The following is a 115,022-nucleotide window of genomic DNA, read 5'->3' as shown; positions in this document are numbered from 1 at the left end:
CCGGCTGCTGGCCAAGGCGTGTGCGAAGGACCCGGCGGACCGGTTCCAGTCGGCGGACGAGTTCCGCGTGCAGCTGCTCGGCGTACTGCGGGAGGTCGTCGCGGACAAGCAGGGCGACAAGGCGGCGCAGCACTCGGCGTCGTCGCTGCTGTTCGGCACGCCTGGTGACAAGTTGGCAGGGCTGGTAGACCAGGCTGAGCCCTGGCAGCAGTTGCCATCGCTGGCGCCGGACGACAGCGACAAGATGGCCGGCTGGCTGAAGACTGTGAGCGTTCCGGACGCCGCCAAGCGGCTCGAAGTGCTGGTGGACGCGCCGGAGTCGTCGGCACAGATCCTGCTGGAGATTGCGGAGGCGGCGCTCGAGGTGGGCGAGGAGCGCTACGACATGGTCGACACCGCGGTGTCCGACCTGCTCGCCGAGGACCCGTGGGAGTGGCGGGCGGTCTGGATGGCCGGACTGGTCGCTCTGGCCCGCGGCGACGCGCCCGGTGCGCAGTCGGCTTTCAACGCCGTTTACGGCCAGGTACCGGGTGAGCTCGGGCCGAAGCTGGCGCTGGCGATCGCCTGCGAGCAGAGCGGCGAGTACGACGTTGCCGAGGGCCTCTACCTCACCTGCGCCCGCACGGACGCCAACTACATCGCGCCCTCGGCGTTCGGTCTGGCCGCCATCCGCACGCAGCGGAACGACCTCGACGGAGCCCTGGCCGCACTCGATCTGGTGCCGCGAACCAGCGGCGCGTACGTGCGGGCCCGTCGCCAGCGAGCCGGTCTGCTGGCAGGATCGGGGCGTGGCCTGCCCGCGCTCGCTCAGGCGATGGACAGCATCGACGCGCTGACCATCGACCCGGTCGACCGGGCCAACCTGGCCGCGGACGTGTTCCGGACCGCGCTGGCCGAGGTCCAGCAGTCCGGTCCGCAGGAAGGACTGCGGATCGACGGACGGGAGGCGACCGAGCCGGACCTGCGGGACGGGCTCGAGGCCACCTACCGGCAATTGGCCGACCAGGCCGAGAGCCGGCCGGAACGGATCGCCCTGGTCGACCAGGCCAACGAGGTTCGAGGATGGACGTTGCGATGACGAGTACGACCCAGACGGTCTGCCCCAGCTGTGGCGGGCAAGTGTCCGAGGCCGATCGCTTCTGCGAGGCCTGCGGCGCCGAGCTCAACCCGACGGCCGCCCCCGCCAGTCCTGCCTTGGACACCGACACCGAGCCCACGGTCGAGATCAGCACCGCCCCTGCGGCCGAGCCGGTCGGGCCGTGCCGGTCCTGTGGTGGTGCGATCGGCGCCGAGGGCTACTGCGAGACCTGCGGAACGAAGGCGAGCAAACCGCGCGACCACTTCGACGAGCACCCCGCACCGTGGGTGGCCGGAGTGTGCGACCGCGGCATCCGGCACAGCCGCAACGAGGACGCACTGGCCATTGCGGCCGACGCGGAGCCTGGCAGCCGGGCGCTACTGGTCGTCTGTGACGGTGTGAGCTCGTCACTCGACTCAGACGTCGCCAGTCTGGCCGCAGCACGCGCCGCACGCGAGGTCCTGGTGGCTGGGCACGCCCAGGGCATCGGCACCGAGTCGTCGCACAGCAATGCGATCGTGGCCAGGCTCAAAGCGGCTGCCGACGCCGCCAATGACGCCGTACTGGACAACACGAGTCCTGACAGTCCGAACCCGGCGTCGTGCACGTTCGTGGCGGCCGTACTGGAGGACGGTCTGCTGGTGGCCGGTGCAGTCGGGGACAGCCGCGCGTACTGGTTCCCGGACGAGGACGAAGCGGTGCCACTGACCGTGGACGACTCGTGGGCCGCGGAGCTGATCGCGACCGGTATCCCCCGCGCCGAGGCCGAATCCGGACCGCACGCACACGCGATCACCCGCTGGCTCGGCAAGGACGCACCGGACCACACCCCCCGGACCACCACGCTCCGCCCGGCCGGACCGGGCTGGATCCTGGTCTGCTCGGACGGGTTGTGGAACTACTGCTCCGAGGCGGCACCGCTGGCCGACCTCGTACGTCAGACCGCTGCGGCGCACGGTGGCGAGCCGCTGGCCACCGCGTCCGCCCTGGTCGACTGGGCCAACGCCCAGGGCGGTCAGGACAACATCACCGTCGCGCTTGCACGGATCTAAGGAAAGGACGCCGAGATGGCAGAGTTCTCCGCCACCGTCTACCAGAACGAGTTCCTGCCCGACGGCGGAACCGACGTACACGCGATCGTCACGGTGAACTGCAGCGGCGCCGGTGCGGCCGGGCAGTCCGGCAGCGGTGACGCCGGCGAGATCATCATCGTCGACACCTCCGGCTCGATGGGCGCCGACGGCGTCCGGGCCGCCGGGTTCGCCGCGCAGACCGCGCTCGACCAGATCCTCGACGGTGTCTGGTTCGCGGTGATCTCCGGCAACGACCGGGCCCAGCTGGCGTTCCCGCCGTCGCCGGAGCCGGTGATGGTCAAGATGGACCAGTTCACCCGGCAGGCGGCCAAGGACGCGGTGGCCCGGTTCTACGCCGACGGCGGGACCGCGATGGGCACCTGGCTGCGACTCGCGTCGCGGTTGTTCGCGACCGTACCGTCGCTGACCCAGAAGCACGCGATCCTGCTCACCGACGGCGAGAACCAGCACGAGACGCCCGAGGTACTGACCGAGACGATCAAGGCGGTCACCGGCCAGTTCCAGTGCGACACCCGCGGTGTCGGCGTGGCCTGGCAGGTCGACGAGGTACGGCGGATCGCTCAAGCGCTGCTCGGCACGGTCGACATCATCCCGGCTCCGGACCAGCTCGCGGCCGAGTTCTCCAAGCTGATCCAGAACGCGATGAGCCGCGGTGTCGCACAGGCCGACCTGCGGGTCTGGGCTCCGCAAGGTGCCGAGGTGCTGTTCGTCCGGCAGGTCGCGCCGACCGTCGAGGACCTGACGTCACGCCGTACGGCGATCAATCCGCTCACCGGGTCGTACCCGACCGGCTCGTGGGGTGACGAGTCGCGTGACTACCACGTGGCGATCCGGCTGGCCGCCAAGGGGATCGGGCAGGAGCAGTTGGCCGCCCGCGTGCAGTTGGTGATCGGTGACGACGTGGTCGCACAGGGCCTGGTCAAGGCGCTGTGGTCCGCGGACGAGGCGCTCACCACACGGATCAGCCCCGAGGTCGCGCACTACACCGGGCAGACCGAGCTGGCCGACGCGATCCAGGAAGGCCTGGCCGCGAAGGCCGCCGGCGACACCGAGACCGCGACCACCAAGCTCGGCCGGGCAGTCCAATTGGCGGCGCAGACCGGCAACGAGGAAGCGACCACCCGGCTGCGCAAGGTGGTCGACATCGACGACCAGGAGGCCGGGACCGTGCGGCTGAAGCGGACCGTCGAGAAGGCCGACGAGATGGCACTCGATACGGCCTCCACCAAGACCACCCGGGTGAAGAAATGACGACGGTCACCTGTCCGAGCGGACACCCGTCCACCTCGAGCGACTACTGCGACGTCTGCGGCCTGCCGATCGGCACCGCGGCAACCCCGGCGGCCGCCTCGGTGCCGGCACCGGCCGTCGCCGCGCCGGCGCCTGCGCCCGCTCAGGCCGCCCAGTCCTGCCCGAACTGCTCGGAGCCGGCCGCCACCGACGCCTTGTTCTGCGAGAGCTGCGGCTACGACTTCACCACCGGCACCATGCCGCGCGCTGCCTCCTCACTCGACCTGTCCGCGCCTGGCGCGCCGGTCCCGCCGATGCCCCCGGCACCGGCTGCCGAGGTCGCCGAATGGGTCGTTGAGCGGTGGGTCGATCCGGACTGGTACGCCGTACAGCAGAGCGACGACCCGTGTCCGTCGCCCGGTCTGCCGGTTGTGATCCCGCTGAACGACAAGAGCGTGCTGGTCGGCCGCCCATCCCGCAGCCGCGGCATCACGCCCGAGGTCGACTGCGGAGACGACACCGGCGTCAGCCGCCGGCAAGCGCAACTCACGACCGACGGTCAGCGTTGGTGGGTCGAGGACCTCCAGTCCTCGAACGGGACCTACGTAGGGCCTGCGTCCGGGCCGCTTCCCGAGGACCCGATCTCCCCTGGGCAGCGACGTGAGCTCAACCCGGACGACCGCGTGTACGTCGGCGCCTGGACACGTCTCGTCGTCCGCAAGTCCACCCCGGAAGAACAAGCCGGCCAAGCCTGAGGGTGCTCGTGCTCGCCTGGCTTGTCGGGTGCGGCGGGTGGGTGGTGTTGTGAACGCATGAGTGAATTCGAGCGCTTCCTGGCTCAGCTCCCGGCGGCCGAGGCGGCACGCGGTCGCGAGGTGTTCCGGCCTGCGCGGGTCGAACGCGGTGAGCTGATGGTCCGGGCCGGCGACCGGCCCGACCGGGTCGGATTCGTCGAGCGTGGGCTCTTCCGGCTGTATGCCACCGACCCGGCGGGGACCGAGCGGACGATGGGATTCCGTGCGGAGGGCGAGCTTGTCTGCGCCTACAGCGCGGCGCTGCGCAAGGAGGCCTCGCAGCTCACGATCGAGGCGCTCGAGCCGGCCGAGCTCATGGTCGCCCCGCGGTCCGGATACGACGCGATGGTCGCGGCGAACCCGGGCTGGCAGCGGCTCGTCGCCCGGCTCACCGAGGAGCTCTACCTTCGCGTCGAACAGCGGCAGAGCGAACTGCTGCTGACCGACGCGACCGCACGGTACCGGCAGTTCCTGGCCGACCACGGCGCCCTCGCGACCCGGCTGACCCAGCGCCAGATCGCGTCGTACGTCGGTGTCACACCCGAGGCCCTGAGCCGGATCCGGCGACGATTGATCTCGATCAACGACGACCGGCCCGACAGTGCCTACGGTCGGGAACATGACGACGATGCGCGTGATGGCGACCGATCGAGTCGGCCCCGGAGCGGCCCTTCGGCCGCACGCCCTACCGGTGAGGCGACCGGCTGACGGCGAGATCCTGATCAAGGTCATGGCCGCCGCGGTCAACCAGGCCGACCTCGGCATGGTGGCCGGGAACTACCGCTGGTACGACGAACTGCGGCTACCGCTCGTCCCCGGGTACGACGTGGCCGGCGTGGTCGAGGCGGGCGACTGGGAGGCCGGGGCCGCGGTGATCGCGAGCACCGGTCATTCCCGGACGCAGGTCGGCGGCTATGCGGAGTACGTGACGCTCCCGGCAGGCCACGTGGCCGCGGCGCCGGCGAACCTCGACTGGGTCGAGGCCGCCACGCTGCCGCTGGCCGCACTCACCGCCCACCAGGCGCTGGACCTCCTCGATCTCGGAGCCGGCCAGACGCTCTTGGTCAACGGAGCGCGTGGTGCGGTCGGACGGTTCGCGGCCGAACTCGCTGTCGCTCGGGGAATCACCGTCCTCACGCCGGACTCGACGACCACGCCCGCGCCCGCCTCGGCCGACGCCGCCCTGGACGTCGTCGGCGGCCCGCGGGCCCGTGCGGCGTTCGCCGCTGTCCGCGACGGTGGCAGGTATGTCACGGCAGTCCCGGAGTTCTGGGTCCCCGGCGGTCAATTCACCCCGGCGCGCGGCATCGAGCCCACGATCGTCCGGGCCGAGCCCGACGGCCGGCGCCTGGATGAGATCGCGCGCGCCGTCGAGGCCGGCCGCATCACCACGACCGTCGCCAAGACCTTCGCCCTCACCGAAGCCGCCGCTGCCCTTGACCTGCTGAGAGCAGGAGGCGTCCGCGGCAAGCTGGTCCTGATCCCCTGACCTTCCTCTTCAGAAAGTCTTCCATTGCGGAAGGGAACTCGCCGCAATGGTTTATAGCGTGTGGGTATGACGACGAACACGGACATCAGGCCCTTCCGGATCGAGATTTCGCAGGCGGAGGTGGATGACCTCAAGGCGCGGCTGACCAACGCACGATGGCCCGCGACGCCGCCGGTGGACGACTGGAGCCGCGGGGTTCCTGTCAGCTACCTGAAGGAGCTGGCCGAGTACTGGGCCAACGACTACGACTGGCGGGCCGCTGAGGCCGCGCTGAACGAGAGTCCGCAGTTCACGACCGAGATCAACGGTCAGCGCATCCACTTCTTCCACCAGCGGTCCGCGTCGCCGGACGCATTGCCGCTGATCCTGACCCACGGGTGGCCGGGGTCGCCGGTGGAGTTCCAGCAGATGATCGGGCGGCTGACCGATCCGGCGGCGTACGGCGGTGATCCGGCTGACGCGTTCCACGTCGTCGTACCGTCGCTGCCTGGCTACGGGTTCTCCACTCCGCTCGGACCCGGTGGATTCAACCTGTTCGGGGTGGCGCAGATGTGGGCCGAGCTGATGAGCAGGCTCGGGTACGAGCGGTACGCCGCCCACGGCACGGATGCCGGATCGGGTGTGGCGGGGATGCTGGCGATGGTGGATCCGGCGCACGTGGTCGGCGTACACCTGGCGGGAGTGACTGCGGGTACCCCGTTCGGGGATCCGTTGCCGCTGGACGGGTTGTCGGAGTCGGATCGGGCGCGTGCTGAGCGGTTCAACACGATGCTGGACGAGGGCTTCGGTTACCTGGTGCTGCAGTCGACGCGGCCGCAGACGCTGGCGTATTCGCTGAACGACTCGCCGATCGGGCAGCTCGCCTGGATCGTGGAGAAGTTCGCGGAGTGGACCGACCCGATCCACCCACTGCCGACCGAGGCGGTCGACCGGGATCAGTTGCTGACCAACATCAGCCTGTACTGGTTCACCGGTTCCGGCGCATCGTCGGCGCATGCGGTGTACGACGGTATGCGGGCCTGGAAGGCGATGGTCGCGCAGCAGGGACAGGGTGACTCCGAAGGCTGGGGCGGCCACGAGGTCAGCGGGCCTCCGACCGGAGTGGCGGTGTTCGGTGCCGAGAGCGCGATCCGCAGCCTGGCGGACCCGGCCGGCAAGATCGAGCACTGGAACGAGTACGAGCGCGGCGGCCACTTCGCCGCGATGGAGGTCCCCGACCTCCTGACCTCCGACCTGCGATCCTTCTTCACACCACTTCGCTGAGACCCCTAGTTGCCGGGCTGGGCCTCGTGGGTCCAGTCCGGCGACGGCTTGAAGCAGAGCCATTCGACGACGGCGGAGCCGACCACGATCGGGATCACCCAGGACCAGGCCTGATGCGGCAGGCTCACCACCACAATCGCTGTCCACAAGGCGATCCAGCCACCGCCGTAGCCGCGCAGCACACCGCGGTACCACAGACCGCCGGGTGCTTCGGCGGCCCGCTGGCCGAGGTACACGAACAGGTACGTCGCGACCGAGATCGGCCAGAACACCCACAACTGCGACCAGTCGTACGGCACCAGCACGAGGGCAGTCAGGCAGACGAGTGCGATCGCCCAGTGGTAGACCTCACCGGCCCAGGTCAGCCCGTGCCGCCGCAACGTGAGCACGATCGCGAGCGGTCCGAACACCACCGCCACCACTCCCGCGACGACGTGCAGGACGAGCGCGACGTCACGCATCGCCGGGCCTCCCCGACTCCGGGCAGGCACCGGAGCTCTCTGACATGTCACGGAGCATAGGGGCCGGAACGGCGGCCGTCTGCCCCTCGGCTCACCCAGTTTGGAGCGCCGAGGGGCAGTGCTCAGACCTCCGGGAAGGACAGGACTCTGCGGACCGCGAAGTTCCGGTATCCCAAGCGTTCGAAGCTCTTGGCCATCGGGACGTTGCCGAAGTCGGTGTCCGCGCGGATGTGTTCGGCACCGGTCTCGGCCAGCAGGTGGGTGATCTCGGCAAGCAAGTCGTCGATGTACCCGTGCCCGCGGTGCTCGGGCACCACACCCAGGTAGCCGACGACCGGGCCGCCGGCATTGGCCGACGGGATCGCGAACCCGATCAGCTTGCCGTCGGGGTCGTACGCGAGCCGCCACCAACTCCGGTCACCCGGCATCGACTTGTACACGGCGAGGTCGTCGCGGGCCGCGCCCTCGACCCCGAGCCGGGCGATCTCCCGCGCAGTCGCGGCGTCCAGGCTGCCCTCACTGACGCGGGCGAACACCTGGACGAACGCCTCGTCATCGGCCGGTTCGAACCGCACTCGGGTGGACCGCTCAGGCAGTCCGTACTCCGGCTTCCACTCGTACCGCAGCCGGTCGGTGATCTGGGTCAGCCCGAGCGCGGCGACCGCACGCGAGCGGGGCTCGAGCGCGGCGACGACGTCGGGCTGGTCCTGCCAGTCGCTGTCCAGGAAGAAGTGGTACTCCGGCGGCTCGGCGTCGGCCGGCCGCGCCTTGATAGCTTGCTCGATCAGCGCCGTCCAGACCGGCACCGGGTCGCCGTCGCCGGCGTAGTACAGGCCGTCGATGCTGAACGGGTGGTCCTCGTCGGGCGCGCCCCACCAGATGGCGAGCGCCTGGATCTCGCCGTTCTCCTCGGCGACCCAGGTCCAGTCGTCGCGATACATGCCCTCGGCAACGTACTCGCCGTAGCGCTCGGCCGTCACGGTGTTGACGGACTTCTGCTCGATCAGAGTGCGGATGGTGTCGAGGTCGGCCTCGACGATGGTGCGGATGGTCACAGATCCTCCAGCAGGAGGCGCGCTTCCGCTCAGTGCGAGCTGTGCGAGCGGATCGGTCGCGCCGGGAAACAAGTCAGTGTGCTCATCGGTCGCTCCTTCCGCTCCGGAATGTACTCTCGCCGGGCCAGACACTAGAGCCTGTACGGGGTCATAGTCCAACTGTTATTCACAGTTGGGATGTACCGCGGTCGCCTGAGCAGGGAAGCGTCCGGGCATGAGAACCCTCATCGCCGCCCTCACCCTCGTCACCGCGACCACCCTCGGCTCCACGGCGTACGCCGTACCGACGCACTCCCAGACCGTCCCTGCGCAGTCCGTCGCCGCCATTGCGGACTGTGCGCTCAGCTCGTTGCCTTCGCAGGCCTCCGACACGCTCGAACTCATCTACTCCGGTGGGCCGTTCCCGTACTCCCAGGACGGCACCGTGTTCCAGAACCGGGAGGGCATCCTGCCGGACGAGTCGACCGGCTACTACCACGAGTACACCGTCAAGACGCCTGGATCGCCCGACCGCGGCGCGCGCCGGCTGATCGGCGGCGGCGCGACCACCGACCCCGCGCATGTCTACTACACCGCCGACCACTACGCGTCGTTCTGCGAGGTCGACGAAGAGAGCTAGTCCCACCTCCGACGGTAGTGTCGTCGACACATTGAGTAACCATCCCGCCCTTGACGGAAGGACTCATCAACGATGTCGACCCTGCGCACGGTCGTGATCGGCGTGCTCGCCGTCGGACTGGTCGCCGGCGGCCGGCCCGCACCCGGGCTGGCCGTTGCGACCGACAACCCACTGAAGCTGACCACCGGTTTCTACGTCGATCCGGATTCCAGCGCGGCCCGCTACGTACGGCGGCACCCGGGTGCGACCGAGATCAAGACCAACATCGCGGACCAGGCGGGTGCGCGGTGGTTCGGTCGTACGAGTGGTGACCTCAAGCAGGCCGTGACGGCGTACACCGCAGCCGCCGACAAGCTGGACATGCTGCCAGTGCTTGTCGCGGGCAACATCCCGGGCCGCGACTGCGGTGGTCACTGGAGTGGTGGGGCCGAGTCGCCATCGGCGTACCGGACCTGGATCAGCCAGTTCTCCGACGGGATCGGTGCCCGGCCGGCGATCGTGGTGATCGAGCCTGACGCGCTGGCACGGCTCGACTGTCTGCCGGCGAAGGACCGGCCGGCGCGGACCGCGCTGCTCAAGTACGCCGCCAACCAGTTCGCGACGAAGAACCCGAACACCTGGGCCTACATGGACGCCGGTACGGCGACCACGCTCGAGACCAAGGAGATGGCACGGCGGCTGCGGCTGGTCGACATCGGCAAGATCCGCGGCTTCGCGCTGAACACGTCGAACTACTACACGACCGAGGAATCCGCGGCGAGGGGCACCGCTATCAAGGCGGCGCTTGGCGGCGCCGGTGAGTTCGTCATCGACACCAGCCGCAACGGCAACGGCTCCAACGGCACCTGGTGCAACCCCACCGGCCGAAAGCTGGGCGCCCCGTCGCAGGTTGGCGCCGCACCGAACCAGTCCGCCCCCACAACCGGCACACCCGCCGACCTGCTGCTCTGGCTCACCACACCCGGAACCTCCGACGGGCCCTGCGGACTCACCCCGACCGTCCCCCTCGGCACCTTCTCCCCCGTCCTCGCCACCCACCTGATCACCGGCACCTGACACACAACTCCCCACCGACAACGGAAAGCGGTCCCGGGTGGGGACCCGGGACCGCTTTTGTCCTGCTTATATGCCGTCGGACTTCCTAGCTCAGAAGTCCATGCCGCCCATGTCGGGCGCGCCACCCGGAGCGGCCGAGGCCTTCTCCGGCTTGTCGGCGATGACGGCCTCGGTGGTGAGGAACAGGGCCGCGATCGACGCCGCGTTCTGCAGCGCCGAGCGAGTCACCTTGGCCGGGTCGATGATGCCGGTCGCGATCAGGTCGACGTACTCGCCGGTCGCGGCGTTCAGGCCGTGTCCGGTCGGGAGGTTGCGGACCTTCTCCACCACAACGCCGCCCTCGAGGCCGGCGTTGATCGCGATCTGCTTCAGCGGCGCCTCGACGGCGTGGCGCACGATCTGCGCTCCGGTCGCCTCGTCACCCTCGAGCTCCAGCTTCTCGAACGCCGCCACGGACGCCTGCAGCAGAGCCACGCCGCCACCGGCGACGATGCCCTCCTCGACGGCCGCCTTCGCGTTGCGAACGGCGTCCTCGATGCGGTGCTTGCGCTCCTTCAGCTCGACCTCGGTGGCCGCGCCGACCTTGATCACCGCGACGCCACCGGCCAGCTTGGCCAGCCGCTCCTGCAGCTTCTCGCGGTCGTAGTCGGAGTCCGACTTCTCGATCTCGGCGCGGATCTGGTTCACCCGGCCGGAGATCTGGTCGGCGTCACCCTCGCCCTCGACGATGGTCGTCTCGTCCTTGGTGACGACGATCTTGCGGGCCTGGCCGAGCAGCTCCAGGTCGACGGAATCCAGCTTGAGGCCGACCTCCTCCGAGATGACCTCGCCGCCGGTGAGGACGGCGATGTCGACCAGCATGGCCTTGCGGCGGTCACCGAAGCCCGGCGCCTTGACGGCGACGGCCTTGAAGGTGCCCTTGATCTTGTTGACGACCAGGGTGGCCAGCGCCTCGCCCTCGATGTCCTCGGCGATGATGGCCAGGGCCTTGCCGGTCTGCATGACCTTCTCCAGCACCGGGACCAGGTCCTTGATGCTCGAGATCTTGCTGTTGACGATCAGGATGTACGGGTCGTCCAGGACCGCTTCCATCCGCTCCGTGTCAGTCACGAAGTACGGCGAGATGTAGCCCTTGTCGAAGCGCATACCCTCGGTGAGCTCGAGCTCGAGGCCGAAGGTGTTGCTCTCCTCGACGGTGATGACGCCTTCCTTGCCGACCTTGTCCATCGCCTCGGCGATGATCTGGCCGACCTGGTTGTCAGCGGCCGAGATGGACGCGGTCGACGCGATCTGCTCGCGGGTCTCGACGTCCTTGGCCAGCTTGAGCAGCTGCTCGCTGACCGCCTCGGTCGCCTTCTCGATGCCCTTCTTCAGGCCCATCGGGTTGGCGCCGGCGGCGACGTTGCGCAGTCCCTCGCGGACGAGAGCCTGAGCCAGCACGGTGGCGGTGGTAGTGCCGTCACCCGCGACGTCGTCGGTCTTCTTGGCAACTTCCTTGACGAGCTCGGCCCCGATCTTCTCGTACGGGTCCTCGAGCTCGATCTCCTTGGCGATGGAGACACCGTCGTTGGTGATCGTGGGGGCGCCCCACTTCTTCTCCAGGACGACGTTGCGGCCCTTCGGGCCAAGCGTCACCTTGACGGCATCGGCGAGGGTGTTCATACCCCGCTCGAGGCCGCGGCGCGCCTCTTCGTTGAAAGAAATCAGCTTGGGCATTCTCCGCGAGTCCTCCCGCGTCGAGTCTTGGTGGTTCAGCCGGCCGGATGCCCGCGACGGACGGCACCGGCAGCGTGGCGGTCACGTCCCGCCACAGTCCCAGCACCTCATCGAGGCCGTCTTCTGTCCCACTCCACGAGCACGAGCATTATCACTCTCACCCATGGAGTGCTAACCAAGTATTAGCACTCGCCCCAAACGAGTGCAAGCCAGCCCCTCGCTACCGTAAGCGCATGGTGGAGGTGCGACCGGCGGGTCCGGACTCGTGGCGGGACGTGGCAACGGTGATGGGTGAGCGCGGCGATCCGTCGCGCTGCCTGTGCCAGTATTTCCGCCTCCGCGGCCGTGCCTGGTCCGACGCCACCCCGGACGAGAACCGCCAGGGCTTGCGCTCCCAGGTATGTCACGGTGAGCGACCACCCGGCGTCCTTGCGTACGACGGCGATACGCCGATCGGCTGGTGCGCGGTCGCCCCACGTACGTCGTACCCACGGGTCCTGGCCTCACCCCACTGGCGGACGGATCACCCCGACTCGTGGGTGATCACCTGCTTCGTCGTACCGGTCGGGAAGCGCCGGAAGGGCGTTGCGGGTGAACTGGCGGCCGGCGCCGTCGCCATGGCCCGCGAGTACGCCGCTCCGTCCGTGGAGGGCTGCGCGGTCGACACCACACTGGCCGGCCGCACTCCGTCAGCGGATCTCTACCGCGGCCCGCTGTCCGTCTTCCTGGACGCCGGCTTCACCGAGGTCAGCCGCACCAGCCCGCAGTGGGTCCTGGTCCGCAAGCTCCTCGACTAGACCCTGGACTCGAGTCGACTAGACCTTGGACTCGAGTTGGGCGACCAGGAACTTCGGTGCGGTCAGGCGCCAGGCCTCGGTGATCAACTCCTGCACCTCGTCGTCGTCAGCGGCGGCCAGGTCGATCTCCAGCCAGGCGAACCGGCCGCCCTCCCAGGAAGGTGAGTAGACCTCTGGGTTCTCCGCGACCAGCGCCTGTTGCTCCTCGCGGAGCGCCTTGAGCATCAGCCTGCTCTCGTCCTCGGACATGTAGGCGAAACCCTTCTTGCGGACCTTGAAGGCCGGCTGGCCGGCCCAGCCCTCATGCTCCTCCGCCCCCGGCAACCCCTGCATCACCTTCAGCACCGTCTGCGCGTCCATCCCCCGACGGTAAATGCGGCCACCGACAGTCCGAAGGTCCGCTGATCCGGGCCGAAAGTGGTAAGGGCCGCCGGGTCAGGGACACCGGGGTCAGGCCAGGGGTCGGGTCGGTACCGATCCTGATGTGGCGGACCGCCTCCGGGCGGGAGAGTAGAGCCATGACGAACTCCAACGCACCGTTCCAGAACCTCTCCGGCAAGGTCCTCCGCCGGTCCAAGTCCCAGCGGATGCTGTCGGGTGTCTCCGGCGGGCTCGCGGAGTACTTCAACATCGACGTGACCCTGGTCCGCCTCGCCATCGTCGGCCTGACCCTGATCACCGGCGGCACCGCGCTGCTCGGCTACGCGGTCGCGTGGATCGTGATCCCCGAGGCCGACGGCAAGGCGGTCTGGCAGAACGTCCAGCAGTCCGTGAACCAGCCCAACTCCCCCGAGGCCGACATCGCCTCCCGCATCTACGACGACAACAACAGCAAGCCCCCGGCGGCGTGACCACCCCTGCGCCGTACCCCGGCGCAGCCACCCCCGGACCCAGCGCGGCAGGGTGACCACAACCACCGTCACCCTGCCGCCCTGCATCGGCGACCGACTCCCGTCATGACGAGTTCTCGCCAGCCGGATCGATTGCCGGTATCCCTCCGGGCTCCTTACGTTCCAAAGCGTGCTCCCACGACTACTTCCCGCCGTCGCCCTCGCCGGATCGCTGGCCCTCGCACCAGTGACAGCAACCGGCAGCGCCGCGACCGCGCCAACCGCCGCGCACGAACAGTCAGCCGCGGTCACCAGGACTGACCTGGTCACACTCGTGACCGGTGACGTCGTACGGCTCGACACCCTGGCAGACGGTAAGCAGCAAGCCACCGTCGTCACCACCACGCCCGGCAGCTCCAACGCCGGCACCCACATCTATCTCCAGGACGGCGACGTGTACGTCGAGCCGGCCTCGGCGCTGGACCTGATGGCCGCCGGCAAACTCGACCGGCGGCTCTTCGACGTCAGCGCCCTCGTGCGCCAGGGGTACGGCGACAACGACCGGAGCACGCTTCCGCTGATCGTCTCGTACCGCACCGGCGCGACCTTCAAGGCCGTCAGCCAGCCGAAGGACGCCAAGACCGGCTTCCTCGCCGACATCCAGAAGCGGCCCGACGTCGAGAAGGTGTGGCTGGATGCCCGCACGCGGCCGGTCGGCACGCAGCTCACCAAAGGCACCAAGGACTCTGCTGCGACGAAGACCACCAGCGCGTACGACGGAACGGGTTCCCTGATCGCGGTCCTGGACACCGGCATCGACGCGTCTCACCCGGACTTCGCCGGCCGGATCGCTCTGACCCGCGACTTCACCGGCGGCAACGACACCACCGATCGGTTCGGCAGTGGCACACACTCCGCGTCGCTCGCTGCCGGCAGCGGCGCCGCGTCCGACGGACAGTACGCCGGCGCCGCCCCGGGCGCTCACCTCGCGGTCGGCAAGGTCTTCGACGACACCGGTGCCGGTTACGAGTCCTGGGCCATCGCCGGGTTGCAGTCGGCAGTGGACTCGGGGGCCGACGTCATCGACGTCAACGTCGCCGGCAGCATCACCCGTGGCGAGGATCCGCTGACCCAGGCGGTCGACGACCTCGGCCGGGAGTCCGACGCCCTGTTCGTCGTACCGACGAGCTCCAAAAGCTATGCCGAACCAGGTACGACGAACGTGGTCGCACCCGGTGCGGCTCCAGCCGCCCTCACTGTCGGCGGCACCAATCGTGGCAACTGGTGGGACCAGGCGAGGCACGGCGTCATGGCGGACCGCGGGGCCATCAAGCCTGAGCTCGTCGCACCCGCATTCGGCGTCATCGGCGCCTACCCGGGTGGCGGTTACGCGTCTGCTGTCAGCACCTCTGCCTCTGCTGCGTACGCCGCCGGTGCGGCTGCCGTCCTTCACCAGGAGCACTCGGAGTGGTCGCCGGGCTTGCTCAAGGCAACCCTTGCCTCCAGTGCCGATCCGGTCGAGCGCAGCACGGCCTTCACCGTCGGCGCAGGAGCGGTCGACCTCGCTCGGGCCACCGCCCAGCAGGTCAGTGTCGACCAAGGCGTGGTGAGCTTCGGGCACATCACTCGGCCCTACCGCGCCGACCAACTGCGGCAGCAGAAGACGCTGACCTATCAGAACCACTCCGAGACTGCGGTGACCCTCGATCTGGCCACCGACCTGGCCGGCGTGACCGTCACACCGGCCACGACCACCATCGCGGCGGGCGCATCGGCCGACGTCACGCTGACGCTGGATGCGACCGCACTGGAGGCCGACGAGTACAGCGGACGGGTCACCGCGACCGGTCCCGGCGTAGAGCTCGCAACGACCGTCGGCTTCGTCAAACAGGACGACACGGTCGACGTGACCATCCGCATGCTCGACCGGAACGGCAAGCCGGCGAGCGGCCGGGCCCGCATCGCGCCGTACCAGGAGACCGACGGACGGTACTACGCGGAGGAGCTGCTGTTCTCACCGAACCAGAAGGAGTGGACGCTGCGGCTGCCTGAGGGCAACTACAACGTCTTCGGCCTCATCACCACACCTGACGGCTCCGGCGACACGACGTCAGAGATCAGCATCGTCGGACTGCCCAAGATGTCCGCCCACGCGCCGAACTACACCGTCACCCTCGATGCCCGCACGGCGAGGCCGATGACTCTGACGACCTCGAAGCCGTCGGCACCGCACTCCGTCTCGGTGCGGTGGAACCGGGGCGATCCGGGCGACACTCACGCGATCTACGACGAGTGGGCGACCGACATGACCACGGGCACGCCGCTGCGGCTGTCCATGTCACCGACCGAGCGGGTCACGGATGCGGGCTTCTCGGTCATGACGACGTGGGACTCCGGCGTGCCGCTGCTACAGGCGCGGTCCGGTGGAGGGCGGGTGAGCGCGTCGTACGCCGGAGGTCCACTCACCGACGGGAAGCGTCGGTACCGGCTGGTCGACGCCGACGCCCAACCGAAGCAGGTGGCCGGGGCGGTGGCGCTGGTCCAGCAGCCCGGAGACCGGTCGGTCGATGAGGTGGTCCAGCAGTTGACCGACGCCGGAGCAGTTGCTGTTGCCGTCTATCCCGTGCAGAACGCAGACCTGGTTCGGCACCTCTACGGTCCCGGTGTCGTGACGATGGCGCTGTCGCGGTCCGACGGTCTCGAGTTGCGGTCCGAAGCCCGCAGCCCGTGGACTTGGATGGAGCTGACCGAGACACCGCGTTCGCCGTACGCCTACGACGTGAGCTTCGTCGAGAAGGGCCAGGTCGCGCGCGATCTGTCCTACCGCTCGTCCGATCTGGCGACGGTCACGACCCGGATCTATTCCTCCGGGACCGGCGAAGCGGGAGCCGGCTGGGTCCTGAACCAGCACTCGGACGCGTCCTGCGGCTGTTCCACGTCGCCTGTCGGGGACTGGGTTCCGACGACCGGTTACACGCGGACCCAGTACGTGACGGCCGACCGGGACGTGAAGGCGACGACGGCCTGGGAGTTCTACGCCAAGAAGACCCTGGTCCGGCCGCGAGAGTTCCCGACGTACCGCCCGGGTGAGCACGCCGATCTGGAGTTTCTCAAGGCGCCGTACTCACCCGGGGTCGCAGCCGGCGCCCGGAACGACAGCCAGGGCACGACCAACCGGCGGGGCGACGTCATCGACTTCGACTACGCGCCGTTCACCGACGCCGCCGGGAACTGGGCGCGGTCGCTGCCTGGCACCTCGGTGAACACCACGCTGTACGCCGACGACGCCGAGGTCTACAACAGCGGCTTCACGGTCGGCAACGTGCCGGTCCCGGCAACCTCCAGCCGCTATCGGCTCGTGTCCGACGTGGCCAACAACCGCAGTGTCGTCGGACTGACGACCAACGCCCACACCGAGTGGACGTTCGGCTCGACAACCGTCGCAGCGGGCAGCAAGGTCCTACCGCTGCTCGACGTCGACTACACCGACGTCACCGACGCGCGCCCCGGCCACACCGCCCTCGATCTCGCGAACACCGCACGCCTCGGTCAGCGCGTCTCGCTCAACCTGTCGGTCGGCCACCAGCCCGGCGCCACCGCAGGCCCGATCCGCTCCCTGACCGTCGAAATCTCCACCGACGAAGGCGCCACCTGGCAGCCCACCTCGATCCGCAACCTCCACAACGGCCGCTACCAGGCCACCTACACCCACCCCCACAAGGGCCAGTCCGTCTCCCTGCGGATCCACTCCACCGACACCGACAACAACGCCATCACCCAGACCCTCACCAACTCCTACAACCTCCGCTGACCCCCGGCCAGGCGGCAGGGTGAGAGCCCCCACCCTGCCGCCTCCCCTCTGTCAGACGTTCAACGCCGTTTGTTTGAGGGTGGCGGTGGCTATGTCGGGGTGGTCGGCGAAGACGCCTTGGATGCCCAGGGCGGCGAAGCGGCAGAGTTCGGCGGGGAGGTCGAGGGCTGTGGGGAGGAAGCGGCGTTCGGCCCGGAAGGTCCAGACCTGGACGTTCAGGCCGACGCGGTGGGACTGGTCGACCAGTCGGGTCGGCTCACCCAGGTTGCCCGCCGCGGTGCGCGGGATGACCAGGTCTTTGTGCGGCGCCAGCACCTGAGCGTACGTCGACACCTCGCGCAGCCCAGCCGGCTCGATCAGGTCCGCGAAGGTGCGGCCGTCGCCAGTACGGCGGAAGTCGTTCGGGGCACCGTCGGCATCCACCAGCTGCACCAGCGGCACCCGGGTCATCACCGACAACCGCCGCAGACTGGTCGGCTCGAAGGACTGCACCATGATCTCGTCGTCGCGCAGCCGCAGGGCCAGGATCCGCTCGGTCAGCAGCTCCTCCAGCGGCAGTCCGAGCCGCCGGAAGTACGCCGGGTGCTTGATCTCCGGGATCACGCCGATCGGTCGTCCGTACCGGAGCGACTCCTCCCGGGCCAGCGCCACCACGTCGTCGAACCTGGGGATCTCCTCGTGCCCGTCGTACGCCGTGTTGGCCGCACGCAGCCCGGGCATCCGCTCCCGCGTCCGCAGTGTCCGCAGCTCGTCGTAGGTGAAGTCCTCCACGAACCAGCCGGTCACGGCGGTCCCATCGACGATCTTGGTGATCCTCCGGTCCGCGAACACCGGGTGGTCCGCGACGTCCGTCGTACCCGAGATCTCGTTCTCGTGCCGGCAGACCAGGACGCCGTCGAGAGTGGCGACCAGGTCGGGTTCCAGATAGTCGGCCCCCTGAGCCGCAGCCAGGCGGTACGCCGCCGGCGTGTGTTCCGGGCGGTAGCCACTCGCTCCCCGATGCGCGATCACCAGCATGGATCCAGGACAGGCGGCGGACATGGCCCGTCGGGAACTCGTTGCCCAACGCAAGGTGAAGGTCTTTTGATGCGCGGGCAGATACGAAAGCCGTACCGACCGTCACCATTCCGGCGGGCTGGTGCCAACCGTGCTAGCCGTACGCGACCAATCAGGCCGCTCCTTCGCATCCTCCGATGGCGTCGCCCGCGGGGTTCATACCTGCGATTAATTCGCATGCGGCTGTCGGTGGCGACGCCTAGCCTGAAAGCGCTATGAGACAACTTCCTGTCGCCGATCCGGGCGTCCCCGATCACCGCTCGCCGACCCGCTATCTGTTGTGGGTCGCGCGCGGTCAGTCCCGCACGCTCGCGGGCGGTATGGTGTTCGGCATTCTCTGGATGGGCGCGCAGGCGTTCATCCCGGCGATCCTCGGCCTCGCGATCGACGAGGGCATCGCGGCGGGCGACGGCAAGCGGCTGCTCCAGTGGACCGCGGTGCTGTTCGTGGTCGGCGTGGTGCAGGCGCTGGCCGGCATCATGCGGCACCGGTTCGCGGTGACGAACTGGCTGACCGCCGCGTACCGCACGGTCCAGGTGATCACCCGGAAGTCCGCCGACCTCGGCGCGACGCTACCGAAGCATCTGGCCACCGGTGAGGTGGTCAGCATCGGCGCCGGCGACCTGTCCTACATCGGCAACCTGATGGAGATCTCGGCCCGCTTCACGGGCTCGATCGTCGCCTTCGTCGTGGTCGCGTCGATCCTGCTCTCCTCGTCGACCACGCTCGGCCTGGTGGTGCTGATCGGCGTACCGGTGATGCTGTTCTGCCTCGGCCCGATGCTGCGGCCGCTGCACAAGCGGCAGTCCGCGCAACGTGAGGCGGTCGGCGAGCTGAACTCGCTGGGCTCCGACATCGTGGCCGGTCTGCGGGTGCTGCGCGGCATCGGTGGCGAGGACTCCTTCTCGCGCCGGTATCGCGGCGAGTCGCAGCAGGTCCGGCAGGCCGGTGTGCGGGTCGCGCGGATCCAGTCCGTGCTGGACGCCGCGCAGGTTCTGCTGCCGGGCATCTTCGTCGTGCTCGTGGTCGGCCTCGGCGCGCACTTCGCGCTGCGCGGCGACCTCAGTGCGGGCTCACTGGTCGCCTTCTACGGCTATGCGACGTTCCTCGTGCTGCCGCTGCGCACCGCGACCGAGTTCGCCAACCAGCTGATGCGCGGTCTGGTCGCGGCGGGACGGGTGATCCGAGTGCTGGAGCTGCGGTCCGACATCACCGAGCCGAAGACGGCGGTGCACCTGCCCGACCACGGCGACTTGGTCGACCCGGTGTCCGGCATCCGCGCCCGCGACGGCCTGCTCACCGCGATCGTCTCCGCCGAGGCGGACAGCAACGGCGAGCTGGCCGACCGCCTCGGCCGGTACGACGACACCAGCGAGGTCCGGTACGGCGGGGTCACCCTGGCCAGTGCGACGCGCGAGGACGTGCGTGCGCGCATCCTGGTCAGCGACACCGGCTCACAGCTGTTCACCGGCACACTGCGCCAGGAGCTCGACCCGGACAACCGTCGTACCGACGAGGAAGTGATGGCGGCGATGCGGACGGCGTCGGCCGAGGACGTCCTGGTCGCGCTGTCCGACGGGCTCGACTCCGAGGTCGAGGAGAAGGGCCGGTCGTTCTCCGGTGGGCAGCGGCAGCGACTGGTGCTGGTGCGTGCGCTGCTGGCCGACCCGTCCGTGCTGGTGCTGGTCGAGCCGACGTCCGCGGTCGACGCACACACCGAGGCGCGGATCGCGGAGCGGTTGCGTGACCAGCGTGCCGGCCGCAGCACGGTCGTGCTGACCGCGAGTCCGCTGCTGCTGGACCACGTCGACGAGGTCATCTTCGTCGCCGCCGGCCGAGTGGTCGCTTCCGGCAAGCACCGCGAGCTGCTCGCGACCGAACCGCAGTACCGAAGGACAGTGACCAGGCAGACGGAAGAAGAGGAGGTGCTCGCATGAGGCAGATCCTGCCTGTGGCGGGCCCGACCGAGATCCGTCGGCACGCGCGCCGGCTGGCCCGGCAGCATCCGCGCACCCTGTCGGTCGCGCTGCTGCTGCACGGGCTGGCGGCGATCAGCGGTCTGGCCGCGCCGCGGCTGATCGGCGGCCTGGTCGAGGACGTCCAGAACGGCACGACCGTGGCCAAGGTCAACCAGGTGATCCTGGTGATCGCGGTGTTCATCGTGGCGCAGTCGCTGCTGACCCGGTGGGCCCGGTTCAAGTCGTTCGCACTCGGCGAGCAGGTGCTGGCCGAGCTGCGTGAGGACTTCGTCGACAACGCGCTCGCGCTGCCGATCGGCACGGTCGAGCGGGCCGGCACAGGTGACCTGCTGTCCCGCACCTCGCGTGACGTCGACACGCTGTCGCGGACGGTGCGCTTCGCCGTACCGGAGACGATCATCGCGTTCGTCACGGTGCTGTTCACGGTCGTGGCGACGGTGCTGGTCGGCGTCTGGGTGCTGGTGCCGCTGCTCGCGATGACTCCGCTGCTCTGGCTCAGCACGAAGTGGTATCTGCGCCGCGCCAAAGACGGATACCTGCGTGAGAACGCGGCGTACGCGCAGATGACCAGCTCATTGGCCGAGACGGTCGAGGGCGCCCGGACGGTCGAGGCACTACAGCGGTACGACGAACGGGTCCGCCGCGGCGATGTCGACATCCGGGGCTCCTACCTGGCCGAGCGGTACACGCTGTTCCTCCGGACGGTCTACTTCCCGGTCGCCGAGGTCAGCTACCTGGTGCCGGTCGTCGGGACCTTGCTGTTCGGCGGCTGGCTGCACCTCAACGGGCACGTCTCGCTGGGTGCCATCACAGCTGCGGTGCTGTACGTCAACCAGCTGATCGATCCGGTCGACCGGTTGCTCTCCTGGCTGGACGAGTTGCAGTCCGGTGGCGCCGCGTTCGCCCGCTTGCTGGGGATCAGCGACGTACCGGACGACCGCACGCCGTCGGGCCGGATGCCGTCCGGCGACCTGGTCGAGGCGCGCGACGTACGGTTCTCGTACGTCGACGGCCGCGACGTACTGCACGGTGTCGATCTCACGGTCCAGCCCGGCGAGCGGATCGCCATGGTCGGGCCGTCCGGTGCCGGGAAGTCGACGCTGGGCCGGCTGGTCGCGGGCATCCATCCACCACGGACGGGTTCGGTGACGGTCGGCGGCGTCGGGATGACCGAGCTGCCGCTGGACGAGCTGCGCAAGCAGGTCGCGCTGGTCACCCAGGAGCACCACGTGTTCGTCGGCACGTTACGCGACAACCTGTCGATGGCGCGCCCCGGCGCGTCGGACGCGGAGTTGCTGGACGCTCTGGCTGCCGTTGACGCGCGGGAGTGGGCGGATGCGTTACCGGACGGTCTGGACACGCGAGTCGGCTCCGGTCAGCTCGCGCTGACGCCGGCGCAGGCGCAGCAGTTGGCGCTGGCCAGGTTGGTGCTGGCGGACCCGCACACCTTGGTACTGGACGAGGCGACGTCGTTGATCGACCCACGGGCCGCGCGGCACATGGAGCGCTCGCTTGCCGCCGTACTCGAGGGCCGGACGGTGATCGCCATCGCCCACCGCCTCTACACCGCGCACGACGCCGACCGCGTCGCGGTGGTCGAGGACGGCCGCATCAGCGAGCTCGGCAGCCACGACGAGCTGGTCGCCCGGCAGGGCTCGTACGCGGCGCTCTGGACCTCCTGGCACGGGTGACAGTTGCTGACAGCAAAGACCCCTTGCCGGTCACCTCTGACCGGCAAGGGGTCTGCCCTTTCTACCGTTTGCGCAGCAGCAGTACTGCGGAGTCGACCTGCGGAGGTGGGGTGAAGGCCTTGCGGGGAAGGCGTAAGCCGATCGACAGGTCGTAGTGCCGGAACCACCGGTTCGCCCCCGGTGCGTCGCCACGGATCCACCGGTTCGCCACCTGCCGCTGCAGCACGAGATCGGCCGACACCAGGCGGGATCCTGGCGCCAGCAAACGCTTCAGCAGTGCGGTGGAGACGTTGTACGGCGGACTCGACACCACCCGGAACGGCCGGGACGGCAACCGCAGATCAGCGGCATCGGTCCGGACCACCGTCACCGGTGCGTCCGCGAACCTCCGCCGCAAGCGGTCGGCCCGACCAGGGTGTAGTTCGACAGCGACCACCCGGGCTCCGGCCCGGACCAGCGGAGCGGTCAGCGCACCGAGTCCGGCTCCGATGTCGAGAACGAGTTCTCCGGGCTGCACCCCGGCTGCGTCCACGACCCGTTGGGCCCAACGACTATCGAGCGGATGCCATCCCCAGGCACCCCTCGCCTGCCCGGACCCGGGCACGACGGACCATCACAAAGTACGTAATCATGCGGCCGACCATAGACCCTCGTACCGCAAGCCCTCAAAGCATTTTCGTCACCGTGCGACCGGACCCGGTACGCGGCCGTCGTACTTCGCGACCAGCGGGTACGACGGTCGCCTGAGTGACCGTCGTACCCGCGTCCCGGAGGTCGCACGCGCGCCTCCCTGCCACCCAGGCGCGGTGGCCGTTGGCGCTCACTATTCCAGCGCCTCCGGAGCAGGCAAGCCTTTCGACAGAGATGGAAGATATCGTTGTCTCATAGGCTTCTCGGGCTGGCACCGAGTGATCGGACAGTCATCGACGTACGGCGCTCAGCCAGCTCGAGGCGCTCCCTGCGGGCTGCTGTCACACCGTCCTTGGCGAGTTCACGGCGTACGTCGAGAACGCGGACAGGCAGCGCATCGGTCATCAGCAACGGCGCGTACTCGGCCTGGTCGGTCTTCCAGCGGTCGCCGTCGCGGGTGAAGGTGAAGCGGACCAGGAGGCCTTCGGCCTTGGTGCTGTTGGGTTCGCGATGCGCGGCGACGAGGTTCCCGAGGCCGTACGCGACCCACTTGCCGTTGTGCTGCTCCATCGGCTGCACCACGTGGGCATGGTGTCCGATCAGCAGGTCGATGTTGCTGTCGGCAAGCAGTTGCGGCGCGACCTCACGCTGCTGGTCGTTGAGCCTCGGCGAGTACTCCGTGCCCCAGTGGCAGCTGACCACGACGATCTCGGCGCCGCGGTCGCGGGCGTCCTGGGCGCGCAGTGTGATCGTGGGAACGCTGATCTTGCCGGCTCGCCAGGTCTCACCGTTCGGATACGGCAGGCCGTTGAAGCCGAACGTGAAGCTCAGGAACGCGACCTTCACCCCGTGGACGTCGACGATCGTGGGCGTCTCGGCCTCGGCCCGGGAGCGGGCAGTGCCGGCGTGCTCGAGGCCGGCCTGCTCAAGGGTCTTCAGGGTGCGATCCACGCCGGGCGCGCCGCCATCGAAACTGTGATTGCTCGCCGTGGTGCAGACGTCGTACCCGGTCTGTTTGAGGGCGGCGGCCATCTGCGGTGGGCCTTGGAAGAGTGGGTAGCCGTGGTACGGGCCGCCGAGCGGCGCCAGTGGCGTCTCGAGGTGTGCGACCGCGATGTCGGCCTGTTGGACGAGCGGCTTGACGCTGCCCATCAGCGGGGCGAAGTCCCAGGCGCCGTCGCGGCCATCGCGGCGGGCTGTTGTCCAGAGGCGCTCGTGCAGCAGTACGTCGCCTGTGGCGACCAGGGTGATCCGGTCGGGTCCGTCTGTCGGCTTCGCCTTCTGTGGCGGCGCCTCGACACCACTGCTCTCGCCTTGGCCGCTACCTTGACCGCTGTCCTGGCCGTTGCCAGCGCCTTGGCCTGTGTCCGCTGCCGTATCGGCGATGCAGCCCGCTGTTGCCACCGCTCCGGCTCCGGCCAGCATCGCGCCGAGCACCGTCCGCCGTCGTACCGCCATCGCAACCCCCAAGCCCTCAACCCCAGTCGGACAGGAGACGCCTCCACCTCAGGTTTGGTTGCCGCATGGGCTCGATCGTGTTCTACGTCATCTCCGGCGCCAACTGCCGGTGGCTCTAGGCGATCAGGTTGTTGCTGTCCGGGCGATCGGCCTCGGCCGCCGGGCTGTCCTGGCAGGCGCCGACGAGTGCGTCGAGGGACAGGTCGAGGGTGGCCGCGACGGCGGCGACCGTGAAGAGGGCCGGCGTCGGGATGCGGCCGGTCTCGATCTTGCGAAGAGTATCGACGGAGACCCCACAGGCCGCCGCGACGTCGACCATGCTGCGCTCGCCCCGGGCTTCGCGGAGCAGGCGGCCGAGCTGCCGGCCGCGTTCGCGATCCCAGCTGGAAAGAGGTGGTCGGACCATAAGCGTGATAATAGTACCGGTATAACTATCCGGGAAGACGAAGGAAGCATCCGATGGTCGAGCTGAAGACGCCCGCGGAGATCGAACACATGCGCGCGGCCGGCCGAGTCGTCGCGAACGCACTCGCCGCAGTGAAGAAGGAGGCCGCGGTCGGGGTCTCGCTGCGCGAGCTGGACGAGGTCGCACGCGACGTACTGCGATCCGCCGGAGCGGTGTCGCTGTTCGAGGGCTACCAGCCCGGGTTCGCCGGCAGCCCGTTCAGCGGCGTCATCTGTACGTCGGTCAACGACGCGGTGCTGCACGGACTCCCCAACGACCAGAAACTTTCCGACGGTGACCTCCTGAACGTCGACTGCGGCGCCTCGATCGAAGGCTGGTGCGCTGACGCCGCCACCAGCTTCTGCGTCGGCACACCGCGACCTGAAGACCTGGAACTCATCGCCACCACTGAACAGGCCCTCGCAGCCGGCATCGCCGCCGCCGTCCCCGGCAACCGCCTCGGCGACGTCGGCGCCGCCATCGGCCGCATCGGCCGCGCCGCCAACCTCGGCACCAACCTCGACTTCGGCGGCCACGGCATCGGCCGCCGCATGCACGAAGACCCGCACATCCCCAACGGCGGCCGTCCCGGCCGAGGCCTCAAACTCCGCGCCGGCCACGTGTTCGCCATCGAGCCTTGGTTCTGGTCAGGCCCCGGCACCACCTACGTCATCGACGAAGACGGCTGGACCCTCCGCTCCGCCGACCAAACCCGAGGAGCCCACGCCGAACACACCGTGGCCCTCACCGGCAACGGCCCCGAAATCCTCACCCTCCCGTAGCGACGGTGGTTGCTAGTCTCTTCGGGATGTCCGCCGAAGAGAACGCCGCGTTGCCGGAGATCGCACGGCGCTTGGTGCGGACGACGCTCGGGGAGCGCGCGACCGAGCCACGCGCGCTGGCGTCGGGCGAATGGTCCCAGGCGTTCGAGTTGACCCTCGACGGCGCGGAGGCGGTGCTGCGCATAGGTGCCTACGGCACGGACTTCGCGAAAGACGAGCTGGCCGCGCGCTTCGCCGGACCCAATCTCCCCGTTCCGGCGGTGCTGGCGAGAGGGATGGTCGAGGGCTGGCACTATGCGATCTCGGCGCGCGCGCCCGGGACCGGGCTCGACGATCTGTCCGCCACCGACGTCGCGCCGGCGCTTCCAAGTCTGCTGACCGCGATCGACGACATCGGCAGGATCGACGTTACGGACACCGTGGGCTACGGCATCTGGACAGCTGATCGGCGAGCGCCGTACAGCTCCTGGGTGGACGCACTCGTGGCTATCGGCACCGAGACCGCGCGGGTACCTGGCTGGCGGGCGGCGCTGGCCGACTCCGACATCGGGCTGGGATCGGTCGAGGCCGGACTGACCGCGATCGCCGCGCTCGCGCCGTACCTGCCTGCCGAGCGTCGCATGATCCACGGCGACCTGCTCAGCCGCAACATGCTTGTTGCCGGCAGCAACGTCAGCGCCGTGCTGGACTGGGGCAACGCGATGTACGGCGACAGCCTGTACGACGCCGCTTGGCTCATCTACTGGTGGCCTTGGTACCCAGACTGGCGAGCCATCGACATCAACGCCGCACTGCTGGCCCACTGGCGCGCCAATGGACCGCTCCCGGCCAATCTCCGCGAGCGGTTGCACGCCTACCTCATCCATATCGGCCTCGATGCCATCGCCTACTGCACCTTCCAGCGTCGCTGGGACGAGGTACGGACGAACGCCGAGAGCGTGGTCGCGCTGGCCAGGAGCGCGCCGGGCGAGATCGGCCTCGAGTAGCGCCACCCGACGGGTGAGGTGAGGCTGGGCGGTGTGATGTCTCAGGACATGGGTGACAGTTCTGCATCAGGACATCGGTGACAGTTGGTGTGTCAGGACATCGGTGACGGTTCAGGGGTCTTGGCGTGGGCCGCGGGGGCGGCCGTTGCCGACGTAGGTCACTCCTGGTGCGGGTCTGGTGTGCTCGATGAGGATCTCGCCTTCCAGGTCGGTGACGGTGATCTTGTCGCCGGGCTTGTTGCCGGTGCTGATGACGAGGACCTGCTGGAAGCCGCGTCGCCCGTCGACCAGGTATTGGACCTTGTCCAGGTAGAACATGCCGGCGGGAGTCAGCTTCTTGACGACGGTGTCGTCGGGCAGGTCAGCGGGCGCCGGTGCGAGAGGCGGCCGGGGCCGGCTGGCGGGACGGTGGGAGCGACGGGGAAGGTTGTGTGTGGGACGTGGCGGCTCGGCCTTCGCGGTGGCTTCCCAGGCGGCCTGGGGCGTGACGCGTCCGGGCAGGCCCTGGTGGGGGCGCTGGGTGTTGTAGATGTGGTCGAAGGCCTCGACCTGGGCCTGCAGTTCGTCGAGCGTCTCGGCGAGCGGTTGTTTGTCGAGGTAACGGAACAGGGTCTGGTGGAAGCGTTCGTTCTTGCCCTGGGTCGTCGGCTTGTAGGGCTTGCCGGTGATCGGCTCGACCCCCAGTGCCATCAGGTGGACGACGAATTGACCCAGGAGCCCACGGCGCGACGGATTGAGCGCGGATCCGTTGTCGGACAGCAGCCGCTGAGGCACGCCGTTGGCGGCCACGGCCTTGTCGAACACGGCGATCGCCGCGGCAGATGTCTCGCCCCACGCGACGTGGGAAGCGACCGCATAGCGGGAGTGGTCGTCGATGAGCTGGAGGATCACACACCTACGCCCACCGGTGAGCACGTACTCGGTGCCGTCGAGCTGCCAGCAGGCGTTCGGAGCTGGATAGACGAACCGGCGCCAGGCCGAGCGTGGCTTCTTCCGCGGTTCGAACCGCGCCACACCGGCCTGCCGGAAGATCCGGGCCAGTGACGCGACCGAGGGCACCACCTCCAGCCCCATCGCGCGCATCTTGTCGTGCACGCTGATCGGCCCGTGGTCGAGCCCGGAGGCCTCCAACGCAGCCCGCACCTGCACCGCTTGTTCTTTGACCTCCTCGGTCAACTTCGCCGGGCTCGTCCTCGGGCGCCTGGACCTGGGCTCGAGCACGGCCGCCGGACCGTCGGCCGTCGCGCGCTTGCGCAACTCGTAGAAGGACTTGCGCGAAATGCCGTGCTCGGCGCAGAAGGTCGAGACCGCACCGCGCGGAGCATCGTCCGGCCACTGCGAGATCGCAAGGCGGACACGGGGATCGATAGGTTCATTGGCTGGCACCGCCCGAGCCTCGCCGCCGAAGTGTCACCACCAAGCCCACCAGAAATGTCACCGATGTCCTGATGCAGAACTGTCACCGATGTCCTGCGACATGACAGGTGAGGCTGGGCGGGAGTTGGACTTCGTGGCGAACATGTGTTCGACTGTAGTGCATGAGGTGGGCAGGTCAGCAAATCGACGTGGAGACTCCGGGGACGTTGCCGGGGCTCGGGTCGATCGCGGGTCTGGTTCGGTCGGTGACGACGCCGGAGTTCCGCGGGATCACGTTCCATGAGGTGCTCGCGCGGTCCGCGCTGAACTCGGTGCCGGGGACGATGCTGCCGTTCAACTGGACGATCAACCCGTACCGCGGCTGCACACACGCCTGCCGGTACTGCTTCGCCCGCCCGACACACGAGTATCTGGAGCTCGACCAGGGCGAGGACTTCGATCAGCAGATCGTGGTGAAGACCAACGTCGCGGACGTACTGCGACGTGAACTCGCGCGACCGTCGTGGACCCACGAGCCAGTTGCCCTGGGCACCAATACCGACCCGTACCAGCGCGCCGAGGGGCGCTATCGCTTGATGCCCGGGATCATCGAGGCGCTGGCAGGTTCGGGTACGCCGCTGTCCGTGCTGACCAAGGGCACGCTGCTGCGGCGCGATCTCGATCTCCTGACAGCGGCCGCCGAGCAGGTGCACGTCGGCGTCGCGATCTCCCTTGCACTGCTGGACGAGGAGCTGCGGAAGACGCTCGAGCCCGGCGTGCCGTCAGTGCGCGGACGTCTCGACCTCATCCGTGCGGTGCGCGACGCCGGCCTACCGTGCGGGGTGATGGTCGCTCCGGTCCTGCCGTGGCTGACGGACTCGTCCGAGCAGTTGGATCAGCTGTTCGCCGAGCTCTCCGCAGCCGGCGCGACCGGCGTCACTCCGCTCGTCCTTCACCTCCGCCCGGGTGTGAAGGAATGGTTCATGGACTGGCTGGCGCGCGAGCATCCCGAGCTGGTCGCCCGCTACGAGTCCCTGTACGGCCACGGCACCAACGCGTCCCCCAGCTACCGCAATGCCTTCGAATCCAAGGTCCGCCCGCTACTCAACAAACACGGCTTCGGCCGCACGTCGAGCCACAGGTCTCACGAGCCGAGCCGCCCACCGCGACGTACCACCAAACGATCCGACACTCAGCAGGAGGCTTTGTTCTAGCCATCCCGGAGTGTGGCCGTGCGCCTGTTCGTCGCGGGCCGATTGAGATACTTCGGCGGTGGATGGTGAGGCGATGGAGGTTGGAGTGCGGTCGGACGTGCTGCCTGGGCGGAGTGCGTTGGCGGACGGCTCCGGATGGGTGTTGCGGGCTGCGGTGCTTGAGGACGTCGAGGCGATCGCGGAGTTGCGGGCCGAGGTGATGCGCCCGGACCTGGAACGCCTTGGGCGCCACGACGAGCACCGCGTACGGCAGCGGTTTCGGGACTCCTTCTCAGCGCAGTACACGTCGATCATCGTGGTTGATCACGAACTCGCCGGATGCATCACGCTCCGGCCCGCCGAAGGTCGGCTGTGGCTGGAGCACTTCTACCTGGCTCCGCGACTTCAGGGGCGAGGTCTTGGGTCCGCTGTCTTGCGCGCGGCGCTGGACGAGGCCGACGCCCAGGGCGCGACCGTTGCCTTGAACGTCTTGCAGGGCAGTAATGCACGTCGCCTCTACGAGCGCCACGGATTCGTCCTGGAATCCGAGGACCCGATCGACGTCTTCATGATCCGCCCACCGGTGAACTCGACCTAGCCGTCGAGTCGTGGGCTGGATTCAGCGGAAGGTGTTGGCGTTGGCGCAGGCCCATTCGCGGTAGGGCAGGGCGGGGCGGCCGAGGATTTGGGGGACTGTGGGCTCGGGGGTCATGGGGTGTTCCGCCATCATGCGGAAGCCGTCCAGTAGCCACTGGGCTGTCTCGAGGCCGATCAGCGGAGCGAGGCGATCGAGGTAGGCCTGAGGAGTCAGCTCCTCGTACTTGAGCTCCCGACCGATCGCCGCGGAGATGTGCTCGACCTGCTCGGGTGCGGTCAGACCTTCAGGTCCGCTCATCATCAGCTTCTGGCCAATGAAGGTCTCGTCGAGGAGTACGACGCGCGCCACCGCGGCGATGTCGCCGAGGTCGATCGGTGTCTGCACTGCACCGGCGTACGGCGTCCGGACCACGCCTGAGGTCTTGATCGACTCCGCCCAGTCGAGCGTGTTGTTCATGAATTGGCCCGGCCGCAGGAAGGTCCACTCGAAGCCGCCGGCCTCGACCGCGCGCTCGATCCGGTAGTAGTGCCACGTCGACGGATCCCCCTGCGCCTCGTACTCCGCAGGTTCACCGGACAGCACGACGACCCGCCGTACGCCGGCGTCCTGCGCGCACCGGACGAAGTCGTCCACGTACGCCGGAAGCGGCGCGAGGTACACGCTGTCGACACCAGCCAGCGCGGCAGGCAATGTCGCCGGCTTCCCCAGGTACCCGTGAGCGATCTCGACCCCGTCGGACAGCGCCGCCCGGGCCGGGTGGTTGCTGAGCGCCCGCACCGGAGGGCCGGCCGTCAGCAGTTCGTCCACCAGCAGCCGCCCCACACTCCCGGTCGCGCCGGTCACCAGGATGGTCACGCCGTTCTCCTCACCCTCCGAACCCAATTTCCGTAGGGTATACGAGAATTGTGCGGAGCGCCTATGGTTGGCCTGTGACGGAGCGGCGAAGCGGTGAGGGACAGCCAGAGCGGACCCTGGCGCTGCTGTGGCGGAACCACCGCAAATCCGCCGCGGACAAGCAGCCGACAGTCCTTCACGGACGCGGCGCCGGACGACGGCCGTCGCTCGACGTCAACGGAGTCGTCGCGGCGGCGATCCGGCTGGCGGACACGCAAGGTCTGGCGTCGATGGGAGGGGTCGCGAAGGAACTCGACGTCGGCACGATGACGCTCTACACCTACGTGCCGTCCAAGGAGGAGCTGCTCGACCTGATGGTCGACCAGGTGCTGGGTGAACGTGAGCTCCCCGGCCCCGGCGCGCCCAGGCCGCACGACTGGCGCGAGCAGGTGGAGATCTACTCCGACCAGACGCGCGCGATGTTCCAGCGCCACCCCTGGCTGTCGCAGGTGTCCACGATCCGCCCGCCGGTAGGCCCGAGCATGCTGGCCGGACGCGAGTACCTGCTGTCCGCGCTGCTCGAGATCGGACTCACCCCCCGCGGGACCAACCTGGCCGCGCTCGCCATCACGACGTACGTCGACTCGGCCGCCGGGCTGGAGGCGGAGAGTGAACTGATCGAGCAGTCGACCGGCCAGACGAACGACGCCTGGTGGTACGAGCGCAACGACCTCTGGGAGACGTACTTCGACGTCGATCAGCACCCCGCGATGACGGCGATCTGGAACGCGAACGGCTACCAGGGCACGACCCGCGAGGCGGCAACCGAGTCATACCGCTACGGCCTCGACCGCCTCCTGGACGGCATCCAGGCGACGGCCCTCGAGAGCTGAGGCAGCGCCGGGGTTCAGCGGCGGCGGAAGATGCCCCTTCGTTTCTTGGGAGGTTCCGCGGGCTGCTCTTCAGGTACGTCGTCGTCCGCACTGAGGATGTCGCGGGCCAGGCCCGCGACGTCCGGGTTGAGACCGGGCGTGGCCAGCGTGATGGTCGCCAGCGATCCCAGGATGGTCACCGGCCGCTCCCGCTGCGCCTCAACCGCTGCCAGCAAACGCCAGCCCATCAACTCGGCGACGTCAGCCCGCGCCGACGGATCGACCCAGGCAGTGGTCGCCAACGCGAACAGAGCCGACTCGGTGATCCAGTCCTCCGGCCCGTAAGCGAGGTCAGCCAGCACCTGTCGCCGAACCGACTCCGCCCACGGCTGGTCGGTCCGGTGATGCGCGATGCCCAGACAGGCCCAGGTCTGCACAGTCCGGATCCACCCCGGCCAGTCCCCCGCCGCTCCGGTCGGCGACGCCGGCGGATGCACCAAGACACCCAGCAGGTCTTCCAGCGGAGTGCTCGCCAACAGCACCGCATGGTCGTAAGCAGCCGGCACGCTCGCCCACCCGGAACGAGTCCTGACGCCGGACGACTCACCGAAATCGGCAACGCGAGCGACCGCCGCAGCACCTTCCGCACTTGGCGGAGCGACCGCGGGTCGCGCGGCGCTGCCGTCGTACTGCCAGACGACGGTCTCGACCGGCCGGTACTGAGAGCCCTGCAGAGACACCGGGAGCCGCGGGTCCGGCGGAAGGATCTCGCTGACCGTCACCTCAGAGCCCGGCACTGCCAGGCCGAAGGCGAGCAAAGCACTCGGCGGCTCGATCGCGGACACAGTCAGCGATGCGCCTTGAGCAGAGATACCCTCCGCCAGCATCTGGTCGAGGACGTTGATGACAGCCTCGGTCGGGTCCGGGATGCCGCCGAGCCAGACCTGCCGTGACCGGTCGGTCAACTCGCCGGCGGCGTGCTGCTGCTCGTGGCTGCCAGGCTCCGCCGAGCGGAGCAGGTCGGCGATCGCGACGAGGTCGTCGACAGCACCGTCCCGCCGGAACAGCAGACTGTGCCGCTCAACCAACGAACAGTCGTGGACCGGGTCGATCGCGAGGCTCCGCTCGGCCCACGAGATCCCCTCGTCCAGCCGGCCCGCATCGCCCAGCATCCCGGCGATGTCGGCGTACACCGCGACGTTGCCGGGCTGATAGCCGAGCGCGCGTTCCAGCGCGGCCAGTGCCTCGTCGGTGCGGCCCTGGCTCCGCAGGGCGTAGCCAACCGCGATGGCCGCGCGGTCGGTCGGTTCGACCCGTTCCGACTCGATCGCGTACGACGTTGCCTCGTCGAGCAATCCGAGTCGCCGGGTCAGGACCGACGCCAGCCAGAGCAGGTTCCCGGAGCCCGGATACGCGGCGACCAGGTTCCGCACCAGCTGGACGTACGGCGCGAATGCCGGAGCCAGCTCCTCCGGGCACGGATCGGGGACGGCCTTGAGCAGCTGGATGAACACGTTCAGCAGCTCGTCCGGATCGAGTTTGGCGGCCAGCTCGGAGTCGAGCACCCACGGCACATCGGCCCACGCCATGCCTGGTTCGTGCTCTTGGACCGAGACCAGCAGGCTGAGGGCTTCGGCGTACTCACCGCGGAAGGCGAGAGCGTGCGCCCGCGCCACCGCAGTGCCGAGGTACACGTCGCCATCCAGCGTCCACAGATCGACGCCGCCCTCGGGATGGGCCAGCAAGGTCGCCAGGACTGCATGCGCGTCCGGCAGCGACGGTGCCGTCGCCAGCGCGGTCGCCAGGTGGTCGGCCGCGTGACCGACCTCGTTGTCGTCCAGCGCCAGCCGGGCCAGACTCAGTTCACCCTCTGCCGCCAGACGCGGATCTCCCACCCCTTCGCTCATCGCGCCAGTATTACGGCCGGAGGGTCACTCCCACTCGATGGTGCCCGGCGGCTTGCTGGTGATGTCGACGGTGACGCGGTTGATCTCGTCGACCTCGTTGGTGATCCGGGTCGAGATCCGCTCCAGTACGTCGTACGGCAGGCGGGCCCAGTCGGCCGTCATCGCGTCCTCACTGGTGACGGGTCGCAGTACGACGGGGTGGCCGTAGGTCCGGCCGTCGCCCTGGACGCCGACCGAGCGAACGTCGGCCAGCAGCACCACCGGGAACTGCCAGATGTCGCGGTCCAGGCCGGCCGCGGTCAGCTCGGTGCGGGCGATCAGGTCGGCGGCGCGCAGGATGTCGAGGCGCTCCTTGGTGACCTCGCCGATGATCCGGATGCTCAGGCCGGGGCCCGGGAACGGGTGCCGGTAGACCATGGTCTCGGGGAGCCCGACCGCCAGGCCGAGCTCGCGGACCTCGTCCTTGAACAGCGTCCGCAGGGGCTCGATCAGGCTGAACTGCAGGTCGTCGGGCAGACCGCCGACGTTGTGGTGCGACTTGATGTTCGCCGCCCCCGCGCCGCCGCCGGACTCGACCACGTCCGGGTAGAGCGTGCCCTGGACCAGGAACTCGATGTGCCGCTCGGCGTCCACCTTGCGCGCGGTCGCCTCGAAGGTCCGGATGAACTCGCGGCCGACGATCTTCCGCTTCTGCTCCGGGTCGGTCACTCCGGCCAGCGCGGACAGGAACTGGTCCTCGGCGTCGACCACCTCGAGCCGGATCCCGGTCGCGGCGACGAAGTCCTTCTCGATCTGCTCGGACTCACCCGACCGCTGGAGGCCGTGGTCGACGTACACGCAGGTCAACTGGTCGCCGATCGCCTTGTGCACCAGGGCCGCGGCGACCGCGGAGTCGACACCGCCGGACAGCGCACACAGCACCTGCTTGTCGCCGACCTGCTGCCGGATCAGCTCGACCTGCTCGTCGACGACGTTCGTGGTGGTCCAGTCGCCCGAGCAGCCCGCGATGTCGTAGAGGAAGTGCTCCAGCACCGCCTGCCCGGCCTGCGAGTGCAGCACCTCCGGGTGCCACTGCACGCCGGCCAACTTCCGGTCCAGGTCCTCGAACGCCGCCACCGGCGCGCCGCCGGAGGCCGCGAGTACGGCGAAACCGGCGGGCGGCGCGTGCACCGCGTCACCGTGGGACATCCAGACGTTGAGGTCTTCGGGGATCCCGGCCAGCAGGGTCCCGGCCGAGCTCACCGTCACCGGCGTACGACCGAACTCGCGCAGCCCGGTCCGGCGTACCTCGCCGCCGAGCGTCTGCGCCATCGCCTGGAAGCCGTAGCAGATCCCGAACGCCGGTACGCCGGCCTCGAACAGCCCGGACTCGACCCGCGGCGCGCCCTCGGCGTACACCGACTGCGGACCACCGGACAGGATGATCGCCTTCGGGCCCCGCGCCAGCATCTCCTCGACCGGCATCGAGTGCGGCACGATCTCGGAGTACACCTTGGCCTCGCGGACCCGGCGCGCGATCAACTGCGCGTACTGCGCCCCGAAGTCGACGACCAGGACCAACTCATGCTCAGTCACCTGCAAAGGGTATCGGTGCAGGTCAGCCGGGCTGTAATCCGACCAGCAACCGTTTCGGCGCGCGGAACGACAGCAGCTCGATCATCGGCGGCTCCTCCACCAGACTGACGGTCGCCAGCAGGTCCGCCGCACACTCCAGCGCCACCCGCGCCTCCAGCCGAGCCAGCCCGGCCCCCAGGCAGCGGTGGATCCCGATCCCGAACGCCAGATCCGCCGGTCCACCATGTCCCGTCAACCCCAGCAGCACCGGCACTCCCGCCGGGACCTCAACGTCACCGATGACCGCAGGCCTGGAGGTCACCCGCCGCCAGGTCGGCACCGACGAGGCCTCCCGCAGCACCTCCTCCACACCATCTGCCGAACGCCTGCCGATAGTGCGGTGGAAGGCAGTGGAGATCAGTTGGGTGGTGGTTTCCTGGCCCGCGATCAGCAGGAAGTACGCGACCGCGCACACCTCCTCATCGGTCAGCCCCAGCCCAACCAGTACGCCGAACAGGTCATCCTCAGTCGCCTGGACGACCCGCTTCCTCAGCCAGCCGTAGAACTCCGCGGCACTGTGCGCGAGTTCCAACTGCCGATCCTCGTCGGGCCAACCCCAGAACAGCTCCAGCGAATCCAGACTCCACGCCTTCAACGCCGGTACGTCGACATCCGCCAACCCAAGCATTTCGAGCACCACCAGCGCCGGCGGCTCTGCGGCCACCGCCTGCACGAGATCCACGTGCTCACCGGCAGCGAGGGCTCTGGTCGCAGCAGCCACCCGCGCAGCCGTCAACTCTCGGGCGAGGGGCTCGACGGCGGCCACTCGCGCCGGGCTGAAGAAGCGAGCGACCGCGGCCCGGATCGAGCGGTGCGACTCCCCCGCGTTGTTGGCCAACGTCGGCGGCAACGCGAACCCGACCGCTGACAGCACCCGCAATGCCTTCACGGACAGCGGTGTGTGAGCCAGTACGGCGTTGTCCGGCCGGAACGTCGCCGGATCCAGCAGCACCTCACGCGCCTCGGCCGGATTGTCGACAACCCAGTACCCGAGCTCCTCGTCGTACCGGGCCGGGCAACCGCTCATCCGAACCAGCCGGACGCGGCGGCCGTGAACGCCTCCCGGTCCAGTCGCCCCGCGCCGGCCGGAATCCGCCCGATCACTGGCACCCCGGTGGTCACCGGAAGGTCCTCCAGGTTGCACTGCTCAGCCAGGTCAGGCTCCTCAGGCCAGGACCCGATGATCAGTCCCTGGATGGGAAGCCCGCGGCTCCGGAGCGCCTCGACCGTCAGACCGGTGTGGTTCAGCGTGCCCAGACCCGAGCGAGCAACCACCACAAACGTGAAGGGCATGGTGAGGTGGGAAGCCAGGTCGGCCAGGTCATGGCCCGCGTCGTCGAGCCCAACCAGAAGCCCACCGGCCCCTTCCACCAGAACGGTGTCCCAAGTCACGGCGAGATCGTCGATGGACTTGGCCTGCGACTCCACGGATGGGAGGGGCACCTGTGCGCGGCGCGCCGCTGTCGTGGGAGCGAGCGGATCGCGCAGGCGGACACCCTCGTGCAACTCGGTGAGCCCGGTCAACCGGCGAACCTCGGCCAGGTCGCCCGGCTCATCCGGCCCAACACCGGTCTGAGCCGGCTTGACCACCGCGACAGACCCGGTAACCCGGGCGGCCAGGGCGGCGGTCGTGATGGTCTTTCCTACTTCTGTGTCCGTGCCGGTGATGAGGATGATCATGAGACCTGGCCGATCGCGGCGAGGATGACGGCGCAGGCGCGGTCCAGGTCTTCGTCGGACAAGCCTGCGTGGGCAGTGAGGCGGAGGCGGCTGATCCCGTCGGGGACAGTCGGCGGACGAAAGCTCCCGACGCGTACGCCGTTCTCCAAGCAGAGCTCGGCGGCACGGACCGCCTCACGCGGACCAGGCATCGGGACGGAGACAACCGCACCGGACGAAGGCGGCACACCACAAGCCGACGCCAACCGGGCCGCCGCAGAATGGATCGCGGACGGCCGATCGGGCTCGTCCTGAAGCACCCGCAGAGCAGCAAGGGCAGCAGCACACGCCGCCGGGTTCAGACCGGTGTCGTAGATGAAGGGCCGCGACCGGTTGATCAGATGATCGCGAAGAAGCGCAGGCCCGAGCACAACGCCCCCTTGCGCGGCCAGCGCCTTGGACAGCGTCATCGTGACGATCACATGCTCCAGACCAGCCAGACCAGCGGCATGCACCGAACCACGCCCACCACCGGTCACCCCGAGTCCATGCGCCTCATCCACGAGCAGTACGGCGTCCTGCTCGCGGGCAACCGCAGCCAACTCGACCAACGGCGCCTCGTCGCTCAGCACGCTGAAGACCGACTCCGTCAGCACCAGCGCATGCGGTTCGTTGCGCTCAGCAAGCACCTTGCCGACAGCGTCCACGTCATTGTGCGGAACGACCTCGACCCGCGACCGCGACAGCCGGCTCCCGTCGATGAGCGACGCATGCACGTGATCGTCCGACACCACGAGCGTCCCTGGCCCACCGAGCGCTGTGACCACGCCGAGGTTGGCGAGATAGCCCGACGAGAACACGAGTGCCGTCTCCTGGCCGACGTACGCCGCCAGCGACGACTCGAGTTCCTCGTGCAGGGCCGTCGTACCAGTGACCAAGCGGGACGCGGTGGATCCGGTCCCCCATCGGCAGACGGCATCGGCTGCGGCCTCGATCACCCGCGGATCGGACGCCAGGCCGAGATAGTCGTTGCCGGCGAGATCGATCAGCCGCTCGTCGGCCGCGCGAGCCCGGAGCCGGCGGGTCAGACCGCGAGCCTCCAACGCAGCCGCTTTGGGGCCGAGCCAGTCTTCGAGCATCAGCCGACCTCCTCCACTGCCCCGGTGATCGCCGCCGCGATGGTGGCGATCTCCTCGTCGGTGCAGACGTACGGCGGCATCGTGTAGACGAGATCGCGGAACGGCCGCACCCACACCCCGCGCCGCAGCGCCGCCTCGGTCATCCGCGGCAGGTCGACCGGCCCACCCAGCTGTACGACGCCGACCGCACCGATCACGCGGACGTCCTTGACCCCAGGCAACGAGGCCGCCGGTGCAAGCCCCGCTGACAATCCTGCCGAGATCTGAGCGACTCGGCCGGCCCAGTCCTGGGACAGCAGGAGGTCGATCGACGCGAGGGCGGCCGAGCACGCCAGGGGGTTCGCCATGAAGGTCGGGCCGTGCATCAGCGCACCGCCGGGTCCGTTCGACACCGTGTGCGCGACGTCCGTCGTACACAAAGTGGCGGCCAACGACAGGTAACCGCCGGTCAGTGCCTTGCCGACACACAGGATGTCCGGGTCGATGCCCGCGTGCTCGGAGGCGAAGAGCGTGCCGGTCCGGCCGAAGCCGGTGGCGATCTCGTCCAAGATCAGCAGGAACCCATGCCGGTCCGCGATCTCCCGCAGTACGCGCAGACAGGCTGGGCTGTAGGGGTACATGCCGCCCGCACCCTGCAGGATCGGCTCGACGATGATGCCGGCGATCTCAGCAGCGTGCCGCTCCGCCAACGCCGACACGGAAGCGGCCCACGCAAGGAACTCCGGATCGTCGTCCGGGCGGTCGAAACCGGCCGGCGGCTGCGGGCCGAAAACCTGCTCCGTCAGCGCGCCGGTGAACAGCGAGTGCATCCCGTTCACCGGGTCGCACACACTCATCGGCGCGAACGTGTCGCCGTGGTACCCACCACGGACCGTCAGCATCCGGGTCCGGCCGTTGTTGCCTCGGGCAACCTGGTACTGGAGCGCGAGCTTGATCGCGACCTCGACCGACACCGAGCCCGAGTCGCAGAAGAAGACGTGCCGCAACGGTTCGGGGCTGATCTCCACCAGCCGGTCGGCCAGCCGGATCGCCGGCTCGTGGGTCAGCCCGCCGAACATGACATGGCTGAAGTCGTCCACCTGGCTCTTCACCGCCGCGTCCAGCACCGGGTTGCGGTAGCCGTGGATCATGCACCACCAGGACGCCATCGCATCGATCGCCTCGACGCTGCCGCCGTCCCCGTCGTCCAGGTGCAGACGTACGCCGGCTGCGCCCCGGACCATCCGCACCGGTGACGGATCGCTGAGGGAGGAGTACGGATGCCACAGCAGCTCCGCGTCACGCGCCAACATCCCGGACATCAGGACGAGACCTCACCGTGCACCGAGCACCTGGCGGTCCAGCCCATCGGGTGGACCTGGACGATCATCCGACGGCGGCACTGGTCGCAGTACCGGGGCGGCTCCAGCGTCAGCGCTTGGCGGCAGGCGTCGTGGTGTCCGTCAGCGGCCTCGCGGCCGCAGCGACCGCAGTAGACGAGTGTGGTCATAGCGTCTTCTGGAGCTCTTTGACCGGCATCTTGAGCTCGGCCAGCAGGTCGAGGTCCGCGGTCGCCGGGCGGCCCAGCGTGGTCAGGTAGTTGCCGACGATGACGGCATTGATCCCGCCGAGCAGACCATCGCGGGTGCCCAGGTCTCCCAGGGTCAGCTCGCGGCCGCCGGCGTACCGCAGGACCGTGCGCGGCATCGCGAGCCGGAACGCGGCGATGGTCCGCAGCGCATCCTTGCCGGCCATCACCTCCATGTCTCCGAACGGCGTCCCCGGGCGCGGGTTGAGGAAGTTCAGCGGTACCTCGTGCGGGTCCAGCTCGGCCAACTGCGCGGCCAGTTCGGCGCGCTGCTCCAGCGTCTCGCCCATCCCGACCAGCCCGCCGCAGCACAGCTCCATGCCGGACTCCCTGATCATCTGGCAGGTGTCCCAGCGCTCCTCGAAGGAGTGGGTGGTGACGACGTCACCGAAGTACGAGCGGGCCGACTCGAGGTTGTGATTGTAGCGGTGCACACCCATCGCCTTGAGCTCGTCCACCTGCTCCTGCGTCAGCATGCCGAGCGAGCAGGCGATGTTGATGTCGACCTCGGCGTTGATCGCCTCGATGCCGGCCTTCACCTGCGCCATCAGCCGCTGGTCCGGGCCGCGGACGGCGGCCACGATGCAGAACTCGGTCGCACCGGTCTTCGCGGTCTCCTTGGCCGCCTCGACCAGCTCCGGGATGTTCAGCCAGACCGAGCGCACCGGCGAGGTGAACTGACCGGACTGGGAGCAGAAGTGACAGTCCTCCGGGCAGCCGCCGGTCTTCAGCGAGATGATGCCCTCGACCTCGACCTCCTCGCCGCACCACTTCACCCGTACGTCGTGGGCGAGTGCGAGCAGCTCGGGCAGCCGGTCGTCGGGCGACCGGAGAACCGCGACCAGTTGTTCCTGGCTCAGTCCGGCGCCCTGTTCCAGAACCTGCTCACGTGCCACGTCCAGGATGTCGCCCATGGTTCTCCCTGCCTCATCGAACGGTCGGCTCACAGTAGGACAGCCGAGTACGTCGGCACTGCGGTGGGCGTCACGTGAAACACCTGGGGGCGACCTGCCTCAGCCACTCTCCGCACACCCGGGGAAACTTTTTGGATTTTTCTCCGGAACCTCGTAACCCCCTGTAGAAGGGCTCGTTGATGTGTACAGAGGCGGTTACCGCAAGGGAGACCGCCACTCGATTACAGGCAGCGACGAAAAGCTGATCATTACGATCAGCACGCAGAGTGGTCACAACCACTCGCGACAGCTCGAAACTCCTGGAATCGGATGTAGAGTGGGGTACCAAGAGCTCGGGTCGCCAGCTGTGGTTGGCGACCCGATCCCAAAGCGCCGGGCGCCTCACCCCGGCTTGAGTGGGTCCCTCGGGAAACGATTTGGGCGGAAACGTTCCCGAGGGACCTGCTCCCTTTTTCCGGGCCCTTTCGCCGAGCCTCAGCACGGACAGTGCTGAGGCTTTCTCATTTCCTTGGGCTCACTGCGGTGGGTTACGCGGGCGCCTTCTGGGGACCTTGATCAAGAACTGGGGGCCTTGAACAGGTAATTCCCTGTCCGAGGTCCCGAGTTCCTGTCCGAGGCCCCGATTCTTCGCCGGGGCCGCGTGGTCGGTGTCCTGGGCAGCGCCGACGGCGGGCGCGGGGACTGCGCCGGCCATTGTCGTATTTGCGTTACGAGTCCGTCACAGACTGCTTCGGGACGATCGGCAGCCGTAGAGCCCCGGGCGCCTCCGCCGGTACGACGGGATGCGCCGGCCGGACCGGCTGGATCCGCTGGTACGCCGATCCGGGGGCCGGCCTGGTGTCGTCCTCACCCTTGTTCGGCCAGAACGCCAGCGCCCGCTCCGCCTGGGCCGTGATCGTCAGCGACGGGTTGACGCCCAGGTTCGCCGAGATCGCCGACCCGTCCAGGATGTGCAGGCCGTCGTACCCGTAGACCCGGTGGTACGGGTCGACCACGCCGGTCTCCGCGGAGTCGCCGATCGCACAGCCGCCGATGAAGTGCGCGGTCATCGGCACGTTGAACGGCTCGCCGATGGTGCCGCCCGGCGTACCGCGCATCAGTGTCGCCATCCGCCGGACCACCTGGTTCGCGACCGGGATCCACGACGGGTTCGGGGCGCCGTGGCCCTGCTTCGAGGTCAGGCGCCACCGGCCCAGCCGGTCCCGCTTGCCGAACGTGGTGATCGAGTTGTCCGCGGTCTGCATCACCAGCGCGATCACGGTCCGCTCCGACCAGTGCTTCAGGTCGTACAGCCGGCGGATGTTCTTCCGCTGCACGCGGAGCTCCCGCAACCAGGTCCGCCAGCGCGGCCGGTCGCCGTCGCCGTCGGTCAGCACGGTCTGCAGCAGCGACATCACGTTGCTGCCCTTGCCGTACCGGACCGGTTCGATGTGGGTGATGTCGTCCGGGTGGAACGACGACGTGATCGCGACGCCACGGCTGTAGTCGACGTCACGGTCCCTCGCGATTGCCCCCAGCAACGATTCCGAGTTGGTCCGGGTGAGCACACCGAGCCGGTCGGACAGTCGCGGCAGTTTGCCCTCGTCGCGCAGCCGGTGCAGCAGTTTCGCCGTACCCAGGGCCGACGCGGCGAACACCACCTGCTGGGCCGTGAAGCGCTTGGTCTGCATGCGATTCGAGGTACGCCGTACGTCGACGGCGTACCCACCACCTGGAAGCGGCTCGACCGAGGTCACCGTGGTCATCGGATGGACCACGGCGCCGGCCTTCTCGGCCAGGTAGAGGTAGTTCTTGGTCAGCGTGTTCTTCGCGTTGTGCCGGCAGCCGGTCATGCACTCGCCGCAGTCGATACAGCCGGTACGCCGCGGGCCGGCGCCACCGAAGTACGGGTCGTCGACCTCGACGCCGGGCTCGCCGAAGAAGACGCCGACCGGGGTCGGGTGGAACGTCTCCCCCACGCCCATGTCGTCGGCAACCTGCTTCATCACCTTGTCGGCCGGGGTGAAACCGGGGTAGGTGGTGACGCCGAGCATCCGCTTGGCCTGGTCGTAGTACGGCGCGAGCTCGGCCTTCCAGTCGGTGATGTGCGCCCACTGGCGGTCGGTGTAGAACGCCGGCAGGGGCTCGTACAGCGTGTTGGCGTAGACCAGGCTGCCGCCGCCGACGCCGGCTCCGGACAGGATGATCACGTCGCGGAGCGCGCTGATCCGCTGGATGCCGTACCAGCCGAGCTGCGGCGCGAACAGGAACCGCTTCGTGTCCCACGAGTTCTTCGCGAACCCGGCGTCGTCGAACCGCGCGCCGGCTTCGAGTACGGCGACCTTGTATCCCTTCTCGGTCAGCCGCAGCGCGCTGACGCTGCCGCCGAAGCCCGACCCGATGATCAGGACGTCGTAGTCGAAACTCATGCACGGCCCAGTTTCTTGAGCACGCGCAGGGCGCCGGTCATCAGTTCGGCGTACGTCTGGTCGGACAGCCCGTGCGAGGCCGCGATCGGCAGGACCCGCTGGGTCGCGATCGCCTGCGGGTCGACGTACCGGCGGATGCCCTCGACGCCCTGGCGGCGTCCGAGCCCGGAGGACCGCATGCCGCCCATCGGGGTGTCGATCGAGCCGAACGTCGCCGCGTAGCCCTCGTTCACGTTGACCGAGCCGGCCGTCAACTGGGCCGCGACCGCGCGGCCACGCTTGCCGTCCCGGGTCCAGACGCTCGCGTTCAGGCCGTACTCGCCCTCGTTCGCGCGCTGGATCGCCTCGGACTCGTCGGAGAACCGGTAGATCGACACCACCGGGCCGAAGGTCTCGTTGTCGAAGCACTGCATCTCCGGCGTCACCCCGGACAGCACGGTCGGCTCGTAGAACAGCGGGCCGATGTCCGGCCGCGCCTTCCCACCGGCCAGTACGACGGCGCCCTTGGCCCGCGCGTCCTCGACGTGCCGGGTCACGGTCTCCAGCTGAGCCTTCGAGATCAGCGAACCCATGTCGACGTCCCAGCCGGTCCCCGCGGACAGCCGGATCTTCTTCACCCGGTCCAGGAAGGCCGTCACGAACGCGTCGTACACCTGGTCGGCGACGTAGAGGCGCTCCATCGAGACACACAGCTGCCCGGCGCTGGCGAAGCACGCCCGGACGGCGCCGTCCGCCGCACGGTGCACGTCGGCATCACGCAGTACGAGCATCGGGTTCTTGCCACCGAGCTCGAGGCTGCAGCCGATCAGCCGCTCGCCCGCCTGCCGGGCCACGAGCCGGCCCGTCTTGGTCGAGCCGGTGAAGCAGATGTAGTCGGTGTTCTGGATGATCGCGCCGCCGACCGTCGGGCCGTCACCGTTGACCGGCTGCCACGCCTCCCGCGGCAGACCCGCCTCGTAGAGCAGCTCGATCGCCCGGAGCGCGGTCAGCGGCGTCTGGCTGTCCGGCTTGTGTACGACCGTGTTGCCCGCGAGCACGGCCGGCAGACCATCGGCCATCGCCATACTGAGCGGGTAGTTCCACGGCGAGATGATGCCGACGACACCCTTCGGCACGAACCGCTGCTCGGCCCGGGTCAGGACCGGGAACATGCCCAGCTTGCGCTGCGGCTCGAGCAACTCGGCCGCCTTGCGCCCGTAGTACCGAGCGGTCAGCGCGACGTGCGCAACCTCCTCGAACGCCTGCTTGCGCGCCTTGCCCGACTCGCGGATCACCAGATCCACCAGCTCGTGCCGGTGGTCGAGGACCAGATCGTGGTACCTCAGCAGGATCGCGGCCCGCTCGGCCAGCGGCACCCGCCGCCAGGTCTGCTGGGTCCTCCGCGCCGACCGGACGGCGGCTTCCACGTCGTCCGGGGCAGACAGGGGCAGATCCGCGATCGGCTGACCGGTCGTCGGCGCGTACGACGTCCGGGTGCCGGCGGTGGCCCGCAACAGCCCCGAAAGCCGCCGGATCACCGACTGATCGGTCGCGTACGACGCAGTCGGATCGAGCTCGGGATCCGCCGGAATCGAGGTCTGCTCACTCATTCATCCAGGCTACCTGCCGGTAATAGCCGTGTCAGCCCTAGGGAATTCCCTCGTGTCTGCCCTGCATCTGCACGTGCATCGACCAGTAGGGTGATCCGTTGAACCTGCGAAGGGGTGGAACGTCAAGATGGTTGACAGCGGGGGGCTTTGGACGCCTCCTGAGGACGAGCTCGGCGAGGCTCTGCAGACTGCGCAGTTGCTGATCGAGGAGGGCCGCGCCGACGAGGCCGGGCCGTATCAGCAACGCGTCATCGAGCTGGCCAGGGAGCGGGCCGGGGAACACCCGGACCACTACGAGGCCAAGCACCTGATGGCGGCGACGCAGTACGAGTTGGCAGGCTCCCTGAACGCATCCGGCCGGCACGAGGAAGCGCTTGCCGCCTTGCACGAGGCCCAACTCGGCTACACCGAGCTCAGCGACGCCGGCGTCCTCGACGCGACGTCGTTCCTGGCCGACGTGCGCGCGCGGCGGGCGATGACCCAGGCACATCGCGGTCACGGTGCGACCGCCGTACTGGAGATGGACGGCGCGGTGATCGCGTACGGGCAGCTGGTCAGCGGGCCGGACGGGCCGAAGTATCAGCCGGACTTCGCCCGGGTGCTCGCGATGAACGCGCTGATCCTGCGGCGGTACGGCGATCCCGCGCTGGCGGTGGCCTCGGCAGACGCGGCCACCCAGCTCTTCCTGCAGCTGGCCGATCAGATCAACGACAGCCCGCAGTCGCTGTCGTACGCGCGGTACCTCTGCTCGGCGACCGCGGTCTCGGCCGACGTGCACGCCGCGGAGGGCAGGCTCGACCTCGCGCTCGAGGCGGACGAGATCGGCCTGACCACGGCCGACACCCTCGCGGACTCCGAGTCGGCGACGGACCTGCGCACACTCGTCGCCGCACTGACCCGGAAGGGCAAGCACCTCGGCATCGTCGGCCGGATCATGGACGGTGAGGCCTGCCTGCGTACGGCGTTCGACACCGACGCGGAGACGGCCGCGCGGGTGACCGAGGAACTGGACCGTGGTCTCCCGCTGAACCTGGTCTCGGCGCTGGAGAACGCGGAGATCAAGCTCGGGCCGTTCGAGCAGTACCACCGGCTGGTGGCGCTGAGCGAGCCTGCGGCGGGGATGACGCTCGCCACGGTGTCCGGGCGGACCGATCCCGAGTCGGCCGCCGTACGCGCGAGTGAGCTGGCTGAGCTGGTCGGGCCGTTGTTGCTGCAGGATGTGGACGCGGCGCTGACGCTGGGCTTGGAGTCGCACTACCTGTTCGCGATCTCGTCAGAGCGCGAGTCGCTCCGGATGCGGTACGAGACGAGCACCTATGCGCCGATCTGGGCGAAGGTGCTGCTCGACATCTCGGCGGCGTACCACCAGGCGGGCCGGAGCGAGATGGCCCTCGACCTGGCCGGCTGGTGCGCGGAGGTCGCGACCGCGCTGATCCCGTTCACCGACGACGACACGGTGATGAAGGACCTGGCCGGCTCCTGCTACCGGCATCACGGCGACCTGCTCGCCGCGACCGGCGACCTGATGGCCTCCCAGCACGCCCACGACGCCGCCGAGCAACTCCAGCTGGGCCTGTAACCGCCGGGTCATTGACGGCCCATCTCCCCGGGCGGACGCTGACGCTTAGTGCTCCGTCACGGAGTACTCAAAGGGGGAGATGGTCATGGATGTGGTGGAACTGCACCGGCGGACGACCGACAACTTCGTCCGGCTGGTCAACGAGGTCGGGGCAGATCAGTGGACCGCGCCGACGCCGTGCGAGGACTGGGACGTGCGGACACTGGTCAATCACGTCGTCGGTGAGGCGCGCTGGACCGTACCGCTGATGGAGGGCCAGACGATCGCCGAGGTCGGCGACTCGCTGGACGGCGACCTGCTCGGCGACGATCCCGTCGCGGCCGCCGCTGCTGCCGCCCGCGCCGCCAAGAGCGCCGCGAACCGGCCGATCGACAAGGTGCACCTCTCGTACGGCGAGGAGGATTCGTCGGAGTACCTGCGCCAACTGGCTGCCGACTACCTCGTGCACGGCTGGGACCTGGCCGCGGCGCTCGGCACGGACGCTCAACTCGATGCCGAGGCGGTCGACGACGTCGCCACCTGGTTCGCGGAGCGCGAGGACATCTACCGCTCGTCCGGCGCGATCGCCGACCGGGTGGAGGGGTTCACCGGGCCGGCCGACGTACTGATCGGCGCGTTCGGGCGCGATCCGCGCTGGTCGACGGCCGGCGGCACCATCGCTCGCTTCGGCGCGGCGTTCGACCAGCAGGACCTGGAGGCGGTGATGGCTCTCGCGACCGACGACTGTGTGTTCGAGTCCACCTCGCCGTCGCCGGATGGCGCGCGGTTCGAGGGAGCGGCCGCCGTACGGGCGGAGTGGGAGAAGCTGTTCGCCGGGACAGAGGATCCGCGGTTCGAGACCGAGGAGACGGTGGTTCTCGGCAACCGTGCCGTGGTGCGGTGGCGGTACTCGTGGCGGGAGGCGTCCGGAGAGCGCGGTCATGTGCGCGGGGTCGACGTACTGCGGCTCAGGGACGGGAAGGTGGCGGAGAAGCTGTCCTACGTGAAGGGCTAGCTGTCCTGGATTTCGGTTTTCAGGGCGCCGACGAACAGGCCGGCTTCGAGTTCGGTCATGCCGGTCTCGGAGACGACCAGCGCAGTCGCCTGGTGGAGCTCACCTGCGGCCTTGAGGGCGCGGGTGCGCTCGGCCAGGTTCGTGCCCGGCCTGCGGACGAGCGGCGTCCCGGTGGTGGGCGGCACGTACCGGCCGAGGCGGATGTCGTCGACGAGTTCCTTGGCTGCTTTCAGGTCCAGGCCGGTTCGGTCCCGGATCAGTTTGACCGCGTGCACCGTCTTCTTGGTGGTGATCAGGAAGCGCACCTGGTCCACGTCGTCTGCGGAGAGTCTGGCCCGCGCGGCGGCGAGGGCAACGTTGTCTGCGTCCTGGCTGCTCCGTCGGCTGAACCATCCCATGCGGCAATCCTTCCAGAACTCCCCAACCAACGAGCACCCGACGCACGTCGGCCTACCCGGCGAGCGTTCTCCTGATCTCGGGCCAGGCGAGGGCTCCGAGTTGGCGGTCGGCCTCGACCGTTCCGCCACGGGCCATCCGTTGCCCGCCGGTCTTGGCCTGCTCGCCGGGGAACAACGGCCGGTGCCCGGCTCGCGCCGCGAACACGGTGCGCGTACCGAGTTCGCCGCGCGACCTCGCGATCTGCTCGGCGAACTCCACCGACGGCCAGACCTTGTCGTCCCCGCCCGCAACCAGCAGCACCTCGCCCCGGGTGCGTTCCACTGGAATCCGGGCCGCCTCCGCCTCAGCGGCGTACCGCTTGAGACTCTGGCGGTACCAGCCGACGAAGCTCGGCGGGTCGTCGTCCGCCTGCCAGTCCGGGTCGTACGGCACGAACGGCAGCGGTTCGCCCCGCCAGGTCCACGCTGACGTCTGCCGACCGGCATCGTTCCAGCCCCAGACGTAGGCGCTCGGCGACAACCCGATCACTGCGTCGATCCGCTCGTCGCGCGCACCGAGCAGCAGCGCTGCCTCCGCGCCGCGGGACATGCCCATCACGGCCAGCCGGTCGTTGCGGGCCGCCAGTTCGTCCAGCGGGAACGACTCCAGCGGGATCTCGCTGATCGGTCCGTCGAACCACTGCGGCGCCAGTACGTCGTACCCCTCGGCCTCGAGGATCCGGGCGCGCTCGAGGTCCGGCGTACCGCTGGATCCGTGCAGGAGCAGGACGCCCGTACTCAACCGACGACGACCTCGACCCGCTGGAACTCCTTGAGCTCCGTGTAGCCGGTGGTGGCCATCGCGCGCTTGAGCGCGCCGACCAGGTTCATCGTGCCGTCCGGGACCCAGGAAGGGCCGAACAGGATCTGCTCGAGCGTCCCGGTGACGCCGACCTCGACCCGCTCGCCGCGGGGCAGGTCCGCGTGCCAGGCCTCGGCACCCCAGTGGAAGCCGCCGCCCGGTGCGTCGCTCGCCCGGGCCAGCGGCGAACCGACCATGACCGCGTCGGCACCACAGGCGATCGCCTTCGCCACGTCGCCGGACCGGCCGACCGAGCCGTCCGCGATCACGTGCACGTAGCGACCGCCGGACTCGTCCATGTAGTCGCGCCGCGCGGCTGCGACGTCAGCCACCGCGGACGCCATCGGCACGGCGACACCGAGCACCTTGCGCGTGGTGTGCGCCGCACCGCCACCGAAGCCGACCAGTACGCCGGCCGCCCCGGTCCGCATCAGGTGCAACGCGGCCTGGTGCGTCGCGCACCCGCCCACGATCACCGGTACGTCGAGGTCGTAGATGAACTGCTTCAGGTTCAGCGGCTCCGCCTGGCCCGACACATGCTCGGCGGAGACCGTCGTACCGCGGATGACGAACAGGTCGACACCCGCATCCACGACATGCTTGGCGAACTGCTTGGTCCGCTGCGGCGACAGCGCGCCGGCCACGGTGACGCCGGAGTCGCGGATCGCCTGCACCCGCTGCGAGATCAGCTCGGGCTTGATCGGCGCCGAGTAGATCTCCTGCAACCGGGTGGTCGCCTGCTGCAGGCTGATCGAGGTGATCTCCTCGAGCAGGCTGGTCGGGTCTTCGTACCGGGTCCAGAGGCCTTCGAGGTTCAGTACGCCGAGACCGCCGGCCTTGCCGATCGCGATCGCGCTGGCCGGCGACATCACCGAGTCCATCGGCGCGGCCAGGATCGGCAACTCGAAGCGGTACGCGTCGATCTGCCAGGCCACCGAGACCTCCTCAGGGTCCCGCGTCCGCCGCGACGGCACGATCGCGATGTCGTCGAACGCGTACGCCTGCCGCCCACGCTTCGCGCGGCCGATCTCGATCTCGGTCATGCCCGCAGCCTACCGGCCGCCCCACCCCAGGTCAGGACGCGCCCAGCCCCGGCCCCCGGTGGCCGCCTACGAGGGACCCTCTCCGCGTCGGCTCTCACTCGGTCGGCTCCGGCGGGTCAGGCCAGCTGCGCTGCCGCTCCAGCTCCGCTCGCAGCTTGGGACCCAGGAGGCTCTCAATCTCCGCGCCGCGGTCGCCTCGGTTCGGCAGCATTTCGACGAACGACACCGCGATCACGTTGTCGACATCCGCATCAGCGCCGTACTCCGCCTCCAGGAAATCGAGGAGTGGCCGGACGAGATCGGCTCGGCCCGATGCGACGAGTCCGGGAGCTTCGAGGGCGATCTCGCCGACGAAGGAATGCGCGGAAGGGCGTCGGCGGTTCTCATGGAAGTGCTCGTCGAGCCGTCCGCGAAGGGATGGCACGGCGTCCGCCATCCGGAAGAGGAACTGAACTGTCGAATCCGGCGCAGCGGCATCCTCCTCGCGTAGCTTCTCGAACCTGAGCGCGTGCAATTTCGGCCCGAGCCAGTCGAGCACGTCGTCGCCGCGATCCCCGGCTCCGGCAGACAACCCGCAAAAGCATCACCGATCAACGCTTCGTCCTCAGGGTCGCGCCCGAGCTGGTCCTCCATGAACGCCAGCAACGCGCGCAACTGCTCAGCCTCCGCTGCCCCGCCGACCAAATACCGCTGGACAGCACTGAACGCCAGATCGATCAGGAAGGACTCGGGGGTCGGCGGCTCCATGTACGCATCCGCTGGACTCCTCATAAACCCGGCACGCTCGATTCAGATCACCCGCAAACACGGGCAGTGAGCCCAGCAGTTCACGGACCACCCTCTCCCCCGGCTCACTCATCCCGGCCTCCTAGTGTTCAGGGCGTTGTTCAGTCGCTTGATCAGGTTGTCGGCGATGTCGTCCTCGCGCGTGGGCGCGTCAGGGTGCTGTCGGAAGTCGGACTGTGCGGGTAGGCCAGGCGAGGACGAGGAGTTGGAGGACGCCGTACAGCGTGGCGGCCAGCATCAGCAGAACCATGGAGCCCCAGCCATCCGGTACGCAGAGTCACCGCATAACCGGCTGGAGGGTCAGTGGACGCGGAACAGCCCCACACGGTCTGTGTGGGGCTGTTCGGGGTTGGTCAGTGGCCGGAGTAGTTGGGGGCTTCGACTGTCATTTGGATGTCGTGGGGGTGGGACTCCTGGAGGCCGGCCGAGGTGATGCGGACGAAGCGGCCCTTCTCCTGGAGCTCCGGGACGGTGCGGGAGCCGCAGTACCACATCGACTGGCGGAGGCCGCCGACGAGCTGGTGGGCGACGGCCGCGAGCGGGCCGCGGTACGGGACCTGGCCCTCGACTCCCTCGGCGATCAGCTTCTCGTCGCTGCCGACGTCGCTCTGGAAGTAGCGGTCCTTGGAGTACGACTTGCGCAGGCCGCCGGACTGCATCGCGCCGAGCGAACCCATCCCGCGGTACGCCTTGAACTGCTTGCCGTTGATGAAGACCAGGTCGCCCGGGGACTCCTCGCAGCCGGCCAGCAGCGAACCCAGCATCACGGTGTCCGCGCCGGCGACCAGCGCCTTGGCGATGTCACCGGAGTACTGCAGGCCGCCGTCCCCGATCACCGGTACGCCGGCCGGCTTGCACGCCAGCGAGGCCTCGTAGATCGCGGTGACCTGCGGTACGCCGACGCCGGACACGACCCGCGTCGTACAGATCGACCCCGGTCCGACGCCGACCTTGACGCCGTCCGCGCCCGCGTCGACCAGCGCCTGGGCGCCGGCCCGGGTCCCGACGTTGCCGCCGACGACGTCGACGCCGCGGGTGGCCGGGTCGGCCTTGAGTTTGCGGATGATCTCCAGCTGGGCCTGGGAGTGACCGTGCGCGGTGTCCACGACGAGCACGTCGACGCCGGCCTCGACGAGCGTCATCGCCCGCTTGTAGGCCTCACCGAAGAAGCCGATCGCGCCACCGACCCGCAGCCGGCCCGAATCGTCCTTGGTGGACAGCGGGAACTTGTCGCGCTTGACGAAGTCCTTCAGCGTGATCAGGCCGGTCAGCTTGCCGGCGTCGTCGACCAGCGGCAGCTTCTCCACCTTGTGCTTGCTGAGCAGCGCCATCGCGTCGTCGGCGGAGATGCCCTGCTTGCCGGTGATCAGCGGCTGCTTGGTCATCACCTCGTGCACCGGCCGGGACAGGTCGTTCTCGAACCGCATGTCGCGGTTCGTCACGATGCCGACGAGTACGCCGGCGTTGTCGACCACCGGGACGCCGGAGATCCGGTACTGCGCGCAGAGCGCATCGGCCTCGCCGATGCTGGCGTCGGGGCCGATGGTGATCGGCTGAGCGATCATGCCGGATTCGGAGCGCTTGACCAGATCGACCTGCTGAGCCTGGTCCTCGATCGAGAGGTTGCGATGCAGGACGCCGAGGCCGCCCTGGCGGGCCATGGCGATCGCCATCCGCGCCTCGGTGACGGTGTCCATCGCGCTGGACAGCAGCGGGATGTTCACCTCGATGTTGCGGCTGACCCGGGACCGGGTGCTCGCCTCGGACGGGATGACGTCGGACTCGTTGGGCTGCAGCAGCACATCGTCGAAGGTGAGGCCGAGGACGGCGAACTTGTCGGGAACTCCAGCGGGTGTGATGTCCATGGGGGAAACAGGCACCTTTGCACGGCGAGATCGGAACCCCATCCTAGCCGCGCCGCACGAGTCCCCCGAACCGCCCGGTCACACCACCCGCCGCGGACCGGCGGCGGGTGGTGTGCGGGTCAGTTCGTCCGCTTGTTGACCACGCCCAGGATCTGCAGGACGGTCTGGTCCTCCAGCGAGCCGTGGGTGCGCTCGATGGCGGCGTGCTTGCCCTCGGCGTACTGGCCGGTGGAGTGCTTGCCCTGGGGGTACGTCGCCTTCACGGAACCGCTCGAGACCTCGCCGCTGGAGTGCTTCGCGTCCGTAGTGGCGCTGAAGAACGTCTCGGCACTCTTCAGCTCGGCCACGACCCCGGTCGGGGTCGGCAGCACCGGCAGGACCTTCTCCAGCAGGTCGGTCAAGGCGCCGCCCGCAGGCTCCTGGTTGTCACCGGGCGTGTCGTCGCCAGGCTGCTCGGGCGCCGGGTTCGTGTCGCCCGGGACCGTCTGGCTGCCGCTGTCCGAGCCGGCGTCGCCGGTGCTCGAGTCGCCCGAGCCCGTGCCGGTGTCGCCGCTCGGCGCCGTACTCGGCGGCGTCGTCGTGTCGCCGTTGTCCGTCCCGGTCTCGCCGTTGTCCGGCGGGGTCGACGGCGGGTCGGTCGGCTCCGTGGCCGGCGGCGTCGTCGGGTCCGTCGGCGGCGCAGTCGGGTCCGTCGTCGGGTCCTGGGTCGGATCCGTGGTCGGGTCCTGCGTCGGGTCCGACGTGGGCGGATCCGTCGGGGCGGAGCCCGGCTCGTCGGTCTGACCGTTGCCCGTCTGGCCCGGCGGCTGCGTCGTCTGCGTCGCCGGCGGCACCACCGGCTGCTGGATGATGCTCGGCAGCTCCTTCGGGAGCGGCCTGGCCAGCGGCGGGTTCACGTCGGTGGTCGCCTGCGGGAGCTGGTCGGCCGCGACGGTCCCGTCGGACTTCGCCTTCTCCTCGGCGGCCTTCTCTTCCTGCTTCTTCTGGTAGTCCTTGGCGACCTTGACGATCTTGGTCTTGTCGACCACCGGCATACCGTCGAGCTGTTCCTTCGGGAAGCTGGTCTGCGGGCGGACCGCGTCGACCATCTTCTCGATGACCTTCTCGTACGGCGACAACGGGTCGCCGGTGACCGCGGCGGCCACTCCGGAGACCGACAGCGCGGCCACGGCGGCGACACCGAGTGCCAGACCGCGGGCCGCCACCTTGCGGGCGAACGGGTCCGTCACCGGGTTCAGAGCCGCGCAGCGCGCCAGGAAGCTCTCCGGGTCGTCGATCGTCTCGACCGGGAGTTCGTCCTCCACCTCCACCGCGAGCCGTAGCTCTGCCAGCAGCTTGACGGCCGGGTCGTGCTCTCCCGCGCCGAGCGCGGTCTCCCCCCCAACGGCCAGTAGGTCGAGCAGTGCGTCATCAGCGTCGATCGCGTCGAGATCGAAACGGTCAGCCATGATGCCCCTCCCCTGCTCCTCTTTCCAGCTGTGCCTCATGCCCCACAAACCCCCTGAGCGTGTTCAACGCTCGATGTTGTGCGACCCTCACCGCCCCCGGTGTCATCCCCAGTGCCCGGCCGGTCTCCTCGGCTGACATCCCCGCTACCACCCGGAGCCGCAGGATCTCCCGCAGCTTCACCGGCAACTTGTCCAGCAGCCCCATGATGTGCTGGACCTCCGAATGCCGGACCGCGTGCTCCTCCGGCGTCGGTGACTCGTCCGCGCCGTCCGGCAGGTCCGGCGTCGAAACGTCGGCCACCGCGAACGCACGCTGGGCATCGGCGACCTTGCGAGCCGCGATGCCGTAGACGAAAGCCTCGAAGGGCCTCCCCTCGTCGCGGTACCGGCCGAGTGCGCCGAACACCGCGACACAAACCTCCTGCGCGACGTCGTCGACCATGTCGGCGCCGCCCGGATAGGTCCACAGCCTCGACCGCACATAGCGGTGGGCGACGGCACGCACCCTGGTGAGCAGGTCGTTCAGAGCTGTCCGATCGCCTTCGCTCGCGCGTGCGGCAAGATCTCGAAGCTCGACCCGGTCGTGGGTGTGTGGTACTTGGACCTCGGTCACCCTCGCCCCCTCGTGTCGGACCGGTCAGCCTGAAAGATGGTACGGCTCTCACCTTCCGTTGCCTAGTGGCAATTCGTGATCACCACCAGATTCTGGTCACGATCTGTCACTACTGGCCCGTACGGATGCCCCACCGCTCGATCCTCGTCCCTTAGCTGGGGGCGTCGAAGTGGATGAGCTCGCAGGCCTGGTCGCCACCCCAGTCGATCGGCGTGCGGCCGGTCTCCAGCCATCCGGCCCGCCGGTACAGTCGCTCGGCCGCGCCGCGATTGTCCACGACCTCCAAGGACAGCTTCCGCCCGAGCTCAGCCGCCGTCTTCACCGAATGATCCAGCAACTGCCGTCCGATCCCCGCGCGGGTCGCCTTCGGATCCACGAACAACCGCTCCACGGACACCCCGTCAGACCCGTTGGCGGTCAGCGCCACGTGCCCCACCACGCGCCCGTCGCTGACAGCCACCCAGCACCCGAGCCCGTCCTCCGGCGTCAACCACTTCCGCGCATCCGCCGGCCAGCTCACCGGGTACCCAGCCACCTCATGCACATCCCGCAACAGCCGGACGCAGATCTCCAGGTCCTGCTCGCCACGTTCTCTGATCAGCGTCACAAGCCCATCCCAACAGAACACCGCCCCGGCAGGACTGCCGGGGCGGTGCTGTGGAACTACTACCTGAGGATCAGTGACCGTGACCGTGGCCGTGACCGGCTGCGGCGGGCTCCTCTTCCTCGGGCTTGTCGACCACGAGGGTCTCGGTGGTGAGCAGCAGCGCGGCGATCGAGCCGGCGTTGGCGAGCGCGGACCGGGTCACCTTGACCGGGTCCAGCACGCCCTGAGCCAGCAGGTCGCCGTACTCGCCGGTGGCGGCGTTGAAGCCGCTGCCGACCTCCAGCTCCGCGACCTTGGCGGTCACGACGTAGCCCTCGTAGCCGCCGTTCTCGGCGATCCAGCGCAGCGGCTCGACGATCGCCTTGCGGACGATCCGGACACCGGCGAGCTCGTCACCCTCGAGGTCCAGACCCTTGTCCAGGACAGCAGCCGCGTGCACGAGGGCGGAGCCGCCGCCGGCGACGATGCCTTCCTCGATCGCGGCCCGGGTCGCGGACACGGCGTCCTCGATCCGGTGCTTCTTCTCCTTCAGCTCGACCTCGGTGGCCGCGCCGACCTTGATCACGCAGACGCCACCGGCCAGCTTGGCCAGCCGCTCCTGCAGCTTCTCGCGGTCCCAGTCGGAGTCGGTGCGCTCGATCTCGGCCTTGATCTGGTTCACCCGGCCGTCGATGTCGTCGGACTTGCCGGCGCCGTCGACCACCGTGGTGTTGTCCTTGGAGACCACGATCCGGCGCGCCGAACCGAGCACCTCCAGACCGACCTGGTCCAGCTTCAGCCCGACCTCCGGAGCAACGACCTGCGCGCCGGTCAGCGCGGCCAGGTCCTCCAGCATCGCCTTGCGGCGGTCACCGAAGCCCGGCGCCTTGACGGCGACGGAGGTGAAGTTGCCGCGGATCTTGTTCACCACGAGGGTGGACAGTGCCTCGGCCTCGACGTCCTCGGCGATGATCAGCAGGGTCTTGCCGGACTGCACGACCTTCTCCAGCAGCGGCAGCAGGTCCGCGATCGCGGAGACCTTGCCCTGGTGGATCAGGATGTACGGGTCCTCCAGCACCGCTTCGCCGGCCTCGGCGTCGGTGATGAAGTACGGCGAGATGAAGCCCTTGTCGAACTGCATGCCCTCGGTGAACTCGAGCTCGGTCCCGAAGGTGTTCGACTCCTCGACGGTGATCACACCGTCCTTGCCGACCTTGTCGAACGCGTCCGCGATCAGGGCGCCGATCTCGGCGTCCCGGGCGGAGATGGTGGCGACGTGGGCCATGTCGCCCTTGTCGTCGACCGGCCGCGCGGTCTCGATCAGCTTGGCCGACACGGCCTCGACGGCCGCCTCGATGCCCTTCTTCAGGCCCATCGGGTTGACCCCGGCGGCGACGGCCCGCAGGCCCTCGTGCACCAGTGCCTGCGCCAGCACCGTCGCGGTGGTGGTGCCGTCACCGGCGATGTCGTTGGTCTTGGTGGCGACCTCCTTGGCCAACTGCGCACCAAGGTTCTCGAACGGGTCGTCCAGCTCGACCTCACGGGCGACGGTGACACCGTCGTTGGTGATGGTCGGGGCGCCCCACTTCTTGTCCAGGACGACGTAGCGGCCCTTCGGCCCCAGCGTCACCTTCACCGTGTTCGCGAGCTTGTCGACGCCGCGCTCCAGCGCGCGCCGAGCGTTCTCGTCGAACTCGAGGATCTTCGGCATGAAAAATCCAGTCCCTCTCTGAAATTCGCGCTTCGTAACAGCAGTTCCGAGCTCGCTGCCCCGGACCGACTCCGCCCCGGCGCCGGGAGGGCACCAGGGCGGTGTCAGTCAGGAACAGCGAGCGGCCGTCACTTGCTGACGACTGCGAGGATGTCGCGGGCGCCCAGGATCAGGTAGTCCTGGCCGTCGTACTTGACCTCGGTGCCGCCGTACTTGGAGTAGATGACCTTGTCGCCGACGGCGACGTCCAGCGGGACGCGGTTGCCGTTGTCGTCGATGCGGCCGGGGCCGACGGCGAGGATCTCGCCCTCCTGGGGCTTCTCCTTGGCGGTGTCCGGGATCACCAGGCCGGACTTCGTGGTCTGCTCGGCTTCGAGCGGCGCGACGAGGACGCGGTCCTCGAGCGGCTTGATCGTGACCGACACTTGCTGACCTCCACGGTCGATTTGCTTGTCTGCAGTTCAGGGTGGTCGCGCTCCCCTGCCGTCGCGGGGGTCAGAGGCCGGACCGCTGGCACCCTCGGGTGGAGAGTGCCAACACCGAATCTAGGCCGCGATTAGCACTCGGTCAACTCGAGTGCCAGACTTCCTCTGTCGGCGGAGTCCGTGACCGGCCGGGTACGGATTGTGGCCGAACGCTGGGCCTGACCCCGGTCGCCGTGCGACCGTTTCCCCAGGAGGGCTTACCACCGGGTCCGAGGAGAGACCATGGCCATCAGCTTCCCGTCTCTACCCAACCTGTCCGGGCGCACGATCGCGGTCCTTGCCGCAGTGGGCGTGGTGGCCGTCGGAGCGGTCGCCGCCGGAGCGTCGAAGGACCAGCCGGCCACCCCGAGCGTTGGAGCTCCCGCCGCAGATCAGCCGGCGGAGCAGGCTCCGGCCGATCAGTCGACCGACGCGACCCGCACCTCCGCCGAGGCAGAGACCAACGCCGCGGGCGCACTGCCACAGTGCCGCGCGGCCATCCTGGTGCCGGTCAACAGCAGCTGGGGTATCCCGATGCCGTCGATCTACGCGAGCAAGAGGACCACCTGCAACCTCATGTACGGCGACGACCCACACCGCGGTTCCACCGTGTACGGCGACCCCGACACCGCCATCCAGGTCCTGCAGCGCAACCTGAACTTCTGCTACGGCACCCACCTCGCAGTCGACGGCATCTACGGCAGCAACACCCGCGCAGTGGTCAAGACGGTGCAGCGCAAGCACAAGCTCGTGGTGGACGGTATCTACGGCCCCAAGACCCGCGCGGCCATGAACTGGCGCCTCTACTCCTCCGCCACCAACAGCTGGAGCAGGAGCTGCTCGAGCCCGCTCTAGGGTGTGTGGGTGACTGTCACCGCGTTGCTGGACGGGCCGGGCGCCGAGGTGCTTGCGGAGGCCTGTGCGGCGTACCAGCCCGGCAAGGAGCTGCAGCTGGTCGAGAGGCTGCGGCGCCGGTACGACGCGACGCTTGTGACGATCGCGGTCACTCAGGCATCGCTGCGGCACCGGGCGGTCGCCAAGTTCGGAGCGGATGCGGCCCGGATGTACTTCACCCCGGACGGTCTGGAGCAGGCCACCAGGACCACGGTCGGCACGCACCGGGCCGCACGCATCGCGGCGGCGTTGCCGGGCAGCAGTGTGGTCGACCTGGGCTGCGGGATCGGTGGCGACCTGATCAGTGCGGCCCACGCCGGTCTACGGGTCACCGGCGTCGAACGCGACCCGGAGACCGCAGCTACAGCCCGCGCCAACCTGGCCGCGCTCGGTCTGCCCGGTGAGGTCATGGTCGGCGACGCCGAGTCCACCGAGCTCACGCCATACGACGTCGTGTTCGCGGACCCCGCTCGACGCGCTGATGGTCGACGCGTGTTCGACCACAATGCCTACTCACCGCCGTGGACCTTTGTCACCGAGCTCCTGCAGCGGACTGCCTGCGTGAAGGTCGCGCCTGGCATCCCGCACGACGCCGTACCTGAGGGCGTCGAGGCGGAGTGGATCTCCGACGCCGGTGAGGTGAAGGAGGCCGCGCTGTGGTCCGGGGCGCTGTACACCGGCACCCCGCGGCGGGCGACGTTGCTACCCAGTGGCGTGAATGTGGCGGATGCGCCCGAGGCTGAGAGCGGTCCTGTCGAGCGGTACATCTATGAGCCGGATGGTGCCGTTGTGCGGGCCGGTCTGGTGACCGCGGTGGCCGCTGCTGTCGACGGGTGGCTGCTCGATCCGCGGATCGCGTACGTCACCGCGCCGAAGCTCGTGCCGACCCCGCTCGCGTCGGCGTACGAGGTGGTGGAGGAGCTGCCGTACAAGGAGAAGGCACTGCGATCCTGGGTCCGCACGCAGGGCATCGGCACGCTCGAGATCAAGAAGCGCGGGGTGGACGTCGACCCGGCCCAGCTCCGGAAGAAGCTCGCTCCGAAGGGCTCGGAGTCCGCCACGCTGATCATCACGCGCATTGGTCGCGACGCCGTCGCCTACTCCTGCCGCCGGGTCAAGATCGAGCCCTGAGCCATTCGAGCGCTGCCAGGCCCAGGCCCTGCTTGTACTCCTCGATCAGCGCACGCACGGGCTCCGGGAGGCCCTCCATCGGAGTCTGTCCTTGCTGGCTGGCATGCTGTGAACTCCCTTCGGGCCGGACTTGCATTGTGAGTGCATTCGAACATATGATCGATTTCGCGAGCGGGTCCCCGGGCGACCTGCCGGTAGGCGAGGTGCTGCGTCTGCTGCTGCACTCCCCGGGGATCCGCCACTAAACGGGCGACGTCCGGTCTGAGGAGACGGACGTCGACTGAGTGTCATGCGGGTGCAGTCGGGCGTTCACCTGGGTTCGGCAGGGTGGGTGGCAGAAACCGGTTGGCCGCTGACCGTTCACCTGGGGAGCAGGCGGCGAAGTCACCCCAGGTCTCTGCCCGCTGCCGTGCTCTTCCCCGCACTGCAGTGCGCTTCGAACCGTTCCACGACCGGCAGCCGGAAGCGTGCCACCGCAATCGATCCGACCGCGATCGGCAACAACGCCTTCGGACCGTACTGCGGGAGTGACTCAACGCGCGGGCCGTCCGTGCCACGGGCCGGTGCTGTGGTGTTCAGGGCCGTGGTGGTGAAGTTGGCGACCACGGTGTTCCACTCGGTCGGCCGACGGAGCATGGCGTGGCCCTCCCCGGCGAGCGCATACATCGTGACCGGAGTGCCGGCTGCGCGGAGGCGCTCGGCGTACGCGGCGGTCGCGCGCGGATCGGTGATCGTGTCGTCCGTGCCATGGGCGAACGTCACCGGCGGACGCAGCGCGGCCAGCGGCTCACCCTCGGGCAGCCAAGGAGCCAAGGCCAGTACGCCGGCCACCCGAGGATGATTGCCTGCGGCCACGACCGCCCGGCCACCCATCGAGTGCCCGATCAGCACCACCCGGCGGATCACCGGTGGCAGCTCGTCGAGGACCGCCCGGAGATCAACGGCAGAGTCGGCGGCGGACCCGTTCCACCCGCGATACCGATAGCGCAGCATGCCGACCGCCGCCGTGGGAACAGCCGACCGGGCGGCGAGAGCGAACGGCCACATCCGCAGGATCGGCGCCCGCCACAGATGAGGAACCGCGGTCGAATGCTCCTGCCCGCCATGAGCCAGCACCACCAGATCCGTCGCCCCGGCAGGATGCCACACCAGATCCACAGCAGGACCGGTCATGGGGCCTCCCGCCCTGGACTGAGGAGCGCAGGGAGCGAAGCGACCGGAGTGACGAGGGAAGGGCGGGAGTCGAAGCCCCATGACCCGCCGTGCCGGAGGCGCGGCAATGACACTGTCATGGGCGGCCGTAGATGTCCGCGGGATCGCGACGGATGCCCATCATGCGGCCGTCGGCGGCGAGCTCGGTGAAACCGTGCCGCCGGTAGAGCTCGTGCGCGTCCTCGGTCCCGAGCATGACGCGACGTACACCCTGCAACTCGGGATGGTCGAGCAGCGTGGCCACGACGAACTTCCCCAACCCATGCCCGCGCTGCTCAGGCACCACGAACACATCCGCGATCCACGCGAACGTCGCCCGGTCCGTCACCGCGCGAGCGAACGCGACCATCGCCCCGTCCGACGTGAACACTCCGACGTTCAGCGACCCCGCGATCGACCGCGCCACGACCTCCCGCGGGATCCCTGGCGCCCAGTACGACGTACTCAGGAAGCCGTGCACCACGTCGACGTCGATCCGGGACGTGTCGTCGTCGGCCTCGAACCCGTGCGGGTGTGTCCACTTCATTTGTTCAGCACCTCGGTGATCGGCATCGACGAGTCGGCCGGCAATCCCAACGGCGACGGAGACTTCCCGGCCCGGACCAGCTCCGAGCCGAGCGCTGCCACCATCGCGCCGTTGTCGGTGCACAACCCCGGCCGCGGCACCCGTACGGCGATGCCTGCCGCCGAGCACCGTTCTTCAGCCATCACGCGCAGCCGTGAGTTCGCCGCGACACCGCCACCGATCAACAGGTGCTCGAAGCCCCGGTCCTTGCACGCGTCGATCGCCTTGCGGGTCAGTACGTCGCAGACCGCCTCCTGGAAGGCCGCGGCGACGTGGTTCACCGGCACGTCCTCACCGTCGCGACGCCGCGCCTCGACCCAGCGCGCGACCGCGGTCTTCAAACCGGAGAAGGAGAAATCGAACCGGTGCCGCTCGAGGTCGCGCTGCGACGTCAGGCCACGCGGGAACGTGACGTAGAGCCGGTCACCACCGTCCCGTGCCGCCTTGTCGACATATGGACCACCCGGGAACGGCAGCCCCAGCACCCGCGCGACCTTGTCGAAGGCCTCGCCCGCGGCGTCGTCGATGGTGCTCCCCATCGGCAGCACGCCCTCGGTGATGTCCTCGACCGCGAGCAACGACGAGTGCCCGCCCGACACCAGCATCGCGACACAGCCCTTGGGCAGATCGCCGTGCTCCAAGGTATCGACGGCGACATGCGCCGCGAGGTGGTTCACGCCGTACAGCGGCTTGTCGAGCGACAGCGCGAGCCCTTTGGCCGCGGCCACGCCGACCAGTAGCGCACCGGCGAGGCCCGGCCCGCTGGTGACCGCGACGGCGTCGACGTCGGTCGGTTCGATCCCGGCGGTCTCACAGGCACGCCGGATCGTCGGCACCATCGCCTCCAGGTGCGCGCGACTGGCCACCTCCGGTACGACGCCGCCGAACCGGGCATGCTCCTCGACACTGGACGCGATCGCGTCGGCCAGCAGCGTCTGCCCGCGGACGATCCCGACCCCGGTCTCGTCGCACGACGTCTCGATCCCCAGGATGAGGGGCTCGTTCGCCATCACAATTCCTCCCGCCACCGCATGATCACCGCATCCTCGCCGCCGGCGTAGTACCCGCGCCGCCGGCTGATCTCCTGGAAACCAAAGCTTTCATAGAGCCCACCAGCCGATTGATTGCCCGCAGCAACTTCCAGCAACACGGTCCGGCCGGCACAGCGCGCCAGCGCCGCCGCCATCAACTGCCGGCCGATCCCGGTACGCCGCTCGGCCGGGGTCACCGCGATCCGCAGCAACTCGACCACGTCCAGCGTGACCGGTGGCACCAGGAGTACGACGTACCCGACGGCCGCGCCCTCGTCCGCGACGAGGATCACCCGATCCTCGGACAACCGGTCGAACTCGGTCGTCCACGAGACCGTACTCCAGGCCTCCGACCCGAAGCACACCTCGTCCAACGCGACCAGCGCGGGCAGATCGTCCGCGGTCGCCGGTCGAATGGCTGGTCTCACTTCGGCAGCACGCTCTTCGGCCCGGCGGACATCGTCACGTCGGGCCGGCGCAGGTAGAGCGGGTCAGGCTCGACGACGTCGAGGGTGCCGGTCGCAACGCCCGTCGCTAGCACCTCGGCCGACGGGTACTCGGCGACATCGACGTCCGTCACACCGAGCGCCTCGGCGTACAGGACCGCGCCCCGGCCGATCACCGGCAGACCCGACAGCACGTGCGCGACCTCGGCCGGACGATCCACCGCCGGCCCTTCCAGGCGACGCCGGCTTCCGTCGGCGGCCGGGCCGTCGTACAGAGCCCAGTAGATCTCCTTGCGCCGCGCGTCGGTCGCGACGGCCACCGGCAGCGTCAGCGACGACTGCCGCGCCAGGATGTCCAGGCTGCAGACCCCGGCGACCTCGATCCCGAGTACGTCGGCCATGGTCCGCGCAGTGACCAGTCCGACCCGCAATCCGGTGAACGGGCCAGGACCGACACCGACCGCGATCCGCGTCAGGTCGCGCGCCGTACAGCCGGCGGTCTCCAGCGCCGCGGCGATCGCGGGCGCGAGCAGCTCGCCGTGCCGCAACGCGTCGACGGTCGTCGAGGACGCGACGATCTCACCGCTCAGCGGATCGGCCAGCGCGACCGTGACGGCCGCACTCGAGGTGTCAAAGGCAAGCAACATGTCAGTTCTTCTCCAGTACGGACACCCGAACACCGGATGCGGCCCAGCGCGGTCCCACCGGGATGATCCGCAGCTCGCGGGTCTCGTCGGTGTCGTCGTCGCCACGAGTGACCACGATGTCCAGCCGGTCCGGCGCCAGCGACTCGGCCAGACCGTGGCCCCACTCGACCACCGTGACCGCGTCGTCCAGGCTCGCGTCCAGGTCGAGGTCGTCCAACTCGGCGATCCCACCCAGCCGGTACGCGTCCACGTGCACGAGCGCCGGACCGCCGGCCAGCGACGGGTGCACCCGCGAGATCACGAACGTCGGCGACGTGATGTCACCGCGCACCTTCAGTCCCGCACCGAGACCTTGAGTGAACGTCGTCTTGCCCGCGCCGAGGTCTCCGGACAGCACGAGTACGTCGCCCGCGCGCAACTGGCCCGCGACCTCCTCGCCGATCGCCCGCATGTCGTCGGCCGTCGGCACGATCAGCTCGATCGGCATCGCCTTCGCGAGGATCAGGTTGTGGTCCTGCTGCTCGACCAGCGAGTACCCGCGGCGCCGCCAGAACTCCACGGTGTCGGGCAGTTCGACCCGAGCGATCAACTGGACCCGATTCAACCCTCGCTGTACGGCGACCTCCTCGGCACACCCGACCATCGCGGACGCGACCCCGTGACCCTGGTGCCGCGGGTCGACCGAGACGCGGCGCAGGTTCAGCACGTCGCCGGTCTCCTCGAACAGCATCGCGCCGGCCGGAACACCGTTGCTGCGAACCAGCAGACCGCCGTACTGCGCGATGGTGTCGGCCACTGTGGTCGCGTTCTCGGACAGGGCGGTGGACGGCGGGTCGAGCACCCGCCGGGCGGAGAACGCGTGGTGGATCACGGCAACGATCTGGTCGACGTGGTCGGACGTCGCGTCCATTACGTGCAGGTCGGTCATGTGTGTCCCAGGGATTGTTCGGCTCGCTCGATCATGCCAAGGAGGGCGGCGGTGAACTCATCGTGGTGCTCGATCAGGCCCAGGTGACCGCAGTTCTTCACCTCGACCAGCTCCGCGCCGGGCACCCGCCGGACGATCTCCTCGGCGTGGACGAACGGGGTCAGGTGGTCGCGGTCGCCACCGATCACCACGCACTCCACCTTCTGCAACGGCTCCAGGGAGTCGAACTTGTCGTGCAGCGCGAAGATCGGGTAGAACTCCGCGATCACCGAGATCGGCGTCGCCGCGATCATCTCGTTGACGAACTCGGTGTACGCCGGCGGTACCTCCGAGCCGAACGAGTACTTCCGGGTCAGCAGGTAGCTGATGTCCGTCCCGGCCTTCCGGCTGCGCTCCACCACGTCGGGGATCCGCGCCAGCACCGAGACCGTCGGCGTGGCCAGTGAGCGGAGCATCATCCCGAGCTTGCCCGGCACGATGATCGGGACCTGGTCCAGGCCGCCCGCGCTGGTCGAGCACAGCCCGACCCCGATGATCCGGTCAGCGAACAGCTCCGGATGCTGCTCGGCCAGCGCCATGATCGACATGCCACCCATCGAGTGGCCGATCAGGATCACCGGACCCGTCGGCGCGAACTCCTCCATGATCCCGTACAGGTCGCGGCCGAGCTGCTCGATGCTGACGTGCTCCTTCGGCGAGCGCCCGGACCGGCCGTGCGAGCGCTGGTCGTAGAACACCAACGTGCCGATGCCGGCCAGGTCCCGGCGCTCGAAGTGCCAGCAGTCCATGTTCAGGCCGTAGCCGTGCGCGAAGATGACGGTCAGGTCCTCCGGCGGCAGCGGCAGCTTCCGCCCGAACCGGCGCTTCGGTTGCGCAGGCCGGCGGGACCGCTTCAGCTCGTCGACCTCGACGTACAGCTCGACGCCGTCGTCGGCAGTGAAGACGTGTGGAGTACCGCGCATCGAGCCGAACGGCTCGGCCTCGAGCTGCGCGCGCTGACTGGACCGTCGGCCGATCACCTGCCGCTCGACGGCGACGCCGGCTGCCGCTCCCGCGGCGAGCACTCCGACCGCGGCCCCGATCAGACCAGCAGTCCGTCCTGCTTTGGACATACCGGTCTACCTTTCGACTGGGGTGGTGGGGTGGGGAAGGTCTTGAGCGCTGTCGACGTACCGGCGGGGAATCCGGGCGCCCAGCCGGGTCACGATCTCGTAGTTGATCGTCCGCGCGGCGTCGGCCCAGTCGTCCGCCGTCGGCTCGCCGTTGGTCCCGGGGCCGAAAAGCACGACCTCGTCGCCCGCGGCCGCCTCATCGTCCTCGAGGTTGACCACGCACTGGTCCATGCAGATCCGGCCGACGATCGTACGGCGATGTCCACCGGACAGGACCGGTGCTCCGTTGGACGCGTGCCGCGGCAGGCCGTCGCCGTACCCGAGCGGAATCAGGCCGAGCGTCGACGGCCGCGGCGCGGTCCAGGTCAGGCCGTACGAGACGCCCGCACCGGCCGGCACCCGCTTCACCATCGCGAGCCGTGCCTTCAGCGTCATCGCCGGGCGCAGCCCCAGCTCCGCCGACGGCAGCGCATGCCCGAACGGCGAGAGCCCGTACGTCGCGACGCCTGGGCGGACCAGGTTGAAGTGGGTCTCGGGGAGCGCGAGCGTGGCACCCGAGTTCGCCAGATGCTTGAACTCGGCGTCGATGCCGAACGACTCGGCGACCTCGATCGCCTCCTGGAACGTGGCCAGCTGAGCCTCGTTCGCCGGGCTCTTCGGCTCGTCCGAGGACGACAGATGCGACCAGATGCCCCGCACTTCGATCCGGCCCGACTGCTGCTCGCGGACGGCGGCGCGGATCAGCGCGGGCCACTCTTCGGGTACGGCGCCACCGCGGCTCATGCCGGTGTCGATCTTCAGGTGCACCCGGGCCGCCCGGTCGGTCACCCCGGCGGCCAGCTCATCGATCTCCCAGGGCGCGCCGGCGGACAGGTCGATGCCGGCGGCGATCGCGTCGGACAGCGGCTCGCCCGGCGTGGTCAACCAGCAGAAGATCGGACCGGTGTCGCCCGCCTCGCGCAGCGCGAGCGCCTCCTCGAGTACGGCGGCGCCGATCCAGTCGGCACCGGCCGCGCGAGCGGCCCGGGCGACCGGGACCATCCCGTGCCCGTAGCCGTCGGCCTTGACCACGGTCATCAGCTGCGCGCCGCCGGCACGAGCACGCAGCGTGGCCACGTTGTGGCGGATCGCGGCCAGATCAACGACCGCCTCGGCGCGGACCGGGCGGTCGCCGCTAAGTGACTGGAGGGTAGACATAGCCCTTCCAGTGTCTCAGGCGCCGTCGATCAGGTCGGCAAGGGCGGCCATGTCGTGGAAAACCGCGTCCGCCGCGGACAGCTTCGCGGGGTCCGTCATCCCGGCGTACCCGAAGACCTTCATGCCGGCCGCGTTGGCCGCGGCGACGCCCAGCGGACTGTCCTCGACGACCACGCAGTCGGCCGGTTTCACGCCGAGCTCCTGGGCAGCGTGCAGGAACAGATCAGGCGCGGGCTTGCCGTGGGCAACGTCCTCGGCGCTGAAGATGCGGCCCTCGAACCGGTCCAGGAACCCGACCGCGGTGAGCGCCGTACGGATCCGGCGATGCGTACCCGACGATGCCAGGCAGTACCTGATTCCCTCTGCGTCGAGGTGGTCGAGGACAGCCTCGACGCCCGCGATCGCCTGCAACTGGGCGAACCCGTCGAACAGGCGCTGGTGGTACCGGTCCTCCAGGTCCGCCGGCAGCGGCCGCCCGAGCTGCGCCTCGGCCTTCTGCCGCATGGACGCCATACTGCCGCCCATGAAGTCACGCACCGCTTCCTCGAACGTGTAGGGCAACCCGGCCTCGGTCAGCAGCTCGGCCAGGATCGAGTTGGCCAGCCGCTCGGAGTCCACCAGTACGCCGTCGTTGTCGAAGATCACCAGACCGATCACCCCAGCACCCTACGCAATGCGGCCGCCGCGACCTGGAGGGTCGCGGCGGCCACGTGCGTTCGCGCGAGCGCGGATGGGGTCCTGCTGCTCAGTTCTCCTGGATGGAGAAGTCGGTGAAGTCGAACCGCTTCTTGGCGTTGGCGGTGGACACGACCTCGATGCCGTAGTCGACCTGCCAGGTCGTCGCCTTCGGCGCCCAGCCACGGTTGACCATGTCACTGAAGAAGCTCGCCAGCGGCATCGTGCCGGACTTCTGCGTCACCTGCGACACGTAGGCGGTGTAGCCGTCCTCGTGCCACACGTCGTAGGTGAAGCCACCGAAGTTCACGGTGCCCACCTTGCGGCCGGCCGGGACCTGGCCCTTGTTCTCGGTCCAGATCATCAGCTCGTTGTTCAGGCCGTCGCCGATCCACGCGTCGAACGCGACGTTGTAGATGCAGCCGTCGCAGCTGGCCGGGGTCGCCGCCGCGAACTTGGCCGACTGGATCTTCGACAACGCGACGTCGTCGTAGTCCTTGTGCACGTTCGGGTACGCCTGAACACCCTTGTCGCCGGGCAGCGGCTGGGTGACCTCGACGTACCAGCTGTTGTAGTTGCAGGCGCCCAGCGTGTAGGTGCCGTTGTCGTTGTTCCACATGTTGTTGTGGACGTAGTACGCGCCGAAGGTCCGCCCGTCACCCTGGTTGTTCGTCGAGGTGGTGAGGAACGACGGATTGGTGCAGGTGCCCGCCGGCGACGAGGTCGGTGTCGCCGTACTGGGCGCGGTGGTCGTCGGAGCCGTCGTCGTGGGGGTCGACGTCGGCGGCTTCGTCGGGGTCGACGTGGTCGTCGGCGTGCTGGTCGGCGGCTTCGTCGGGGTGGTGGTGGTCTGGGTCGGCGTCGGGGTGGTCGGCTGTGCCGGTGCCGCGACGAAGTCGTAGTGCGCGGTATAGGTCAGCTTGGTGCCGGCGCGGTACCTGTTGCCGTCGTAGCGCAGGGCACGCAGCCGGTAGGACTTGTCATCGGTCCGGCTCGGGTCGATCGAGAGGATTGCCGGTCCGGAGGCCGTGGCGGTGATGGCGACGGGCTTCTTGCCGAAGCCGTGCAGCACCGTACAGCCGGAGTTCGCGTCCAGGACGCAGGTTTCGACGCGTCCGACGCTCGGGAGGTCGGTGACCGTGCTGTCCGCGGCGCTGGCCGTGGTCACTGCTTCAGGGGATCCCTTGGCCGCTTGTACGGCGATCGGCGCTGCGATGAGTGCGCCGATGGCAAGGAATACCGCTGGAATGACCACGCGGCTCCGGGCAGTTCGGGTGGGGGGCATGGAAAAGGTTCCTTCGTTGCTCGACGGGCCTGCACTGACTGCCCCAGAACTCCAGCGTGGCCCACGACTGTTCGATTGAATCCCCAGTGGGGCCGGCACTGCCGGCCTTGGCGTTCACATTCGCTCTCGCGGGTACGACGCGCCTGACGTTATCCAACCGTGATGTGAAAGGCCAACCCCGAGGTCCCGACTTTACGCGCAGTTAGCGTGCAACAGGCGGACCAACAAGCGCGTCCGTAGAGTGTGAAGATGCGGATGATCGCAGTGGCCGGCGCCGGTCTGCTGCTCGCCCTGACCGCCTGTGGGAACGAGTCGACCGCCGGTGGAACGCTCACCGGCAAGTCGTGGCTGTCGACCGCCGTGACCGAGAACGGCGCCCCGAAACAGCTCGCCCAGAACACCCGGGTCCGGCTCCAATTCACCGATGACGGGCGTTTGATCGCCGACGCGGGCTGTAACTCCATGCAGTCGAAGGTGTCGACCGGTGACGGCAAGCTGTCGCTGAAGGACGGCCTGATGATGACGGACATGGGCTGCCCCGGCCGGCAGGACCAGGACGGCTGGCTGTCCGGCATCCTGTCCAGCAAGCCGTCCTGGAAGCTCGACGGCGACACCCTCAACGTGACGTCCGGCGGTACGACGATCGCCCTCCAGGACCGCGAGACCGCGGAACCGGACCTGGCCCTCGACGGCACCAAGTGGGCGTTGAACACCGTGATCACCGGCGAGGTCGCCTCCCACCAGGCCGGATCGGAGAAGGCGTGGATGACGCTGAACGGCGAACGCGTCACCGGATCGACCGGCTGCAACGAGTTCCAGGGCATGGTGGCGCAGGCTCCCGGCAAGCTGACCTTCGGGGAGCTCGCGACCACTCGCCGCGCCTGTGCCGGTGACGCGGCGAAACTCGAGTCCAGTCTCCTGAACGGTCTGAAGGGCGAGGTCTCCTACGAGATCGACTCCAGCAAACTCGAGCTTCGCAACGCCGCCGGCGGCTTGGACTTCACCGCCGTCCGCTGAGTTCGAGGTCGAAGGCCTGGACCTCGTTCTGTGGCGTCTCGTAGGAGACGAGCAGGCGACCGTCCTTGGCGAGCGTCGCCCGCTGGGCAGCGGTCAGCGGGATCGACCAGTGCTGGACACCGTGGGTGATATTCTGTGTCGCCTGCTTCACCAGGTGACCGCTCAGGTCCGGTGACCACGGTGGGATGCCACCGTCGGTGACCGCGCATGGTGTCAGGCCGTAGTCGGGTGGCGGGTCCGCGGCGAGTGTGCAACTCGTCGTCCACAACGGGATCGCCCCGAGCTCACCGGTGGTCAGGAACGCACGCGCTGTACCGCTACCGCTGGACTTCGTCACCACGTCCACGCTGCTCCCGCGGAGTGCGGCGGACAAGATCTTGAGGTCGGTCGTGGGAACCCGGCCGGAGATCGGTACGCCGTTCCGCGCGGACTGCGCGATGGTCTGCGGTGACAGGGCGCCGTTGAGGTTGGGGTTGGAGACGTTGGGCGGCGCCGGTGTGGTCGGGCGGTCGGCCGGAGGCGTGTAGCCCGGCAGCGTCGCGAGACCCCAGCGGTACGGGTCGGACTGGACCGACCCGAGCGCCGACCAACCGAGTCGCGTGCTCATGTCGATGTGCCTGAGCGTCGTCGTACCAGCTGCTGACGTGTCGTCGTTGTCGTACGGCGTGATGTTCAGACCGAGGCGCGACGGGTCGACCGCCGCGGGGAGGTCGGCCAGCGGGATCTTGACCTCGAGGTCGTAGCCGCCACCGGCGTACGCGTGCGGCACGGTCGTCTCGTTGCTGCCGACCCACTGTGCGGTCGACGCGACCTGTACGCCGGGTGCGTTGCCGGTGTCGAGCGAACCGCTGGAGTAGCCCTGGTGGTTGTCGGCGTCGCGCTCCCAGCACGGGCCGCCGCTCTGACTGAACGGGAAGATGCCGAGCTTGAACGTGTTCGCGGTGTCCATCAGCGCCTGCGACGCGTTGCCGCGCGGGTCGAGCAGGATTTCCACCGAGTCCGCCTGCCAGTGGCCGACACACTCGGCCGGCGTGACGGCGTACGACTGGTAGTCGTCGCGGACGTGGATGAAGAAGTACAGCGCGTCGTCCGACCAGCTCAACTTGGCCGTACTGCCTTCACCCGTTGGGGAAACGCCACAGTCGTCGACGCCGGTGCAGGTGGAAGCGCCCTGCCAGATCCGGCCGAGGTCGAGCGTCGGCCCCGGGTACTCGCCTGGGTCCGCCGTTCCGTCGACGACTGGGGTTGCCTGCGGGATCACGGTGGTCGGGACCAACGTCAGCGTCAATGTCTCGCCGCCGGCACCACCGGCGTACGTCGTCTTGATCGGGATCGACACGTTCTGCTGAACAGGCAGGGACGTGTCGGTGTTGGTGACTTTGAACGTGACTGTCGTGTCAGCGCCTGGCTGAGCATCGTAGGGTTTCGAGGCCGCGTCGACAGTGAAGTTCGCTGGGAGCTCGAGCGACACCGCGCCACTCTGCGGCTCGGCGGACCAGTTGTGCACGACGACCGGTACGTCGATCGTCTGACCGATCCCCATCGACTGGATCGCCGGGGACCGACCGAGCCGGTTGGCCTGCGGTGCGGTCGTCGACAGCCATTCGTCGTACTCCTGCCAGTTGCCCCACCGCTGGAACCGGCCCTCGGCGGCAGACACGATCCGTACGACATTGTCCGTGTAGCCCGTGGCCTTCGCGGTGGTGTAGGTGGCGGCGACCTTCGCGTTCTGGTCGACTGTTGCGGTGGCTGACGGGGTCACCGTGAAGGTGATGTCGGCACTGGCATTTGCCGGCACCGGCTTCGGGGCGTCGACCGTCCAGCCCGCCGGGACCTGGAGGCTTACGTTGCCTTCGGCAAGCTCGCCCTTGGGCGCCTTGAGGTGGACGGTCGCGTGGAAGGGTTCACCGGCGACGTTGTAGAAGCGGTCGAACGTCAGGTACTCCAAGGTGCCCAGTGGGAGTCCGCCCGGATCAGGTTTGGTCGCGCCGAACAGGATCGCGTCGTCGCGGCCTGCGGCTGGATTGGCGTTCGGCTGGAACGGGACGAACGACTGCGTCATCCCGAACCGGGGACAGGCCGGCACTGAACTGCCCTTGAACATCACCCGGCTCTGCGTCGGGTAGGCGGCCCGACCCTCGTCGGCCACCTGCTGCCAGATCTTGGGTGTCCCGACCGGTTTGCCCTGGACGTTCCCAGCCGGCCACTTGTACGGCGAGTCGTACCCGGTCCACACGCCCGCGACGGTGTCCAGGCCCGTCGGCGTGAACCCGGTGGTGCAGTTCGCGGCCGTCGTCGTACCGCCAGTGCCCGCTGTGGTGCCGCCGGAGAAGACCTTCTTCACCTGCCACGTGCTCAGCGCGTGCGGGCCCTTCAGTTGCTCGGGGAACTTGGTCGGATCGGCGGCTGCGAGCACGCCTTCCCAGATCAGCCGCCCGGCCTGCTGGTGGTTGCCGTGTCCCGCGGCGAGCGTCGGCGTGAACCCGATGTAGACCTCAGGCTGCGTCTCCCGGATCACCCGGGTCACCCGGCGCAGCGTCTCCTCCTCGTCCCAGAAGTACTGCGTCAACGGCGCACTCTGGTTGTAGAAGAAATCGATCCGGTCCAGGTTGAAGATGTCCACGGTGCCGGAGCGGTAGTGCGCGACCCGGTCCTCGTTCTCGCGCCGAAGCCCCAGGTCCGGGCCGAGCTCGGTGCCGGCCGCGTTCCCGCCGCCCTCACCGCGCGTCACCATGATCACGCCACACTTCACGCCGTACTGCTGATGCCAGACACCACACGGCCCGATGATGCTCGTGTCGTCGTCCGGATGGGCCCACTCCCCCATCACGTCGATCTTCGTGTTCCGATCAGCCACATACGGCGTGCCCGCCGAGTCCTCGGCCGAGGTTCGCGCCTGGGCCGGCAGCGGCAGCGCGGCAATCAGAGCAAGAGCAGCAACCACAACAATTCGCTTCACAGCGCACACTCCAAGGGCGGCGGAGTTCACCAGCAACCCCTTTCCTACCCACAACCAGCCAATCCCACCCCGCTTCGTGGCTTGCGCGTTCTCGTGCTTCGTGCCGGGTGATCTCGTGCCCGATGATCTGTGGGAGCGTGGAGCTCCTGTTGCGGAGGGCAAGTGGGGATGATCGAGAGGTCCGGCGAGGACGAGCGCCGGCTCCGGAGAGCGGCAAAGCGCTGGGTCCATCGGGGGCGGCGCTATCGACACCTCATGATCGGGGCGTTTGTGATGCCGCGGTTTCGGCAACGCTGGTTCCAGTGGCGGTTGCGGCGGGCAGGCCGCCGGGCACCGGCCGAAGACCTTGCTCTGCTGCTGCGAGCTGGGTGGCGTGAGCGGCTGACCGCGACCTGGCTCATCGCCGCCGGCCGGCGAGCGGATCTGCGTCCGGTGATGGAACGGGGCATCCTCGGCGACGAACCGTCCGGGGACCGCTGGAGCTACTGTCCGGCGTTCGCCAGCCTGGGTACCGAGGACGACGCCCGGATCCTCGTCACCTATCTGGTCAGGGCGCTCTCCCTACCGCCCGAGGACGAAGGTTTCGTCACCCAGTGCCAGCCCGAGGCCCTCGCGACCCTCATGTACCTCGACCAGCAGCTCGGCACCGACCATGCCCAGGGCTTCCTCGCCGACGGCGGGCCCTGGGAACGCTGGCCGGGTTCCGTGAACGTCTCGTTGGCGGACCTCCAGGACGGCGTCCGTCGTGAGGTCGTCTTCGCGGCCGGCGGCAACCCAGGCATCCGACGGATGGTGAAACTCCAGCGCGGATAAGCAGGTCTCATCACGCGGCGGCGTGCAGCTCGACAGGAGGTGTCGGGCGGATCATGGTGCACCTGAGCGTGAGCACGCCCTCGTGTACGGCGTCTCGCAGGTGCACTACCTGTTGATCCGTACATCGTCGAGGTGTGGGCTACTACCCCTGGAGGATCTGGCGGGTGGCTTCGGGGAGGGCTGCGGCTACTGCGAGGGCTGTGATGGGGCCGGAGGCGGAGGCGAGGGTGGCTGCGGCCGCGTGGAGGTAGGCGGCGACAGCTCCGGCGTCGGTTTCGTCGAGGCCGGCGGCGGCCAGGGCGCCGCAGAGGCCGGCCAGGACGTCGCCGGAGCCGGCGGTGGCAAGCCAGGGGGTGCCGTTCGTGTTGACGTACGCCGTGCTGCCGTCCGCGGGTGCGATGACCGTCGTCGAGCCTTTCAGCAGCACGATCACCTGGTGCTCTTCGGCGGCGTACCGGGCATAGTGCAGGCGCCGTGCTTCGATCTCCTCGCGGGGTACGCCGAGCATCAGGCTGAGCTCACCCGCATGCGGCGTGATCAGGACCCGGCCAGCCCGGTCGGTGTCGAGTACGTCGATGGCCCCGGCATCCACCACAACGGGCAGGTCCTGCTGTTGTGTCACGCGGTCGAACAACTCGCGGTCGATGGTGTCCTTGTTCAGACCCGAGCCGACGGCCCAGGCCTGGACCCGACCCTCGCCGACGACCACCTCGGGATGCACCGCGAGCACCGCGCGGGCGACCTCGTCGGGGCCGACGTACCGGACCATGCCGAGGGGGCCGGAGAGGGCGCCGGACGTGGCGATCACCGCGGCGCCCGGGTACTGGGTGGAGCCGGCGATGAGGCCGAGGACGCCGCGGGAGTACTTGTCGGACTCCCCGGTGGGGACGGGGTAGAGGGCGCGGATGTCGGCGGGTTGGAGGGCTGCGACGGCGGCGGGTGGGAGGTCGAGGCCGATGTCGACCAGGTGGACCGGGCCGCAGGCGCTGGCGGCGGGATCGATGAAGTGGCAGATCTTGTGGGTGCCGAAGGTGACGGTGAGGGCGGCGCGGACGTGCGGCTCGGGAGTCTCGCCGGTGTCGACGTCGACGCCTGAGGGAGTGTCGACGGCAACGATCGGTACGCCGTACTCGTCTGCCAGCTCGACCGCGGCGAGCGCGTCGGGGCGGAGACCGGGGCGGCCGCCGATGCCGACGATGCCGTCGACCACCACGTCGGCGTCGGGGATGTCGTCGGTCGAGCCGATGCGTCCGCCGGCTGTCAGCAGTCCGTCGAGGCCGGCTTCGTGAGCTTTGGAGGAGAGCAGTACGGCGGTCACCTGCGCGCCGCGACGCGCCAGGCGGACACCGGCGTACAGGGCGTCGCCGCCGTTGTCGCCGGAGCCGATCAGGAGTACGACGCGGGCGCCGTACGTGCGGCCGAGGAAGTTGCTGATGGCAACGGCGAGTCCGGTGGCGGCGCGTTGCATCAGGGTACCTTCGGGGAGGCGCGCCATCAGGTCGGCCTCGGCGGCGCGGACCTGCTCGACTGTGTGTGCGCGACGCATGCGTTCAGCCTTCCAGGACGACGACCGCTGAGGCGATGCCGGCGTCGTGGCTCAGGGAGAGGTGCAGGCTCTGGACGCCGAGACGGCTGGCCTGGGCGGCGACGGTTCCGCTGATCTCGAGCCAGGGGCGTCCGGTCTCGTCGGTCTGTACTTCGGCGTCGTGCCAGTGCATTCCGGCTGGGGCGCCGAGGGCTTTCGCCAGAGCTTCCTTCGCTGCGAACCGGGCTGCCAGTGATGCGGGCGGTTTCACTGCCTCGGTCGCCGTGAACACACGGTCCCGCAGACCGGGCGTGCGATCCAGCGTCTTCATGAACCGCTCCACGTCGACCACATCAATACCCACGCCGACGATCATGTTCCTCACCCTAACCGGAGGGCACGGACGTGGATTGGCGGACTCGCATTTCTACGGCCAGGTCCATTCGGAGGGCGGCGGGTTGGATGCCTCGGGCGAGGTCCAGGACCAGGCGGGTGGCCAGTTCGGCCATTTGGCGGAGGGGTTGGTGGACGGTGGTGAGGGTGGGCCCTACCCATTGCGCCACCGGGAGGTCGTCGTAGCCGACGACCGAGAGGTCGCGCGGGATGTCGAGGCCGAGTTCACGCGCTGCCTGGTAGACGCCGAGGGCTTGCATGTCGCTACCGGCGAAGATCGCGGTCGGCCGGTCCTTCCGACCCAGCAGAACTGTGGCTTCCCGATGCCCGCTCGCGACCCCGAAGTCCCCCGACCGAATCAGCTCCGGATCAACCGGCACGCCGGTCGACCGCAGCGCGTCCGTGTACCCGTCGACCCGCTGCCGCGAGCAGAGCGTCTCCACCGGCCCACCGATCATCCCGATCCGCCGGTGCCCGAGCTTCAGCAGATGCATCGTCGCCATCCGCCCGCCGTTCCAGTTGGCCGAACCGATGGACGGTACGTCGTCCCCCTCGTCGCCGACCGGATCGACGACCACGAACGGGATCCGCCGCGCCTCCAGCTGCGCCCGCTGGTCGGGATCGAGATCGGAGAACACCATGATCACGCCGAGCGGCCGCCGGCTCAGCACCGACTCGATCCACTCCTGCCGCGGCCGCCGGGAGGCGCCGCACTCGGACAGCACCAGCTCGACACCCTCGGCGCGAACCACTCCCTCGACACCGTGGATCAGCTCGACCGCCCAGTCGCCACCGATCTGGTGGAAGACGAGATCGATCATCGGACTGCTCGCCGTCCCACTGGTACGCCGTCGATACCCGTGCTCCTGGATCAGGCTCTCGACCTTGGCCCGGGTCTCCGCGGACACGTCGGCACGACCGTTCAGCACCTTGGACACGGTGGGCACGGAGACCCCGGCCTGCTCAGCAATCTGCGCAATCGTCACCCGCTCGCCCACAACGAGCACGATACAACTCGACCCGAAACTTTCGATCCAGCGGCAGATCCAGCGGCAGATCCGGCGGTAGATCCAGCGGTAGATCCAGCGGTAGATCTAGCGGTAGATCCAGCGGTAGATCTAGCGGTAGATCGTGCGGCCCTCGGAGTCGGGGATCCCGCTGAGGCGGAAGAAGTACGTGTTCACCTGGTCGCGCCACTCGCGCGCGTTGGCAAGCTGCCCCTCGAGGCGAGCGCTGATGTTCTCCCGCGTGACGGGCTCGAACCGGTCGGCGATCGCCTTCCAGCGGGTCAGCATCGTCTCGACCTCGTCGTACCCCTGGAAGTGGGTGTCGTAGATCTGCTGGAGGACCGTCCGCCCGTTCTGCAGCACGTGGTCGTAGGGAACGTGGTGGAAGAACAGCAGCAACTCGTCCGGGCAGGTGTAGACGCTCTCGTAGCGACCGGCCAACGGTTCCGGATACTGCCCGGTGAACCCTGACCCCGTGGCGACCGTCCGGTCGACGCCGACACCGTTGCGGTCCGCGAAGTGGTACGTCCCCCACGCGGAGTACTCGTACCCGTTGACGCTCGGCCCGTAATGCGACCCCGGCGACACCATGAAGCCGACACCGAGCGGCGCGGTGTAGCGCTCGTACGTCGGCCACGAGTCGGCCATGATCGACACCAGCTCCGACCGGGTCCGGTCGTCCATCGCGAACGTCGCCGCCACCCACTCGTGCAACAGGCTGACCGGATCCGCCGACGGATCCCAGGCGAGCCGGCCGTACGCATACAGATTGCTCTGGGCAAGTTTATGCCCGGTCCAGTTCGCATCGTCACCAACGTTGGACACGGCAACGATCGCCTTGGTGCGGTCGGCAACAGTCGCTCCACCGGCACCGGTCGTGTCGAACTGCAGGATCTCCCGCCACCACGGGCCGAGGTAGCACAGGTCCTTCTGCTGCCCGGTGTACTCCTGCGTCACCTGCAACTCGAGCGCGAACCGCGTCGCCTGCAACTCGCCCAGCAACGGCGACACCGGCTCGCGCGCCTGGAAGTCCAGCGGCCCGTGCTTCACCTGCAGTACGACGTTGTCCTGGAACCGCCCGTCCAGCGGGATGAAATGGTCGTACGCCGCCCGCGCCCGGTCGGTACTGCGATCACGCCAGTCCTGGTGGGAGTCGTACACGAAACACCGCCAGAAGACGGTCCCCCCGTACGGCGCCAGGGCCTGGGCGAGCAGGTTCGCACCATCGGCGTGGGTCCGCTCGTAGACGTGCGGTCCCGGCCGGTTCTCCGAGTCCGCCTTGACCACGAAACCGCCCAGATCCGGTACGGCGTCGTACACCCGGCTGACCGCGGCCGACCACCACCGGATCACTCGCGGGTCGAGTGGGTCGGCGGTGTCGAGGTCGCTGAGCTCCATCGGCGCCGCGAAGTTCACCGAGAGGTACACCGCGATCCCGTACTCACGGAACACCGCGGCCAGCCGGGACACGTCCGGCAGGTGGTCGGTGATCAGCCGGGTCTCGGCCGCGTGCACGTTGACGTTGTTGATCGCCACCGCGTTGATGCCGATCGAGGCCAGCAACCGGGCGTACCCGCGGACCCGGGTGAGATCCGCCACGACCCGGCCGTCGCGGAAGAAGATCGATCCACCGGAGTACCCGCGCTCGACCGCACCCATCCGCGGATGCGGCACCAGGTTGTCCCAGTGGTCCAGCATCCGGATCGCGATGGCCGGCCGTTCGACCACGACGAACTCGCTGGTCATCCACTCGAAGTACCGCAGCACGTAGAAGTAGCCGTACAGCAGGCCGCGCCCGGCTTCGGCGGCGACGACGAGATTGTTGCCGCGTCGCGCCACTACGAAGCCCTCGGCTCCTAACCCCTCGTCGTGGAGCGTGGCCTCGACCTCTTGCCACAAAGGCGTCTCGCGCACCCGGCCAAGGGTGCACAGGGCAACTTCCACATCGTTGCGGATCCGCCGGGTCTGCCGGAGCTCGGCGCGGATCGTCTGCGCCAGCGCGCCGGACGCATGGATGGTGACCTCGGGCAGCCGCTGGGTGCCGAGCCAGCAGGGGTCAACTGTCATGCCTCGACCACGCTCCCGAGCGACCCCTCACTCATCCCGAAAGTTTCGATATCACTTCCGGTGCTGGACTGCGAACACACCGTACGGACTCGGCCACGGACCGTCAAGAGCCGAGTAAACGGTTTCCCGGCGCTCCGCCGAATGCCTGGTTGAGACGAAGCCCACTCCGGCCCGGTGTGGGTGCACCGTGCGTGGATGGGAAGAATGGGGCTCATGCTGCAGCCGTCGCGGGAGGTGACTCCCTATACCGAGCTGGACCGGGCCGCCTGGGCGCAACTGGCCGAGACCACCGTGTCCCCGCTCACCGTCGAGGAGATCGAGCGGCTGCGCGGTCTCGGCGACGAGATCGACATGGACGAAGTGCGCGAGGTCTACCTCCCGCTGTCCAGGATCTTGTCGCTGTACGTCCGGCACGCCCGTGCGCTGCACGCGGACACCGAGAGCTTTCTCGGCAAGCCGGCCGAGACGCGGACGCCGTTCGTGATCGGCATCGGCGGCTCGGTTGCCGTCGGCAAGTCGACCACCGCCCGGTTGCTACGCGAACTGCTGGCCCGCTGGCCGGAGCACCCGCGAGTCGCGCTCGTCACCACCGACGGCTTCCTCTGGCCGAACGCCGAGCTCGAGCGCCGGAATCTGATGATGCGCAAGGGCTTCCCGGAGTCGTACGACCGCAAGTCACTACTGCGCTTCGTCGTCGAGGTGAAGTCCGGGATGGACACGGTCGAGGCGCCGGTCTACTCCCACCTGCACTACGACCGGATGCCCGGCGTCCGGACCACCGTCGAGCAGCCCGACATCCTGCTGCTCGAGGGCCTGAACGTCCTGCAACCGGCCCCCCGGCGCGCGGACGGCAAGAGCGGCCTGGCGGTCAGCGACTTCTTCGACTTCTCCGTGTACGTCGACGGCGCGGCAGACGACATCCGCAGCTGGTACGTGCACCGCTTCCTCAAGCTGTGGGAGACGGCCTTCCGCAACCCGGAGTCCTACTTCGTCCGGTACGGCGAGCTGAGCCGCGAGGAAGCGATCAAGAAGGCCGAGTCGCTCTGGGACGGCATCAACGGTCCCAATTTGCGCGAGAACATCCTGCCGACCCGCTCCCGCGCCACCCTCGTCCTCCGCAAGGGCGCGGACCACGCCGTCCGCTGGGTCCGCCTCCGCAAGCTCTAGTAGCCGCGGGACAGGTGTCGGCTGAGGATGCGGATGGTCTCGGCGGTGGCGATGGCGTCGCTGCGGGCGTTGCCGTGGCGGCCGTCTGAGCTGTAGAGGCTCGGATCGGTCGACAACGGGTGGTCCGTCAGGTGGACGTGAATCGTGGCAAGCTTCTCCGCGAGTACTGCGGTCCGGTCGGAGAGAGTCCGCATCCGTTGCCTCAGCCCCGGCCGCAACCACTCGGCAACCGCGGGGCTGTAGGAGACGTCGAACATGCCGAGCGTCATCACGTCAGCGCCCGCGTCCTGCAGTGCCGTGATCATCAAAGTCAGCTCGCGGTCGACTCGCTCCGGGTCGTACGTCGCCGGGAAGGCATCGTTGCCGCCGCCAACGACCAGCGCGAGATCCGGACCGAACACCAGCGCCCGCTCCAACTGGGTGCTGAGAATCTCGCGAGTGCGCAGACCGCTGGCGCCAAGGTTGAGATACTCCAGTTCAGGGCGGCTCTGCTTCAGCTCGTCGGCGATTCGGTCGGCCCACTGGAGTTCGCTGTAGCCCTCGACCGGTTCGCACAGCCCTTCGGCGACACTGTCGCCGAGTACGACGAAGCGCCGCCACGGGTGACCGGCGAGCAGCTCAGCGCTCTCGCCGGGCGCTAGACAATAGGGATCGGTCTCCTCGTTCATCTCGCCTCCACCGCGGTGGTCGGTGCATCGAGGACGCGGCCCGGCCCTCGGCGTACGAGCGGGAAGACACTGACGAGCAGGCACACGATCCCGGACAGGACCAGCGATGGGATCAAACCGAACCAGCTGACCAGCTCACCGGCGAGCAGGGCGCCGAGCGGGAGCCCGGCGAACGACGTGGCCGCGACCACTCCGATCACTCGCGCCTGCAAATCCTTCGGGACGTGTTCGTAGAGCGCGGCGCCGAAGACCGGGTTGATGGCGGCCATCCCGATCCCTGACAGGAACGTCACCGCCATCACCAGCAGCAGGTCGTCGCTCAGTCCCAGCACCAGCAGCCGCGGGCTGCCGCCGACGACCGCGCCGACGGCGAAGGTGAGGTAGCGCGGCAACCTGGTCGCGAGGACGGCGAATCCGATGCTGCCGAGCAGGGCGCCGGCCGAGAACGCGCCCAGCGTCAGACCGAGACCGGCAGCCGTGCCGAGTTGGTCCTTCACCCACAACGGGATGAACACCGCCGTACTCGCGCTGCTGAAGACGTTCAACGTGAAGGTGGTGATCAACATCGTCGCGAGCAACGCGTCCCCGCGCACGAACGCGAATCCCACGCGGAGTGAGCGGAAGTACTTCTCCCGTACGGCGGACGCCGGCACCGCCGGCGGGTTGACGAATCCGGCGACCAGCAGGCCGCAGACGAGGAACGTCACCGCATCGATCCACAGCACCGATGCAGCGTCGGTCCAGTAGATCAACAGGCCGGCGAGTGGTGCGGCGAGCAACGTCGCGCCCCGCGCGAAGGCCTCGTGGAGTGAGGTGATCCGGATCAGTTCGACCTCGGCAGCCTCGGCCATCGGCCGCACGAGCAGGTCCTTGGCGCGATCCGCGGCGCCGCGCAGGCCGCCCGCGATCGCGACGAGGACGAGCAAGGCCGCGAACCCGAGCCCGGTGGTGGCAGCGATCGCCGCCACCGCGACCGCACTCGCGAGGTTCGCGAGGACCGACGTACGCCGTGCTCCGAGGTTGTCGATCACCGGACCGGCCATGATGCTGGCCACGATGTACGGGATCATCTCGACCGCCGCGACCACGCCCATCCGGGCGGCACTGCCCGTGGTCACCAAGACCAGCCACGGGATCGCCACCATCGAGATCCGGCTGCCCACGGCGGACAGCACATCCGCGGTGAACAACACCGCCAGCCCACGACGCGGCGTCATCGCACCGTCATTCCCACCGGGTGCAGTTCTGCGTGGAGTTTGCGGAGGGCAACCTTGTCGACCTTCGCGATGCGGGTCAGGGGAAGTTCGTCGACGAAGTCGATCGTGGCGGGCGTCCACATCTCGTTGAGGGTGGTGGTGACGAGGTCCTGCAGTTCCTCCGCGGAGACCGGCGTACGGGCGACGACGAACGCGTGCACGGCCTCGCCGACAACAGGATCGGGTACGCCGATGACGGCGGCGGTCCGGACGGCGGGGTGGCTACCGAGGACATCCTCGATCGGGCGGCAGAAGATGGCCCAGTTGCGGCGGGTGGTGACGATCATGTCGTGCACGCGATCGACCAGGAACAGATAACCGTCCTCGTCGACGTACCCGAGATCGCGCGTCCGCAGCCAGCCGTCGACCAGGGTCTCCGCGGTCAGCTCGGGCTTGCCGAGATACCCGGCGAACGTGAGGTTGCTCCGCACCCACACCTCTCCGGTCTGTCCCGGCGACAACACCTTGCCGTCGTCATCCCGGATCTCCAGCTCGACATCGCCGTACGCCGTACCCGCCGAAGCCAGTCTCTCGGGATGCAACGGATCCTCGGTGAGCCCAGGCTGCGCGGTCACGACCACGGCCTCACTCAACCCGTAAACGATCCGCAGCACAGGCCCGAACCGCGCGATCCCCTGCCGCAGCCGCGCGGGCGTAGCCGGCCCGGCGCCGACGTTCAGCATGAACAGGCTGCTGCAGTCGAACTCCTCACCACCGGGATGATCGAGCACCTCGTACAGCATCGGCGGCGTCACGTACGTCGACGTGATCCGCTCGGTCGACACGGTCCGGTAGAACTCCTCCGGTGACCAGCTGTCGGTGAGGAACAGCACGCCACCGGTGAACAGGTTGAAGAAGCTGGTGATCTGCCCACTCGCCAGCCACAGCGGCGATCCCGAGTAGTGCCGCAGCAACGGGACGCCGCCATCGACGAACGCGTCTGCCAGCGAGAGGATCTGCTTGTAGAACGCCTGCGTGTGGTGCACCAGCTTGGGATCGCCCGTCGTACCACTCGTCTGCAGCACCGAGTCCGGCGCAGGCACGGAGGCATCGATCACGTACGACGCTCCGTCTCCGGACAACTCGGCGACGCGGAACACCGGCATCGGTGCCAGCGACGCCGCAAGCTCACAACCCAGATCCCCCGTGCCATCAGGGTCGTAAACGAACGCGTCCGCATCGGCGAGCGTCGCGAACCGGTCGATCTCGCGCCGGGACGTGATCGGCGCGCTCCAGAGCACGCGGCACCCGTGCAGGTGCAGAGCCAGTTGCAGGGCCGGGGCATCGAAGCAGTTCGCCGCCATCACCAGCACCTTGCCGCCCGGCCGGATCCCGGCGTCGCGCAGCCCCGCCGCGATCCGCAGTACGTCGGCGATCAATTCGCCGTACGTCGCCTTCCGGGCACCGCGGACCAGCGCGAGCCGGTCGGCGAATCGGTGGAACAGCGTGAATACCCGCAGCACATAATTGCTGCTGTTTTCGGGCACGGCGAATTCAGGCGGCATTTCGTCTGCTTTCCCTCGACTCCGGCCACCCCCAGCCGTGGCGGCGACTCTACCGGAGCCTCGGACGGCTGCAAAGAGCCTGGAAACCGCTCAACCGCGGCGGATCCGTCGCTCTCCGGAGTCGGTCGCTTACTCCATCCGCCAGGTGAAGGAATACCCCTGCGAAACCGGGGTGCGAGATCGCCGCTAACCGCTGCCCATGAATTTCTGAAAATGCAATTCCGGTGCATTGACCGGATTCCTCGCGGCGTATTACGTTCCGTCCGCATCCATTCCGCCGGGAGGTCCGTCCATGCACATTTCCAGCAGTTGGCGCACAGTTGCGGTGACCGCCGCTCTCACTCTCGCAGGTTCGACTCTGGCCGGCGCGAGCTACGGGGGCGACCGCGACAGCGAGTGGGTCGGCACCTGGGCGACCGCGGTCACCCACGGCAACGCCACCGGTTCGACCAACCTCGGGCTGACCGACCAGAGTGTCCGGCTGGTGGTACGCCCGACCGTCGGTGGCGACCGGATCCGGATCCGGCTGTCGAACATCTACGGCGAGAAGACCGTGACCGTCGGTGCCGCGACCGTTGCCAAGCCCAACAAAGCGACGCCCGAGTTGTCCGACATCGACCCGAACACCCTGCGGACGTTGACGTTCGGCGGTTCGGGCAGCGCGTCGATGGTGAAGGGCAGCGAACTGCTGAGCGACCCGGTCAACCTGCGGCTGGGTACTCTCGACGACCTCGTGGTCAGCCTGTACTTCCCGGAGAACACCGGCCCGACGACGTTCCACGGCTCGTCGATCCAGGACAACTTCGTTGGCCCGTCCAACCTCGTCACCGAGTCTGGCGGCGCGGCGTACACCCTGACCCGGCGCTGCTGCTGGTTCTTCCTGTCCGGCGTGGACGTGCAGACCGACGACTCGGACGGCTCGATCGTCGTACTCGGCGACTCGATCACCGACGGCACCAACAGCACGCCGAACGCCAACAACCGCTGGCCGGACCAACTGGCCGAGCGGCTCGCCGCGAGCGCCGGGCACGAGCCGTTCCCGAGCGTGCTGAACGCCGGACTGGCCGGCAGCCGGCTCAACCACGAGGGCAGCGAGCCGTCCGACAACGGCGCGTTCCCCGGGTTCAACGAGGTCGGGGTCAACTCACTGGCCCGGCTGAACGAGGACGTGTTCGCCCAGACCGGCGTACGGACCGTGATCACCGAACTGGGCGTCAACGACATCTGGATGTCGGACGACTCCGCGGCCGAGATCATCGGCGCGCTGCGACAGGTGAACGCGCAGGTGAAGGAGCGTGGGCTGCGCAGCCTGGTCAGCACGATCACGCCGTTCGAGGGACTCAGCGGCACAGACAGCTGGACCCCGGCCAAGGAGGCCACTCGGCAGGCGGTGAACAGCTACCTGCGGTCGAGCCACGAGTTCGACGGCGTCCTCGACTTCGACAAGGTCGTGCGCGACCCGGCCCACCCGAGCCAGCTCAACCCGGCGCTCGATTCCGGCGACCACATCCACCCGAACGAGGCCGGCTACCAGGCGATGGCCGCCTCGGTGCCGCTGAACCTGGTGCGCTGACTCGTGCGCACCGCCAACGAGATCCTTGCCGCACTGGGATCCGAGGACGGTCGCCGCGATCCGATGCCGCTCTTCGCGGAGCTGCATCGGATCGGCCCGGTCTGCCGGCTCGCCCCCGGCAGTTCGCCGTACGCCGTGGTGGTGAACGGGTACGACGCCGCCCAGGAGGCACTGAAGGACATCAGGTTCCACCGGCTGCTGTCGGCGGATCCGAACCCGAAGGAGCTGGTACTGCGCCGGCTCGGTGGGTCGATGATGTTCCGCAACGAGCCGGACCACCTGCGCATGCGCAAGGTGTTCCAGGCCGTGCTGACCCCGCGCCGGCTGACCGGGTTCGAACCGGTGGTGGACGCCCTGGCCGAGGAGTTGCTCGACGACCTGGGCAAGGCCGGCGCGGACCGGAAGGTGGTGGACTTCGTCGACTTCGCCTACCGGCTGCCGATCACGGTGATCGGGACGTTCCTCGGCATCCCGCGCTCCGACCTCGGCTGGTTCCGGGACCGGACGCAGCGGATCGACGAGTACCTCGACCTCGGCGGCAAGGCACCGGAGAAGCTGGCGGCCGCGAACCAGGCCGCCGGCGAGCTGAACGACTACTACGCCCGGATGATCGCCGAACGCCGGATCCGGCCGCGTGACGATCTGGTCGGATCCCTTGTGCACGCACTGGATTCCGGTAGGTCGGGGATCGACGAGCAGGAGCTCATCGACAACCTGCTGGTGCTGGTGAACGCGAGTTTCGTCACCACGATGAACCTGCTCACCAACGGGCTCGAGCTGTTGCTGAACAAGCCACGGCTCGTCGAGGCGCTGCGTGACGATCCCGGGCTGGCATCGGATTACGTCGAGGAGATCCTCAGGCACCAGAGCTCGGTCCAGCTGATCAGCCGGAAGGCGTCGACCGACATCGAACTGGCCGGCGAGACGATCACCGAGGGCAGTCTGGTCCTCATCCTGCCCGGCGCGGCGAACCGCGATCCGGCCAAGCACCCCGACGCGGACACCTTCGATCCGCGGCGCGACGACCTCCAACATCTATCCTTCGGCGCCGGACCGTTCTACTGTGTCGGCGCCGCACTCGCCCGGATGGAAGGACGCGCGGCGTTCGCCCAGCTGTTCCAGCGGTTCCCCGGTCTGCAACTCGCCGGGGAGCCGGTGCGCAGCCGCAGCCTGCTGCTGCGTGGGCATCAATCCATGCCGATCCGAATGGGGTGATCCGGATGCCGTTGGACCCGCAGGTCGAGGCAATGCGTGCCGAGCGCGAGGCCGCCAACGTGCCGCAGCTCTACACCCAGACCCTGGCCGAGGCGCGCGCCGCCGACCTTGCCTCGATCCAGGCCGCGGGCGGTGAGGCCGAATCGGTCCACCATGTCGAGGACCTCAGCACCGACGCCGGGCTGCCGCTACGGGTCTATCGGCCTGACCTGACGGGTCCGCTGCCGACGCTGGTCTACTTCTTCGGCGGCGGCTGGACGCTCGGCAGCATCGAGACCGCCGACGGCATCTGCCGCAGGCTCGCCAACGCCGTTCCCTGTCAGGTCATCACGGTCGGCTACCGACTGGCACCGGAGCACCCGTTCCCGGCCGCGGTGCACGACTGCCGCGACGCCACCCAGTGGATCGCCGCGAACGCCGACAAGCTGCGGGTCGATCCGGAGCGGATCGCGATCGGCGGGGACAGTGCCGGCGGCAACCTAGCGATCGCGACCACCTTGCTTGCCCGTGACAACGGTCCGGCATTGGCCGGGCAGTTGCTCGTGTACCCGAACACGCTCTACGGCTCGGACACGATCTCGATGCGGAACGGCAACGACCCGTACCTGTTCAACAAGACGTCAGTGGGCTGGTACTGGGACCACTACCTGACCGACTCGGCCGACGGTGTCGACCCGCTCGCCTCACCGCTGCTGGCCGAGTCGCACGCCGATCTCCCGCCCGCGCTGGTGATCACTGCGGAGTACGACCCACTGCGCGACGAGGGTGAGTACTACGCCGAGAAGCTGCACGCCGCCGGCGTACCGACCACGCTCAGCCGGTACGACGGGATGGTGCACGGCTTCTTCGCGATGTCCGGCATCCTCGACGGCGGCAAGAACGCGATGGCCGAAGCGGCGACCTGGCTCGGCGGGATCTTCCGCGATGCGTGACGCCCGGCGACACGATGGCTGAGTCGCTGGCCGACTACGAGCGGCTCGCGGCGACCGCTCTGCCCCGCTCGGTCCACGACTTCGTCGCCGGAGGCAGCGGCGCCGAAACCACCCTCCGGCGCAACCGCGCCGCCCTGGATGCGCTGACCCTGACGCCGCGCGTCCTCGCAGGCGTCGACGAGCCCGACACCTCCACCACCCTCCTCGGCACCGAGCTCGCCATGCCGGTCGCCGTGGCCCCGATGGCGTACCAGCGCCTCGTCCACCAGGACGGCGAGCTCCTCCTCGCGCAGGCCGCCGCGGAAGCCGGGATCCCCTACGTCATCAGCACCCTGAGCAGCTACCCGCTGGAGAAGATCGCGGCGATCGCACCGTCCTGGTTCCAGCTGTACTGGCTGCGCGATCGCGGGCTGGTCGAGTCCCTGGTCGAACGCGCCGCCACGGCCGGCTGCCAAGCGCTCATGGTCACAGTCGACGTACCAGTCATGGGCCGTCGCCTCCGCGACGTACGGAACTCGTTCACACTCCCACCCAGCGTGGTCGCGGCGAATCTTGTCGACATGGCGACAGAGGCGCACTCCGAGGTGCCCGGTCTGTCGGCCGTGGCGACGCACACTGCCTCGGCTTTCGATCCGACGTTGAGTTGGCGAGACCTGGCGTGGCTACGGGCGCGATGCCCGCTTCCCCTGCTGGTCAAGGGGATTCTCGATCCCCGCGACGCCTCCCGAGCTGTCGCGGCCGGCGCGGACGGGCTGGTCGTTTCGAATCACGGTGGCCGCCAGTTCGACGGTGCGCCGGCGTCGATCGATGCCCTCGGCCCGATTGTCGATGCGGTCGGCGACGACTGCACCGTACTGCTGGACAGCGGCGTCCGCAGTGGCACCGATGTGGTCAAGGCGTTGGCGTCGGGCGCGTCCGCCGTACTCGTCGGGAGACCGTTGCTGTGGGCACTGGCTGTGGAAGCTGTGGATGAGGCACTGGGCCTGTTGAGACATGAACTGCGGGATGCGATGCTGCTGGCCGGATGCGCTGATCTGACCGCGGTGACGGAGTTGACGACGGGGAGAACGCCGTGGCAGATCTCAGGTTGACCGAGTTGCACAGTTCACTGACCGACCGGGCGCTGAACTCGATGAACTTCCTCAACGAGGTCTCGCACCACTACCCGGAGGCGATCTCGCTGGCCGCCGGCCGTCCGACCGAGGAGTTCTTCGCGCTCGAGGACCTGCACCGCTACCTGGACCTGTTCGCCGATCACCTGCGCTCGCAGGGGTACGACGAGCCGTCGGTGCGGCGGATCATCTTCCAGTACGGCCGGACCAAGGGCATCGTCCACGACCTGGTCGCCCGCAACCTCGCCGTCGACGAGGACATCCCCGTCGACCCCGAGGCGGTCGTCGTCACGGTCGGCTGCCAGGAGGCGATGGTCCTCACCCTCCGCGCACTCCGCGCCGACCCGTCCGACGTACTGCTGGCCGTCTCCCCGACGTACGTCGGAATCACCGGTGCTGCTCGCCTCGTCGACTTACCCGTGCTGCCTGTCACCGCGGACGACGATCTCGCCGCCGTGGTGAAGGCGGCCCGAGCAGACGGCCTGCGACCGCGGGCGTGCTACGTGATGCCGGACTTCGCCAATCCGTCCGGCCTCAGCCTGGACCTGGACGCCCGGCTTCACCTGCTCGCAGTCGCCGCCGAGCAGGACCTGCTGCTGATCGAGGACAACCCGTACGGCCTGTTTCCGGCCGAAGGCGTCGACCGGCTGCCGACGCTGAAGGCGCTCGACACCGAACGTCGCGTCGTCTATCTCGGCTCGTACGCCAAGACCGGGCTGCCGGGCGCCCGGGTCGGGTACGTCGTCGCCGACCAGACGGTCGAAGCGCCGGACGGGACCACCGGGCTGCTGGCCGACGAACTGTCGAAGCTCAAGAGCATGGTCACCGTGAACACCTCCCCGGTCGCCCAAGCGATGATCGGCGGCAAGCTGATCGCGAACGACTTCAGCCTGGTCGCGGCGAACCGGCGCGAGCGGGAGCTGTACGCCGCCAACCTGCGCGCGATCACCGACGGCCTGGCGGCGCGGTTCCCGGCCGGCGAGATCAGCTGGACCGTGCCGTCCGGCGGGTTCTTCGTCGTGGTCACGGTGCCGTTCCCGGTCGACGACGTACTGCTGGAGAAGTCCGCCCACGAGTACGGCGTGCTGTGGACCCCGATGAGTCATTTCTACGACGGCGACACCCCGATCCACGCGCTGCGGCTGTCCTGCAGTGCGGTCACCCCGATGCAGATCGAGGCGGCTCTGAACCGGTTGGCGGCGTTGATCACCGATCAACTTCCGTAACTGGTCCTCTCGTGCGGGCTGAAACTGGATCTGTAGGGGATACCGATCCGGCCCTAGCGTGAAGGTATGACCACGGCATGCGAGTTCCCCACAGTCCAGGTGACCACTGCGCCCCGACTGGTGACCGGCCAGTTCGGACGGTTGCTGGTGATGGTGTTCGGGTCCGGGCTGAGCATGTACCTGCTCACCTCGGTGGTCCCGCTGTACCTCGCCGCGAACGGGTCCGGCGGGATCGGCGCCGGACTGTCGACCGGCGCGATGATGCTCGCCGCGGTCGGGACCGAGCTGCTCGTCCCGCGGATGCTGGCCCGCTGGGGCTACCAGGTCGTCCTGGGTCTCGGGCTGATCCTGCTGGGTGCGCCCTCACTGCTCCTGCTGGTCACCGCATCGCTGCCCGTCGTCCTCACGATCTGCGTCGTGCGCGGAGCCGGCCTGGCGATCATGGTCGTCGGTGCGGTCGCATTGGTCGCCGACGTGACTCCCGACGGGCGGCGCGGTGAAGCATTCGGTATCTACGGGCTGGCCGTCGGAGTGCCGGCAGTGATCGGACTGCCTCTGGGTGTCTACCTCACCAACCTGGTCGGCTTCCGCGCTCTGTTCGTGCTCGCCGCGGCCAGCTCCCTCCTGGTCCTCGGCATGCTGGCCGGGGTGCCCAAGGCGACCAGCGAGGAAGAGCAGCACGTCAAGGTGCTGGGCGGACTACGCGGTAGCGGCCTGATGATGCCGACGTTCGTCTTCGCCGCCGTCACCGTTGCCGCGGGCATCAGCGTGACCTTCCTGCCGCTGGCCGTTGCCGAGGACAAGCACTCCCTCGTCGCGACCGCCCTGCTGATGCAGGCGATCACCGCTCCCGCCGCACGCTGGCTGGCTGGTCGGTACGCCGATCGCGTCGGCCCGGCCAAGTTGCTGGCACCGGCGCTGATCCTGGCAGCCTCGGGTGCCGGCGCCCTCGTCCTGATCGGCAGCACAACCGCGATCGTCGTCGGTTCGACCCTCTTCGGCCTCGGCTTCGGCGCAGCTCAGAACCTCACGCTGACGATGATGTACGACCGCGTGCCGAAGTCCCGCTACGGCCAGGTCAGCGCCCTGTGGAACCTCGCGTACGACGGCGGCTGGGGCGTCGGCGCCATCGTCTTCGGCGCCGTGGTCGCGGGCACCGGCTACTCCGTCGCCTTCGGTCTGACCGCCGCCGTCGTCGCGCTCGCGATCATCCCGGCAGTCAAGGCGTCAGTAGCAGCCCGCTCGTGAGCGCTCCCTGCGCGACGTTGACCACCGGCCCGGCCCCGGGCACGGCGAACCGGACGTAGGCGCCGGCCGGACTACCACCGAACAGGTAGGGCGCGATGCAGAACGGTACGGCGTCCTCGTGGACCTCACCGGTGGCGATCTCGACGAACTGCATGGTGAGCCGATCGACCGGAACGTACCGCTGCAGGATGTATCCACCCTCGACCAGCGCGGCGTCCAAGGCCCCCTGCCAGGTATGCGCGGGCACCTCCGGCCCGACGACGACACCGACACCGCCGTAGGAACCGGACGGTTTCAGAACAAGTTCGTCCTGGTCCGCGATCGCCCGGTCGCGCAGGTCCCGCGACAACACCTCCGTCCGCGGGACATGCCGACGTACGACCTCGGCATCGTCGGGGGACATCGAGTCCAGGTCCGTCCAGAGCCAGGCGAAAATGGACTTGCTCGCCAGCAGCCAGCTCGCTGTCGGGGTGAAGACCCGGACCGTCTTGGTCCGTATGGCGGTGCCTAGGGCGTCGAGGCCGGCGCTCGGCGTCGTGCCCTGCGGGACGAACATCCGCAGTACCGCCTCGATCGGCCCGTCGTCGACGAGCAGCCGACCGGCGTCGTCCAACGTCAGCCACTCGACCGGGAACACTCGCATGTCCAGCCCGATTTCGCGACCGCGCTCGCTGAACGGCTCGAGGAGCTTGATCATCGCCAGCCCGTCCTGGGAGCCCGGATACGTGCCGCCGGTGGTGAAGATCATCGCGAGCCGGTCCGTCCCGGTCAGCTCGAGCGCCGACCGGACCGCCTCGTACCGCGCATCGACCGCGGACGGCGGCGCTGCCAGCCCGATCCGGTCCAGCACCGGATCCCCGTCGTACGCCGCCAGGAATCGCTGGGCGACCCCATCGGAGTCGTGGGCACCACCGAGTGCGCTGTCGATGTTGGCCTCGACCACGTACGGCGTTCCGTCCGCGAGCAGGATGTCCGCCCGGACACCGCCGAGCAGGTCCTCGGTCAGCGGGAGATCCTCGTCGAGCAAGTCGATGTAACCGGCCGGCATGCCGAGCGCCTGCCGCAACTCCCCCGCGGTCGAGGCACGCTGCAGGCACGCGGACAGGATCAGCCGGGCGACGGTCGCCGAGATGTCGGTGAACCGGCGATACGCGACCGCGGACATGATCGGCGACCGCAGCGGCCGCCATTCCTTGTTGTGCGTCGCCACGCCGTCGTACACCTGCTGCCACGCGTCGAGTCCGCGTGCGACCAGCGCCGTACGCACAGCCGCGGGCAACTCGTGCCACCTGTCCGTCATTGTTCCTCCAGTACGGCGTGGATCGCGGTGACCAACTGGTCCCGGCCGGGTTGCACGGCCCGGTCCAGCGCGAGAGCGAAGGGGAGCACGGCGCCATCCGGCCGGGTCAGGCGGCGAGGTGGTGCGGCGAGGTCGAAGCGTTCGGCGGCGATCGCGAGGATCTCGGCGGCGAACCCGCTGGTCCGATTCGAGTCGTCGATCACCACGAGCCGGCGGGTCTTGGCGACCGATGCGGCCAGGCCCTCCACATCAAGGGGATAGACCGTACGCGGATCGAACACCTCGACGGAGATCCCGAGGCCGGCGAGCTCGTCGGCAACCGTCAGCGCGTCCTGCACGAGGTGGCCGAGGGCAACGACTGTGAGGTCGGTGCCGCTGCGGGCGATCCGTCCGACGCCTAGCGGTACGGGTGCGAGGGTGCTGAAGTCGAGGTCGTCGCGGACGCCGAGGGCACCGGACGGTGCGAAGAAGACGACCGGGTCGTCGTCCCGGATCGCCGAGACCAGCAGACCGTACGCATCGGCCGGCGTGGCCGGGACCACGGTCTTCACACCGACGTGTGCGAACAGGGTGTACGGATGGTCGGAGTGCTGGCCGGCCCACCCGGTCCGCGAGCCCGAGCCCGGGACGACGTACGTGACCGGGACCTTGCATTGACCGCCGGTCATCAGCGAGAGCTTGTGGGCCTGGTTGGCGATCTGCTCGAAGACCAGGAACAGCAACGACGGGATCTGGAACTCGATCACCGGTCGCATCCCGGCCAGTGCGGCACCGGTGGCGAAGTTGGTGAACGCCTGCTCGGACAGTGGAGTGTCCAGCACCCGATCGGGACCGAAGCGCGCGAACAGTCCGGCCGTCACGTTGGACGCGGCGGCCCGGATGTCCTCGCCGAGCAGGAAGACCGACGGATCACGCTCCAGTTCGTCGCCGAGCGCGCGGTTGAGTGCCTTCAGATAGGACAGTTTGGGCATCAGCGCGGCACCTCCGGCGCGGCGTACAGGTACTCGAGAGCGGCCGCCGGATCTGGGTGGGCGCTCCCCAGAGCGATCACGGCGGCCGCATCGAGCAAAGCCTCGACCTCGGCATCGACTGCGGCCCGGTCCTCGGCCGCAAGTCGTGCGCCCTGAATCTCTACTGGGTCCCGCGACCGCCCAGCGGAGATCTCCTCGGTCGAGCGGTAGGTGAGCCGGGCTCGGTGCTCGAACGTGTGGTGCGCGTCGAATCGGTACGTGGTGCATTCGAGGAACGTCGGGCCCTGACCGGACCGGGCCCGCTCGACCGCGACTCTGGTTGCCTCCAGCACCTTTTCCGGATCCTGGCCGTCGACCGTGACGGCCGGGATCCCGAAGGCTTCGGCACGCGCGGTGATGCTGCCGGCGACCGCGGACGCCACCGGCATCGTGGTCGCGTATCCGTTGTTCTCACAGACGAAGATCACCGGCACCTGCCACAGGGCAGCCAGGTTGAACGCCTCCAGCAACATGCCCTCGTTCATCGCTCCGTCGCCGAAGAACGTCGCGGCGACGGTGTCCCGGCCGAGGCGGCGACGCGCCCAGGCGGCACCGGTCGCGATCGAGCCGGCCGCGCCGACGATCGCGTTGGCGCCAAGGATGCCGAGACTGAAGTCGGCCGCGTGCATCGAACCGCCGCGGCCCTTGTTCAACCCGGTCTCCCGCCCCATCAGTTCAGCGAGCAGCCGGGCCGGGTCGACGCCTCGGGCCAGCACATGCCCGTGGCCTCGGTGCGTGCTGGTGATGACGTCGCTGTCCGTCAACGCCGCGCAGACCCCGGCCGCGATCGCCTCCTGGCCGATGTACGGGTGAATGCCACCGACGATCTCCCCGGACCGGACGAACTCGATCGCCCGCTCCTCGAAGCGGCGGATCAGGCGCACAGTCCGGTAGAGATCGCTCATCGGTCAGCCCTTCACCGCGGCCAGGATGGCGTCCCACAGGCGAGCACGCGCGGCCAGCGCGGTGTTGATGGTGTCGGCACACGCCTCCCACTTCGCCTCGTCGTCGCCGCACAGGTCGCTGACCATCTGCATCGCCATCGGCGTGTGCTGCTCACCGTCGACCTCGATGTGCCGCTCGAGGTAGTCGACGAACATGTTGAGCTTGTTGGAGCGCTCGTTCACCGCGACCACCTGGGTGAACATGTCCGGGATCAGGTCCTCCCGGCCGAACGCGAACGCTGCCGCCTGGCAGTGGACCGGTGCGTTCTCGATGATGTCCCAGGTGGTGCCGGCGAAGTCGACCGACGCCTGCGGTACGCCGGCCTCCCGCAGCGACTCGACCACCGAGCCGCCCTGACGCAGGAGGCCGATCAGGGCCGAGATCGCCGTGGTGTCGGCTCCGGCCTCCTCCATGCCGTTCACGTACAGCTCGAAGTGGCTGATGAACCCGTCGCCGAGTTCGTCGCTCTCCTCGACCATCACGATGTCGTTGATCAGCCGGCGACTACTGGTGTGCGCGGTCGGGATCCACGGCACGGTGACGCAGGTGAGCTCACGCTGCAACGACTTCAGCAAGGACATGAAGTCCCACACGGCGAACACGTGGTGCTCCATGAAGGTGACCAGAGCCTCGTGCGTATCCAGGTTGGCGTAGAGCGGATGCTGCACGACCTTGTCGCGAGCCTCGGTGACGGCCTTCTCGAGCCGTTCGATGCCGGGATGGGTCTGACCCCAGTCGTAACGGGACATGGCGGTTCCTCTCAGCGGTCGGCCCACAGGGTCGGGCAGTAGTCGGGGTCGGCGTAGTCGGGGTGGCCGTCGGCGGTTCGGCGTACCAGGACGTCGTGGTTGTACGCCGCCAGGGTGCCGTCGGAAAGGGGAAACTCGCGGTAGTGATTGGCGCCGTCCTGCAGGTGCAGAGAGACCGCGCGGCGCGGGCGGTCGCTGACGTTCGCGCCGCTGCCGTGGTAGGTCCGGCAGTGGTGGAAGTTCATGTGACCGCGAGGGATCGTGATCGGGACCTTCACCACTTCCGCGCTGTTGTACGCGGCGTTCTCGGCCAGCATCTGGTCCAGCTGGGACCGATCCCGCTCGGCGAAGTGGCGTACGACGGTGTCGTCCGAGCCGATCTCCCGCCAGCGGTGGCTGCCGTCGACCATCGTGATCGTGCCCATCTCCGGCGGGCAGTCGTGGAACGGGATGAACGCGGTCAGCATCCGGTCCGACGCCGAGGACGACCAGTAGTGCTTGTCGAAGTGCCAGGGCACGATGTTCGACGGCTCGCCCTCGATCGGCGGCTTGTAGATCAGCGTGGACTGGAAGATCCGGATCGCGTCGGCCTGTGCCAGCCGGGCCGCGACCGCGCCGATCAGCGGCTTGCGCAGGATCTTCGCCAGGCCGTCGTGCTCGTAGTGCACGTAGTCGTTGTGCCGCTGGACGTCACCCTTCGACGGATCCCAGTACGCCAGCTTCGGCGGGGCCGTCGGCAGGGTCCGGTCGCGTTCGCCGGCGTAGTACCGCTCGCTGGCGTTGACCAGTTCCTCGGTCTCATCGTCCGTGAGCAGCTTCTTGGACAGGTACCAGCCGTGCTGGTTGTAGAAGGCAACGTCTTCGTCGGTCGGGAGCAGGTCCAGCTCTTCTTCGGACAGCTTGAACTCCAGGCTCATGCGTCAGCTCCCGCCAGCTCGCGTTCCTTGGCTTCGTAGAGGGCCTTGATGTTGCCGCTGCCGAACGTCATCGCGCCGCGCCGCTCGATGATCTCCAGGAACAGCGTGCGGCGGACGTGCATCGACTCGGTGAAGATCTGCAGCAGCTGACCCCAGTGGTCCCGGTCGACCAGGATCCCCAGTTCCTCGAGTTCCTCGATCGGTGTCTCCACCTCGCCGACGCGCTCCGGCAGGGCCTGGTAGTACGTCGACGGCGTACCGAGGAAGTTGACGCCGCGGCCCGCCAGCGTGCTGACCGCCTCGACGATGTTGCTGGTGCGCAAGGCGATGTGCTGCACTCCGGCGCCGGCATGCCAGCTGAGGAAGTCGTTGATCTGGCCGGGTCGGCGGTTCGCGTCGGGCTCGATCAGCGTGAACGTGACGTGCTTCGACGGACTCTGGACGACCTTCGAGTCCATCCCCTGGCCGGCCACCTCGATGTACTCCTCGAAGATCCGCGGGAACCCGAACACCTCCTCGTAGAACGTCGCCGTCGGCTCGAGCTCACCGGACGGCACACAGATCGCCAAGTGGTCGATCTCGCTGAACAGCTTCTCGTCCGGGCCACTCGCGGGCTCGGTGATCTGGAACGCGCCCGGTGCGAACTCCCGCCGTGGGCCGTGCCGCTCGACCAACCGATGGATCACATCGCCGAATCCGGCCACCTCGGCGATCACGACGGTGGTCTCCCGGCCGTCGGTGTACGTCACCGGCTCGCTCAATGGCTCGGCACCCCGCGCCAGCAGCTCTGTGTAGGCGACCGACGCGTTGTCCACTTCCAACCCGACCACGGCGACCCCGTCACCGTGGCGCTGCACGTACTCCGCCGCCGGGTGGTCCGCGGCCAGCCCCGAGGTCAGCACGATCTGTACGGCGTCCTCGCGCAGCAGCAGCGACCGCTGATCCGGCAGACCGGTCTCCGGACCGCCCTGGCCGTGAATCTGCAGGCCGAAGGCGTGCCCCAGGTAGAACGCGGCCTGCCGAGCGTCGCCCACGTACATCTCCACGTGGTCGATCCCGTAGATCTCCATCACACCCTCACCTCACTGTTCATCTGTCGCCGCTCCGGCGTGCTGGCGATGCCGAGGAGCAGGCTCACGTTCTGGCCGCCGAACCCGAACGAGTTCGACAGTGTGTACTCCGGCCGCAGGTCGCGGGGTTCCTTGCGGACGTGGTCCAGCGGGCAGGCCGGATCCGGATCGTCCAGGTGGTACGTCGGCGGCACCAGGCCGGTGGTGATCGCGAGGGCCGCTGCCGCAGCCTCGACCACTCCGGAGGTGCCGAGCATGTGTCCGGTCAGCGCTTTGGTAGAGCTGACTGCCGGGGCGCGGTCGCCGAACGCGAGCCCGATCGCGACCGACTCGGCCACGTCGCCGAGCTTCGTGCTGGTCCCGTGTGCGTTCACGTATCCGACTCGGCGCGGTTCTACTCCGCCGCTCGCCAGGGCTCGCCGCATGCACTCGGCGGCGCCGATCCCGTCGGGCCGGGGAGCGGTCGGGTGGTGTGCGTCGGAGTTCACGCCGTAGCTGGCCACATCGGCGTAGCCGCCGGCCCCTCGGGCTGCCGCATGCGCTGTGCTTTCGAGGACGAGCAGACCGGCGCCTTCGGACAGCACGAACCCGTTGCGGCGTAGGTCGAAGGGGCGGCTCGCCTCGGCCGGATCGTCCCAGCCCCGCGCCAGCGCTCGTGCGTTGGCGAAGGTTTCGGCGAAGGTCGGGAACAGTGGGGCTTCGCTTGCGCCGCACAGCACCACGTCCGCTTCGCCGGATCGGATCAGCCGCACCGCGTCCGCGATCGCCTGAGCACCCGAAGCGCACGCCGTACCGACTGCTGAGGTGTAGCCGCGGAGACCGAACCGGATCGCGATCCGAGCAGCCGGCATGTTGGGGAGGATGCCGGTCAGAAGGTAGGGGCTGACGGCGGCACGACCTCGTTCGGCCCGGGCCAGGACCTGTTGCTCGAGCGTCGCCATACCGCCGACACCGCCGATGATGACGCCGATGCGGTCGGGATCGACGTTGTCGCCGACGACCAGGCCGGCGTCGTTCAGTGCGTCCTCGGCCGCCAGCTGTGCAAGGACAACCGTCCGATCCATCACCTTGCCGTCAGGGCCGGAGGTGATCTTGCCCGTGTCGATCGGCGGGAGGATGCCGGCGAGCTCGACGGAGTTCGCGATCGGGTGGTCCGCCGGTGGTTTGACGATGCCCGATCGCCCGTGCAGCAAGGCGTCGTACACCGTGTCCACGCCTCGGCCGACGGGCGTGATCAGACCCATCCCGGTGATCGTGACGCCGCTGCCCGGCGCGGTCATGCCTCTGCCCCGGTCAGGCGTGCTTCGCGGAGTGCGACCTTGCGGACTTTGCCTGTCACCGTGACCGGGACCTCCTCCGCGCCGACCACGGTCACCGTGCGGATGATCGTCGCGACTTCCTCACCGACCGCGGCCTTCACCGCGTCCAAGCGGTCTTCTTCGGCCGCGTCCGGCGTGAGTTCGAGGAGGATGTCGGCGACGTACTCGCCGTCGCCCCGCGTGATGATCACCGTGCAGTCGAGGACTTCGGGAAGGGCCGCGAGGATGCGTTCCTCGGACAGCGAGGTGAACAGTTGCGGGCCGTCGAAGCCGGCGACCGCGTCGGGGATGCGGTCGAGGTGGAAGTAGTGGCCGGTGTCGTCGCGGTAGGCCAGGTCGCCGGTGAGGAACCAGCCGTTCAGGCGGAAGCGGTACGTGTTGACCGAGTCGTTCCAGTAGCCGGGTGAGACGCTCGGCGACCTGAAGCCGAGCAGGCCGGGCTTGCCTGGTGGCAGTTCCTCGCCGGTCTGCGTGAGCACGGCCGCCTCGGCGAACTCGTACGGCTTGCCGATGCACCGGCCGTAGTGGTCGCTGTCGCTCGTGTGCGTGATGTGGAAGCCGTTGTGGCCCATCTCGCTGGACCCGAGACCGTCGATGAAGTGCGAGCCCTTGACGGTCACGCGACCGGCGCGGGTGACGGTCTGCCGGGTGCCGACGGCAACCAGTTTGCGGATGTGCGGTTCGTGCGCACAGTCGCCGGTGTTGAACCACATCCGGACCGAGTCGAGGTCGTGGCGATTCAGGTCCTCGCGGGCCAGGCCGGCCCAGGTGACGGCGAATCCATAGACGGAGTGCGGTTTCCAGCGTTCGATGTGGTGGAGGACGTTCGGGGCATCCTGGCTGGACACCAGCAGCATCTCGGCCCGGTTCCCGAGGACCTGGTTCACCATCAGGACCGTGGCGGTGTGCGGGATCGGGAGGGCGTTCAGGATCCTGTCGGTGCCTTGCGCCTGCGGCATCGTGAGCAGGTGCTTCAGAGCGGCGTACAGCGTGGTGTGGGTGTGCATCACCGCCTTCGGTACGCCGGTCGTGCCGCTGGTGTGGGTGATCACGACAGGGTCGTCGGCGTGGTGCCGGTAGTGCTCCGGCGCCATGGCCGGGTCCGCCGTCCCCAGGTCGCGCGGCTCGGCGAGAATCGGTGCCTCGTGTAACAACTCGCGATGTGCCGCGTCCGCGAGTACGCCGGTGGCGCGGAGGCGGCGGACGAACTCCTCGGCGATGGGTGGGCTCATCTTGCCGTTCATCAGCGCGGGGATCGCGCCGACCCGGGTCAGCGCGAGGAAGCTCAGCACGACGTCCTGCGCCTCGGTCGCCCAGATCGCGACCACGTCCCGGCGTCCGATGCCGTGCTCGTGCAGCCACGCCGTACGGGCCTGGACCCGCTCGTCCAGCTCGCCGAGGGTCAGTGGGTGCTCGGCCGGGTGGTGGTCGACGGGTGTGTCGAACGTCAGGCCGGGGCCGCTCAGTTCGGCGCCGTGGGCGATGACCCTCGCCAGGACGTTGCCGGTTCCGATCGCCGGGTCCGCGGCGAGCCGGGCTCTCAGGCTCTTCATATCGGGTCTCCCCCACTCACGATCCGGGCGGACGCCTGGTCGGCACCCACCTCCACGATCAGCACCTGGTCGGCGTCCCCGTCGCCGATCAGCACCGCGGCCTCGTCCTCGCCACCGTCGGTCACACACACGACCGGGCCGCGCAGGTCCCACTTCGCCGCGATCCAGCCGGCGATGCTGTTCGGCACCGACTGGAAGAAGAACAGCGGACCGATGCGCTTGCCCTCAGCAACAGCTTGGCGTACGTGCTCCGCGCTCACGCTGTCCCCGTCACTCACCAGCACGATCCCCGTCCGGGCTTCGCGTGGCTCCGTCAGCCGGCTCATGCATCGCTCAGCCACCACCGCGGCCAACGGGTTGAACACCGAGAACACGAACCCCGGCACCACCGGCGGTCCTGCCGCGACGTCATCACCCGGCTCCGGCCAGTAGCCCTCACCGCGCACGACAAGGTCATGAACTTCCAGCAACTCGCTCATCCCGCCCGCACCACCAACGCGGTATTGGCGCCCCCGAACGCCGAGTTCACCGTCATCCCGTACGCCGACGTGGCCGGCCGAGGCGCAGCCAGAATCAGATCCACCGAACACGCGGGATCCGGCTCGAGGAACCCCGCGTTCACGGGCAACTTCCCCTCCCGCAAGGCCTGCACAGTCACCACGAACTCCACCAACCCCGAAGCCTCCAACGCATGCCCATGCAGCCCCTTCGTCGAACTCACTGGTGGGCTACTGCTGAACACTGTGTTGATGGCAGCGGCTTCGGCCGCGTCGGCGAAGGGGGTGCCGGTGGCGTTGGCGTTGAGGTAGCTGATCGCGTCTGGTGGTACGCCGGCCTTCACCAAGGCTGATCGGATCGCAGTGGCCAGGCCCCGGCCGTCCGGGGATGGTTGGCATGGGTGGTAGGCGTCGCCGGTTCGGGACCAGCCGAGGAGTTCGGCCAGGCCATCGCCGGCTTGGAGGACTACTGCGGCTACGCCGTCGCCCAGGAGCAGGCCGCGGCGGTTGAGGCTGAACGGGCGGACTGTGTTGTCGTCGGCCAACGCCCGCCCGGCGTCGAAGAGGGCGAACTGGTGTGGTTCGACCAGATACGCGGCTGCTACGACGATGCGATCGGCGCGGCCGGTGCTGATGAGGGTTCCGGCGGCGGCGAGCGCCGTACTGGCTGAGACGCAGGCGCTGGTGTAGATGCGACGTTGCCCGAAGTCGCAGGCCGGCGCGGAGTGGAGTGCGAGCAGAAGTGGCGTCGTACTGCGGTCGACACCGGCTTGCGCGCAGGCGGTTGCGATCGCCAGGTCCAGTTCTTCTTCCAGCGTGCCGGTTTCGGCGGCCATCGCGGCGTACCGGACCCGGCGGTTGCTGGTGTCGAAGCGCCGTACCTCGGTGAACGCCGGGGCGCCGGTGAGCTGCGCCTCCGGACCGCGGCCGAGCGCGGTCAGGATCGAGAGGCCGGTGACGGAGACCGGTCGCGCTTCAGACATGGCTGGTCAGCACCTCGGCGATCACGGTGACTGCGTCGTCGACGGTGGTCATCCGCTCGAGCTGGTCGTCGTCGAGCTGTACGCCGTACCGCTGCTCGACCTGATGGACCAGCCAGGCCAGCTCCATCGAGTCGATCCGGTCCGTGCCGGGTGGCCGCTCGCCGAGGCCGGCGAGCCAGCTGATGATCTCGTCCCGCCCGGGCGGTGGTGGGTTCGAGTTCATCAGACCTGCTGAGCTACCCGGCCGGCCACCTCGGTGGTGAACTCGCCGACCGTCATCAGCGCGAGCTGCTCGGACTCGTCGTCGGAGAACCTGACCCCGAACCGATCCTCGACCCGCACCGACAGATCCGCCAGCGCCAGCGACTCCAGGTCCACGCCGGCCGGGCCGAGCGTGGTCTCGTCGTCGACGCCCTCGGTGTCGTAGTTCATGTCCTGCAGTTGCGCGATGACGAAAGCGCGAACCTCGTCCTTCATCTTGTTACCTTCTTTCGGTGGGTGATTCGGTACATGTCTGGGTGGCTCCGGCCGGCGCCGAGTCGCGCGCCACGGCCCACGCGTTGCTGCTCGACCTCGCGAGCACCCTCGTCAGGTCGCCGTCGCTTCGTCACGCGGACAACGGGCAGCCGTACGTCGACGGGCTGGCCGTGAGCCTCAGCCACAGCCGCAATCTGGTGGTGGTTGCCGCGTCCTTGTCGGGTCCGCTCGGCGTGGACGTCGAGGACGTCCACCCCCGCGAGGTCACCGCCCTCGCGCACCGGTGGTTCGACCCCGCCGAACTCCAGTGGATGTCCGAGCAGCCCGACCACCTGATCGCCTTCCTCCATCTCTGGACCGCCAAAGAAGCAGTAGGCAAAGCCCTCGGCCAAGGCCTCAGAAACTCCGGCCTCCGCCGCCGCATGCCACTCGGTGGTGGCGCGGTCGAGTCGGAGCCGGGGCTGGTGGTGACGTACGTGCCGTGGGAGGGGGCGGTGGTCGCGCTTGCTGCCGGTGCCGGTCTCACGGAGATCGTGCTGACCGCGCATCACGGGGTGGCCTTGCGGAGGACGGTGACGTCTCGGACTAGTTTTCCGGTGGTGGTTCGGGGGAGTTGATCGAGGATGCGGAGGGTGCGGGGGCGTTTGTAGGAAGCGAGGAGTTGGGCGAGTTCGGCTTCCAGGTGGGCTGCGTCGCGGGGCCGGTTGAGTTGGAGGTAGGCGGTGATCGCGCCGTCGAACACGACAACGGCTGCCTCGACACCGCGGAGGGTGCCCAGGGTGTACTCGACCTCCGTCAGGTCGACCTTCAGGCCGCCGACCGAGACCTGCGAGTCGAGGCGGCCCTTGATGCTGACAAGACCGGTTTCGGGATCGACCACACCGGCGTCGCGGGTACGGAGCCAGCCGTCGGACCATCGCGCCGGATCGGACAGCCCGAGGTACGGCGATTCAGCCCGCCGGACCTGGAGTTCGCCGTCGACGGCACGGACCTCGATCCCTGGAGCCGGCCGGATCGCCGGGCGATGGTCGCCGTACAGGTCGGTGCCGATGACCCCGACCTCGGTCATCCCGTACATGTTCCCGAGCGGTACGCCGTAGTTGTCCTCGAACGACTGTGCGACCGCGGCCGGCACCAACTCGCCACCCGTCGTCATCCGCTGGAACTGCGGCAACTTCGGCGGCTCCTGGACCGACGCGAGCAGCCCGATATGGAAGGGCACCCCGAGAACCGTCGCCGGCGACGTCCCCGCAGCGATCGCCTGCACGATCGCGTCACCCGTCAACCGCGCCGGCGGCACCAACTCGACCCCGGCATGCAGGCTGTAGAGCAGACCTCCGACCAGTCCGAGCACATGCACCATCGACGGCAGCAGAATCAACCGCTCACCCCGCACCGGCACCCCGTCGATCCGCGTGTACCGCAGTACCTCCTCGACGAGATCCTCCGCCGTCCGGCCGATCACCTTCGACGGCCCCGTCGACCCGGAGCTCAGCTGTACGACGGCGTGTGCGGTCCCGGCCGGATGACCCGAGTAGCTGGCCACATCGGTGTGCACCTCGACGAACGTCCGCAGCCCCGACTGCACCGGCCGCTCCGGCGACACCACGACCTGCGGAACCAGCCGCTCGATCGCCCGCCGGACCTCGTAGTCGGTCAGCCGGTGATCCAGCAGGATCGCCTGCCCGCCACTGCGCCAGACCGCCAGCAAATGCGTCACGAAAGCCAATGAGGGCGGTAATCGTAAAGCCGCGGCACCACCGGCACGAAAACCCGCGTTGCGGAGTTCCGATTGACGATCCCGGACCAATCGGCGCAGTTTCGCGCGATCAACAGGTTCCGGAAGACGAAAGCAGACATCGGTGGCCGGGCCGGCGAGCAGGACGTCGTCGACCCACTGCGCGCCCTGGGTGGTTCCGGGCACCACGACAGTACCGTGATTGGTCATCCGAGCTCCGAAGTTCGTTGCACACAAAGGATTCGAAGACCAGGACCTCCACCAAGGTCTGGCGATGACGCGACGATACGACACGATCACGCAACTGCGCTATGGACCAGAAGTGATGATCCAACTACCGTTGGCAACCTCTTGCGGAGGCTTACTCAAGCGCCGAAAAGACACCGGAAACAATGCATCGAGAGGTTAGGAATCTGTGCAGACTCAGGCACAGTGAGGGTTTACCCCACGCACAAAGAAACAGTCCGGCAGACCGCACCGGACTATTCCGCAGAGATTGTGGCACGCAGGTGCGCCGAGCTGACGCCGCTACAGTGATGGCGTTGAAGCTGGCGTGCGGAGGGGCCGATGACAGCAGGTACGCAGGAGACGCCAAGGGACTGGGTTCCGGTCGAGCACCGGTGGTTCGGACTCGACCGGCGGACCTTCCCGGCCGGGCTGACCAGCCTCGCCATAGCGCTGGTGCTGATCTACGGCTTGCCGGCGCTCAACGCGGCGATTCCGTGGCACAACCAGATCAAGGCCGGTCAGGTGCTCGAGCTCGGCGACGGTGCGACCGCGGTGCCACCGGTCGACTGGCAACTCGAGAGCGGGAGCCTGACTGGCGGGAGCGCGACGAGCCTGCAGGTGAAGCTGGCCAGCGGAGGCGCCACGATCGAGCTGACCGGTACGTCGTACGACGGCACCGCGACAGCGTTCCTGGATCAGGTGGATCGGTCGGACAGCGACGCCCCGGGCGTGAGTGGGCGGCGCGGAACGCTGACGACCGGAGGCGGCCTGGTCGGAGTCGTGGAGAGCCGAACCTCCACCGGCGGTGACGGCATCGATGCTGCCTTCAAGATGGCCACCGGCACGCCCGAGGCGGTGGAGGCTGCGCCTGCGCTGCTCGTCCGCGTCCGCACCGCGCCCGGTCAGTTCGAGCAGTACCAGGACGAGGTGGCAGCCCTGCTGCGCAGCATCACCCCGGGGCCGGCCCGATGACCGACACCGCAGTGCCTGAAGGCAAGGCCGCTCAGCTCAGCGCGATCGAGGAATCGGGCTGGGGGCAACCGTTTCGGTTCCTGCAACCGCACAACCTGGCGTTCTGGGTCTACGTCCTGGGCGTCGGCGGCGGCGCCCTGACGATGCTTCGGTACTTCGGGCCGCGCGCCTCGTTCTACTCGCCGGCCCTGGCCGGCGGCGTCCTCCTCTTCGCGCTGTACCTCGTGCCGTGGCTGCTACTCCTGCGCCATCACAACCGGTTCACCGCTCAGCCTGCCGGGCTGCTGGCGACCGGCTTCGTCTGGGGTGGCGTCGCCGCGACGTTCTGGATCGCACTGCCGGCCAACCAGGCGTTGCTGGAGATCTGGGCGAAGGCCGGCGGCAGCTCCTTCGGCGCGGACTGGGGCGCCGGACTCACCGCGCCGATCAACGAGGAGTGGGGCAAGGCACTCGGGCTGGTGCTGCTCATCGGCCTCGCGCCACGCCTGGTCCGCAGCGCGTACGACGGGTTCATCATCGGCGCGTACATCGGTCTCGGCTTCCAGGTGTTCGAGGACGTGCTCTACGTCTACAACGGCGCGACGCAGTTGTACGGCGTGGACCAGCTCGGCTCGTCATTGCAGGTGTTCCTGGTTCGGGGCGCGGCCGGCATCGTGTCACACGCCCTGTTCAGTGCGATCTTCTGCGCCGGCCTGATGTGGGTCCTCGGCAGGACCCGCGGCGAGCGCAACGTGGTCAGAGGCGTACTCACCATGCTGATGGCCATGCTGTTCCACTTCGCCTGGGACGACATGGCCGGTCTCAGCGGCGGCGGTGTCGCCGCGGCCGGCTTGCCGTTCGTGATCGCCGCCATCGAACTGACGGCGCTGTTCTACGTCCTGCGGCACGCCGCCCGGCAGGAACGCGTCTGGACCCGCGCCCTGCTCGCCCCCGAACTCGCGACCGGCGCCGTCGACCCGGCTCTGCTGGACGCGGTCAGCGGCCTGAGAAGAGATCGCAAGGCCTACCGCAAACACCTCCACAGCCGCAGGAAGGCCCGGCACCTGCTGGAAGCCGCCTCCGACCTGTCCCGCGAGCTGGCCCGGGCCCACGGTGCCGAAACTCCCGGTGTAACCCACGCCCGATCCGAACTCCTCCGCCTCCGCTCCCCTGCCTGAGTGGCAGTGCGGCTGTGCTCAGGCGGAGGCGGTGCGCTGGGGCGGGGCGCCGAGGGTGGCCAGGGCGTCGGCTACTCGGCCGTGGGCATCCTCGAGCGCGGCCCGGGCCGCCGGGATGGTGGCGCCGGTGAGTAGGTGGACGAGGGCCGGCTTCAGTTCGCCTTCGGCCGCGGCCAGTGCGGCTTCGCACGCCTGTTCGTCGGCGCCGGTTGCCTCGGCGAGGATGCGCAGCATCCGGCCGCGGAGCTTCTTGTTGGTGGCGACCAGGTCGACCATCAGGTTCGACCAGGTCCGGCCGAGCTTGATCATCAGCGTGGTGGAGAAAGAGTTGAGGATCAGCTTCTGCGCCGTGCCGGCCTTGAGTCGCGTCGATCCTGCGATGACCTCAGGCCCGGTGTCCGCGGCGATCACGATGTCGGCCAGCGGCGCCAGCGGGGCGTTCGGGTTCGACGTCACCAGCACGGTGGTCGCACCGGCCGTCCGGGCCGCCTTGAGGGCCCCAGCGACGTACGGCGTACTCCCGGAGGCAGCGAGGCCGATGACGATATCCTGGCCGGTCACAGTGGCCGCGTCCGCGGCACCGCCATCCTCGGAGTCCTCGACGTTCTCAACCGCGCGGAACAGCGCGTCCATCCCGCCGGCGTGGTGCGCGACCACCAGGTCCTCGGGCGTATGGAAGGTAGGCAGCAACTCGGCGGCGTCCAGTACGGCGAGGCGTCCCGACGTCCCGGCGCCGAAGTAGTGCACCCGACCACCGCCACGGACCGCCTCGACGGCGGCATCCACGGCCTTGGTCAGCTCGGGGATGACCAGTCCGACGGCGCCCGCGACCCGCGCATCCTCGTTGTTCACCAACTGCAGGATCTCGGACGTCCCCACCGCATCGATGGCGAGCGTCCTCGGGTTGCGCTGCTCTGTCGGTGAGGTCACAGATCCGATGTTAGTTTCCTACTGAAGGATTTTCAATTCCGTTCATCCTTGACAGAAAACTGTTGACGTCACTCGGAGCCCTTGAGCCGGTGACCACGGACCGAGGTGGCCGTCTCCTCCAGCGCCTTGCGCGCGTCCGGCAGCACCTGCTGCGCGACCCCGATGAACAGGCAGTCGATCACGGTCAGTTGCGCGATCCGGCTGGACATGGCCCCGGACCGGTACGTCGTCTCCCGGGCGGCCGTGGTCAGCACCAGATCCGCCGTCTTGGCCAGCGGCGAGCGGGGGAAGTTCGTCACCGCGACCGTGGTGGCGCCGTGCTTGGCCGCCTCCTCGAGCGCCTCGACGACCTCGACCGTCGTACCGGTGTGGGAGATGCCGATCGCCACGTCGCCGTCCCCGAGCAGGGCGGCGCTGGGCAGCGCGACGTGGACATCGGACCAGGCGAACGCGACCCGCCGGATCCGGTGCAGCTTCTGCTGCAGGTCGAGCGCCACGAACGCGCTCGCACCGAAGCCGTACAGGTCGACGCGAGGCGCGTTCACGACCGCGGTCACAACCTTGGCCAAGGCGTCCACGTCGACCTGCTGGGCGGTCTCACGGACCGCCCGCTCGTCGGCGAACGCAACCTTGTTGACAACGTCGGCCAGCGAGTCGCCGGGCTCGATGTCGCCGCCGACCTCGGGTCGCGCACTCTCCTGCGCCGACTGGGCCGCCAACTGCAGGCGGAGCTGCGGATAGCCCGGGACGCCGATCTGCTTGCAGAACCGGATGACCGTGGTCTCCGAGGTGGATGCCACCTCGGCCAGTTCGGAGATCGTCATCGCGGCCACTCCGCCCGGGTCCGCGAGGACCGCGTTCGCGACCCGCTGCTCGGCCGGGGCCAGCGCGGGCATCACCGCGCGGACCCGGACCAGCAGCGGCCCCGTGGGTTCTGGAGAGGTCGTTGAATTCATGACAGCCACGGTACGGCGCCTATGCACGAAGTGGGGTCACCGACGCGAAAGTCTCCAACCTGAGGCGACAAATGATTCAGGCGTTCGCTCTCCGTCGAGAAGAACATCGTGTCCGTGCGTGATCTTCACACCGTCGACGTACACACCGCGGCCCTGGTACAGCGGATCGGAGGCGTACCGCCAGCGGATCGTCTGCGCACCCTCGCCGAGTTCGGCCGACACCTGGTGCCAGTGCCGGTCGCCGGAGCCGCTGATCGACCCGTCGGTGTCGATCACGGTTCCGCGGTCCCGCACGGTGAACGGCAGCTTCGTCCAGGTGGTCCCGTCCGTGGACGTCTCCAGGTACAGCAGATCCGTGTCCTCGGTGTCGACGAACAGGTCGAACGCCAGCTTCGCTCCCCCGGCCGGTACGGCGACCTGCGTGGCCAGGGTGGTCGTCGCGTTGTCCGTCGTACCGGAGAACCAGGCGTCCTTGCCGTGCTGCGGACCGACGCCGAGGGCCAGGGCAAGCCCTTGCACGACAGCCCGGCGAGCCGGGTTGTTGCTGCCCCAGTTGCGGCTCGGGTGGACCCGGTTGGTCAGCAGGATGGCGAACGAGCGCGAGTCGAAGTCGATCACGATCGACGTCCCGGTGTAGCCGGTGTGGCCGGCCGTCCGCGGCCCTGACAGGCCGCCCATGTACCAGCGCTGGTTCAGCTCGAAGCCGAGGCCGTGGTCGTTGCCCGGGAAGGCCTGGTTGAAGTTGGTGATCATCGCGGTCACCGAGGATTCCCTCAGGATCCGGGCACCACGGTAACTGCCGCCGTTCAGAAAGGTCTGGGCCAGAACGGCGAGGTCGTCGGCGGTGCTGAAGACGCCGGCGTGACCGGCCACGCCGTCCAGCGACCAGGCGTTCTCGTCGTGCACCTCACCCCACACCATGCCCCGCGGCGGCGCGGTCTGATACTCCGTCGCGGCGATGCGCGGCTTCTTCTTCGGGTCCGGGTTGTAGCCGGTGTCGCGCATCTGCAGCGGCTTGGTGATGCCGTCGGCAACCAGCTTGTCCAGCGTCTTGCCGGTCACCCGGTGCGCCACCTCGCCGAGCGTGATCAGGTTCAGATCGCTGTAGAGGTAGGTGCTGCCGGGCGGGTTCTGCAGCTTCGCGGTGAGCGCCAGCTGGAGCCGTTCCTCCGGCGTCTTGCCGGTGCTCCACAGCGGCAGCCAGGCCGGGAACCCGGTGGTGTGCGTGAGCGCCTGCCGGACCGTGATGGCTTCCTTCCCGTTCGCGGCGAACTCCGGCACGTACGTCGCGATCGGGGTGTCGAGGTCGACCTTGCCCTTCTCGACCAACTGCATCACCACGATCGAGGTGAACAGCTTGGACACCGAGGCCATGTCGAAGATCGTGTCGGTGCGCATCGGGATCTGCTGGTCGGCCGGCAGTTCGGTGCCATTGCCGTCGGCGTACTTCAGCGCCATCCCGGTGGCGGTCCGGGTCACGACCTTCCCGTCGTGGCCGAGCAGCGTGACCGCGCCGGCGTACAGGGGTTTCGCCGTACCGTTCGGGCGGGTCCAGCCGTCGACCTGGGCGAGCGCCGCGTCGATCGGTGCCGGGTCCAGTCCGGCCTTCGCCGGGGTCGAGTCACGCAACAGCGTTCCCTTCGGTGCGTAGCCGTCGTACGGCTGGTCGAACCGGCCAGATCTGTTGCCGTCGGCAACTGCGGGGCTTGCCATCGTCAGCATCACCGCAGAGGCTATCGTGAGCGCCGCGACTCGTCTCACCGGTGGGCTCCCTTGTAGAGCAGGTACTTGGCGCGGCGCGCGGTCCATGCGTCGGTCTCGGACTTCCACGCCGCGACGATCTGCTCCGCGGTCGCATCGGCCATCAGCATGGTGCGGAACCGGTCCGACCCGGTGAGCAGGTCGATCCACCGGCCGGGCGGGTTCTCGGCCCGCCAGGTGAACTCCGGGTAGAGCTTGCGGGCCTCGACGATCATGTGCGTCGCCGCGGTGATCGCCTCGACCCGGGACGGATCGGTGATCTGCACCTGGACGCCGCCGCAGAGCAGGTTCGCGTTCTTGCTGATCGTCGGGGTGAAGTACGCCTCCCGGAACTCCACGCCCGGGATGGTCTTCTGCTGCAGCGCCTGCGCCCACTTGTAGTCGACGTACGGCGCGCCGATCAGCTCGAACGGCCGGGTCGTACCGCGTCCCTCGGACATGTTGGTCGCCTCGAACAGGCACAGGCCCGGATACACCAGCGCGGTGTCCGGCGTGGGCATGTTCGGGCTCGGCATCACCCAGGGCAGCCCGGTGTCGTCGTACAACTGGTCGCGTTTCCAGTTCTGCACCGGGATGACCTTGAGCTCCTTGAGCCGTGCGCCTCCTGCGTCGAGCGGCAGGTACTCGGCGTTGAAGAGCCGGGCGAGCTCGCCGACCGTCATGCCGTGCTGCTGGATGATCTCCTCCTTGCCGACCCCAGAGGTGAACCCGGGCTTCATCATCGGGCCGCGGGCGTACCCGCCGACCGGGTTCGGCCGGTCCAGGACGACGAACCGCGAGCCCGTGGTGATGGCCGCCTGCATCGCCGAGTACATGGTCCAGATGTAGGTGTAGAACCGCGCGCCGACGTCCTGGATGTCGAAGACGACCGTCTCGACGCCCGACTTGGTGTAGAGATCGACCAGCTTGTCCACGGTCGCGCCGTACGCGTCGTACACCATGATCCCGGTGCGGGGATCGACGTGGTCGCCCTCGGATCCGCCGGCTTGTGCAGACCCGCGGAAGCCGTGCTCCGGGCCGAAGACCGCGACGATGTTGACCTTCCCGGAGGCGTGCATGGTGTCGACGATGTGGTTGAAGTCGGGCAGGATGCCGGTCGGGTTGCTGATCACCCCGACCTTCTGACCGGCCAGCGCCCGCCAGTCGTCCTTGGCCAGCACCTCAGCGCCGGTCATCACCGCCTTGCCCCCGGCCGAACCGCCGGCGTGAGCGGCGGGTACGTCGATCAGCGGGGCGGCGGCGAGTGCACCAGCGCCCGCCAGCAAACTGCGTCGCTTCATCAGATCTCTCCTTCGGGCAGGGCGTCAGGGACGGAACGACAGGTCGGCTACCACGGGGCGATGGTCGCTGGCCGCTTGCTCAGGAGGCACCGCGACCCGCAGGACGTGCAGTCCCGTGCCGACGGTGACGAAGTCGATCCGCTTGACCGGATCGACCGCAGGATAGGTGTTCGGACCGCCGGAGGTCGTGCCGGTGGCGGTCCAGCTGTCGGTGAGCCGGGTCCACAGTCCCGCCAGCTCCGGAGCGGTCGCCTCGGCGTTGAAGTCACCGGTGAGGATCTGCAGATCCTTGCGGCGGTCGCCGGCCAGGATCTTCATCGTGTCGCGGACCTGGGCCTCCCGGACCGACGGATCCGCCCGGTAGTCCAGGTGCGTGCAGTAGACGTGCACCCGGCGGCCACGGACGTCGATCTCGGCCTCGAGGAATCCGGGCGCCGGGGCCGGCACCGGGTTCGGGTCCTGGGTCGACAGCCTGGTGATCGGGTGGTTCTCGGTCCGCACCAGCGGGAACCGGGACAGCACGCCGACGCCGTACTGGCGACGCGGCTGACCGGGCGTGGGCGGGTCGAGGTCGTAGATCGGCGCGAACCCGGCGTACATCCCGAGCGTGGCGGCCAACTCGGCGATGGTGTCGCGCCACTGGCTGCGCGCGTCCCAGTGAACGTCGACTTCCTGCAGCCCGATCACGTCGGCGTTCAGCGCCTTCAGGGCCTGGGCGGTCCGGTCGAGATCGAACACGTTGTCCTCGCCGGCCCCGGCATGAATGTTGTACGAGGCAACAGTCAGCCGGGTCTGCCGCGGGTCGAGGCCGAGCCCGTGACCGAACGGGTACAGCGTCACGGACGGATCGGGCTGCGCCGGGATCGCCACCGGCAGCTTGCCTGTCGGCGCCAGCTCGCCGTACAGCACCTTGGCCAGCGCCTCCATCGAGACCGCCGCGTAGCCGTAGGTCGCTAGCGTGGTCGACGCGGACGGGAAGTAGGCGACGTCGTACGGATCGCGAACGGCGGCCAGGATCACCGGCCGGCCGGTGGCGAGCAGGGCGTTGACCAGCTTCTGCTGCTTGGCCTGCTTGTCAGTGACCTCGGTGTCCCAGGCCTTCATCGTGAGTACGACGGTGAGGTCCGCCTCCGCCGATGCGGCGACGGCATCGTCGATCTTGGCGTCGGTCGGCGTCGCTCCCGTGTCCTTCACGACCGCCGTCGCTCCGCGGCCCTGCAGTGCGGTCCCGAGCGCCGCCGGGCTGTAGCCGGCGACCAGGATCTTCCGCGGCGCGGGAGACAACGGCAGCAGGCCGGCGTCGTTCTTCAGCAGGGTCGTACTGCGATCCGCGATCCGCTGGGCGGCGGCGTAGTTCGCCGGAGTGCCAACCACCTTCGCGACGCGGGCGAGGTCGACGTACGGCTGGTCGACGACGCCGGTCTGGAGCTTCAGCTTCAGGATCCGCTCGACGCTCTGGTCGATCCGGGCCTCGCTGATCCGCCCGCCACGCACCGCGTCCAGCACCGAGTTGTACGCGAGCCCCGGGTCGACCGGCATCAGCAACTGGTCGACACCGGCCTCGATCGCCCGGAGCGGGATCTCGGCGTCGCCGTACTTGTCCCGCACGCCCTTCATGCCCAGCGAGTCGGTGATCACGACCCCGTCGAACCGGAGCTGCTCACGCAGGATCCCGGTCAGGATCGGCTTGCTCAGCGTCGCCGGGTCCTCGGCCGGGTCGAGGGCCGGTACGACGATGTGCGCGGTCATGATCGATTCGATCCCGGCCCGGATCGCCGCCTCGAACGGCGGCCGGTCGATCCGCGTCCACTCCTCCAGCGTGTGGCTGATCACCGGGATGCCGGTGTGGCTGTCGGTCGCGGTGTCACCGTGGCCGGGGAAGTGCTTGGCGGTGGACACGATCCGCCCATCCCGCTGGTACCCCTTCACCTGCTCGGCGGTCAGGGCGGCGACCACCGCAGGATCAGATGAGAAGGACCGGACGCCGATCACGGGGTTCAGCGGGTTGACGTTGACGTCCGCGACCGGGGCGAAGTCGGTGCTGATCCCGACCGCCTTCAGCTCCCGGCCGCCGATTCCGGCTGCCTGCCGCGCGTACTCCGCCGACCGGGTCGCGCCGAGCGCCATCGCGCCCGGGAACTGGGTCGCCGGTGGTCCGACCCGGAACACGACGCCGTGCTCCTGGTCGGTGCTGATCTGCAGCGGTACGCCGGTGTCGCCCAGCGCAGCGCCCTGTAGCCCGTTGGACAGCCGGGCGATCTGCTGCGGGTCCTTCACCGAGTCGGTCCAGGCGAAGTAGATCACCCCGCCGAGGTGGAACTTGCGCACCACTTCGGCCGGCGTCGCGACGCCGTACAGGCTCGTGTTGCGGGCATCGGCCGTGTCGGCCGTCGGCCCGTAGGCGTAGCAGACGAACAGCTGGCCGACCTTCTGTTCCAGCGTCATCCGGCGCAGGGTCTCGCGGACCCATCGGTCGGTACCTGCTTGGGCGGTGGTTGTTCCGGCAACCGTCGTACCGGCGACTGCTGCCGCCGCGAGTCCGAGGGTCTGACGTCGGGTCAGGTGCAAGGCGAAAACCCCCACAAGTAATTGAATTACAGGCGTTCCCCCGCGACGCGAAAGTTACCCACATGCCCACGGTGGGTCAAGACTTGACTACAAAACTGACGCTGCTCCTACGTACAAATGAACAGGTAGTACTGGGTGAGGGGGTAGTGCACCCGCGCTTGGCGATGCGGCGTGTACGGCGTATTGGGGGTGCACTACCTGTCCATATGCACGCCATCCACCGGTCAGACGGAGATGTCCACCGAGGGACGGAGCTTGGCGGCCGCGGCGAGGGCCTCGTGGGCGGGGTTGCCGAGGAACTGCTCGACCAGAGCCTGGTCGGCCGGCTCGTGGACGCGCGGCAGGGCGATCTGCTCGTACGCCGCCTGGAAGCGCGGACCCCAGCGACGGGTGCCGAGCCGTGCGGTCCGTGAGCAGTTGTCGACCATGTAGGCGACGTCGCGGGCGTGCATGTAGGGCAGCAGCGAGTCGACCGCCTCGATGACGGATTCGTTCACGATCTCGGACCAGGCGTGGCCGCGGGCCGCGAACTCGTCGAGTTGCGCGACCATCGTGGCCACGAACAGTCCGGCGGTGAGCGGGTCGATCCCGGTCCGCACCGACGTACGGCGGGCGTGCACCGCCGTACTGTGCGACCACATCGGGCTCCCGGCGATCGGGGACATCGGGCGGGCGGCGATGCGCTGCTCGGCCAGGATCACGCTGCGAAGTTCGGTGCCCTCGGCAACTTCGTCGTAGATCTCGGCGACCAGGTCGCGAGCCGGCCGGTAGGCGACGGAGTAGGCACGGTCGAACAAGTCCTCGTCACCCGTGGCGGCCCGTACCGCCGCCAGGCCCGAGTCCGAGATCGTGCGGGCGATCGGGCCGGTGATCGACTCGGTGGATCGCTCGTACGCCGTCACCGGATCGGCGCCCGCGATGACGAAGTGGCGATAGAGCGCCTCCACCAGACCATGGACCGCGCCGAGCAGGATGGCACGCTCGCCGACGATGTCGGACCGGTACTCGTCGGCCAGCGTGGTGGCGAACGTGTACGGCGATCCCAGGCCGATCGACCAGGCCAACGCACGGTCCGTCGCGTGACCGTCCGGGTCCGCATGGACGGCGATGCTCGCGTTGATGCCGGCGCCGTTGACCGTCGCGCCCTGCTGGTACAGGCGGCGTACCGAGTCGCCCATTCCCTTCGGGCACACGGCGATCACCGGATGACCCGCGGGGAAGTCACTGCCGATCGACCGCAGATGACCCAGCAGGAAGCCGTGCGAGAGCCCGATCGTGGCACCGGGCTTGAGCACCGCGAAGATCCTCTCGTGCTCGGCAGCCAGTGCTGCGTCGGCGATGAGCAGGATCACCAGGTCCGAGTCCGCGGCGACCGCCAGCCAGTCCCCGAGCGTGCCGTTCTCCTCGGTGAAGCCGTGCGCACGGGCATCGTCCGCCGATCGCGAACCCGGCCGCAGCCCGACGGACACGACCACCTCGGTCCCGGCCAGCGAGTCCCGCAGGTTCTGGGCCTGGGCGCTGCCTTGCGGCCCCCAGCCCAGGACCCCGATCCGCCGTACGCCGTGCAGGGCCTGCGGCAGCAAGGGGAACAGGTCACGGCCGCCACGGACGATCGTTTCCGTCCCGCCCGGAACCGTCATGGTCTCGGTCCGGAAGACCGACGAGGTGAGGGTGCTCATGACCTTCAGTTAAGGTCGATCAGAGGCGTTGCAGCAAGCGCAACATCTGCACCGGGCCGTTGCAGGAGATGAAACATGGAGCATCGCGAGCTGGAGCTGTTCCTGCATCTCGCCCGCACGCTGAACTACGGGCGCACCAGCCTCGAGTGCCACGTCAGCGCCGCGACGCTGACCCGGACGATCCAGCGACTGGAGACGCGAGCCGGTGCCCGCCTTCTCGACCGTGGACCCCGTGGCGTCGTACTGACCGCTGACGGTCGCCGGTTCACGGCGTACGCCGAACAGGCCCTGGCGCTGTGGGACGACTATCGCGCGGGCGCAGGTGAGGCCGCGGATCTCACCGGCGACCTGCGGATCTTCGCCACGGTCACCGCCTGCCAGGCCCTACTGCCCGACCTGCTCGCTCCTTTGCGCGCAGCGCATCCCCAGATCCGGCTCGATGTCCGGACCGGCGACGCGGCCGCCGCGCTGGCGAGGCGCGACGAGGGCGAGGTGGACGTTGCCGTGGCGGGCATCCCGAGGCGGTTGCCGCAGTCCATGGTGATGCGCACCGTTGCCGTCACCGACCTGGTCCTGGTCACCAGCCGCGACGGTACGCCGGACGGACCGTTCGTGGTGCCGGCGCGCGGACTCGTGCGGGATGCGGCGTACCGCTGGTTCCGCAAGACCGGGGTGAAACCGGTCATCGCGGCTGAGCCGGACGGTCACGAGGCCCTGCTGGCCCTGGTGGCACTCGGTTGCGGCACAGGCGTCGTACCTCGCCTGGTGTTCGAGTCGTCGGCGGTCCGCGACCGCCTGGTCGAGCGGCCCCCGGACCCGCCGCTCGAACCCCTCACGATCGGGCTGTGCGCGCGCCGCGCTGATCTCCACCGCCCTTTGATCAGCGCCCTCTGGGACCTGCGACCGTAGCTCCCGGGCTGAGCTCGGCCAGCCGCCGTTCCGGGGCGGGCGCCGCGTCCGCGAGCAGCTGGGTGTACTCGTGCTGGGGATTCAGGATCACGTCATCGGCCGGGCCGTGTTCGACCACCTCACCGCGGTACAGCACCATGATCTCGTCGCTGAAGTGCCGCGCGGTCGCGAGGTCGTGGGTGATGTAGAGGACCCCGAGGTTCTCCTCGCGCTGCAGGGTTGCGAGCAGGTTGAGAACGCCGAGTCTGATCGAGACGTCGAGCATCGAGACAGGCTCGTCGGCGACCAGGATCGCAGGCTCGGGTGCGAGCGCCCGGGCGATCGCGACGCGTTGGCGCTGGCCGCCGGACAGCTCGTGCGGTTTGCGCCGGGCGAAGTCCTCGGACGGATCCAGCCGGACCCGGCGCAACAGGTCGAGCACGCGCTCGGCGACCTGTTCACGGGCGAAGTCGGGGTGATGGATCCGCACGGGACGGGCGAGGTGATGGCCGATCGTGTGGTACGGGTTCAACGACGAGAACGGGTCCTGGAACACCATCTGCACGGCCTTGCGGTACGCCGCCGCGGGCGATCCGCGGTACCGCATGGGTTCGCCGTCCACGAGGATCGCTCCGGAGGTCGGCCGCTCGAGCTGCATCAGCAACTTGGCGATCGTCGACTTGCCCGACCCGGACTGCCCGACCAGTGCGACCGTACGGCCCGGCTTCAGCTCGAAGCTCACCTTGTCGACGGCGCGAAGCCTGGTGATCTGCAGACCGTCGCGCAGCCGGTACTCCTTGACCACGTCGCGCATCTCCAGCACGGTCATCGGGCCTCCAGCTCTTCTGCCATGGCGGCATCCACGGTCTGCTCGGTCTCGTCCAGCGCGACATCGTCACCGAGGCTGCCGTCCCGCACGAAGCCGCCCCGCTCGCCGGTCA

At 68.8% G+C, this 115,022-nt stretch carries 104 protein-coding genes and 1 pseudogene (2 of these 105 only partly in view); 36 read left to right on the top strand and 69 right to left on the bottom strand.

Annotated elements, in window-relative coordinates; genetic code table 11:
• From OG817_RS43875 to OG817_RS43845, 7 genes are all read left to right on the top strand, one after another.
• Window positions 1-1,078, top strand: the end of a protein-coding gene (locus OG817_RS43875; protein WP_406051022.1) for a tetratricopeptide repeat protein. It extends 1,316 nt beyond the left edge of the window; the window shows 1,078 of its 2,394 coding nt (coding positions 1,317-2,394); its start codon lies off the left edge, out of view; the stop codon is at window positions 1,076-1,078.
• On the top strand, window positions 1,063-2,130 hold the full coding sequence (locus tag OG817_RS43870; RefSeq protein WP_396392202.1) for a protein phosphatase 2C domain-containing protein: 1,068 nt from the start codon (window positions 1,063-1,065) through the stop codon (window positions 2,128-2,130). Before OG817_RS43875 ends, OG817_RS43870 begins: the two co-directional genes overlap by 16 nt.
• A 15-nt stretch (window positions 2,131-2,145) precedes the next feature.
• Entirely contained in the window at window positions 2,146-3,423 is a 1,278-nt protein-coding gene (locus tag OG817_RS43865) for a VWA domain-containing protein (protein ID WP_396392203.1), read from the top strand.
• Window positions 3,420-4,157 carry an FHA domain-containing protein gene (locus tag OG817_RS43860; protein WP_406051021.1) on the top strand — a complete coding sequence of 246 codons (738 nt, stop codon included), beginning with the start codon at window positions 3,420-3,422 and terminating at the stop codon, window positions 4,155-4,157. Before OG817_RS43865 ends, OG817_RS43860 begins: the two co-directional genes overlap by 4 nt.
• A gap of 57 nt (window positions 4,158-4,214) precedes the next feature.
• A complete protein-coding gene (locus OG817_RS43855; RefSeq protein ID WP_406051020.1) occupies window positions 4,215-4,904 on the top strand; it encodes a Crp/Fnr family transcriptional regulator in 690 nt (229 codons plus the stop codon).
• Window positions 4,816-5,685 carry an NADP-dependent oxidoreductase gene (locus tag OG817_RS43850; RefSeq protein ID WP_406051019.1) on the top strand — a complete coding sequence of 290 codons (870 nt, stop codon included), beginning with the start codon at window positions 4,816-4,818 and terminating at the stop codon, window positions 5,683-5,685. Before OG817_RS43855 ends, OG817_RS43850 begins: the two co-directional genes overlap by 89 nt.
• A gap of 66 nt (window positions 5,686-5,751) precedes the next feature.
• Window positions 5,752-6,948, top strand: coding sequence for an epoxide hydrolase family protein (locus OG817_RS43845; protein WP_406051018.1), 1,197 nt, complete (start codon window positions 5,752-5,754; stop codon window positions 6,946-6,948).
• Between the two features lie 5 nt (window positions 6,949-6,953).
• Here OG817_RS43845 and OG817_RS43840 read toward each other — a convergent pair whose 3' ends face one another.
• Both OG817_RS43840 and OG817_RS43835 read right to left on the bottom strand, forming a co-directional pair.
• Entirely contained in the window at window positions 6,954-7,409 is a 456-nt protein-coding gene (locus OG817_RS43840) for a hypothetical protein (RefSeq protein WP_406051016.1), read from the bottom strand.
• A gap of 122 nt (window positions 7,410-7,531) precedes the next feature.
• Window positions 7,532-8,464, bottom strand: coding sequence for a GNAT family N-acetyltransferase (locus tag OG817_RS43835; protein ID WP_406051014.1), 933 nt, complete (start codon window positions 8,462-8,464; stop codon window positions 7,532-7,534).
• Between the two features lie 214 nt (window positions 8,465-8,678).
• Here OG817_RS43835 and OG817_RS43830 point away from each other — a divergent pair, with 214 nt between their 5' ends.
• The gene (locus tag OG817_RS43830; RefSeq protein WP_406051013.1) at window positions 8,679-9,083 is read left to right on the top strand and encodes a ribonuclease domain-containing protein; all 405 of its coding nucleotides are present in this window, start codon (window positions 8,679-8,681) and stop codon (window positions 9,081-9,083) included.
• Window positions 9,084-9,155: 72 nt separating this feature from the next.
• On the top strand, window positions 9,156-10,139 hold the full coding sequence (locus OG817_RS43825; RefSeq protein ID WP_406051011.1) for a glycoside hydrolase family 6 protein: 984 nt from the start codon (window positions 9,156-9,158) through the stop codon (window positions 10,137-10,139).
• Window positions 10,140-10,229: 90 nt separating this feature from the next.
• On the opposite strand, the gene groL (OG817_RS43820) is transcribed toward OG817_RS43825, so the two are convergent.
• Complete coding sequence (gene groL / locus OG817_RS43820) at window positions 10,230-11,855, bottom strand: chaperonin GroEL (RefSeq protein WP_360444828.1); 1,626 nt, start codon at window positions 11,853-11,855, stop codon at window positions 10,230-10,232.
• Window positions 11,856-12,088: 233 nt separating this feature from the next.
• Here groL (OG817_RS43820) and OG817_RS43815 point away from each other — a divergent pair, with 233 nt between their 5' ends.
• A complete protein-coding gene (locus OG817_RS43815; protein WP_406051009.1) occupies window positions 12,089-12,652 on the top strand; it encodes a GNAT family N-acetyltransferase in 564 nt (187 codons plus the stop codon).
• A gap of 18 nt (window positions 12,653-12,670) precedes the next feature.
• Here the strand turns inward: OG817_RS43815 and OG817_RS43810 are convergent, their stop codons facing one another.
• Entirely contained in the window at window positions 12,671-13,012 is a 342-nt protein-coding gene (locus tag OG817_RS43810; protein WP_396392212.1) for an MmcQ/YjbR family DNA-binding protein, read from the bottom strand.
• Window positions 13,013-13,170: 158 nt separating this feature from the next.
• On the opposite strand from OG817_RS43810, the gene OG817_RS43805 reads away from it, so the two are divergent.
• Entirely contained in the window at window positions 13,171-13,503 is a 333-nt protein-coding gene (locus OG817_RS43805; protein ID WP_396392213.1) for a PspC domain-containing protein, read from the top strand.
• Window positions 13,504-13,672: 169 nt separating this feature from the next.
• The gene (locus tag OG817_RS43800) at window positions 13,673-17,293 is read left to right on the top strand and encodes a S8 family serine peptidase (RefSeq protein ID WP_406051007.1); all 3,621 of its coding nucleotides are present in this window, start codon (window positions 13,673-13,675) and stop codon (window positions 17,291-17,293) included.
• A 51-nt stretch (window positions 17,294-17,344) separates the two neighbouring features.
• Here OG817_RS43800 and OG817_RS43795 read toward each other — a convergent pair whose 3' ends face one another.
• Window positions 17,345-18,310 (bottom strand): glycerophosphodiester phosphodiesterase family protein, encoded by a 966-nt coding sequence (locus OG817_RS43795; protein ID WP_406051006.1) that lies wholly within the window; start codon window positions 18,308-18,310, stop codon window positions 17,345-17,347.
• Between the two features lie 254 nt (window positions 18,311-18,564).
• On the opposite strand from OG817_RS43795, the gene OG817_RS43790 reads away from it, so the two are divergent.
• Complete coding sequence (locus OG817_RS43790; protein ID WP_396392216.1) at window positions 18,565-20,286, top strand: ABC transporter ATP-binding protein; 1,722 nt, start codon at window positions 18,565-18,567, stop codon at window positions 20,284-20,286.
• A complete protein-coding gene (locus OG817_RS43785; protein ID WP_406051004.1) occupies window positions 20,283-22,019 on the top strand; it encodes an ABC transporter ATP-binding protein in 1,737 nt (578 codons plus the stop codon). Before OG817_RS43790 ends, OG817_RS43785 begins: the two co-directional genes overlap by 4 nt.
• A 61-nt stretch (window positions 22,020-22,080) precedes the next feature.
• Here the strand turns inward: OG817_RS43785 and OG817_RS43780 are convergent, their stop codons facing one another.
• From OG817_RS43780 to OG817_RS43770, 3 genes are all read right to left on the bottom strand, one after another.
• A complete protein-coding gene (locus OG817_RS43780; protein ID WP_360444804.1) occupies window positions 22,081-22,623 on the bottom strand; it encodes an rRNA adenine N-6-methyltransferase family protein in 543 nt (180 codons plus the stop codon).
• 278 nt (window positions 22,624-22,901) lie between these two features.
• Window positions 22,902-24,119, bottom strand: a complete 1,218-nt coding sequence (locus OG817_RS43775) for a CapA family protein (RefSeq protein WP_406051002.1) — start codon at window positions 24,117-24,119, stop codon at window positions 22,902-22,904.
• Window positions 24,120-24,222: 103 nt separating this feature from the next.
• Entirely contained in the window at window positions 24,223-24,513 is a 291-nt protein-coding gene (locus tag OG817_RS43770) for a helix-turn-helix domain-containing protein (RefSeq protein ID WP_396392219.1), read from the bottom strand.
• A gap of 53 nt (window positions 24,514-24,566) precedes the next feature.
• Between OG817_RS43770 and map the strand changes: the two genes are divergently transcribed.
• Window positions 24,567-25,334 (top strand): type I methionyl aminopeptidase, encoded by a 768-nt coding sequence (gene map / locus OG817_RS43765; protein ID WP_396392220.1) that lies wholly within the window; start codon window positions 24,567-24,569, stop codon window positions 25,332-25,334.
• Between the two features lie 26 nt (window positions 25,335-25,360).
• The gene (locus OG817_RS43760) at window positions 25,361-26,320 is read left to right on the top strand and encodes a phosphotransferase family protein (protein WP_406051000.1); all 960 of its coding nucleotides are present in this window, start codon (window positions 25,361-25,363) and stop codon (window positions 26,318-26,320) included.
• A 129-nt stretch (window positions 26,321-26,449) separates the two neighbouring features.
• On the opposite strand, the pseudogene OG817_RS43755 reads toward OG817_RS43760, so the two are convergent.
• Window positions 26,450-27,664, bottom strand: a pseudogene (locus OG817_RS43755) (integrase core domain-containing protein); the annotation flags it as partial.
• A gap of 194 nt (window positions 27,665-27,858) precedes the next feature.
• On the opposite strand from OG817_RS43755, the gene OG817_RS43750 reads away from it, so the two are divergent.
• Both OG817_RS43750 and OG817_RS43745 read left to right on the top strand, forming a co-directional pair.
• Window positions 27,859-28,890: an Rv2578c family radical SAM protein gene (locus OG817_RS43750; protein ID WP_406050998.1), complete on the top strand. Its 1,032-nt coding sequence runs from the start codon at window positions 27,859-27,861 to the stop codon at window positions 28,888-28,890.
• Between the two features lie 73 nt (window positions 28,891-28,963).
• Window positions 28,964-29,467 carry a GNAT family N-acetyltransferase gene (locus tag OG817_RS43745; RefSeq protein WP_406050996.1) on the top strand — a complete coding sequence of 168 codons (504 nt, stop codon included), beginning with the start codon at window positions 28,964-28,966 and terminating at the stop codon, window positions 29,465-29,467.
• 21 nt (window positions 29,468-29,488) lie between these two features.
• Here OG817_RS43745 and OG817_RS43740 read toward each other — a convergent pair whose 3' ends face one another.
• Entirely contained in the window at window positions 29,489-30,322 is an 834-nt protein-coding gene (locus OG817_RS43740; RefSeq protein ID WP_406050994.1) for an SDR family oxidoreductase, read from the bottom strand.
• Between the two features lie 74 nt (window positions 30,323-30,396).
• Here OG817_RS43740 and OG817_RS43735 point away from each other — a divergent pair, with 74 nt between their 5' ends.
• On the top strand, window positions 30,397-31,194 hold the full coding sequence (locus OG817_RS43735; RefSeq protein WP_406050992.1) for a TetR/AcrR family transcriptional regulator: 798 nt from the start codon (window positions 30,397-30,399) through the stop codon (window positions 31,192-31,194).
• Between the two features lie 14 nt (window positions 31,195-31,208).
• Here the strand turns inward: OG817_RS43735 and OG817_RS43730 are convergent, their stop codons facing one another.
• The 10 genes from OG817_RS43730 to OG817_RS43685 all read right to left on the bottom strand — a co-directional run bounded on the left by OG817_RS43730 (window position 31,209) and on the right by OG817_RS43685 (window position 43,970).
• A complete protein-coding gene (locus tag OG817_RS43730) occupies window positions 31,209-33,080 on the bottom strand; it encodes a tetratricopeptide repeat protein (RefSeq protein ID WP_406050990.1) in 1,872 nt (623 codons plus the stop codon).
• 24 nt (window positions 33,081-33,104) lie between these two features.
• Complete coding sequence (guaA, locus tag OG817_RS43725; RefSeq protein WP_360444774.1) at window positions 33,105-34,655, bottom strand: glutamine-hydrolyzing GMP synthase; 1,551 nt, start codon at window positions 34,653-34,655, stop codon at window positions 33,105-33,107.
• Between the two features lie 22 nt (window positions 34,656-34,677).
• Window positions 34,678-35,721: a hypothetical protein gene (locus tag OG817_RS43720; RefSeq protein WP_406050987.1), complete on the bottom strand. Its 1,044-nt coding sequence runs from the start codon at window positions 35,719-35,721 to the stop codon at window positions 34,678-34,680.
• Window positions 35,718-36,374 (bottom strand): dethiobiotin synthase, encoded by a 657-nt coding sequence (gene bioD / locus OG817_RS43715; protein ID WP_406050985.1) that lies wholly within the window; start codon window positions 36,372-36,374, stop codon window positions 35,718-35,720. The genes OG817_RS43720 and bioD overlap by 4 nt, the downstream gene beginning before the upstream one ends.
• Window positions 36,371-37,492, bottom strand: coding sequence for an 8-amino-7-oxononanoate synthase (locus tag OG817_RS43710; RefSeq protein WP_406050983.1), 1,122 nt, complete (start codon window positions 37,490-37,492; stop codon window positions 36,371-36,373). The genes bioD and OG817_RS43710 overlap by 4 nt, the downstream gene beginning before the upstream one ends.
• Complete coding sequence (locus OG817_RS43705) at window positions 37,492-38,793, bottom strand: adenosylmethionine--8-amino-7-oxononanoate transaminase (RefSeq protein WP_406050981.1); 1,302 nt, start codon at window positions 38,791-38,793, stop codon at window positions 37,492-37,494. The genes OG817_RS43710 and OG817_RS43705 overlap by 1 nt, the downstream gene beginning before the upstream one ends.
• Window positions 38,793-38,981 carry a hypothetical protein gene (locus tag OG817_RS43700; protein ID WP_406050979.1) on the bottom strand — a complete coding sequence of 63 codons (189 nt, stop codon included), beginning with the start codon at window positions 38,979-38,981 and terminating at the stop codon, window positions 38,793-38,795. Before OG817_RS43700 ends, OG817_RS43705 begins: the two co-directional genes overlap by 1 nt.
• Window positions 38,978-39,973, bottom strand: coding sequence for a biotin synthase BioB (gene bioB / locus OG817_RS43695; RefSeq protein WP_406050977.1), 996 nt, complete (start codon window positions 39,971-39,973; stop codon window positions 38,978-38,980). Before bioB ends, OG817_RS43700 begins: the two co-directional genes overlap by 4 nt.
• A 707-nt stretch (window positions 39,974-40,680) precedes the next feature.
• Entirely contained in the window at window positions 40,681-42,381 is a 1,701-nt protein-coding gene (locus OG817_RS43690; RefSeq protein WP_406050975.1) for a GMC oxidoreductase, read from the bottom strand.
• Entirely contained in the window at window positions 42,378-43,970 is a 1,593-nt protein-coding gene (locus OG817_RS43685; RefSeq protein WP_406050973.1) for a succinic semialdehyde dehydrogenase, read from the bottom strand. Before OG817_RS43685 ends, OG817_RS43690 begins: the two co-directional genes overlap by 4 nt.
• Window positions 43,971-44,097: 127 nt before the next feature.
• Here OG817_RS43685 and OG817_RS43680 point away from each other — a divergent pair, with 127 nt between their 5' ends.
• Together OG817_RS43680 and OG817_RS43675 are read left to right on the top strand one after the other, a co-directional pair.
• Window positions 44,098-45,549, top strand: a complete 1,452-nt coding sequence (locus OG817_RS43680) for a hypothetical protein (RefSeq protein WP_406050971.1) — start codon at window positions 44,098-44,100, stop codon at window positions 45,547-45,549.
• Between the two features lie 85 nt (window positions 45,550-45,634).
• Window positions 45,635-46,543, top strand: coding sequence for a TIGR03086 family metal-binding protein (locus tag OG817_RS43675; protein WP_406050969.1), 909 nt, complete (start codon window positions 45,635-45,637; stop codon window positions 46,541-46,543).
• Here OG817_RS43675 and OG817_RS43670 read toward each other — a convergent pair.
• The 10 genes from OG817_RS43670 to groES all read right to left on the bottom strand — a co-directional run bounded on the left by OG817_RS43670 (window position 46,540) and on the right by groES (window position 56,259).
• Window positions 46,540-46,941, bottom strand: a complete 402-nt coding sequence (locus OG817_RS43670) for a hypothetical protein (protein ID WP_396392238.1) — start codon at window positions 46,939-46,941, stop codon at window positions 46,540-46,542. The genes OG817_RS43675 and OG817_RS43670 overlap by 4 nt on opposite strands.
• Before the next feature lie 52 nt (window positions 46,942-46,993).
• Window positions 46,994-47,722, bottom strand: a complete 729-nt coding sequence (locus OG817_RS43665; protein ID WP_406050967.1) for an acyl-CoA thioester hydrolase/BAAT C-terminal domain-containing protein — start codon at window positions 47,720-47,722, stop codon at window positions 46,994-46,996.
• The gene (locus OG817_RS43660) at window positions 47,719-48,825 is read right to left on the bottom strand and encodes a GuaB3 family IMP dehydrogenase-related protein (protein WP_406050965.1); all 1,107 of its coding nucleotides are present in this window, start codon (window positions 48,823-48,825) and stop codon (window positions 47,719-47,721) included. Before OG817_RS43660 ends, OG817_RS43665 begins: the two co-directional genes overlap by 4 nt.
• A 94-nt stretch (window positions 48,826-48,919) precedes the next feature.
• Window positions 48,920-49,396 (bottom strand): hypothetical protein, encoded by a 477-nt coding sequence (locus OG817_RS43655; RefSeq protein ID WP_406050963.1) that lies wholly within the window; start codon window positions 49,394-49,396, stop codon window positions 48,920-48,922.
• Window positions 49,397-49,964: 568 nt separating this feature from the next.
• Window positions 49,965-51,476, bottom strand: a complete 1,512-nt coding sequence (gene guaB / locus OG817_RS43650; protein WP_396392242.1) for an IMP dehydrogenase — start codon at window positions 51,474-51,476, stop codon at window positions 49,965-49,967.
• A gap of 119 nt (window positions 51,477-51,595) precedes the next feature.
• Complete coding sequence (locus OG817_RS43645) at window positions 51,596-52,924, bottom strand: hypothetical protein (RefSeq protein WP_406050961.1); 1,329 nt, start codon at window positions 52,922-52,924, stop codon at window positions 51,596-51,598.
• On the bottom strand, window positions 52,917-53,537 hold the full coding sequence (gene shbA / locus OG817_RS43640) for an RNA polymerase sigma factor ShbA (RefSeq protein WP_396392244.1): 621 nt from the start codon (window positions 53,535-53,537) through the stop codon (window positions 52,917-52,919). Before shbA ends, OG817_RS43645 begins: the two co-directional genes overlap by 8 nt.
• 151 nt (window positions 53,538-53,688) lie before the next feature.
• Window positions 53,689-54,144 (bottom strand): GNAT family N-acetyltransferase, encoded by a 456-nt coding sequence (locus tag OG817_RS43635; RefSeq protein ID WP_406050958.1) that lies wholly within the window; start codon window positions 54,142-54,144, stop codon window positions 53,689-53,691.
• A 70-nt stretch (window positions 54,145-54,214) separates the two neighbouring features.
• The gene (groL, locus tag OG817_RS43630) at window positions 54,215-55,834 is read right to left on the bottom strand and encodes a chaperonin GroEL (protein WP_360444713.1); all 1,620 of its coding nucleotides are present in this window, start codon (window positions 55,832-55,834) and stop codon (window positions 54,215-54,217) included.
• 128 nt (window positions 55,835-55,962) lie between these two features.
• On the bottom strand, window positions 55,963-56,259 hold the full coding sequence (gene groES, locus OG817_RS43625; RefSeq protein ID WP_130384566.1) for a co-chaperone GroES: 297 nt from the start codon (window positions 56,257-56,259) through the stop codon (window positions 55,963-55,965).
• A gap of 282 nt (window positions 56,260-56,541) precedes the next feature.
• Between groES and OG817_RS43620 the strand changes: the two genes are divergently transcribed.
• Complete coding sequence (locus OG817_RS43620) at window positions 56,542-57,153, top strand: peptidoglycan-binding protein (protein WP_406050955.1); 612 nt, start codon at window positions 56,542-56,544, stop codon at window positions 57,151-57,153.
• Between the two features lie 9 nt (window positions 57,154-57,162).
• A complete protein-coding gene (locus OG817_RS43615) occupies window positions 57,163-58,323 on the top strand; it encodes a THUMP-like domain-containing protein (protein ID WP_406050953.1) in 1,161 nt (386 codons plus the stop codon).
• Window positions 58,324-58,707: 384 nt separating this feature from the next.
• Here the strand turns inward: OG817_RS43615 and OG817_RS43610 are convergent, their stop codons facing one another.
• The 10 genes from OG817_RS43610 to OG817_RS43565 form a co-directional block, all read right to left on the bottom strand.
• The gene (locus OG817_RS43610) at window positions 58,708-59,496 is read right to left on the bottom strand and encodes an alpha/beta hydrolase (RefSeq protein WP_406050951.1); all 789 of its coding nucleotides are present in this window, start codon (window positions 59,494-59,496) and stop codon (window positions 58,708-58,710) included.
• Window positions 59,497-59,611: 115 nt separating this feature from the next.
• Window positions 59,612-60,061, bottom strand: coding sequence for a GNAT family N-acetyltransferase (locus OG817_RS43605; RefSeq protein ID WP_406050949.1), 450 nt, complete (start codon window positions 60,059-60,061; stop codon window positions 59,612-59,614).
• On the bottom strand, window positions 60,058-61,110 hold the full coding sequence (tsaD, locus tag OG817_RS43600) for a tRNA (adenosine(37)-N6)-threonylcarbamoyltransferase complex transferase subunit TsaD (RefSeq protein ID WP_396392250.1): 1,053 nt from the start codon (window positions 61,108-61,110) through the stop codon (window positions 60,058-60,060). Before tsaD ends, OG817_RS43605 begins: the two co-directional genes overlap by 4 nt.
• Window positions 61,110-61,559 (bottom strand): GNAT family N-acetyltransferase, encoded by a 450-nt coding sequence (locus OG817_RS43595; protein ID WP_406050946.1) that lies wholly within the window; start codon window positions 61,557-61,559, stop codon window positions 61,110-61,112. The genes tsaD and OG817_RS43595 overlap by 1 nt, the downstream gene beginning before the upstream one ends.
• Window positions 61,556-62,224: a tRNA (adenosine(37)-N6)-threonylcarbamoyltransferase complex dimerization subunit type 1 TsaB gene (tsaB, locus tag OG817_RS43590; protein WP_396392252.1), complete on the bottom strand. Its 669-nt coding sequence runs from the start codon at window positions 62,222-62,224 to the stop codon at window positions 61,556-61,558. Before tsaB ends, OG817_RS43595 begins: the two co-directional genes overlap by 4 nt.
• Window position 62,225: 1 nt before the next feature.
• Window positions 62,226-63,152: a tRNA (adenosine(37)-N6)-threonylcarbamoyltransferase complex ATPase subunit type 1 TsaE gene (gene tsaE / locus OG817_RS43585; protein ID WP_406050944.1), complete on the bottom strand. Its 927-nt coding sequence runs from the start codon at window positions 63,150-63,152 to the stop codon at window positions 62,226-62,228.
• Window positions 63,149-64,264, bottom strand: coding sequence for an alpha/beta fold hydrolase (locus tag OG817_RS43580; RefSeq protein WP_396392254.1), 1,116 nt, complete (start codon window positions 64,262-64,264; stop codon window positions 63,149-63,151). Before OG817_RS43580 ends, tsaE begins: the two co-directional genes overlap by 4 nt.
• 6 nt (window positions 64,265-64,270) lie before the next feature.
• Window positions 64,271-65,461, bottom strand: a complete 1,191-nt coding sequence (gene alr / locus OG817_RS43575; protein WP_406050941.1) for an alanine racemase — start codon at window positions 65,459-65,461, stop codon at window positions 64,271-64,273.
• Between the two features lie 15 nt (window positions 65,462-65,476).
• Window positions 65,477-66,118, bottom strand: a complete 642-nt coding sequence (locus OG817_RS43570; RefSeq protein ID WP_406050939.1) for an HAD family hydrolase — start codon at window positions 66,116-66,118, stop codon at window positions 65,477-65,479.
• An 88-nt stretch (window positions 66,119-66,206) separates the two neighbouring features.
• Window positions 66,207-67,391, bottom strand: coding sequence for a GH12 family glycosyl hydrolase domain-containing protein (locus OG817_RS43565; protein ID WP_406050937.1), 1,185 nt, complete (start codon window positions 67,389-67,391; stop codon window positions 66,207-66,209).
• Window positions 67,392-67,670: 279 nt separating this feature from the next.
• Here OG817_RS43565 and OG817_RS43560 point away from each other — a divergent pair, with 279 nt between their 5' ends.
• Window positions 67,671-68,438, top strand: a complete 768-nt coding sequence (locus tag OG817_RS43560) for an META domain-containing protein (protein WP_406050935.1) — start codon at window positions 67,671-67,673, stop codon at window positions 68,436-68,438.
• Here OG817_RS43560 and OG817_RS43555 read toward each other — a convergent pair.
• Window positions 68,422-71,397, bottom strand: coding sequence for a PIG-L family deacetylase (locus OG817_RS43555; protein WP_406050933.1), 2,976 nt, complete (start codon window positions 71,395-71,397; stop codon window positions 68,422-68,424). The two genes, OG817_RS43560 and OG817_RS43555, sit on opposite strands and share 17 nt — an antisense overlap.
• 168 nt (window positions 71,398-71,565) lie before the next feature.
• Here OG817_RS43555 and OG817_RS43550 point away from each other — a divergent pair, with 168 nt between their 5' ends.
• A complete protein-coding gene (locus OG817_RS43550; RefSeq protein ID WP_406057634.1) occupies window positions 71,566-72,210 on the top strand; it encodes a DUF6000 family protein in 645 nt (214 codons plus the stop codon).
• Between the two features lie 142 nt (window positions 72,211-72,352).
• On the opposite strand, the gene OG817_RS43545 is transcribed toward OG817_RS43550, so the two are convergent.
• The 4 genes from OG817_RS43545 to OG817_RS43530 form a co-directional block, all read right to left on the bottom strand.
• On the bottom strand, window positions 72,353-73,756 hold the full coding sequence (locus OG817_RS43545; protein ID WP_406050931.1) for an NAD(P)H-hydrate dehydratase: 1,404 nt from the start codon (window positions 73,754-73,756) through the stop codon (window positions 72,353-72,355).
• Between the two features lie 4 nt (window positions 73,757-73,760).
• Complete coding sequence (locus OG817_RS43540; protein WP_131360863.1) at window positions 73,761-74,111, bottom strand: holo-ACP synthase; 351 nt, start codon at window positions 74,109-74,111, stop codon at window positions 73,761-73,763.
• A 10-nt stretch (window positions 74,112-74,121) separates the two neighbouring features.
• Window positions 74,122-75,126 (bottom strand): LacI family DNA-binding transcriptional regulator, encoded by a 1,005-nt coding sequence (locus OG817_RS43535; protein ID WP_406050928.1) that lies wholly within the window; start codon window positions 75,124-75,126, stop codon window positions 74,122-74,124.
• Window positions 75,127-75,246: 120 nt separating this feature from the next.
• Entirely contained in the window at window positions 75,247-77,202 is a 1,956-nt protein-coding gene (locus OG817_RS43530) for an alpha-glucuronidase (protein WP_406050926.1), read from the bottom strand.
• Window positions 77,203-77,415: 213 nt separating this feature from the next.
• On the opposite strand from OG817_RS43530, the gene coaA reads away from it, so the two are divergent.
• Window positions 77,416-78,369, top strand: a complete 954-nt coding sequence (gene coaA, locus OG817_RS43525) for a type I pantothenate kinase (protein ID WP_406050924.1) — start codon at window positions 77,416-77,418, stop codon at window positions 78,367-78,369.
• Here the strand turns inward: coaA and OG817_RS43520 are convergent.
• The 3 genes from OG817_RS43520 to OG817_RS43510 are packed head-to-tail and all read right to left on the bottom strand — an operon-like array spanning window position 78,366 to window position 81,798.
• A complete protein-coding gene (locus tag OG817_RS43520; protein ID WP_406050922.1) occupies window positions 78,366-79,037 on the bottom strand; it encodes an SGNH/GDSL hydrolase family protein in 672 nt (223 codons plus the stop codon). The two genes, coaA and OG817_RS43520, sit on opposite strands and share 4 nt — an antisense overlap.
• Window positions 79,034-80,254, bottom strand: coding sequence for an MFS transporter (locus OG817_RS43515; RefSeq protein WP_406050920.1), 1,221 nt, complete (start codon window positions 80,252-80,254; stop codon window positions 79,034-79,036). The genes OG817_RS43520 and OG817_RS43515 overlap by 4 nt, the downstream gene beginning before the upstream one ends.
• Complete coding sequence (locus tag OG817_RS43510) at window positions 80,251-81,798, bottom strand: class I adenylate-forming enzyme family protein (protein WP_406050918.1); 1,548 nt, start codon at window positions 81,796-81,798, stop codon at window positions 80,251-80,253. The genes OG817_RS43515 and OG817_RS43510 overlap by 4 nt, the downstream gene beginning before the upstream one ends.
• Window positions 81,799-82,090: 292 nt before the next feature.
• On the opposite strand from OG817_RS43510, the gene OG817_RS43505 reads away from it, so the two are divergent.
• From OG817_RS43505 to OG817_RS43480, 6 genes are all read left to right on the top strand, one after another.
• Window positions 82,091-83,371: an SGNH/GDSL hydrolase family protein gene (locus OG817_RS43505; RefSeq protein WP_406050916.1), complete on the top strand. Its 1,281-nt coding sequence runs from the start codon at window positions 82,091-82,093 to the stop codon at window positions 83,369-83,371.
• A gap of 3 nt (window positions 83,372-83,374) precedes the next feature.
• Window positions 83,375-84,586, top strand: coding sequence for a cytochrome P450 (locus tag OG817_RS43500; RefSeq protein ID WP_406050914.1), 1,212 nt, complete (start codon window positions 83,375-83,377; stop codon window positions 84,584-84,586).
• Between the two features lie 5 nt (window positions 84,587-84,591).
• Window positions 84,592-85,518, top strand: coding sequence for an alpha/beta hydrolase (locus tag OG817_RS43495; RefSeq protein WP_406050912.1), 927 nt, complete (start codon window positions 84,592-84,594; stop codon window positions 85,516-85,518).
• Window positions 85,519-85,532: 14 nt separating this feature from the next.
• Complete coding sequence (locus OG817_RS43490; protein WP_406050910.1) at window positions 85,533-86,609, top strand: alpha-hydroxy acid oxidase; 1,077 nt, start codon at window positions 85,533-85,535, stop codon at window positions 86,607-86,609.
• On the top strand, window positions 86,591-87,856 hold the full coding sequence (locus OG817_RS43485; protein WP_406050908.1) for a PLP-dependent aminotransferase family protein: 1,266 nt from the start codon (window positions 86,591-86,593) through the stop codon (window positions 87,854-87,856). The genes OG817_RS43490 and OG817_RS43485 overlap by 19 nt, the downstream gene beginning before the upstream one ends.
• 66 nt (window positions 87,857-87,922) lie before the next feature.
• Window positions 87,923-89,104 carry an MFS transporter gene (locus OG817_RS43480; RefSeq protein ID WP_406050906.1) on the top strand — a complete coding sequence of 394 codons (1,182 nt, stop codon included), beginning with the start codon at window positions 87,923-87,925 and terminating at the stop codon, window positions 89,102-89,104.
• Here the strand turns inward: OG817_RS43480 and OG817_RS43475 are convergent.
• Genes OG817_RS43475 through OG817_RS43420 form a run of 12 tightly spaced genes read right to left on the bottom strand, consistent with a single transcriptional unit; the run spans window position 89,076 to window position 99,924 of the window.
• Window positions 89,076-90,404 carry a hypothetical protein gene (locus OG817_RS43475; RefSeq protein ID WP_406050904.1) on the bottom strand — a complete coding sequence of 443 codons (1,329 nt, stop codon included), beginning with the start codon at window positions 90,402-90,404 and terminating at the stop codon, window positions 89,076-89,078. The two genes, OG817_RS43480 and OG817_RS43475, sit on opposite strands and share 29 nt — an antisense overlap.
• Complete coding sequence (locus OG817_RS43470) at window positions 90,401-91,375, bottom strand: alpha-ketoacid dehydrogenase subunit beta (protein WP_406050902.1); 975 nt, start codon at window positions 91,373-91,375, stop codon at window positions 90,401-90,403. The genes OG817_RS43475 and OG817_RS43470 overlap by 4 nt, the downstream gene beginning before the upstream one ends.
• Complete coding sequence (locus tag OG817_RS43465; RefSeq protein ID WP_406050900.1) at window positions 91,375-92,319, bottom strand: thiamine pyrophosphate-dependent dehydrogenase E1 component subunit alpha; 945 nt, start codon at window positions 92,317-92,319, stop codon at window positions 91,375-91,377. Before OG817_RS43465 ends, OG817_RS43470 begins: the two co-directional genes overlap by 1 nt.
• 3 nt (window positions 92,320-92,322) lie before the next feature.
• Window positions 92,323-93,108 (bottom strand): DUF3050 domain-containing protein, encoded by a 786-nt coding sequence (locus tag OG817_RS43460; protein ID WP_406050898.1) that lies wholly within the window; start codon window positions 93,106-93,108, stop codon window positions 92,323-92,325.
• Between the two features lie 11 nt (window positions 93,109-93,119).
• The gene (locus tag OG817_RS43455) at window positions 93,120-94,025 is read right to left on the bottom strand and encodes a phytanoyl-CoA dioxygenase family protein (RefSeq protein WP_406050896.1); all 906 of its coding nucleotides are present in this window, start codon (window positions 94,023-94,025) and stop codon (window positions 93,120-93,122) included.
• Window positions 94,022-95,095, bottom strand: coding sequence for a 4-hydroxyphenylpyruvate dioxygenase (hppD, locus tag OG817_RS43450; RefSeq protein WP_406050894.1), 1,074 nt, complete (start codon window positions 95,093-95,095; stop codon window positions 94,022-94,024). Before hppD ends, OG817_RS43455 begins: the two co-directional genes overlap by 4 nt.
• Window positions 95,095-96,375, bottom strand: coding sequence for a beta-ketoacyl-[acyl-carrier-protein] synthase family protein (locus OG817_RS43445; RefSeq protein WP_406050892.1), 1,281 nt, complete (start codon window positions 96,373-96,375; stop codon window positions 95,095-95,097). The genes hppD and OG817_RS43445 overlap by 1 nt, the downstream gene beginning before the upstream one ends.
• Window positions 96,372-97,967, bottom strand: coding sequence for a class I adenylate-forming enzyme family protein (locus OG817_RS43440; RefSeq protein ID WP_406050890.1), 1,596 nt, complete (start codon window positions 97,965-97,967; stop codon window positions 96,372-96,374). The genes OG817_RS43445 and OG817_RS43440 overlap by 4 nt, the downstream gene beginning before the upstream one ends.
• Complete coding sequence (locus OG817_RS43435) at window positions 97,964-98,446, bottom strand: hypothetical protein (protein WP_406050888.1); 483 nt, start codon at window positions 98,444-98,446, stop codon at window positions 97,964-97,966. The genes OG817_RS43440 and OG817_RS43435 overlap by 4 nt, the downstream gene beginning before the upstream one ends.
• A complete protein-coding gene (locus OG817_RS43430; protein WP_406050886.1) occupies window positions 98,443-99,447 on the bottom strand; it encodes a beta-ketoacyl synthase N-terminal-like domain-containing protein in 1,005 nt (334 codons plus the stop codon). The genes OG817_RS43435 and OG817_RS43430 overlap by 4 nt, the downstream gene beginning before the upstream one ends.
• Complete coding sequence (locus tag OG817_RS43425) at window positions 99,440-99,670, bottom strand: acyl carrier protein (protein WP_396392284.1); 231 nt, start codon at window positions 99,668-99,670, stop codon at window positions 99,440-99,442. Before OG817_RS43425 ends, OG817_RS43430 begins: the two co-directional genes overlap by 8 nt.
• The gene (locus OG817_RS43420) at window positions 99,670-99,924 is read right to left on the bottom strand and encodes an acyl carrier protein (RefSeq protein ID WP_131512895.1); all 255 of its coding nucleotides are present in this window, start codon (window positions 99,922-99,924) and stop codon (window positions 99,670-99,672) included. Before OG817_RS43420 ends, OG817_RS43425 begins: the two co-directional genes overlap by 1 nt.
• Window positions 99,925-99,941: 17 nt before the next feature.
• On the opposite strand from OG817_RS43420, the gene OG817_RS43415 reads away from it, so the two are divergent.
• Window positions 99,942-100,541 carry a 4'-phosphopantetheinyl transferase family protein gene (locus tag OG817_RS43415; RefSeq protein WP_406050883.1) on the top strand — a complete coding sequence of 200 codons (600 nt, stop codon included), beginning with the start codon at window positions 99,942-99,944 and terminating at the stop codon, window positions 100,539-100,541.
• Here OG817_RS43415 and OG817_RS43410 read toward each other — a convergent pair.
• Window positions 100,472-101,872, bottom strand: a complete 1,401-nt coding sequence (locus OG817_RS43410) for a class I adenylate-forming enzyme family protein (RefSeq protein ID WP_406050881.1) — start codon at window positions 101,870-101,872, stop codon at window positions 100,472-100,474. The two genes, OG817_RS43415 and OG817_RS43410, sit on opposite strands and share 70 nt — an antisense overlap.
• A gap of 357 nt (window positions 101,873-102,229) precedes the next feature.
• On the opposite strand from OG817_RS43410, the gene OG817_RS43405 reads away from it, so the two are divergent.
• Both OG817_RS43405 and OG817_RS43400 read left to right on the top strand, forming a co-directional pair.
• Window positions 102,230-102,862, top strand: a complete 633-nt coding sequence (locus tag OG817_RS43405; protein ID WP_406050879.1) for a hypothetical protein — start codon at window positions 102,230-102,232, stop codon at window positions 102,860-102,862.
• Window positions 102,859-104,019 (top strand): PrsW family intramembrane metalloprotease, encoded by a 1,161-nt coding sequence (locus OG817_RS43400; protein ID WP_406050877.1) that lies wholly within the window; start codon window positions 102,859-102,861, stop codon window positions 104,017-104,019. The genes OG817_RS43405 and OG817_RS43400 overlap by 4 nt, the downstream gene beginning before the upstream one ends.
• An 18-nt stretch (window positions 104,020-104,037) precedes the next feature.
• Here OG817_RS43400 and murQ read toward each other — a convergent pair whose 3' ends face one another.
• From murQ to OG817_RS43370, 6 genes are all read right to left on the bottom strand, one after another.
• Window positions 104,038-104,949, bottom strand: coding sequence for an N-acetylmuramic acid 6-phosphate etherase (gene murQ / locus OG817_RS43395; RefSeq protein WP_406050875.1), 912 nt, complete (start codon window positions 104,947-104,949; stop codon window positions 104,038-104,040).
• Window positions 104,950-105,017: 68 nt separating this feature from the next.
• Window positions 105,018-105,905, bottom strand: a complete 888-nt coding sequence (locus tag OG817_RS43390; RefSeq protein ID WP_406050873.1) for a MurR/RpiR family transcriptional regulator — start codon at window positions 105,903-105,905, stop codon at window positions 105,018-105,020.
• Window positions 105,906-105,941: 36 nt separating this feature from the next.
• Window positions 105,942-107,627 (bottom strand): serine hydrolase, encoded by a 1,686-nt coding sequence (locus tag OG817_RS43385; protein ID WP_406050871.1) that lies wholly within the window; start codon window positions 107,625-107,627, stop codon window positions 105,942-105,944.
• A 35-nt stretch (window positions 107,628-107,662) separates the two neighbouring features.
• On the bottom strand, window positions 107,663-108,946 hold the full coding sequence (locus OG817_RS43380) for an exo-beta-N-acetylmuramidase NamZ domain-containing protein (protein ID WP_406050870.1): 1,284 nt from the start codon (window positions 108,944-108,946) through the stop codon (window positions 107,663-107,665).
• 24 nt (window positions 108,947-108,970) lie between these two features.
• A complete protein-coding gene (locus OG817_RS43375; protein WP_406050869.1) occupies window positions 108,971-111,514 on the bottom strand; it encodes a glycoside hydrolase family 3 N-terminal domain-containing protein in 2,544 nt (847 codons plus the stop codon).
• 224 nt (window positions 111,515-111,738) lie between these two features.
• The gene (locus OG817_RS43370; RefSeq protein WP_406050867.1) at window positions 111,739-113,193 is read right to left on the bottom strand and encodes a ketol-acid reductoisomerase; all 1,455 of its coding nucleotides are present in this window, start codon (window positions 113,191-113,193) and stop codon (window positions 111,739-111,741) included.
• Window positions 113,194-113,268: 75 nt separating this feature from the next.
• Here OG817_RS43370 and ilvY point away from each other — a divergent pair, with 75 nt between their 5' ends.
• On the top strand, window positions 113,269-114,102 hold the full coding sequence (gene ilvY / locus OG817_RS43365) for an HTH-type transcriptional activator IlvY (RefSeq protein ID WP_406050865.1): 834 nt from the start codon (window positions 113,269-113,271) through the stop codon (window positions 114,100-114,102).
• On the opposite strand, the gene OG817_RS43360 is transcribed toward ilvY, so the two are convergent.
• Together OG817_RS43360 and OG817_RS43355 are read right to left on the bottom strand one after the other, a co-directional pair.
• On the bottom strand, window positions 114,074-114,910 hold the full coding sequence (locus OG817_RS43360; RefSeq protein ID WP_406050863.1) for an ABC transporter ATP-binding protein: 837 nt from the start codon (window positions 114,908-114,910) through the stop codon (window positions 114,074-114,076). The two genes, ilvY and OG817_RS43360, sit on opposite strands and share 29 nt — an antisense overlap.
• Window positions 114,907-115,022 carry the 3' end of an ABC transporter ATP-binding protein gene (locus tag OG817_RS43355; RefSeq protein WP_406050861.1) on the bottom strand. The gene runs 796 nt beyond the window's last position, so the window shows 116 of its 912 coding nt (coding positions 797-912); the start codon falls outside the window, past its right edge — the gene reads right to left on this strand; it ends in the stop codon at window positions 114,907-114,909. Before OG817_RS43355 ends, OG817_RS43360 begins: the two co-directional genes overlap by 4 nt.

The organism is Kribbella sp. NBC_00889 (assembly GCF_045207705.1).
Classification (GTDB): Bacteria; Actinomycetota; Actinomycetes; order Propionibacteriales; family Kribbellaceae; genus Kribbella.
The sequence above is the reverse complement of the archived record's forward strand: the minus strand, read 5'-3'. Positions and strand labels throughout refer to the sequence as shown.

Coding starts and splice junctions, on each gene's coding strand:
- OG817_RS43870 (WP_396392202.1), top strand. CDS start 1,063: ATGGACGTTGCGATGACGAGTACGACCCAGACGGTCTGCCCCAGCTGT.
- OG817_RS43865 (WP_396392203.1), top strand. CDS start 2,146: ATGGCAGAGTTCTCCGCCACCGTCTACCAGAACGAGTTCCTGCCCGAC.
- OG817_RS43860 (WP_406051021.1), top strand. CDS start 3,420: ATGACGACGGTCACCTGTCCGAGCGGACACCCGTCCACCTCGAGCGAC.
- OG817_RS43855 (WP_406051020.1), top strand. CDS start 4,215: ATGAGTGAATTCGAGCGCTTCCTGGCTCAGCTCCCGGCGGCCGAGGCG.
- OG817_RS43850 (WP_406051019.1), top strand. CDS start 4,816: ATGACGACGATGCGCGTGATGGCGACCGATCGAGTCGGCCCCGGAGCG.
- OG817_RS43845 (WP_406051018.1), top strand. CDS start 5,752: ATGACGACGAACACGGACATCAGGCCCTTCCGGATCGAGATTTCGCAG.
- OG817_RS43840 (WP_406051016.1), bottom strand. CDS start 7,409: ATGCGTGACGTCGCGCTCGTCCTGCACGTCGTCGCGGGAGTGGTGGCG.
- OG817_RS43830 (WP_406051013.1), top strand. CDS start 8,679: ATGAGAACCCTCATCGCCGCCCTCACCCTCGTCACCGCGACCACCCTC.
- OG817_RS43825 (WP_406051011.1), top strand. CDS start 9,156: ATGTCGACCCTGCGCACGGTCGTGATCGGCGTGCTCGCCGTCGGACTG.
- groL (WP_360444828.1), bottom strand. CDS start 11,855: ATGCCCAAGCTGATTTCTTTCAACGAAGAGGCGCGCCGCGGCCTCGAG.
- OG817_RS43815 (WP_406051009.1), top strand. CDS start 12,089: ATGGTGGAGGTGCGACCGGCGGGTCCGGACTCGTGGCGGGACGTGGCA.
- OG817_RS43810 (WP_396392212.1), bottom strand. CDS start 13,012: ATGGACGCGCAGACGGTGCTGAAGGTGATGCAGGGGTTGCCGGGGGCG.
- OG817_RS43805 (WP_396392213.1), top strand. CDS start 13,171: ATGACGAACTCCAACGCACCGTTCCAGAACCTCTCCGGCAAGGTCCTC.
- OG817_RS43795 (WP_406051006.1), bottom strand. CDS start 18,310: ATGCTGGTGATCGCGCATCGGGGAGCGAGTGGCTACCGCCCGGAACAC.
- OG817_RS43790 (WP_396392216.1), top strand. CDS start 18,565: ATGAGACAACTTCCTGTCGCCGATCCGGGCGTCCCCGATCACCGCTCG.
- OG817_RS43785 (WP_406051004.1), top strand. CDS start 20,283: ATGAGGCAGATCCTGCCTGTGGCGGGCCCGACCGAGATCCGTCGGCAC.
- OG817_RS43770 (WP_396392219.1), bottom strand. CDS start 24,513: ATGGTCCGACCACCTCTTTCCAGCTGGGATCGCGAACGCGGCCGGCAG.
- map (WP_396392220.1), top strand. CDS start 24,567: ATGGTCGAGCTGAAGACGCCCGCGGAGATCGAACACATGCGCGCGGCC.
- OG817_RS43760 (WP_406051000.1), top strand. CDS start 25,361: ATGTCCGCCGAAGAGAACGCCGCGTTGCCGGAGATCGCACGGCGCTTG.
- OG817_RS43750 (WP_406050998.1), top strand. CDS start 27,859: ATGAGGTGGGCAGGTCAGCAAATCGACGTGGAGACTCCGGGGACGTTG.
- OG817_RS43745 (WP_406050996.1), top strand. CDS start 28,964: ATGGAGGTTGGAGTGCGGTCGGACGTGCTGCCTGGGCGGAGTGCGTTG.
- OG817_RS43730 (WP_406050990.1), bottom strand. CDS start 33,080: ATGAGCGAAGGGGTGGGAGATCCGCGTCTGGCGGCAGAGGGTGAACTG.
- OG817_RS43720 (WP_406050987.1), bottom strand. CDS start 35,721: ATGAGCGGTTGCCCGGCCCGGTACGACGAGGAGCTCGGGTACTGGGTT.
- bioD (WP_406050985.1), bottom strand. CDS start 36,374: ATGATCATCCTCATCACCGGCACGGACACAGAAGTAGGAAAGACCATC.
- OG817_RS43710 (WP_406050983.1), bottom strand. CDS start 37,492: ATGCTCGAAGACTGGCTCGGCCCCAAAGCGGCTGCGTTGGAGGCTCGC.
- OG817_RS43705 (WP_406050981.1), bottom strand. CDS start 38,793: ATGTCCGGGATGTTGGCGCGTGACGCGGAGCTGCTGTGGCATCCGTAC.
- OG817_RS43700 (WP_406050979.1), bottom strand. CDS start 38,981: ATGACCACACTCGTCTACTGCGGTCGCTGCGGCCGCGAGGCCGCTGAC.
- bioB (WP_406050977.1), bottom strand. CDS start 39,973: ATGGGCGACATCCTGGACGTGGCACGTGAGCAGGTTCTGGAACAGGGC.
- OG817_RS43690 (WP_406050975.1), bottom strand. CDS start 42,381: ATGAGTTTCGACTACGACGTCCTGATCATCGGGTCGGGCTTCGGCGGC.
- OG817_RS43685 (WP_406050973.1), bottom strand. CDS start 43,970: ATGAGTGAGCAGACCTCGATTCCGGCGGATCCCGAGCTCGATCCGACT.
- OG817_RS43680 (WP_406050971.1), top strand. CDS start 44,098: ATGGTTGACAGCGGGGGGCTTTGGACGCCTCCTGAGGACGAGCTCGGC.
- OG817_RS43675 (WP_406050969.1), top strand. CDS start 45,635: ATGGATGTGGTGGAACTGCACCGGCGGACGACCGACAACTTCGTCCGG.
- OG817_RS43670 (WP_396392238.1), bottom strand. CDS start 46,941: ATGGGATGGTTCAGCCGACGGAGCAGCCAGGACGCAGACAACGTTGCC.
- OG817_RS43660 (WP_406050965.1), bottom strand. CDS start 48,825: ATGACCGAGATCGAGATCGGCCGCGCGAAGCGTGGGCGGCAGGCGTAC.
- guaB (WP_396392242.1), bottom strand. CDS start 51,476: ATGGACATCACACCCGCTGGAGTTCCCGACAAGTTCGCCGTCCTCGGC.
- OG817_RS43645 (WP_406050961.1), bottom strand. CDS start 52,924: ATGGCTGACCGTTTCGATCTCGACGCGATCGACGCTGATGACGCACTG.
- groL (WP_360444713.1), bottom strand. CDS start 55,834: ATGCCGAAGATCCTCGAGTTCGACGAGAACGCTCGGCGCGCGCTGGAG.
- OG817_RS43620 (WP_406050955.1), top strand. CDS start 56,542: ATGGCCATCAGCTTCCCGTCTCTACCCAACCTGTCCGGGCGCACGATC.
- OG817_RS43610 (WP_406050951.1), bottom strand. CDS start 59,496: ATGACCGGTCCTGCTGTGGATCTGGTGTGGCATCCTGCCGGGGCGACG.
- OG817_RS43605 (WP_406050949.1), bottom strand. CDS start 60,061: ATGAAGTGGACACACCCGCACGGGTTCGAGGCCGACGACGACACGTCC.
- tsaD (WP_396392250.1), bottom strand. CDS start 61,110: ATGGCGAACGAGCCCCTCATCCTGGGGATCGAGACGTCGTGCGACGAG.
- tsaB (WP_396392252.1), bottom strand. CDS start 62,224: ATGTTGCTTGCCTTTGACACCTCGAGTGCGGCCGTCACGGTCGCGCTG.
- tsaE (WP_406050944.1), bottom strand. CDS start 63,152: ATGACCGACCTGCACGTAATGGACGCGACGTCCGACCACGTCGACCAG.
- OG817_RS43580 (WP_396392254.1), bottom strand. CDS start 64,264: ATGTCCAAAGCAGGACGGACTGCTGGTCTGATCGGGGCCGCGGTCGGA.
- alr (WP_406050941.1), bottom strand. CDS start 65,461: ATGTCTACCCTCCAGTCACTTAGCGGCGACCGCCCGGTCCGCGCCGAG.
- OG817_RS43560 (WP_406050935.1), top strand. CDS start 67,671: ATGCGGATGATCGCAGTGGCCGGCGCCGGTCTGCTGCTCGCCCTGACC.
- OG817_RS43550 (WP_406057634.1), top strand. CDS start 71,566: ATGATCGAGAGGTCCGGCGAGGACGAGCGCCGGCTCCGGAGAGCGGCA.
- OG817_RS43545 (WP_406050931.1), bottom strand. CDS start 73,756: ATGCGTCGCGCACACACAGTCGAGCAGGTCCGCGCCGCCGAGGCCGAC.
- OG817_RS43540 (WP_131360863.1), bottom strand. CDS start 74,111: ATGATCGTCGGCGTGGGTATTGATGTGGTCGACGTGGAGCGGTTCATG.
- OG817_RS43530 (WP_406050926.1), bottom strand. CDS start 77,202: ATGACAGTTGACCCCTGCTGGCTCGGCACCCAGCGGCTGCCCGAGGTC.
- coaA (WP_406050924.1), top strand. CDS start 77,416: ATGCTGCAGCCGTCGCGGGAGGTGACTCCCTATACCGAGCTGGACCGG.
- OG817_RS43520 (WP_406050922.1), bottom strand. CDS start 79,037: ATGAACGAGGAGACCGATCCCTATTGTCTAGCGCCCGGCGAGAGCGCT.
- OG817_RS43515 (WP_406050920.1), bottom strand. CDS start 80,254: ATGACGCCGCGTCGTGGGCTGGCGGTGTTGTTCACCGCGGATGTGCTG.
- OG817_RS43510 (WP_406050918.1), bottom strand. CDS start 81,798: ATGCCGCCTGAATTCGCCGTGCCCGAAAACAGCAGCAATTATGTGCTG.
- OG817_RS43505 (WP_406050916.1), top strand. CDS start 82,091: ATGCACATTTCCAGCAGTTGGCGCACAGTTGCGGTGACCGCCGCTCTC.
- OG817_RS43495 (WP_406050912.1), top strand. CDS start 84,592: ATGCCGTTGGACCCGCAGGTCGAGGCAATGCGTGCCGAGCGCGAGGCC.
- OG817_RS43490 (WP_406050910.1), top strand. CDS start 85,533: ATGGCTGAGTCGCTGGCCGACTACGAGCGGCTCGCGGCGACCGCTCTG.
- OG817_RS43480 (WP_406050906.1), top strand. CDS start 87,923: ATGACCACGGCATGCGAGTTCCCCACAGTCCAGGTGACCACTGCGCCC.
- OG817_RS43475 (WP_406050904.1), bottom strand. CDS start 90,404: ATGACGGACAGGTGGCACGAGTTGCCCGCGGCTGTGCGTACGGCGCTG.
- OG817_RS43470 (WP_406050902.1), bottom strand. CDS start 91,375: ATGCCCAAACTGTCCTATCTGAAGGCACTCAACCGCGCGCTCGGCGAC.
- OG817_RS43465 (WP_406050900.1), bottom strand. CDS start 92,319: ATGAGCGATCTCTACCGGACTGTGCGCCTGATCCGCCGCTTCGAGGAG.
- OG817_RS43460 (WP_406050898.1), bottom strand. CDS start 93,108: ATGTCCCGTTACGACTGGGGTCAGACCCATCCCGGCATCGAACGGCTC.
- OG817_RS43455 (WP_406050896.1), bottom strand. CDS start 94,025: ATGAGCCTGGAGTTCAAGCTGTCCGAAGAAGAGCTGGACCTGCTCCCG.
- hppD (WP_406050894.1), bottom strand. CDS start 95,095: ATGGAGATCTACGGGATCGACCACGTGGAGATGTACGTGGGCGACGCT.
- OG817_RS43445 (WP_406050892.1), bottom strand. CDS start 96,375: ATGACCGCGCCGGGCAGCGGCGTCACGATCACCGGGATGGGTCTGATC.
- OG817_RS43440 (WP_406050890.1), bottom strand. CDS start 97,967: ATGAAGAGCCTGAGAGCCCGGCTCGCCGCGGACCCGGCGATCGGAACC.
- OG817_RS43435 (WP_406050888.1), bottom strand. CDS start 98,446: ATGAGCGAGTTGCTGGAAGTTCATGACCTTGTCGTGCGCGGTGAGGGC.
- OG817_RS43430 (WP_406050886.1), bottom strand. CDS start 99,447: ATGTCTGAAGCGCGACCGGTCTCCGTCACCGGCCTCTCGATCCTGACC.
- OG817_RS43425 (WP_396392284.1), bottom strand. CDS start 99,670: ATGAACTCGAACCCACCACCGCCCGGGCGGGACGAGATCATCAGCTGG.
- OG817_RS43420 (WP_131512895.1), bottom strand. CDS start 99,924: ATGAAGGACGAGGTTCGCGCTTTCGTCATCGCGCAACTGCAGGACATG.
- OG817_RS43410 (WP_406050881.1), bottom strand. CDS start 101,872: ATGACCAATCACGGTACTGTCGTGGTGCCCGGAACCACCCAGGGCGCG.
- OG817_RS43405 (WP_406050879.1), top strand. CDS start 102,230: ATGACAGCAGGTACGCAGGAGACGCCAAGGGACTGGGTTCCGGTCGAG.
- OG817_RS43400 (WP_406050877.1), top strand. CDS start 102,859: ATGACCGACACCGCAGTGCCTGAAGGCAAGGCCGCTCAGCTCAGCGCG.
- OG817_RS43390 (WP_406050873.1), bottom strand. CDS start 105,905: ATGAATTCAACGACCTCTCCAGAACCCACGGGGCCGCTGCTGGTCCGG.
- OG817_RS43385 (WP_406050871.1), bottom strand. CDS start 107,627: ATGCTGACGATGGCAAGCCCCGCAGTTGCCGACGGCAACAGATCTGGC.
- OG817_RS43380 (WP_406050870.1), bottom strand. CDS start 108,946: ATGAAGCGACGCAGTTTGCTGGCGGGCGCTGGTGCACTCGCCGCCGCC.
- OG817_RS43370 (WP_406050867.1), bottom strand. CDS start 113,193: ATGAGCACCCTCACCTCGTCGGTCTTCCGGACCGAGACCATGACGGTT.
- ilvY (WP_406050865.1), top strand. CDS start 113,269: ATGGAGCATCGCGAGCTGGAGCTGTTCCTGCATCTCGCCCGCACGCTG.
- OG817_RS43360 (WP_406050863.1), bottom strand. CDS start 114,910: ATGACCGTGCTGGAGATGCGCGACGTGGTCAAGGAGTACCGGCTGCGC.